Source organism: Burkholderia sp. USMB20, assembly GCF_000949135.2.
Lineage (GTDB): Bacteria > Pseudomonadota > Gammaproteobacteria > Burkholderiales > Burkholderiaceae > Burkholderia.
On record NZ_JTAN02000003.1, the window covers coordinates 113,038 to 227,395 of the forward strand.

The 114,358-nt window shown below is 67.1% G+C and carries 102 protein-coding genes, 2 pseudogenes and 1 riboswitch (2 of these 105 running past the window's edge); of the genes and pseudogenes, 63 read left to right on the plus strand and 41 right to left on the minus strand.

Annotated elements, in window-relative coordinates; all coding sequences use genetic code 11:
- The 5 genes from PL79_RS04555 to PL79_RS04580 form a co-directional block, all read left to right on the plus strand.
- On the plus strand, positions 1–388 hold the end of the coding sequence (locus PL79_RS04555; protein ID WP_044848106.1) for a pyridoxamine 5'-phosphate oxidase family protein. Its footprint begins 1,661 nt before the window's first position; 388 of the gene's 2,049 nt are visible here — the last part of the coding sequence; its start codon lies beyond the left edge, outside the window; the stop codon is at positions 386–388.
- Between the two features lie 123 nt (positions 389–511).
- The gene (locus tag PL79_RS04560) at positions 512–715 is read left to right on the plus strand and encodes a DUF2970 domain-containing protein (protein ID WP_021164122.1); all 204 of its coding nucleotides are present in this window, start codon (positions 512–514) and stop codon (positions 713–715) included.
- Positions 716–1,332: 617 nt separating this feature from the next.
- Complete coding sequence (locus PL79_RS04570; protein WP_044848105.1) at positions 1,333–3,564, plus strand: TonB-dependent siderophore receptor; 2,232 nt, start codon at positions 1,333–1,335, stop codon at positions 3,562–3,564.
- 59 nt (positions 3,565–3,623) lie between these two features.
- Entirely contained in the window at positions 3,624–4,235 is a 612-nt protein-coding gene (pnuC, locus tag PL79_RS04575) for a nicotinamide riboside transporter PnuC (RefSeq protein WP_044848104.1), read from the plus strand.
- A gap of 36 nt (positions 4,236–4,271) precedes the next feature.
- Positions 4,272–5,480 carry a phosphotransferase enzyme family protein gene (locus PL79_RS04580; protein ID WP_044848103.1) on the plus strand — a complete coding sequence of 403 codons (1,209 nt, stop codon included), beginning with the start codon at positions 4,272–4,274 and terminating at the stop codon, positions 5,478–5,480.
- Positions 5,481–5,643: 163 nt separating this feature from the next.
- On the opposite strand, the gene PL79_RS04585 is transcribed toward PL79_RS04580, so the two are convergent.
- Entirely contained in the window at positions 5,644–5,934 is a 291-nt protein-coding gene (locus PL79_RS04585) for a DUF4148 domain-containing protein (RefSeq protein WP_044848102.1), read from the minus strand.
- 460 nt (positions 5,935–6,394) lie between these two features.
- On the opposite strand from PL79_RS04585, the gene PL79_RS04595 reads away from it, so the two are divergent.
- The gene (locus PL79_RS04595; RefSeq protein ID WP_044848101.1) at positions 6,395–6,823 is read left to right on the plus strand and encodes a VOC family protein; all 429 of its coding nucleotides are present in this window, start codon (positions 6,395–6,397) and stop codon (positions 6,821–6,823) included.
- Between the two features lie 461 nt (positions 6,824–7,284).
- Here PL79_RS04595 and PL79_RS04600 read toward each other — a convergent pair whose 3' ends face one another.
- Positions 7,285–8,580, minus strand: a complete 1,296-nt coding sequence (locus PL79_RS04600) for an O-acetylhomoserine aminocarboxypropyltransferase/cysteine synthase family protein (RefSeq protein WP_044848100.1) — start codon at positions 8,578–8,580, stop codon at positions 7,285–7,287.
- A gap of 133 nt (positions 8,581–8,713) precedes the next feature.
- Between PL79_RS04600 and PL79_RS04605 the strand changes: the two genes are divergently transcribed.
- Positions 8,714–9,382: an O-methyltransferase gene (locus PL79_RS04605; RefSeq protein WP_044848099.1), complete on the plus strand. Its 669-nt coding sequence runs from the start codon at positions 8,714–8,716 to the stop codon at positions 9,380–9,382.
- Positions 9,383–9,477: 95 nt separating this feature from the next.
- Here PL79_RS04605 and PL79_RS04610 read toward each other — a convergent pair whose 3' ends face one another.
- The 3 genes from PL79_RS04610 to PL79_RS04620 form a co-directional block, all read right to left on the minus strand.
- Positions 9,478–10,701 carry an RtcB family protein gene (locus PL79_RS04610; RefSeq protein WP_044848098.1) on the minus strand — a complete coding sequence of 408 codons (1,224 nt, stop codon included), beginning with the start codon at positions 10,699–10,701 and terminating at the stop codon, positions 9,478–9,480.
- Positions 10,702–10,898: 197 nt separating this feature from the next.
- Positions 10,899–11,660 carry a class I SAM-dependent methyltransferase gene (locus PL79_RS04615; RefSeq protein ID WP_044848097.1) on the minus strand — a complete coding sequence of 254 codons (762 nt, stop codon included), beginning with the start codon at positions 11,658–11,660 and terminating at the stop codon, positions 10,899–10,901.
- A gap of 12 nt (positions 11,661–11,672) precedes the next feature.
- The gene (locus PL79_RS04620) at positions 11,673–12,299 is read right to left on the minus strand and encodes a LysE family translocator (protein WP_044848096.1); all 627 of its coding nucleotides are present in this window, start codon (positions 12,297–12,299) and stop codon (positions 11,673–11,675) included.
- 171 nt (positions 12,300–12,470) lie between these two features.
- Between PL79_RS04620 and PL79_RS04625 the strand changes: the two genes are divergently transcribed.
- From PL79_RS04625 to PL79_RS04635, 3 genes are all read left to right on the plus strand, one after another.
- Positions 12,471–13,271, plus strand: coding sequence for an AraC family transcriptional regulator (locus PL79_RS04625; protein WP_044848095.1), 801 nt, complete (start codon positions 12,471–12,473; stop codon positions 13,269–13,271).
- 140 nt (positions 13,272–13,411) lie between these two features.
- Entirely contained in the window at positions 13,412–13,831 is a 420-nt protein-coding gene (locus PL79_RS04630) for an ATP--cob(I)alamin adenosyltransferase (RefSeq protein ID WP_044848094.1), read from the plus strand.
- A 99-nt stretch (positions 13,832–13,930) separates the two neighbouring features.
- Entirely contained in the window at positions 13,931–14,932 is a 1,002-nt protein-coding gene (locus PL79_RS04635; RefSeq protein ID WP_044848093.1) for a LysR family transcriptional regulator, read from the plus strand.
- Positions 14,933–14,962: 30 nt separating this feature from the next.
- Here the strand turns inward: PL79_RS04635 and PL79_RS04640 are convergent, their stop codons facing one another.
- The 3 genes from PL79_RS04640 to PL79_RS04650 form a co-directional block, all read right to left on the minus strand.
- Complete coding sequence (locus PL79_RS04640) at positions 14,963–16,234, minus strand: type II toxin-antitoxin system HipA family toxin (RefSeq protein ID WP_044848092.1); 1,272 nt, start codon at positions 16,232–16,234, stop codon at positions 14,963–14,965.
- Positions 16,231–16,743 (minus strand): helix-turn-helix domain-containing protein, encoded by a 513-nt coding sequence (locus PL79_RS04645; protein ID WP_044848091.1) that lies wholly within the window; start codon positions 16,741–16,743, stop codon positions 16,231–16,233. Before PL79_RS04645 ends, PL79_RS04640 begins: the two co-directional genes overlap by 4 nt.
- Positions 16,744–16,991: 248 nt before the next feature.
- Positions 16,992–17,900 (minus strand): LysR substrate-binding domain-containing protein, encoded by a 909-nt coding sequence (locus PL79_RS04650; protein WP_044848090.1) that lies wholly within the window; start codon positions 17,898–17,900, stop codon positions 16,992–16,994.
- 108 nt (positions 17,901–18,008) lie between these two features.
- Between PL79_RS04650 and PL79_RS04655 the strand changes: the two genes are divergently transcribed.
- Entirely contained in the window at positions 18,009–19,091 is a 1,083-nt protein-coding gene (locus PL79_RS04655) for a tartrate dehydrogenase (RefSeq protein ID WP_044848089.1), read from the plus strand.
- A 201-nt stretch (positions 19,092–19,292) separates the two neighbouring features.
- Complete coding sequence (locus PL79_RS04660; protein ID WP_044848088.1) at positions 19,293–20,603, plus strand: MFS transporter; 1,311 nt, start codon at positions 19,293–19,295, stop codon at positions 20,601–20,603.
- A 127-nt stretch (positions 20,604–20,730) separates the two neighbouring features.
- On the opposite strand, the gene PL79_RS04665 is transcribed toward PL79_RS04660, so the two are convergent.
- From PL79_RS04665 to PL79_RS04680, 4 genes are all read right to left on the minus strand, one after another.
- Positions 20,731–21,228, minus strand: a complete 498-nt coding sequence (locus PL79_RS04665) for a shikimate kinase (RefSeq protein ID WP_044848087.1) — start codon at positions 21,226–21,228, stop codon at positions 20,731–20,733.
- 195 nt (positions 21,229–21,423) lie between these two features.
- Positions 21,424–22,758, minus strand: a complete 1,335-nt coding sequence (gene argG / locus PL79_RS04670) for an argininosuccinate synthase (protein ID WP_044848086.1) — start codon at positions 22,756–22,758, stop codon at positions 21,424–21,426.
- Between the two features lie 350 nt (positions 22,759–23,108).
- Complete coding sequence (locus PL79_RS04675) at positions 23,109–24,179, minus strand: FUSC family protein (RefSeq protein WP_044848085.1); 1,071 nt, start codon at positions 24,177–24,179, stop codon at positions 23,109–23,111.
- A 144-nt stretch (positions 24,180–24,323) separates the two neighbouring features.
- On the minus strand, positions 24,324–25,856 hold the full coding sequence (locus PL79_RS04680; protein ID WP_442861526.1) for a diguanylate cyclase: 1,533 nt from the start codon (positions 25,854–25,856) through the stop codon (positions 24,324–24,326).
- A gap of 519 nt (positions 25,857–26,375) precedes the next feature.
- Here PL79_RS04680 and PL79_RS04685 point away from each other — a divergent pair.
- The 4 genes from PL79_RS04685 to PL79_RS04700 all read left to right on the plus strand — a co-directional run bounded on the left by PL79_RS04685 (position 26,376) and on the right by PL79_RS04700 (position 30,685).
- On the plus strand, positions 26,376–27,911 hold the full coding sequence (locus PL79_RS04685) for an amino acid permease (RefSeq protein WP_044848084.1): 1,536 nt from the start codon (positions 26,376–26,378) through the stop codon (positions 27,909–27,911).
- A 363-nt stretch (positions 27,912–28,274) separates the two neighbouring features.
- Positions 28,275–28,520, plus strand: coding sequence for a DUF3717 domain-containing protein (locus PL79_RS04690; protein WP_044848083.1), 246 nt, complete (start codon positions 28,275–28,277; stop codon positions 28,518–28,520).
- Positions 28,521–28,786: 266 nt separating this feature from the next.
- On the plus strand, positions 28,787–29,704 hold the full coding sequence (locus PL79_RS04695; protein WP_044848082.1) for a LysR family transcriptional regulator: 918 nt from the start codon (positions 28,787–28,789) through the stop codon (positions 29,702–29,704).
- A 123-nt stretch (positions 29,705–29,827) separates the two neighbouring features.
- Entirely contained in the window at positions 29,828–30,685 is an 858-nt protein-coding gene (locus tag PL79_RS04700) for an alpha/beta fold hydrolase (protein ID WP_044848116.1), read from the plus strand.
- Between the two features lie 51 nt (positions 30,686–30,736).
- Here PL79_RS04700 and PL79_RS04705 read toward each other — a convergent pair whose 3' ends face one another.
- Together PL79_RS04705 and PL79_RS04710 are read right to left on the minus strand one after the other, a co-directional pair.
- Positions 30,737–31,090: a hypothetical protein gene (locus PL79_RS04705; RefSeq protein ID WP_044848115.1), complete on the minus strand. Its 354-nt coding sequence runs from the start codon at positions 31,088–31,090 to the stop codon at positions 30,737–30,739.
- Between the two features lie 377 nt (positions 31,091–31,467).
- Positions 31,468–32,088: a TetR/AcrR family transcriptional regulator gene (locus tag PL79_RS04710; RefSeq protein WP_044848081.1), complete on the minus strand. Its 621-nt coding sequence runs from the start codon at positions 32,086–32,088 to the stop codon at positions 31,468–31,470.
- Positions 32,089–32,183: 95 nt separating this feature from the next.
- Here PL79_RS04710 and PL79_RS04715 point away from each other — a divergent pair, with 95 nt between their 5' ends.
- A complete protein-coding gene (locus PL79_RS04715) occupies positions 32,184–33,425 on the plus strand; it encodes a glycosyltransferase (RefSeq protein WP_044848080.1) in 1,242 nt (413 codons plus the stop codon).
- A 16-nt stretch (positions 33,426–33,441) separates the two neighbouring features.
- On the opposite strand, the gene hutC is transcribed toward PL79_RS04715, so the two are convergent.
- Entirely contained in the window at positions 33,442–34,137 is a 696-nt protein-coding gene (hutC, locus tag PL79_RS04720; RefSeq protein ID WP_044848079.1) for a histidine utilization repressor, read from the minus strand.
- Between the two features lie 493 nt (positions 34,138–34,630).
- On the opposite strand from hutC, the gene PL79_RS04725 reads away from it, so the two are divergent.
- From PL79_RS04725 to PL79_RS04750, 7 genes are all read left to right on the plus strand, one after another.
- Positions 34,631–35,404 carry an ABC transporter substrate-binding protein gene (locus tag PL79_RS04725; RefSeq protein ID WP_044848078.1) on the plus strand — a complete coding sequence of 258 codons (774 nt, stop codon included), beginning with the start codon at positions 34,631–34,633 and terminating at the stop codon, positions 35,402–35,404.
- A 155-nt stretch (positions 35,405–35,559) separates the two neighbouring features.
- The gene (locus tag PL79_RS04730) at positions 35,560–36,249 is read left to right on the plus strand and encodes an ABC transporter permease (RefSeq protein WP_044848077.1); all 690 of its coding nucleotides are present in this window, start codon (positions 35,560–35,562) and stop codon (positions 36,247–36,249) included.
- Positions 36,246–36,959, plus strand: coding sequence for an ABC transporter permease (locus PL79_RS04735; protein ID WP_044848076.1), 714 nt, complete (start codon positions 36,246–36,248; stop codon positions 36,957–36,959). Before PL79_RS04730 ends, PL79_RS04735 begins: the two co-directional genes overlap by 4 nt.
- A 24-nt stretch (positions 36,960–36,983) precedes the next feature.
- Complete coding sequence (locus PL79_RS04740) at positions 36,984–37,751, plus strand: ABC transporter ATP-binding protein (protein WP_044848075.1); 768 nt, start codon at positions 36,984–36,986, stop codon at positions 37,749–37,751.
- Between the two features lie 69 nt (positions 37,752–37,820).
- Positions 37,821–38,255: a cupin domain-containing protein gene (locus tag PL79_RS04745; protein WP_044848074.1), complete on the plus strand. Its 435-nt coding sequence runs from the start codon at positions 37,821–37,823 to the stop codon at positions 38,253–38,255.
- Between the two features lie 294 nt (positions 38,256–38,549).
- On the plus strand, positions 38,550–38,687 hold the full coding sequence (locus tag PL79_RS36035; RefSeq protein ID WP_193759812.1) for an HHHH-motif protein: 138 nt from the start codon (positions 38,550–38,552) through the stop codon (positions 38,685–38,687).
- A gap of 68 nt (positions 38,688–38,755) precedes the next feature.
- On the plus strand, positions 38,756–39,223 hold the full coding sequence (locus tag PL79_RS04750; RefSeq protein ID WP_044848073.1) for a DUF3761 domain-containing protein: 468 nt from the start codon (positions 38,756–38,758) through the stop codon (positions 39,221–39,223).
- 120 nt (positions 39,224–39,343) lie between these two features.
- On the opposite strand, the gene PL79_RS04755 is transcribed toward PL79_RS04750, so the two are convergent.
- Positions 39,344–40,702, minus strand: coding sequence for a polyhydroxyalkanoate depolymerase (locus tag PL79_RS04755; protein ID WP_044848072.1), 1,359 nt, complete (start codon positions 40,700–40,702; stop codon positions 39,344–39,346).
- Between the two features lie 333 nt (positions 40,703–41,035).
- On the opposite strand from PL79_RS04755, the gene PL79_RS04760 reads away from it, so the two are divergent.
- A complete protein-coding gene (locus PL79_RS04760) occupies positions 41,036–41,698 on the plus strand; it encodes a glutathione S-transferase family protein (RefSeq protein WP_044848071.1) in 663 nt (220 codons plus the stop codon).
- A 203-nt stretch (positions 41,699–41,901) separates the two neighbouring features.
- Here the strand turns inward: PL79_RS04760 and PL79_RS04765 are convergent, their stop codons facing one another.
- From PL79_RS04765 to PL79_RS04775, 3 genes are read right to left on the minus strand one after another with little or no spacing between them, the layout of a single operon-like run.
- Positions 41,902–42,870 (minus strand): hypothetical protein, encoded by a 969-nt coding sequence (locus tag PL79_RS04765; protein ID WP_044848070.1) that lies wholly within the window; start codon positions 42,868–42,870, stop codon positions 41,902–41,904.
- Between the two features lie 42 nt (positions 42,871–42,912).
- Positions 42,913–44,619, minus strand: a complete 1,707-nt coding sequence (locus PL79_RS04770; RefSeq protein ID WP_235879200.1) for a DUF2334 domain-containing protein — start codon at positions 44,617–44,619, stop codon at positions 42,913–42,915.
- A gap of 12 nt (positions 44,620–44,631) precedes the next feature.
- The gene (locus PL79_RS04775) at positions 44,632–44,937 is read right to left on the minus strand and encodes a hypothetical protein (RefSeq protein WP_235879201.1); all 306 of its coding nucleotides are present in this window, start codon (positions 44,935–44,937) and stop codon (positions 44,632–44,634) included.
- A gap of 957 nt (positions 44,938–45,894) precedes the next feature.
- Here PL79_RS04775 and PL79_RS04780 point away from each other — a divergent pair.
- A complete protein-coding gene (locus PL79_RS04780; RefSeq protein ID WP_044849234.1) occupies positions 45,895–47,853 on the plus strand; it encodes a glycosyl transferase family protein in 1,959 nt (652 codons plus the stop codon).
- A complete protein-coding gene (locus tag PL79_RS04785) occupies positions 47,850–49,544 on the plus strand; it encodes an NfrA family protein (protein ID WP_044849233.1) in 1,695 nt (564 codons plus the stop codon). Before PL79_RS04780 ends, PL79_RS04785 begins: the two co-directional genes overlap by 4 nt.
- Before the next feature lie 41 nt (positions 49,545–49,585).
- On the opposite strand, the gene PL79_RS04790 is transcribed toward PL79_RS04785, so the two are convergent.
- On the minus strand, positions 49,586–50,488 hold the full coding sequence (locus tag PL79_RS04790) for a hypothetical protein (RefSeq protein WP_052664865.1): 903 nt from the start codon (positions 50,486–50,488) through the stop codon (positions 49,586–49,588).
- 166 nt (positions 50,489–50,654) lie between these two features.
- Here PL79_RS04790 and PL79_RS04795 point away from each other — a divergent pair, with 166 nt between their 5' ends.
- The 6 genes from PL79_RS04795 to PL79_RS04820 all read left to right on the plus strand — a co-directional run bounded on the left by PL79_RS04795 (position 50,655) and on the right by PL79_RS04820 (position 57,014).
- Positions 50,655–51,266, plus strand: a complete 612-nt coding sequence (locus PL79_RS04795) for a hypothetical protein (RefSeq protein ID WP_135800970.1) — start codon at positions 50,655–50,657, stop codon at positions 51,264–51,266.
- Between the two features lie 126 nt (positions 51,267–51,392).
- Positions 51,393–52,628, plus strand: a complete 1,236-nt coding sequence (locus PL79_RS04800; RefSeq protein WP_044847580.1) for a Crp/Fnr family transcriptional regulator — start codon at positions 51,393–51,395, stop codon at positions 52,626–52,628.
- A gap of 22 nt (positions 52,629–52,650) precedes the next feature.
- Positions 52,651–53,415, plus strand: coding sequence for a flagellar motor protein (locus PL79_RS04805; RefSeq protein ID WP_044847579.1), 765 nt, complete (start codon positions 52,651–52,653; stop codon positions 53,413–53,415).
- 18 nt (positions 53,416–53,433) lie between these two features.
- Positions 53,434–54,111 (plus strand): OmpA/MotB family protein, encoded by a 678-nt coding sequence (locus tag PL79_RS04810; protein ID WP_044847578.1) that lies wholly within the window; start codon positions 53,434–53,436, stop codon positions 54,109–54,111.
- 149 nt (positions 54,112–54,260) lie between these two features.
- Positions 54,261–56,123: a methyl-accepting chemotaxis protein gene (locus PL79_RS04815; protein ID WP_044847577.1), complete on the plus strand. Its 1,863-nt coding sequence runs from the start codon at positions 54,261–54,263 to the stop codon at positions 56,121–56,123.
- A 102-nt stretch (positions 56,124–56,225) separates the two neighbouring features.
- A complete protein-coding gene (locus PL79_RS04820) occupies positions 56,226–57,014 on the plus strand; it encodes a hypothetical protein (protein ID WP_044847576.1) in 789 nt (262 codons plus the stop codon).
- A 144-nt stretch (positions 57,015–57,158) separates the two neighbouring features.
- On the opposite strand, the gene wecB is transcribed toward PL79_RS04820, so the two are convergent.
- Positions 57,159–58,376, minus strand: a complete 1,218-nt coding sequence (gene wecB, locus PL79_RS04825; RefSeq protein ID WP_044847575.1) for a non-hydrolyzing UDP-N-acetylglucosamine 2-epimerase — start codon at positions 58,374–58,376, stop codon at positions 57,159–57,161.
- Positions 58,377–59,650: 1,274 nt separating this feature from the next.
- On the opposite strand from wecB, the gene glmS reads away from it, so the two are divergent.
- The 4 genes from glmS to PL79_RS04845 all read left to right on the plus strand — a co-directional run bounded on the left by glmS (position 59,651) and on the right by PL79_RS04845 (position 63,461).
- Positions 59,651–61,468, plus strand: a complete 1,818-nt coding sequence (glmS, locus tag PL79_RS04830; protein ID WP_044847574.1) for a glutamine--fructose-6-phosphate transaminase (isomerizing) — start codon at positions 59,651–59,653, stop codon at positions 61,466–61,468.
- 545 nt (positions 61,469–62,013) lie between these two features.
- Entirely contained in the window at positions 62,014–62,217 is a 204-nt protein-coding gene (locus tag PL79_RS04835; protein WP_006485974.1) for a cold-shock protein, read from the plus strand.
- Between the two features lie 279 nt (positions 62,218–62,496).
- A complete protein-coding gene (locus tag PL79_RS04840; protein ID WP_044847573.1) occupies positions 62,497–62,721 on the plus strand; it encodes a hypothetical protein in 225 nt (74 codons plus the stop codon).
- Between the two features lie 329 nt (positions 62,722–63,050).
- A complete protein-coding gene (locus PL79_RS04845; protein ID WP_044847572.1) occupies positions 63,051–63,461 on the plus strand; it encodes a TIGR02594 family protein in 411 nt (136 codons plus the stop codon).
- 142 nt (positions 63,462–63,603) lie between these two features.
- Here PL79_RS04845 and PL79_RS04850 read toward each other — a convergent pair whose 3' ends face one another.
- The 5 genes from PL79_RS04850 to PL79_RS04870 form a co-directional block, all read right to left on the minus strand.
- Positions 63,604–65,040 carry an efflux transporter outer membrane subunit gene (locus PL79_RS04850; RefSeq protein ID WP_044847571.1) on the minus strand — a complete coding sequence of 479 codons (1,437 nt, stop codon included), beginning with the start codon at positions 65,038–65,040 and terminating at the stop codon, positions 63,604–63,606.
- Positions 65,041–65,056: 16 nt separating this feature from the next.
- A complete protein-coding gene (locus PL79_RS04855; protein ID WP_044847570.1) occupies positions 65,057–66,631 on the minus strand; it encodes a DHA2 family efflux MFS transporter permease subunit in 1,575 nt (524 codons plus the stop codon).
- Between the two features lie 13 nt (positions 66,632–66,644).
- A complete protein-coding gene (locus tag PL79_RS04860; protein WP_044847569.1) occupies positions 66,645–67,733 on the minus strand; it encodes an HlyD family secretion protein in 1,089 nt (362 codons plus the stop codon).
- Positions 67,734–67,794: 61 nt separating this feature from the next.
- Positions 67,795–68,226 (minus strand): MarR family winged helix-turn-helix transcriptional regulator, encoded by a 432-nt coding sequence (locus PL79_RS04865; protein WP_044847568.1) that lies wholly within the window; start codon positions 68,224–68,226, stop codon positions 67,795–67,797.
- Between the two features lie 107 nt (positions 68,227–68,333).
- Positions 68,334–69,254, minus strand: coding sequence for a LysR family transcriptional regulator (locus tag PL79_RS04870; protein ID WP_044847567.1), 921 nt, complete (start codon positions 69,252–69,254; stop codon positions 68,334–68,336).
- 112 nt (positions 69,255–69,366) lie between these two features.
- Between PL79_RS04870 and PL79_RS04875 the strand changes: the two genes are divergently transcribed.
- From PL79_RS04875 to PL79_RS04885, 3 genes are all read left to right on the plus strand, one after another.
- Complete coding sequence (locus tag PL79_RS04875; RefSeq protein WP_044847566.1) at positions 69,367–69,795, plus strand: MarR family winged helix-turn-helix transcriptional regulator; 429 nt, start codon at positions 69,367–69,369, stop codon at positions 69,793–69,795.
- Between the two features lie 65 nt (positions 69,796–69,860).
- On the plus strand, positions 69,861–71,108 hold the full coding sequence (locus tag PL79_RS04880; RefSeq protein ID WP_044847565.1) for an aconitase X: 1,248 nt from the start codon (positions 69,861–69,863) through the stop codon (positions 71,106–71,108).
- Positions 71,101–71,550 (plus strand): aconitase X swivel domain-containing protein, encoded by a 450-nt coding sequence (locus tag PL79_RS04885; RefSeq protein ID WP_044847564.1) that lies wholly within the window; start codon positions 71,101–71,103, stop codon positions 71,548–71,550. The genes PL79_RS04880 and PL79_RS04885 overlap by 8 nt, the downstream gene beginning before the upstream one ends.
- A 20-nt stretch (positions 71,551–71,570) precedes the next feature.
- Here PL79_RS04885 and PL79_RS36040 read toward each other — a convergent pair whose 3' ends face one another.
- From PL79_RS36040 to PL79_RS04900, 3 genes are all read right to left on the minus strand, one after another.
- Positions 71,571–72,173, minus strand: coding sequence for a hypothetical protein (locus PL79_RS36040; RefSeq protein ID WP_063927861.1), 603 nt, complete (start codon positions 72,171–72,173; stop codon positions 71,571–71,573).
- Positions 72,170–72,610 (minus strand): hypothetical protein, encoded by a 441-nt coding sequence (locus PL79_RS04895; protein ID WP_235879219.1) that lies wholly within the window; start codon positions 72,608–72,610, stop codon positions 72,170–72,172. Before PL79_RS04895 ends, PL79_RS36040 begins: the two co-directional genes overlap by 4 nt.
- A 215-nt stretch (positions 72,611–72,825) precedes the next feature.
- Positions 72,826–73,908: an AraC family transcriptional regulator gene (locus tag PL79_RS04900; RefSeq protein WP_044847562.1), complete on the minus strand. Its 1,083-nt coding sequence runs from the start codon at positions 73,906–73,908 to the stop codon at positions 72,826–72,828.
- Between the two features lie 76 nt (positions 73,909–73,984).
- On the opposite strand from PL79_RS04900, the gene PL79_RS04905 reads away from it, so the two are divergent.
- A complete protein-coding gene (locus tag PL79_RS04905; protein WP_044847561.1) occupies positions 73,985–76,018 on the plus strand; it encodes an NADPH-dependent 2,4-dienoyl-CoA reductase in 2,034 nt (677 codons plus the stop codon).
- Positions 76,019–76,042: 24 nt separating this feature from the next.
- On the opposite strand, the gene PL79_RS04910 is transcribed toward PL79_RS04905, so the two are convergent.
- A complete protein-coding gene (locus PL79_RS04910) occupies positions 76,043–76,453 on the minus strand; it encodes a DUF2471 family protein (RefSeq protein WP_044847560.1) in 411 nt (136 codons plus the stop codon).
- A 305-nt stretch (positions 76,454–76,758) separates the two neighbouring features.
- Positions 76,759–77,652, minus strand: a complete 894-nt coding sequence (locus PL79_RS04915) for a LysR family transcriptional regulator (RefSeq protein ID WP_044847559.1) — start codon at positions 77,650–77,652, stop codon at positions 76,759–76,761.
- 86 nt (positions 77,653–77,738) lie between these two features.
- Between PL79_RS04915 and PL79_RS04920 the strand changes: the two genes are divergently transcribed.
- Positions 77,739–78,524, plus strand: a complete 786-nt coding sequence (locus PL79_RS04920; RefSeq protein ID WP_044847558.1) for an NAD(P)H-dependent oxidoreductase — start codon at positions 77,739–77,741, stop codon at positions 78,522–78,524.
- 143 nt (positions 78,525–78,667) lie between these two features.
- Here the strand turns inward: PL79_RS04920 and catC are convergent, their stop codons facing one another.
- From catC to PL79_RS04935, 3 genes are read right to left on the minus strand one after another with little or no spacing between them, the layout of a single operon-like run.
- Positions 78,668–78,958 (minus strand): muconolactone Delta-isomerase, encoded by a 291-nt coding sequence (gene catC / locus PL79_RS04925; RefSeq protein WP_044847557.1) that lies wholly within the window; start codon positions 78,956–78,958, stop codon positions 78,668–78,670.
- Between the two features lie 43 nt (positions 78,959–79,001).
- Positions 79,002–79,904: a catechol 1,2-dioxygenase gene (gene catA, locus PL79_RS04930; protein ID WP_044847556.1), complete on the minus strand. Its 903-nt coding sequence runs from the start codon at positions 79,902–79,904 to the stop codon at positions 79,002–79,004.
- Between the two features lie 36 nt (positions 79,905–79,940).
- Entirely contained in the window at positions 79,941–81,074 is a 1,134-nt protein-coding gene (locus PL79_RS04935; RefSeq protein WP_044847555.1) for a muconate/chloromuconate family cycloisomerase, read from the minus strand.
- A 91-nt stretch (positions 81,075–81,165) separates the two neighbouring features.
- Between PL79_RS04935 and PL79_RS04940 the strand changes: the two genes are divergently transcribed.
- Entirely contained in the window at positions 81,166–82,056 is an 891-nt protein-coding gene (locus tag PL79_RS04940) for a LysR family transcriptional regulator (protein ID WP_044847554.1), read from the plus strand.
- Positions 82,057–82,375: 319 nt separating this feature from the next.
- On the opposite strand, the gene andR is transcribed toward PL79_RS04940, so the two are convergent.
- The gene (gene andR, locus PL79_RS04945; RefSeq protein ID WP_044847553.1) at positions 82,376–83,332 is read right to left on the minus strand and encodes an anthranilate 1,2-dioxygenase regulatory protein AndR; all 957 of its coding nucleotides are present in this window, start codon (positions 83,330–83,332) and stop codon (positions 82,376–82,378) included.
- Positions 83,333–83,542: 210 nt separating this feature from the next.
- On the opposite strand from andR, the gene andAc reads away from it, so the two are divergent.
- The 5 genes from andAc to PL79_RS04970 all read left to right on the plus strand — a co-directional run bounded on the left by andAc (position 83,543) and on the right by PL79_RS04970 (position 88,330).
- Positions 83,543–84,814 (plus strand): anthranilate 1,2-dioxygenase large subunit AndAc, encoded by a 1,272-nt coding sequence (gene andAc / locus PL79_RS04950; protein WP_044847583.1) that lies wholly within the window; start codon positions 83,543–83,545, stop codon positions 84,812–84,814.
- Between the two features lie 17 nt (positions 84,815–84,831).
- A complete protein-coding gene (gene andAd, locus PL79_RS04955) occupies positions 84,832–85,317 on the plus strand; it encodes an anthranilate 1,2-dioxygenase small subunit AndAd (RefSeq protein ID WP_044847552.1) in 486 nt (161 codons plus the stop codon).
- 25 nt (positions 85,318–85,342) lie between these two features.
- Positions 85,343–85,669, plus strand: coding sequence for an anthranilate 1,2-dioxygenase ferredoxin subunit AndAb (andAb, locus tag PL79_RS04960; RefSeq protein WP_044847551.1), 327 nt, complete (start codon positions 85,343–85,345; stop codon positions 85,667–85,669).
- Complete coding sequence (andAa, locus tag PL79_RS04965; protein ID WP_044847550.1) at positions 85,659–86,879, plus strand: anthranilate 1,2-dioxygenase system ferredoxin--NAD(+) reductase; 1,221 nt, start codon at positions 85,659–85,661, stop codon at positions 86,877–86,879. The genes andAb and andAa overlap by 11 nt, the downstream gene beginning before the upstream one ends.
- Before the next feature lie 164 nt (positions 86,880–87,043).
- On the plus strand, positions 87,044–88,330 hold the full coding sequence (locus PL79_RS04970) for a DUF445 domain-containing protein (RefSeq protein WP_044847549.1): 1,287 nt from the start codon (positions 87,044–87,046) through the stop codon (positions 88,328–88,330).
- 48 nt (positions 88,331–88,378) lie between these two features.
- Here the strand turns inward: PL79_RS04970 and PL79_RS04975 are convergent, their stop codons facing one another.
- Positions 88,379–88,678, minus strand: coding sequence for an addiction module antidote protein (locus PL79_RS04975; protein WP_006750245.1), 300 nt, complete (start codon positions 88,676–88,678; stop codon positions 88,379–88,381).
- A gap of 3 nt (positions 88,679–88,681) precedes the next feature.
- Complete coding sequence (locus PL79_RS04980) at positions 88,682–88,999, minus strand: type II toxin-antitoxin system RelE/ParE family toxin (RefSeq protein ID WP_121858857.1); 318 nt, start codon at positions 88,997–88,999, stop codon at positions 88,682–88,684.
- Positions 89,000–89,394: 395 nt separating this feature from the next.
- Here PL79_RS04980 and PL79_RS04990 point away from each other — a divergent pair, with 395 nt between their 5' ends.
- The 11 genes and pseudogenes from PL79_RS04990 to PL79_RS05045 all read left to right on the plus strand — a co-directional run bounded on the left by PL79_RS04990 (position 89,395) and on the right by PL79_RS05045 (position 105,256).
- Positions 89,395–91,035 (plus strand): acetolactate synthase large subunit, encoded by a 1,641-nt coding sequence (locus PL79_RS04990; protein WP_044847547.1) that lies wholly within the window; start codon positions 89,395–89,397, stop codon positions 91,033–91,035.
- Positions 91,036–91,063: 28 nt separating this feature from the next.
- Entirely contained in the window at positions 91,064–92,497 is a 1,434-nt protein-coding gene (locus PL79_RS04995; protein WP_044847546.1) for an aldehyde dehydrogenase family protein, read from the plus strand.
- 245 nt (positions 92,498–92,742) lie between these two features.
- Complete coding sequence (locus tag PL79_RS05000; RefSeq protein WP_044847545.1) at positions 92,743–94,326, plus strand: Na+/H+ antiporter; 1,584 nt, start codon at positions 92,743–92,745, stop codon at positions 94,324–94,326.
- A 505-nt stretch (positions 94,327–94,831) separates the two neighbouring features.
- The gene (locus PL79_RS05005; RefSeq protein WP_044847544.1) at positions 94,832–95,965 is read left to right on the plus strand and encodes a hybrid sensor histidine kinase/response regulator; all 1,134 of its coding nucleotides are present in this window, start codon (positions 94,832–94,834) and stop codon (positions 95,963–95,965) included.
- Between the two features lie 123 nt (positions 95,966–96,088).
- Positions 96,089–97,765, plus strand: coding sequence for a methyl-accepting chemotaxis protein (locus PL79_RS05015; RefSeq protein WP_135800971.1), 1,677 nt, complete (start codon positions 96,089–96,091; stop codon positions 97,763–97,765).
- Entirely contained in the window at positions 97,762–98,274 is a 513-nt protein-coding gene (locus PL79_RS05020) for a chemotaxis protein CheW (protein ID WP_044847542.1), read from the plus strand. Before PL79_RS05015 ends, PL79_RS05020 begins: the two co-directional genes overlap by 4 nt.
- Positions 98,271–99,696: pseudogene (locus tag PL79_RS05025) on the plus strand (CheR family methyltransferase). Before PL79_RS05020 ends, PL79_RS05025 begins: the two are co-directional and overlap by 4 nt.
- Positions 99,697–99,741: 45 nt before the next feature.
- Entirely contained in the window at positions 99,742–100,446 is a 705-nt protein-coding gene (locus tag PL79_RS05030) for a chemotaxis protein CheW (protein WP_044849304.1), read from the plus strand.
- Positions 100,443–102,755 (plus strand): annotated as a pseudogene (locus PL79_RS05035) (hybrid sensor histidine kinase/response regulator). Before PL79_RS05030 ends, PL79_RS05035 begins: the two are co-directional and overlap by 4 nt.
- Positions 102,752–103,771: a chemotaxis response regulator protein-glutamate methylesterase gene (locus PL79_RS05040; RefSeq protein WP_044846626.1), complete on the plus strand. Its 1,020-nt coding sequence runs from the start codon at positions 102,752–102,754 to the stop codon at positions 103,769–103,771. The pseudogene PL79_RS05035 and the gene PL79_RS05040 overlap by 4 nt, the downstream one beginning before the upstream one ends.
- A gap of 60 nt (positions 103,772–103,831) precedes the next feature.
- Positions 103,832–103,935, plus strand: a riboswitch (Fluoride riboswitch).
- Between the two features lie 79 nt (positions 103,936–104,014).
- A complete protein-coding gene (locus PL79_RS05045; RefSeq protein WP_044846625.1) occupies positions 104,015–105,256 on the plus strand; it encodes a voltage-gated chloride channel family protein in 1,242 nt (413 codons plus the stop codon).
- Between the two features lie 93 nt (positions 105,257–105,349).
- Here PL79_RS05045 and PL79_RS05050 read toward each other — a convergent pair whose 3' ends face one another.
- Positions 105,350–106,063 carry a riboflavin synthase gene (locus PL79_RS05050; protein ID WP_044846624.1) on the minus strand — a complete coding sequence of 238 codons (714 nt, stop codon included), beginning with the start codon at positions 106,061–106,063 and terminating at the stop codon, positions 105,350–105,352.
- 254 nt (positions 106,064–106,317) lie between these two features.
- Between PL79_RS05050 and PL79_RS05055 the strand changes: the two genes are divergently transcribed.
- A complete protein-coding gene (locus PL79_RS05055; RefSeq protein WP_044846623.1) occupies positions 106,318–107,289 on the plus strand; it encodes a phosphatase PAP2 family protein in 972 nt (323 codons plus the stop codon).
- 79 nt (positions 107,290–107,368) lie between these two features.
- On the opposite strand, the gene PL79_RS05060 is transcribed toward PL79_RS05055, so the two are convergent.
- Positions 107,369–109,231 (minus strand): ABC transporter ATP-binding protein, encoded by a 1,863-nt coding sequence (locus tag PL79_RS05060; RefSeq protein ID WP_044846622.1) that lies wholly within the window; start codon positions 109,229–109,231, stop codon positions 107,369–107,371.
- 486 nt (positions 109,232–109,717) lie between these two features.
- On the opposite strand from PL79_RS05060, the gene PL79_RS05070 reads away from it, so the two are divergent.
- A complete protein-coding gene (locus tag PL79_RS05070; RefSeq protein WP_044846621.1) occupies positions 109,718–110,599 on the plus strand; it encodes a Dyp-type peroxidase in 882 nt (293 codons plus the stop codon).
- 100 nt (positions 110,600–110,699) lie between these two features.
- On the opposite strand, the gene PL79_RS05075 is transcribed toward PL79_RS05070, so the two are convergent.
- Both PL79_RS05075 and PL79_RS05080 read right to left on the minus strand, forming a co-directional pair.
- Positions 110,700–111,101 (minus strand): OsmC family protein, encoded by a 402-nt coding sequence (locus tag PL79_RS05075; RefSeq protein WP_044846620.1) that lies wholly within the window; start codon positions 111,099–111,101, stop codon positions 110,700–110,702.
- 118 nt (positions 111,102–111,219) lie between these two features.
- The gene (locus PL79_RS05080) at positions 111,220–112,140 is read right to left on the minus strand and encodes a LysR family transcriptional regulator (RefSeq protein ID WP_044846619.1); all 921 of its coding nucleotides are present in this window, start codon (positions 112,138–112,140) and stop codon (positions 111,220–111,222) included.
- Between the two features lie 479 nt (positions 112,141–112,619).
- Here PL79_RS05080 and PL79_RS05085 point away from each other — a divergent pair, with 479 nt between their 5' ends.
- Together PL79_RS05085 and PL79_RS05090 are read left to right on the plus strand one after the other, a co-directional pair.
- Positions 112,620–113,693 carry a helix-turn-helix domain-containing protein gene (locus PL79_RS05085; protein ID WP_044846618.1) on the plus strand — a complete coding sequence of 358 codons (1,074 nt, stop codon included), beginning with the start codon at positions 112,620–112,622 and terminating at the stop codon, positions 113,691–113,693.
- On the plus strand, positions 113,642–114,358 hold the 5' portion of the coding sequence (locus PL79_RS05090) for an Nramp family divalent metal transporter (protein ID WP_044846617.1). It continues 600 nt past the right edge of the window; 717 of the gene's 1,317 nt are visible here — the first part of the coding sequence; it begins with the start codon at positions 113,642–113,644; the stop codon falls past the right edge of the window. The genes PL79_RS05085 and PL79_RS05090 overlap by 52 nt, the downstream gene beginning before the upstream one ends.

Below are 114,358 nucleotides of genomic sequence, written 5' to 3' on the forward strand. Positions count from 1 at the left end.
CGATATGTACGACGGATTGCGCGCGCTGAACGTGCCGGACGAGCGTATCCGCTTCGAGGCGTTCGGGCCGTCGAGCGTCGTGCGCAGCGCGACCCGCGCGGCCGGGGCGCCGCCGGCGGCAAGCGTGCCGGTCGTGTTCCGCCGCTCGGCACGCGACGCCGCATGGACGCCCGCCGACGGCACGCTGCTCGAATTCGCCGAAGGCCGGAGCGTCGCGGTGCCGTCCGAATGCCGGTCGGGGTCGTGCGGCACATGCGCGACGCGCGTGCTGTCCGGTGCGGTCGATTACGTGCAAGCGCCCGACGCGCCGGTCGAACCGGGCTGTGCGCTGCTGTGCGTCGCGCGGCCCGCGACGGGCACCACGGAGGCGCTCGTGCTCGACCGCTGACGGACCCTGCGACATGCCGCCGCAGACGGCCTGCTGCGCGAAAAGCACGCGCAACTGCTTCTTTTTTCGAATGCCGGTCGGATCAACGATAGCGTCAACCGATTCGATGAAAGGAGCACAACCATGAAACTGCTCGGCATGATCAAGCTGGTCCTGTGGAGTTTCTTCGGCGTACGCAACAGCAAGGCGCACGCGGCCGATCTCGCGAACGTCAACTATACGTTGCTGCCGTTCGTGGCGATTGTGCTCGCGCTGCTGGTCGGCGCGGTCATCTACGGCGTCGTGCATCTGGTTGTCGATCCGACCGCGACGATGCAGGGGTTCTGAACGTTGGGTGAACCGGCAGCGGGCCGTCATTCCCGCTCCGGTTTTCGCTCGTTTGACCGGCGCGTGACTGCACCGGTTGTCGAGGTCGCCGCGCACGATGCGCATCGCGATCGCATCGCCGCCGCTGTCGCACCATTCGAAGCGTATTTCCCCCATCCCGCCGTTCCCGTCTCCCGTTCGACCCGATTCACCGGCCTTCAGCCCCGCCCGGGGTAAAATGCGCGCCACGCCGCGATGTCGCGCGCGACGGGCATGCCGCCGTTCCGACGAACGGCGTACGCAACTGCCCGGCGCCCGCAACCGGGGCGTTCGAAGCGTCCCCCGCATGACAAGACCGCGCGATGCGGCCGGCCGCCCGACATGCTCGAGATCCAGGATCGACGGCTGCGTCGGTGCCCGGCGCGTCACCGTCATCCGATGTCCCATCCTGCGCTTTCCCGATCGATCGGCACGCATGCTGCCCGATCGTCAGATTCGTCTGATGAATGTCGTGTCGACGTTCGTGCCCGGCGTCCGCCGGACCGTCGCGGATTCTTGCATGAGGTCGCGCTTCGCAGCGGCGCAAAGCGTTTCGAAGGTTTCGACAGGGTCGAGTGGCGAGTTTTCCATCCAGAACAATGACGGTGAATAGAACAACAGCGTCGTCCGCACGGCGGCGGCGCGCGAAGGCCGGGCTTGGCGTCGGTCTCGGCATCACGCTTTTCGCGGCGCAGGCCGCCGTGGCGCAGGGCGACGCGCCGGCGCCCGACGCCGGTGCGGCCGGCAGCACGACGCTGCCGGCGATCACGGTGAGCGGCGAGCGCGGCAACACGCTGCGCGCACGCACGGCGTCGGTCACGGGGCTCGACGACGCGCCGCTGCGCGACACGCCGGCCTCGGTCAACGTCGTCACGCGGGCGCTGATCGACGACCAGCAGGCGAAGCGGCTGAGCGACGTCGTGCGCAACGATGCGTCGGTCGTCAACGACTACGCGCCGGTCGGCTACTTCGAAGGCTTCGCGATCCGCGGCTTTCCGGTCGATCTCGCGAGCGCGATCCGGATCGACGGGCTGACGGTGTCCGGCGAGCAGAACGTGCCGCTCGAGAACAAGGAGCGCGTCGAGATCCTGAAGGGGCTGGCGGGCATCGACAGCGGCGTGGTCGCGCCGGGCGGCGTGATCAACTTCGTGACGAAGCGCTCCGCGAACGTCGCGAGCGTGACGGGCGGCGTCGACAGCCGCGGCTCGACGTCGGCGGCCGTCGATCTCGGCCGCCGCTTCGGCCCCGACAATCAGTTCGGTTTCCGGATCAACGCCGCGAAGGAGAACATGCACTCCTATATCGATGGCACCAACGGACGGCGTACGTTCGGCTCGATCGCCGCCGACTGGGACATCAGCCCGCGCGCGAGCCTGCAGTTCAACGCGGAATTCCAGCAGTGGATCCAGCGTTCCGCGCCCGGCTACCAGCTGCTCGGCGGCACCGTCGTGCCGTCGGTCAAGACGACGTCGAAGGCGCTCGGCACGCAGCCGTGGGCGAAGCCGGTGACGACCGATGCGCTGAACCTGAACGCGCGCTTCGACTACCAGTTCAACGACGACTGGAAGGCCTACGTCGCCGCCGGCCGCAGCCGCACGATGATCGACGACAACAGCGCGTTCGCGTACGGCTGCTATTACGCGGCGAGCTGCGCGGCCGGCACGACGTCGCCGTTCTTCTTCGGCGCGAACGGCGACTACGACGTGTACGACTTCCGCAGCCCGGGCGAATACCGCCGCAACGACGACCTGCGCGCGGTCACGACCGGCAAGTTCGCGACAGGCCCGCTGCGGCACGAGCTGACGCTCGGCGTGAGCGTGCAGCGCCGCGTCGTGCACATGGCGAATGCCGTGTACGACTACGTGGGCAGCGAGAACATCTATGGGCCCGACGTCGCGTTCGCACCGTCGCCGAACACGGCCGGGCCGTCGTATCCGCAGCTCGACGCGTGGCAGTACGGCGTGTTCGGGCTCGACCGCATCAGCATCGGCGAGCACTGGCAGGTGCTCGCGGGCGGCAAGGAAGTGCTGCTGCGCCAGCGCAGCTGGAGCAGCCTCGACGGCGACGCGACGCACACCGACCGCTCGGTGTTCCTGCCGCAGGTCGCGCTCGTCTACAAGCCGGTGAACGTGCTGTCGCTGTACGCGTCGTACAGCAAGGCGCTGTCGCTCGGCGACCAGGCGCCGGTGCGCGCGACCAACGCGTATGCGTTCCTGCCGCCGGTCGAATCGCACCAGTTCGAGCTCGGCGCGAAATACGACTGGCTCGACCGGCTGAGCCTCACGGCCGCCGTGTTCTCGATCAGCAAGCCGTTCCAGTTCGCCGACCCCGATGCGTCGGGCACGAGCTATACGTTCGTGCAGCGCGGCACGCAGCGCCACCAGGGGATCGAGCTCGGCGCGGCCGGGCGCGTGACCGAGCGGCTCGGGCTGACGGCCAGCGTCGCGGCGATTCGCGCGCGCGCGTACGATTCGGGTTCGCCGGCGTACGAGGGGCACCAGATCATCAACGTGCCGGCGCTGCGCGCATCGCTGTATGCGGATTACGCGGTGCCGGGCGTCGCCGGCCTGAACATGCTCGGCGGCGTCGAGTACAGCGCGGCGCGCAACGCGAACGAGGAGGGCACCGCGCGCGTGCCGTCGTGGTTCGTGTTCAATCTCGGCGCGCGCTATACGACGAAGATCGCGGGCCATCGCACGGTGCTGCGCGTGTCGGTGGACAACCTGTTCAACAAGTTCTACTGGCGCGACGCGGGCGAGCAGCAGGGCGACGCGTACCTGTTCCCCGGCGCACCGCGCACCGCGCGCGTGTCGTTGACCTATGATTTCTGATCGTCCGGACCCGGCCGCGTGATGCGCGGCCCCGGCAGCCAACCAGGAGAGCACAGACGATGTCCCCACTCGAAATCGCCGGCGTGATCGTCAGCGCGCTCGCGATCTGGCTGACCGCGAAGCGGCGCATGCTGTGCTGGCCGGTCGGGCTCGCGTCGGTCGCGCTGTACGGCTGGATCTTCTTCGACGCGAAGCTGTATTCCGACATGCTGCTGCAGGGCGCGTTCGCGGTGCTGCAGGTGTACGGCTGGCGCCGCTGGATCGCGCAGCGTACGCTCGAGGCGGGCGGCGGCGCTGCGCCGCAAGGCGACGTCGCGCCCGTCACCGGCGTGCGGCCGCGGCAGATGCTGCCGGACCTGATCGCGGCCGTCGTCGGCAGCGCGCTGCTCGGCGGGATGATGGCGCGCTGGACCGATGCGGCGCTGCCGTTCGTCGATGCGTCGCTGACCGCGTTCAGCCTCGTCGCGCAATACTGGACCGCGCGGCGCTACATCGCGTCGTGGGGGCTGTGGATCGTCGTGAACGTCGTGTACGTCGGGATGTTCGTGTTCAAGGCACTGTATCTGACGGCCGGACTCTACGCGCTGTTCATCGCGCTCGCCGTCGTCGGCTGGCGCGACTGGAGCCGGACGGCGAATGCGCTGCGCGCGACGGCGAGCCCGGCGGGCTGATTCAAGGGCTGATTCAACTACGGAGCGACGTCGTTCATGTCATTTCCACTCGAGCCGGACGCGCCTGCATCGCGTGACGTCGCCGACATGCGGGACGTCGCGCCGCCGCAATTCGGCGTCGACGGCGAGCAGGCCGAACGCGACTGGCCGCTGATGACGCACGACGAAGTCGCGGGCGTGCTTGCGCGGATCGATGGCGTCGGCGCGCCGGCGCGGCTTACGTGGCACAGCCCGCGGCCGTTCTCCGCGGCGGTGCTGGTGCACACGACCGACGCGCGCGCGCTGTTCGTCAAGCGTCATCACGCGAGCCTGCGCGACGTCGCCGGGCTCGAGGAGGAGCATCGCTTCATCGCGCATCTGCGCGATCGCGGTGTGCCGGTCGCGGACGTGCTCGCCGGTCGCGACGGCGCGACCGCGTTCGCATCCGGCGACTGGACCTATGAAGTGCACGTGGTGGCGCCGGGGGTGGACGCGTATCGCGGCGTGATGTCGTGGCAGCCGTTCACGCATCCTTCGCATGCGTACGCGGCAGGCCGCGCGCTGGCCGAACTGCATCGCGCGTCGGCCGGCTACGATGCGCCGGCGCGGCCCGTGCGCACGCTGCTGTCGAGTTTCCGGGTGCTGTCGTCCGCCGATCTTCCCGGTGCGCTCGAACGCTGGGTCGATGCACAGCCGCTGCTGGTGCGCGCGCTTGGCACGCGCGACTGGCGCGGCGACGTCGCGGATGCGATCGGCCCGTACCACGCGCGCCTCGTGCCGCTGCTGCCCGCGCTGGCGCCGCTGTGGACGCACGGCGACTGGCATGCGTCGAATCTCCTGTGGACCGACGCCGCGCCCGGCGCGCAGGTGCGGACCGTGCTCGATTTCGGCCTGTCGGATCGCACGTGTGCCGTCATGGATCTCGCGCTCGCGATCGAACGCAACGCGATCGACTGGTTGGCGCCGGCCGATGCACGTCGCGTCGAGCATGAACAGATCGGCGCGCTGCTCGACGGCTACGAATCGCTCGAACCGCTGAGCGACGACGCGTATGCGGCGCTGGTCGCGATGCTGCCCATCGTGCATACCGAATTCGCGCTGTCGGAAGTCGCGTATTTCGGCTGCATCGTCAATGCACCGGAAATCGTCGATGTTGCGTATGACGGTTATCTGATCGGGCATGCGCGATGGTTCGGCGAACGCGACGGACGGCAGTTGCTCGACTGGCTGGTGCAACGCCGGCGTGCGAAGCGGGGCAGCTTGTAAAACTGCGTTGCGGACACTGTCGAGCCGGCAGTGTCGTCTGCCCGATCTTCACGCTCTGCGGTGCCGCGATCGTACCGCACGGCACGGCCGCACGTTCGCCGCGATCCGGCGGCGCGCGGCACGCTGCCGGCGATCGCCGGGCAGCACCCACGCCTGACTCGCATCAGCGGGTCGCGAGCCTGTCGTGATTGTCGGCCCGGGGCGACTTCTCGCCAGCATGCACCGACATCCCGTGAAGTTCCTTGTTGCGCGCGATGATCTCGCTGGTCGGCGGGTACTGCGTCTTGCTCGTCGGCACGACGCCGTCGTGCTGCGCCTGCTTGAGTTCGTCGATGACTTCCGCGCGGGTCTTGCCCTGCGTTTGAGTGTGCGCTTGCGCGAAGGCGGCTTGCGAGGCGACGCCGAGCGACAGCGTGGCGGTGACGAACAGGGCTGCGAGTCTTGCCGTTTTCATGGAGCTCTCCTTGATGAGGCCGCCGGGTGGCGATCCATGAGCCCAGTATGCGAAAGCCGCCGAGCGTGACCGTGATCGGCAGATGACAAATGCGTCAGATTGCGGGGCCGAGGGGCGTGACGTGCGGGCCCGGCCGACGTGATGCAATCGTCATGTTCGGGTCATGCATGCGATGAGCGGGAAGCGGAGCATGTCGCCTGCCGACGGCCGAAGCCGGAACCGTCGGATCGTCCGCGCCGAAGGCCGTGCGCGATGCGGTGCCCACCGGCCTGATGCCCGGCGAACAGATCGACCATGCGGGGCATCGATGCGGCAATCCGAACTTCTACGTGAACACGCATCCGTGCCTGTTCCCGAAGCGCAACGTCACGCCTCGATGCAGTCATATCCCCGCGCCACATGCGCGGCTGTCGACTATAGTTATGCACGAACAGCACCCATCCACGTCGAAGGCGGGCAAATGATCGATCACGTTTACATCTCAGTCACCGACATCGAGAAGTCGCTGCTCTTCTACTCCGAAGCCTTGAAGCCACTCGGCTGGAGCGTATTCGGCAACTACGACTCCGCGAATGGCCCGGCGAGCGTCCCCGATCTCTACGGCATCGGCGACGATGTGTACGGCAAGGGAGAGGGGGTTGGATCAAGCATCTGGCTACGCAAACGTCAGCCAGGCGAGACCGGGCTTTACCTGGGGATCGTCTGCGATACGAACGAACTCGTCGACGCTGCCTACGCAGCCGCAATCAACGCCGGCGGCATCGATGAGGGAAGACCGGCGGATCGTACCTACTTCGCCCCCGGCTACTACGCCGCCAACGTCGCCGACCTCGACGGCAACCGTCTCGAGTTCGTACACAAGGCGTGGAACCCCAAGCGACGCTCATAGCAATCCAATGGATGCACGGGGGTCGTCGCGGTTCGTATCGCTTTGAACGATCCCGCACCGGATAGATGGCTGCTTCGCGGACGTGCGGTTGGCCGAACCGGATCGGCAAGCCGCGTCCACGGAATTCCGCAAACAAGCAAAAAAAGACCCGGCACTCGCAGTGTCCGGGCCAACGCGTGATCGTGCCGTGCGACAGCGATACGCCTGCGTGGTTCGCAACGGGCATCACCCGTCACGCATTCGATGGTATGCGACGCGATCCATCGCGAACCTGATCGGAAGATGAAATTTTCGTCACGCGCGTATCGGTGCGCGATCGATATTCCGATCAGAAGCAATGGCGCAGCCCGAGATTGACGATCCCTCGCGTAGCCGTAGGCGCCGATGCGGGTGCTGCGCCCCCCGGCATCGACCGGGGATTGAACACCTTGAAGCGGGCGTGTCGGCACGCCCGCTTCGGCTCACAGCTGCGCGAGCGCCTGGTCGAGGTCGGCGAGCAGGTCGTCGATGTGCTCGATGCCGATCGACAGCCGTACCGTTTCCTCCTTCACGCCGGCCTTCGCGAGCTCGGCCGGCGACAGCTGGCGGTGCGTCGTCGAGGCCGGATGCGTCGCGAGCGACTTCGTGTCGCCGATGTTGACGAGCCGCGTGAACAGCTTCAGCGCATCCTGGAACTTGGCGCCGCCGTCGCGTCCGCCCTTCACGCCGAACGTCAGGATGCCGGGCGCGCGGCCCGACAGGTAGCGCGCGACGAGCGCATGATCCGGGTGATCGGGCAGCCCCGCGTAGTTCACCCATTCGACGTGTTCATGGCGCGCGAGATGCTGCGCGATCTTCAGCGCGTTGTCGCTGATGCGCTCGATGCGCAGCGCGAGCGTCTCGATGCCTTGCAGGATCTGGAACGCGTTGAACGGCGAGATCGCCGCGCCCATGTTGCGCAGCGGCACGACGCGCGCGCGGCCGATATATGCGGCCGGCCCGAACGCTTCGGTGTAGACGACACCGTGATAGCTGACGTCGGGCTCGTTGAGCCGCTTGAAGCGGTCCGCGTGCTGCGCCCACGGGAACTTGCCCGAATCGACGATCGCGCCGCCGAGGCTCGTGCCGTGGCCGCCGAGATACTTCGTCAGCGAGTGCACGACGATGTCCGCGCCGTGTTCGAACGGACGCAGCAGGTACGGCGACGGCACCGTGTTGTCGACGATCAGCGGGATACCGTGGCGATGCGCGACTTCCGCGAGCGCGGCGATGTCGGTCACGTTGCCGAGCGGATTGCCGACCGATTCCGCGAAGATCGCCTTCGTGCGCGCGTCGATCAGCGGCTCGAACGACGCGGGGTCGCGCGGATCGGCGAAGCGCGTCGTGATGCCGTATTGCGGCAGCGTATGCGCGAACAGGTTGTAGGTACCGCCGTACAGCGAACTGGCGGACACGATGTTGTCGCCGGCTTCCGCGATCGTCTGGATCGCGTACGTGACGGCCGCCTGGCCCGACGCCAGCGCCAGCGCGCCGATGCCGCCCTCGAGCGCGGCGATCCGCTGTTCGAGCACGTCGGTCGTCGGGTTCATGATCCGCGTGTAGATGTTGCCCTGGACCTTCAGGTCGAACAGGTCTGCGCCGTGCTGCGTGTCGTCGAATGCGTACGCAACGGTCTGGTAGATCGGCACCGCGACCGCGCGCGTGGTCGGGTCGGGTCGATAGCCGCCGTGCACGGCGATGGTTTCGAGGCGCCAGTTCGAAGAGGCCTGATCGGTCATGAGTGCTCCATCTGTTGTTGTCGTGGTCGAGCGATTATAGGAGCAGGTGTGCTGCCGTCCTTAGAACGAATGGTTTGTTGCTTATGGGGCCGCCGCGCATAGAATGCGTTTTTCCTCGGATGAAGGGTGCGCGATGGACCAGGATCAGTGGAACAAGGTGGATGCGTATTTCTCCGCGACGCTCGTGCCGACCGACGACGCGCTCGACGCCGCGCTCGCGGCGAGCGACGCGGCCGGGCTGCCCGCGATCAACGTCGCGCCGAACCAGGGCAAGCTGCTGCAGCTGCTCGCGACGATTCGCGGCGCACGGCGCATCCTCGAAGTCGGCACGCTCGGCGGCTACAGCACGATCTGGCTCGCGCGCGCGTTGCCGCCGGACGGCCGGCTCGTGACGCTCGAACTGAACCCCGATCACGCGAAGGTCGCGACGCGGAACATCGCGCGCGCCGGGTTCGCGGATGTCGTGTCGGTGGTGGTCGGCAGCGCGAAGGACAGTCTCGCGCGGCTCGTCGATGCGGGCGAGGCGCCGTTCGACTTCATCTTCATCGACGCGGACAAGGACAACAACGCCGCTTATCTGGACGCCGCGCTGAAACTGTCGCGGCCCGGCACGGTGATCGTCGTCGACAACGTCGTGCGGGGCGGGCGCGTGGCCGATCCGGACAACCGTGAGCCGGACGTCGTCGGCGTGCGCGACGGGTTCGCGCGGATCGTCGCCGAGCCGAACCTCACGACGACCGCCTTGCAGACGGTCGGGCTGAAGGGCTGGGACGGGTTTTCGATCTCGATCGTCGGCGCGTGACTTGAAGGTGGCGCATCACCGCGGTCGTCGGCCGCACCGGACGTGCGACACGGTCGCGGCCACGGATCTTTCATCGAGCGTGGCCGCGCGCCGCGCTATCCTTTCACGCACACCACCTGACGCAGCGTGTGCACCACTTCGACGAGGCTGCGCTGCGCCGCCATCACCGCATCGATGTCCTTGTAGGCCATCGGGATCTCGTCGACGACACCCGCGTCCTTCCGGCATTCGACGCCGCGCGTCGCCTTGACCTGGTCGTCGACCGTGAAGCGGCGCTTCGCTTCGGTCCGGCTCATCGCGCGGCCGGCGCCGTGGCTGCACGAACAGAAGCTCTCCGGATTGCCGAGCCCGCGCACGATGAAGCTCTTCGCGCCCATCGAACCCGGAATGATGCCGAGCTGTCCCTTCTGCGCGGATACGGCTCCCTTGCGCGTGACGAGCACGTCCTCGCCGAAGTGGCGTTCGCGCTGCACGTAGTTGTGGTGGCAGTTCACCGCGTGCTCGTCGACCGCGAACGGTTTCGCGATCACGCCGCGCGCCGCGCCGATCACTGCGTCCATCATCGCCTGCCGGTTGCGGCGCGCGTAGTCCTGCGCCCAGCCCACTGCTTCGACGTAATCGTCGAAGTGCCGGCTGCCCTCGGTGAAATACGCGAGGTTGCGATCCGGCAGGTTCGCGATGTGCTGCCGCATGTCGGCCTGCGCGAGTTCGATGAACAGGCTGCCGATCGCGTTGCCGACGCCACGCGAGCCGCTGTGCAGCATGAACCACACGCGATCCGCTTCGTCGATGCACACCTCGATGAAGTGGTTGCCCGTGCCGAGCGTGCCCAGATGCACGTAATGGTTCGTCTTCTCCAGCTTCGGATACTTGCCGACGATCCGCTGAAAGCCCGGCAGCAGCGATTTCCACGACTCGGTCACGGCGGCCGGCGTGCGATCGCCCCATGCGCCGGGATCGCGGCGCCCCGGCGCGCGGCCGTGCGGCACCGCGCGTTCGATCGCGCTGCGCAGCCCGCCGAGTGCGTCCGGCAGGTCCGCCGCCGTGAGCGTCGTGCGCGCGGCCATCATCCCGCAGCCGATGTCGACGCCGACCGCGGCCGGGATGATCGCGCCCTTCGTCGGGATCACGCTGCCGATCGTCGAGCCCTTGCCGAGGTGGACGTCCGGCATCACCGCGACGTGCTTGAAGATGAACGGCATCTGCGCGGTGTTGCGCAATTGCGCGCGCGCGTCGTCCTCGAGCGCGACGCCTTGCGTCCACATCTTCACCGGCTTGCCGTTCGCCAGTTCCATCACCTGAAAATCATCGTTACTCATTTGCTTCACCTTCGATCGCCCCTTCAGTCGTGCGGCGCAAGCTCTTCAAAGCATGATGCTTCCATCTATTCTTGTCGTTTTCTTCACTGGCTGCCGGCCGACGTGCGTTGGCCGAATCGGGGTACGACGCGACCGGGTCAGGCTCGATTCGCGGATGCTCGCTGCGCGGTAGCCGCGCGTGAACGATGTTTCACCATTCATGCGCGGCAGATCGCGATGATCTCCGCGCTGGCCGCGTCGTCGAACGGCGCACCGTTCCAGTCTCCGCACCAGTCGGCGGACGAGAAGCCGGCGGCCGCGACACGCGCCTGCAGGTCGGGTTGCGCGATGAAGCGCAGCCGGCTCGTGTTCCTCACCTGCGTATCGTCGCGATGAAACCGGTAGACCGTGTCGAACGACACGATCGGACCGTCGACCGCGGTCACCGCATGATGGAGTTCGACGCTGCCGAATTCGGGCGAATCGATGCGGGTGGCCGACGCCGCCGGAGTCCAGCCGAGCCACGGCTCGACACGCGGATTGCGGGTCTCGAACAGGAAGCGCCCGCCGTCGGCCAGCACGCGCCGCGCGCCGCACAGCGTCGCATCGATCTCCGCGTCGGTCAGCAGGCACTGGAACGCGTGCCCGGTCATCACGACGGCATCGAACGGCGCGCCGGGCGGCAGGCTGCCGAGATCGCACGCGAGCCAGCGCACCGCGCCGGCGCCCGGCTGGCGTCGCGCATGGTCGATCATCGCGGGTGCGGGGTCGATCGCGACGACGTCGTGTCCGGCCGCCGCAAGCCGGCGCGCGAACGTGCCGGTGCCGCAGCCGAGATCGAGAATCCGTTGCCGCGCGGTGCCGAGGCGCGATGAGTAGAACGCGAAGTCGCAATCCCCCGCGTTGAACCGGTCGTAGACCGCGACGAGACGCGGATCGGTATAGAGGATTTCGCCGGCAGCCGCCGCGTCGGACGTCACGCGAAACCCGCGTCAGCGCTGCTGCACCGCGACGCGCAGCCCGAGCGCGATGAAGATCGAGCCGATGATTTTTCCCTGCCAGCGCGTGAGCCACGCAAGACGCTTCACTACGCGGCCGAGCGGGCGGATCGAGCATGCGATCAGCGTCGTATAGAGCGAGCTGAGCACGACGAAGATCAGCCCGAGCACCGCGAACTGCACGAACGTCGAGCCGCGTTCCGGATGCACGAACTGCGGCATGAACGCGAGGAAGAACAGCGCGGTCTTCGGGTTCAGCACTTCGGCGGGAATCGCCTGCAGGTACGCCGTCAGCGGCGTGACGGGCGGCACCTTCGGCAGCGACGGATCGGACGGCCCGTCGAGCAGCGCGCGCACGCCGAGGTAGATGAGGTAGGCCGCGCCGACCAGCTTCACGACGTTGAACGCGAGCGCCGACGTCATCAGCAGCGCCGACAGCCCGACGGCGGCAAACAGCGTATGCACGAAGTCGCCGCTCGCGACGCCGAGGCCGGTCAGGATGCCGGTCTTGCGGCCGCCCTGCACGGTGCGGCTCAGCACGAGCAGCACGGCGGGGCCCGGGATCAGGAACAGGCCCAGGACGACGGCGGTGAAGGTGGCCAGCGTGGTCAGGTCGAACATGGCGGCTCCGGCAAGGTTGGCGAGGCGGCGGGGGATCGACGCATTGTATTCGGATCGGCGCGCGTCTGCCGACGCCGGCCGGGAACCGCGCGGCCGCGCCGGCGCCTTTCTGGTATAAGCACGAAAGGCCGCGCGGGCACGCCGTCCGGCCGCTTTCGACACCATCGCTCCATGCGCGACCTGCCACCCGTTACCGACCCCGCTGCCGACGCCGACGTCTATCACGTGCCGCGCCCGCTCGTCGTGTTCGGCGGCTCGGTCGTCGAGCCCGAATGGCGGCTCGAACGGCACAGCCATCCGCAGGCGCAACTGCTGTACACGCTGAGCGGCGTCATCTATTGCGAGATCGACGGCGGCGTGTGGAGCGCGCCGCCGCAATGCACGGTGTGGATTCCGGGCGGTGTCACGCATTCGGCGCGCGGTTCGGCCGGCGCGACGTTCTACGCGGTGCTGGTCGAGCCCGATGCGGCGCCCGGCCTGCCGGCGCGCTGCTGCACGCTGGGCATGTCGCCGCTGTTGCGCGAACTGCTGCTGAAGGCCGCGAGCTTCCCGAGCCTGTACGACGTCGATGGTCCGCAGGGGCGGCTGATGGCGACGCTGCTCGACGAACTCGTCGCGGCGCCGGTCGAGGACCTGTATCTGCCGATGCCGGCCGACCGCCGGCTGCGCAGGCTGATCGATCATCTACTCGACGCCCCGGCCGACAAGTCGCCGCTGCCCGAACTCGCGCGCCGCGCCGGCGTCAGCGAGCGCAGCCTCACGCGGCTCGCCGCGAAGGAACTCGGCATGAGCCTCGGCGACTGGCGCCGGCGGCTGCACGTCGCGCTGTCGCTGCGGATGCTGACGGCGGGCCGCCGCGTGCACCAGATCGCGATCGACCTCGGCTACGAGAGCGCGAGCAGCTTCGTGACGATGTTCCGCAAGGCGACCGGCAAGTCGCCGACCCAATACCTGACCGACCGGCAGCGCTGACCGTGCCGTGCTGAGCCGTGCCGTGCCAGGTCGTCACACGCGCGTGCTTGGCCGGATCGAACAAGCGGTTGGCCGGCACGAGAAATGACGGGACGGGCGTCGATCTCTAACATGAGAATCATTCTCATCTGGAGGCCGACATGCAGATCGTCACGACTGAATTTCCGTTGGTGTGGTTGCGTTACGCGCGTTCGCCGTCGAGCGATCCCGCGTACCTGCTGGCCGAGCTCGACGCATTGCTCGCGCGCCGCGAACGTTTCGTGTTCCTGACCGACGATGCCCCGTCCGGCAACGATCGCGATGCGCAGGATCAGGAGATGCGCAAGCAGCTCGCGAAATGGAGCAAGGCGAATCGCGCGCAATCGCGCGAATGGATTCCCGCGATGATCGCGGTCGAGCCCGACGCGCAGCGGCGCGCGGCGCTCGATGCGTTCTCGGCCGCGTTCGAGAAGGTCTGGGGTTATCCGTTGAACGCGGCGGCGAATCGTGACGAGGCGCTCGCGCTGGCACGGCAGCTGCTCGCCGCGCCGGCCCGCGCGGCCGCGGCCACGCGCGACTGAACCGGTCGCCGCGCCGGCGGCGCGGCTCGCTCACTGACAGGCATGCGCCGCGTCGCGTTCGCGCACGATGCGTGATGCCGTATTCCGCGGGAGTTTCCGGTGGACAATCCGATTCGCGCGATGCGCATCTTCACGCGCATCGTCGAGATGAACAGCTTTACGCGCGCGGCGCACTCGCTCGGCATTTCGCGCGCGACCGCGACGCGCACCGTGCAGGAACTCGAGGCGGCGCTCGGCATGCCGTTGCTGGTGCGCACGACGCGCGCGCTGCGGGCGACGCCGGAAGGCGACGCGTATTACCGGCGGTGCCAGCGCATCACCGCGGACGTCGACGAACTCGAAGCGAGCCTGCGCAACGCGGCGCGGCATCCGAGCGGGCCGCTGCGCGTCGAGTTGCCGGGAGCGGTGGCGGACGCGATCGTGCTGCCGGCGCTTGGCGCGTTCCATGCGCGCCATCCGGAACTCGTGCTGATGCTGGGCGTGTCCGGACGCGCGGCCGACCTGATCGGCGATGCGGTCGACTGCAGCATCCGGCTTGGCGCGCTGCCCGATTCGTCGCTGGTTGCGCGCCCGCTCGGCGCACTCGAGCGCGTGACCTGCGCGAGCCCCGCGTATCTCGAGCGCTGCGGCGTGCCGCGTTCGCTCGATGCGCTTGCCGGGCATCGCGCGGTCAGCGGCGCGTTCGCGTCGGCCCAGCGCACGGCCGAACTCGAATTCGCGATCGATGGCGCGGTGCGCAAGATCCGGCTCGACGGCATCGTCAGCGTCGACGACGAGCAGGCGTACCTGGCTTGCGGCGTGCATGGCCTCGGGTTGATCCAGCCGCCGCGTGTCGTCGCGCAGCCGCTGATCGACGCGGGACATTTGCAGGAAGTGCTGCCGCGGTGGCGGCCGGGCGCGGTTTCGGTGTCGGCCGTCTATGCGAAGCGCCGGCACGTGTCGCCGGGCGTGCGCGCGTTCGTCGACTGGGTCGCGGAGCGTTTCGAGGATGCCGCGCAGGAGAGGGCCGGTGTGAGCGTGCCTGGGGCAGCGCTGCGGCAGATGGCAGCGACGGCGATCGCCGCGTGCGAGCCCGACGGGAGGCTGGCGGCAGCGGCGTGACAGCGGGGCGTCGAATGAATGAACGGGGGCTCAGGTGCTTGCGAGGCGAAACGCGTCGGCCATGCGCTCCTGTTCCCGGGCAGAAAGCGCGAGTCGTGTCGCGAGCGTGCGCCATTGGCCGACGACGCCGCGGAAATCATCGATGATCTCGTCGGCATCCTTCAGGCTCAGCCGGAAGTATTCACATACCTCGCGAGCGAGTTCGAGGTTCAGCGCGTTGTCCGCTTCCGTGATGTTGAGCTTGAGACCATCGGCTACGGCGACGGGATTCATATCGTAGGCCGCGGAGAGTCGCCAGCCCGCAGCCGGTTCGAGCATGAACCCGTGATTGCGAAGATGGTCGTCGGTATTCGAGACGAGAAGGTTGAAGACGATCCGGGTCCATAGTTCGCGCAGGTCGGCATTCGGTTGCGCGCCATGTCGCATGAGAACCTCCGCCAGTTCCAGGTAGCTGACACCGGTCGATGCGTCGTCGCCGTCGACATGGCCGGTCATCGTCATGGCCGAGGCAAAATGCAGCCGGCGTCCATCAGCAGTCCGATCAAAGCGTCGCACCAGGAAGCAATGGTAATCGCTGGCGAATTTTCGCGCTTCGGCGTGGGCGACGTTCAGGCCGCAGCCGACCGCCAGTGCATTGACGACCATTTCCCAGCCGCCTACGTCATAGTCGTCCCGTGCGCTCGGGAACTTGGCGATATACAGGTGCCCGCGGTCGTCGGCCACGCTGGCTTTCGGTCTGGCGCCACCGAGCGAGCCGCCGGGTGCGATGAGCATCGATAGCCAGTCGCGACCGTCCGGGTCGACATTGTCGACGTCTTCCTCCAGTGCCCGACTGGCTTGCTCCAGTTCGCGAATCTCCGCAAACGGCGGCGCGGCGAGATCGATGCGGTCATCGAGAAATTCTCCGGTGTCGTCGAGCTTGTAGCGCAATGCGCCGACTCGATAGAGGTCGTGGACGCCGAGCAGGTAGTCCGACTCATGGAGTCGCGTGCCCTTCGGCCGAAGACCTGCGCGAACGTCACGCTCCAGCCGGCGATCCATCAGCATGCGGCCCCATCGATCGGGGCTCGAATCGGCGAACGCGCCGAACGCGTGCCGCGGCGGCACCGGATATTGCGGTCCTTCGAAGAGGCCGATCCCGGGGTCGAGTTGCACGCCGGCGAACTCGGGTGCATCCAGCGCAACCGCGTCGTACTGGAATTCGAACCGTTCGCTGGCACGTGTCTGTCGACTGTGCAGAAGACCGAGTTTTCGGGGAGCGGGCAGGCCGTCCCAGTCTGCATAGACGGAGATGGTCGTCATTTCCTGGTCGCCCCTCCGTGTCGCTTGCCCACGGGTTTCAGCAATGCGGTCAGATCCGCGGCGGTCGTGCCGCGATTCTCGTCAGGCACTGCGTGACCGAATGCCGTCGTCGCCGTTCCGTCGGCTTGGGCGGTGGGGGAAACGCTCGCGCGAGCGCGCTTGCCGGACGTGTGCGGCGCTGCCGCGGCCGGTGTCGAAGCCACTTGCTTCGAGCGCCGCGGCGTGGCGAGTCGGGCGTCCTGAAGCTGGCGGCCGAGCGGGTCCGCGGCGGCCAGCTTTTCCAGATCACCCTGGAGCCCGAGCGTCTGCATGACGGAAAGATAGGCCCCCATCGTTACCCCCGAACTGCCCGCCTCGAGTGAGCGAAGCGTCATCGGCGACATGCCCGCGCGTTCCGCGACCTGCTTGGCCGTCAGCTTTCGGCGCAGGCGCGCCAACTTCAGCCGCTCGCCGAAGTCGACAAGCAGCCGACTGGATGCCGGCAAGAGCGGGGCAGTCTTCTTGGCCATGGTCGGAGCTAATATTTCAGCGCTTTTTGTGGAATAACGCCAAAATAATAGCACTTTGGCTTGAGGCAAGCGGCATCCCGATAGTGTCTCATGGGTCAAAGTGTAAATATTTTGGCGTTTTTTATGAAAAATAGCCGAAATATTGGCATCGTGCCGACCTGCCGGTTCAACGCCGCATGCGGTTTGCGCGGGACGTCCGGTGCCTCCTCGCCCGGCAGCGTGCGGCAGCGCCTTCCGCCCGCCTCCCGTCACCCATCCAGCTCCCCCGCCAGAAAATCCACGAACGCCCGTATCCGCGCGGACATCTGATGCCGCTGCGCATACACCGCGTAGATATCCGCGCTCGGCGTTTCGTAGTCGGGCAGCACGACGACGAGGCGCCCGTCGGCCAGATAGTCGCGGATATCCCACTCGGCGCGCATCAGGATGCCGTGCCCGTCGAGCGCCCATTTCACCGCGATCTCGCCGTCGTTCGTCGTCAGGTTGCCGTTGATCCGCACGGCTTCCGTGTTGCGCGCCGCGCCGCGTCCGCTCGCCAGCCGCCAGATCCCGTAGCCTTCGTCGCCTTGCCGGATGCCGATGCAGTTGTGCCGCGTCAGTTCGTGCGGCGTGCCCGGCGTGCCGTGCCGCGCGAGATACGCGGGCGCCGCGCACAGCAGCCGGCGGTTCGGCGCGAGCCGTCGCGCGACGACACGCGTATCGGGCGGCTCGCCGAAGCGGATGCACACGTCGAACGCGTCGTCGGTGAGCGGCGGCGGCATCACCGACAGTTGCAACTGCACCGATACCTCCGGAAAACGCGCGACGAAGCGCGAGATCGCCGGGCCGACGTGGCTGCGCCCGAAGCCGAGCGTCGCGTTCACGCGCAGCAGCCCCTTCGGCCGCTGCCGCGCGCTGCCGAGCAGTTCGCCCAGTTCGTCCATCTGATCGAGGATCCGGCGCGCGTAGTCGAGATACACGTCGCCCTCGGGCGTCAGCATCATGCGCCGCGTCGTGCGGTTGACGAGCGTCACGCCCGCGCGCCGCTCCATCTGCGTGAGCCGCTTGCTGACGGCCGCCGCGGTCAGCCCGAGCTCGCGCGCGGCCGCGCTCAGGCTGCCCGCCGCGGCCAGCGTCGAGAAGAAGCCGAGATCGGCCGGCTGGACGGTATCCGCCATGACGTGATTCGTGAATTGAAGTTAAAGATGCATTGAGTATAGCCCCGGTTTCTGCACTTCCGGTTCGGTAAAGTGCGTTCACGCTCACGATCAATCGAGGATGTCAGCATGAAGACCTACCGTATCGCGACCATTCCCGGCGACGGCATCGGCAAGGAAGTGGTGCCGGCGGCCAAGCAGGTGCTGGAAGCGCTGGCCCGCGGCAGCGACCGCTTTGCGTTCGAGTTCGAGGATTTCGACTGGGGCGCCGATTACTACCGCCTGCACGGCGCGATGATGCCGGCCGACGGTCTCGACGCGCTGCGCGGCAAGGACGCGATCCTGTTCGGCTCGGCGGGCGACCCCGACGTGCCCGACCACGTGACGCTGTGGGGCCTGCGCCTGAAGATCTGCCAGGGCTTCGACCAGTACGCGAACGTGCGGCCGACGCGCATCCTGCCCGGCATCGACGCGCCGCTGAAGCGCTGCGGGCCGGCCGACCTGAACTGGGTGATCGTGCGCGAGAACTCGGAGGGCGAATACGCGGGTGTCGGCGGCCGCGTGCACCAGGGGCATCCGATCGAGGCGGCGACCGACGTGTCGATCCTCACGCGTGCCGGCGTCGAACGCATCATGCGCTTCGCATTCCGGCTCGCGCAGTCGCGTCCGCGCAAGCTGCTGACCGTCATCACGAAGAGCAACGCGCAGCGTCATGCGATGGTGATGTGGGACGAGATCGCGAAGCAGGTCGCGCAGGAATTCCCCGACGTCACGTGGGACAAGGAACTCGTCGACGCCGCGACCGCGCGCATGGTGAACCGCCCGGCGTCGCTCGACACGATCGTCGCGACCAACCTGCACGCGGACATCCTCAGCGATCTCGCGGCCGCGCTCGCGGGCAGCCTCGGCATCGCGCCGACCGGCAACATCGATCCCGAGCGCCGCTATCCGTCGATGTTCGAGCCGATCCACGGCTCCGCGTTCGACATCATGGGCCGGGGCCTCGCGAATCCGGTCGGCACGTTCTGGTCGGTCGTGATGCTGCTCGAGCATCTCGGCGAGACGGCAGCGGCCGCGCGCGTGATGCAGGCGATCGAGGCCGTGACGGCCGATCCGTCGCTGCATACGCGCGACCTCGGCGGCAGCGCGACGACCGCGCAGGTGACGGCCGCCGTCTGCGAGCGCGTCGCACACGCGGCGGCCGCCGCCTGACAGTAACGAGAACGGCGACGAGAACGGCGACGGCCGCAAGCGCAGCCGGTCGCCTTCCATTCGCCGCCCCCCGGATTTTTTGCCCGCGACTCGCGCATTCGACGCGAGCCGGGTGCCGGCGCGCACGCTTCGTCGTAATGCCGGCGGTACCCACCGAGCCCGCGCGGACAGCGCGCGGCTCGACCTCGAAGGAGGAGACACATGCAAGCGGATCTGGAAACCCGCGTCGCGCGGAAACTGATGTGGCGCATCATTCCGTTCGTGATGCTGCTTTACTTCGTCAGCTTTCTCGATCGCGTCAACGTCGGCTTCGCGGCGATGACGATGAACAAGGCGATCGGCCTGTCGCCGACCGCGTTCGGACTCGGCGGCGGCCTGTTCTTCATCGGCTACTTTCTGTTCGAAGTGCCGAGCAACCTGATTCTCCATCGCGTCGGCGCACGCATCTGGATCGCGCGCGTGATGATCACGTGGGGCATCGTGTCGGCGGTGTCCGCGTTCGCAGCCGGGCCGACGAGCTTCTACGTGCTGCGCTTCCTGCTCGGCATCGCGGAAGCCGGCTTCTTCCCCGGCATCATCCTGTACCTGAGCCTGTGGTTTCCCGCGAAGCAGCGCGCGGTGGCGGCCGCGTGGTTCATGGCGGCCGCGCCGATCTCGACCGCGATCGGCTCGCCGCTGTCGGGCGCGATCATGCAGATGCCGCCGCTGTTCGGGCTCGCCGACTGGCAGATGCTGTACATCGTCGAGGCGCTGCCCGCGGTCCTGCTCGGCTTCGTCGTGCTGAAGTGCCTGACCGATGCGCCGTCGAAGGCCGCGTGGCTGCGGCCGGACGAGCGCGACTGGCTGGTCGCGAAGCTGAAGTCCGAGGCCGACGCGCGGCACGCGCATGCCGGGCACACGGCCGGCGCGTGGCAGGCGCTGCGCGACCCGCGCGTGCTGGCGCTCGCGCTGATCTACTTCGGCACGTCGGCGGGGCTCTATACGCTCGGCCTGTGGGCGCCGCTGATGGTCAGGCAGTTCGGCTTCACCGCGTGGCAGACGGGCCTGCTGACCGGCATCCCGAGCATCGCCGCGGTCGTCGCGATGATCGGCTGGGCACGGCATTCGGATCGCACCGGCGAACGCACGTGGCATGTCGTGATTCCGTGCGTGCTCGCGTGCATCGGCTTCGTGTTCGCGGGGCAGGCGAGCACCGCGCTCCTGACCGTGCTCGCGCTGGTCGTCGTCAACATCGGGATCAGCGCCGCGAAGGCGCCGCTGTGGGCGATGCCGAGCGCGTTCCTGTCAGGCGCCGGCGCGGCCGCGGGGATCGCGATGATCAACTCGATCGGCAACCTCGGCGGCTTCGTCGGGCCGTTCGCGATCGGCTGGCTGAAGAACGTGACGGGCGGCTACGCGGCCGGGCTGTACGTGGTGGCGGGCACGCTCGCGGTGTCGGCGGTCGTCACGCTCATGCTGAGCCGCAAGGGCGCGCGCGAGCAGGTCGTGGCGGGGGTGCGGCATCATCATTGAACGGCAGGCAGCGCGTGTTGCCGGACGTGGCGACTGTGTGGAGGGTGCCGGCGCTCGCGTGCGCGAGGCCTTTGCCCACTACGCGGTGTGACGCGACTTCCGCCCGTCGCGCGCGCCGGTTTCCCCGCTACACGTTCGGCGACTGCACGCTTCGTGCGATCTCCTGCGCACACGCATCGGCCGACGCTTTCGACGTGTCGACGAAGCAATCGCTGAACGCGCGCGCCGCATACCCTTCTCGATACATCTCGGCGATACGTTGCCGCTCCCAGTCCGTCAGCGCGCGCGTACCGCGATCCGACGCCGCGATCGCTTCCGGCGGCGCGAGCGTCACGACGAAAAGGCGCGCGTCGCGTGCGTCGCAGGCCGCGCGCAGCCGGTCGAATTCCGCGTCGCCGATCGGATAGGCGATCACCAGATGACGTTCGCGTGCCTGCGCGATCTCTTTGACGAGGCGCGCCAGCGCGATCGCCCACTGCACGTCGAACGGGGCGTCGTCGGGCGCGTCGTGATCGTCGCCGTCGATGAAGCGTGCATCGGGCAGTCGCTGCGCGAGTGCGCGACCGATCGTCGTCTTGCCGCTGTTGATCGGGCCGTTCAGGTGGATGACGGTGAGGGAAGTCATGAGCCGGGCCGGAAATCGGACGACTGGCAGCTTGCCACGATTGCCGTAGCCTTGCAGCGCCGTTCGCGCGTGACGCGGTGGCGCGAGTAGAGCAGGGAGAGAAAGAAGCAGCAGGCCGCGCATGCACCGATGCACATGCGGCCTGCCCGGCCGAAGCGCGTATCGGCTACGCGCCCCGGCGTCGAACGAAGCGACTTACTTGTCGTCGCCCTTGATCTGCGGCAGCGCCGACGCTTCACCCGGCGTCAGCAGGCCGACTTGCGAATACACGCGCAGCTTGTCGCGCGTATCGGTGATGTCGAGGTTGCGCATCGTCAGCTGGCCGATCCGGTCGCGCGGCGAGAACGTCGACGCCACCTTCTCCATCGACAGGCGTTCCGGCTGATACGTGAGGTTCGGCGACTTCGTGCTCAGGATCGAGTAGTCGTTGCCGCGGCGCAGTTCGATCTTCACTTCGCCGGTGATCGCGCGCGCGACCCAGCGCTGCGCCGTTTCGCGCAGCATGATCGCTTGCGGGTCGAACCAGCGGCCCTGGTACAGCAGGCGGCCGAGACGGCGGCCGTTCTCGCGGTACTGCTCGATCGTGTCTTCGTTGTGGATGCCGGTGACGAGACGCTCGTATGCGATGTACAGCAGCGCGAGGCCCGGGGCTTCGTAGATGCCGCGGCTCTTCGCCTCGATGATGCGGTTCTCGATCTGGTCGCTCATGCCGAGGCCGTGGCGGCCGCCGATGCGGTTCGCTTCGAGCAGCAGCTCGACCTGGTCCTTGAACTCGACGCCGTTCAGCGCGACCGGCTGGCCGGCTTCGAAGCGCACCGTCACTTCCTCGGCGGCGATCTTCACGTCGTCACGCCAGAACGCGACGCCCATGATCGGGTTCACGATCTTGATGCCGCTTTCGAGGCTTTCGAGGTCCTTCGCTTCGTGCGTCGCGCCGAGCAGGTTCGAGTCGGTCGAATACGCCTTCTCGGCCGACATCTTGTATGCGAAGCCGGCCTGGTTCATGAATTCGGACATTTCGGCACGGCCGCCGAGTTCGTCGATGAACGTCTGGTCGAGCCACGGCTTGTAGATCTTCAGATCCGGGTTCACGAGCAGGCCGTAGCGGTAGAAACGCTCGATGTCGTTGCCCTTGTACGTGCTGCCGTCGCCCCAGATGTTGACGCCGTCTTCCTTCATCGCGGCGACGAGCATCGTGCCCGTCACGGCGCGGCCGATCGGCGTCGTGTTGAAGTACGTGACGCCGGCGGTCGTGATGTGGAACGCGCCGCTTTGCAGCGCGGCGATGCCTTCGGCGACGAGCTGCGCGCGGCAGTCGATCAGGCGGGCGCCGGCTGCGCCGTATTCGATCGCGCGTTTCGGGATCGCGTCGTAATCGTCTTCGTCGGGCTGGCCGAGGTTCGCCGTGTATGCGTACGGGACGGCGCCCTTCAGTTTCATCCAGTGCAGCGCGGCGCTGGTGTCCAGGCCGCCGGAGAAGGCGATACCGACCTTCTGGCCGGTCGGGAGGCTTTCGAGAATCGTGCTCATAGGAATTACCGTGGATTGAAGCCGGTGGGATCGTATTTCGCGGAATATGCGAGTATCGGCTGTCCGGGAAGTTGGGGCAAGACCTGATTTTCGCGCCAATACGTCTTCGGGCCTGTCGCGACGGGCCTGACGGGCGGTTAACCGGCCGGAGAATCCGGCGCGAAACGGCCTCGGACGGCGGTCGAAACTGGCGAAGGCGCGCCGGCGTGCGCGCCCGATTGGCGGGGCCAGATCGGTCGACCGGTGCGGCATCCGCGCTCAGGATGCCGGGCCACCTTTATGAAAGGCTAATGAAAGATGTCCTGAGGCGCCCGGCGTCCGTCGGCCTTCGAATCGTCAAAGCTCCAGGTTCAGATATTCCACGCCTGCGCGGTATCGAGCAGTTTCTCGCGCAACTGATCCACTTCGCCGGCCAGCTTGGCCGTGATCGACACGTAGCCCGACAACTGCGCCGGCGGGGCGTCGTGCGGCGGCTCGGCCGGCCGGCGGCGCGGTGCGAGCCGGCTCGGCGTGCCGAACTTGAGCGCGCGGCTCGCGCCGACGAGCGTGTCGCGGATGCGCCGGTTCATCGCCTTCATCTCGATGCGCATGTATTCGCGCGCGGCGAGGTCGTCGCGGGCCGGCACCGTGCTCGACAGGATCTCCAGGTAGCCGATGCACAGGCGCAGGCCGCGCTGGATCGCCTCGAGCTGCGTGACCGGGATGTCGCATTCCTTCGACACCGACGGCATCAGCGAGCGCAGCTGCACCAGCAGCGCGCTCAGCGCGGCCATTTCCTTCAGGTGCGCGTCGTCGCTCACGTGGCGGTCGCCCGCGAGTCGCGCATGCACGGCCGCGCACGCGCGCAGCGCATCGGCGAGCTTGTAGCGCCACGAGTAGGTCGCATAGAGCGGCAGCGCGAACGAGAACGCCAGCGCGATCGCGATGCCGGTCAGCACGTTCACCGCGCGCCACAGGCCGTCGACGATCTCGTTGTCGCCGTGGCCGGCGACGATCACCATCGTGATCGCCGACAGCAGCGCGATGTAGCCGGCCTTGCCGATCGCGTGATACGCGCACAGCCCGCACGCGATCGCCATCAGCAGGTAGATCGCGAGCGGCGCGTGCAGGACGGAGTAGAGCAGGATCAGCCCGAGCCCCGCGAGCGCGCCGATCGACGTGCCGAGCGCGCGCTCGGCCGCCTTCTTGCGGATGTTGCCGTGGTGCTGCAGCCCGCCGACGACGATCAGCACGGTGATCGTCGACCATTCGCCGTGCGGCACGCGCAGCCCGGTGGACAAGGCGATCGACACGAGGATCGCGAGCGCGACGCGTGCCGCATGGATCAGCTTCGCGTGCCGGTAGCGGCGGTACGGGTCCAGCAGCGGACGGAGCGCGTGGCGCAGGAGCGGCGGGAATCGGGCAGGGAGCTGGGCGGTCATGACGGAGCGGGGGTGGCCGGCGGGATGGCCGGAATGCGCGTGCGGCGCGGGCGGGCCGGCGCCGCACGTGCGGCTGACGTAACGCTAGCCGAACGCGCGCGGGCTGTCCACGGCAGCGCGGCGCGGGTGCCGCCGGCCGCCGCGTCACGCGTCGGCCGTATTCGCCTCGGCGTTCGACACGCGATTGCGGCCGCCTGACTTCGCGTGGTACAGCGCCGCGTCGGCCTGCCGCAGCAGCGTCGCGGCGTTGACGCGCCCGCCGGCGGTGGTCGCCGCGCCGATGCTCGCCGTCACGTGCCCGTACGGGCTGCGGACGTGCGCGATGTCGAGCCCGGCGATCGCGCGGCGGATCGCTTCGGCGACGGTCGCCGCGCCCTGCGCGTCGGTGTCGGGCAGCGTGACGACGAATTCCTCGCCGCCGTAGCGCGCGACGTGGTCGCTGTCGCGGCGCAGGCAGCGCGACGCGGATTGCGCGACGCGGCGCAGCACGTCGTCGCCGGCGAGGTGGCCGTAGTAGTCGTTGAACGCCTTGAAATGGTCGACGTCGACGAACAGCACCGACAGCGGCCGGCCGCTGCGCGACGCGCGCTGCGCCTCCTTCGCGAGCACGGCATCGAACGTGCCGCGGTTGTCGAGCCCGGTCAGCGAATCGGTATGCGCGAGCCGGTACAGATTCAACTTGGTGACCTGCCGGCGCTCGAGTTCGCGCGACAGCGCGAGCGAGCCCCCCAGGATGAACACGGTAAACAGGCCCATCAGCACGGCGGTCCAGATCGCGCGATGGCGCCACGGCGCGTAGATGTCGATCTCGGCGGGCGCGACGTCGACGATCAGCGGCAGATGCGCGAGATGCTTGTAGACGTAGATGCGCCGCACGTCGTCGATCGCGCCCACGCCCGTCAACACGCCTTCGCTGCTGCGCTGCGCCTTGATGAAGAGCGGGGAGTGGTGGAGGTCGAGGCCGACCACGCGCGGATCGTACGGCAGGCGCGAGACGAGCGCGCCGTTGTCCTCGACGATCGCCGCGCTGCCGTGCTGGCCGACCGCGAGCCCGTCGAGCAGCGCGCGGAAGTAGCCGATGTTGAGCGTGCCGACGACGATTCCGCCGAAGCGGCCGTCGGCCAGCGTGATCCGGCGGCTGAGCGCGATCGTCAGCGCGCCGCCGCGCAGCCGGGACGCATAGGGCCGGCTGATATAGAGGCCCTGCACGAGCCGGTCGCGATGCACGGTGAAATACTCGCGGTCGGCGAAATTGCCTTGTCGCGGCGGCGATGCGGCCGAATCGATCACGATATTGCCGTGCGGATCCATTACGAAAATGGCGCCGAGATACGCGCCGGTCGCGGCGCGGTCGAACAGCAGCCGGTGACGCTGGCGCGGCGGCAATGCCGTCAGTTCCGGATCGGCGAGCCCGTCGACGACGTTTTGCAGCGAAAGATCATACAGTTCGATATTGCGGGAAATATCGCGCTCGATCAGCAGCATCAGGTTGCGCGCATTTTCGACCGCATGGTCATACGCGTCGTGGCGTGCCTCGATTAAAAGCGACGTCGAGAGTCCCCAGCTGAACAGCAGCAGCACGACGCCGGCGACGAGCACGCCGCGGGGCGACAGTATGCGTGCCACGGCCGTCGCGGTATGACGGCGCAGCGTAGCGAGCGGCGTGGGTGGCATCATCCTCGGGGCAGGCGGCGGATATGTGCGTCGTCGACGATTCCGCGCTCTGATTAATTCGCATTAGTCGGCATTATCTCGCGAATTCCCGAAATTCGCCGCTGGATGCAAAACATGCATGCGCCAATCCGATTCGGAACGATTACGCATCATTACCGTGATCCGGGCGTTCGTTTCGATTTGAATCGCGATTATGGGTGGTCGGTATTTTGTCTGATTATTAGGGCATATCGATCGATTTTGTCGTTTTAATACAGGATCGGGCTATTGCGCCGGCGCGATTGCGTATTGGGCGGGGAGGTGCACCGTCGCGGCTCACCCCGCTTCGGCATGCGGCGCCGGGGCGTCCGGATCCGAGCGGTCCCGACGGCGAATCAGGTAGAATCCGCGCTTCGCCGCTGGCGCCCGGCGCGCAATGCGTATCGGGGCCGCATCGAAGTGCATCGCAGCAGGCGGCGCGACGCGCCCCGACCCCGCATGCGCCGGCCCCGGATGCCGGCCCGCTCAACGTTCGTCTCGTTTATGTCCGCAATCCCGAATTCCGACCAACCCGGTTCGTCCGCGAACCCACCCAAGCTTCATCGCGCGCTGAAGGCGCGCCATCTGACGATGATCGCCATCGGCGGCTCGATCGGCACGGGCCTGTTCGTCGCGTCCGGCGCGTCGATCTCGCAGGCCGGCCCCGGCGGCGCGATGGTCGCGTACATGCTGATCGGACTGATGGTCTACTTCCTGATGACGAGCCTCGGCGAAATGGCCGCGTTCATGCCGGTGTCGGGCTCGTTCGCGACCTACGGCGCGAAATACGTCGACGAAGGCTTCGGCTTCGCGCTCGGCTGGAACTACTGGTACAACTGGGCCGTGACGATCGCGGTCGAGCTGGTCGCCGCGCAGCTCGTGATGCACTACTGGTTCCCGGACGTGCCGGGCGTCTGGTGGAGCGCCGCGTTCCTCGGCGTGATGTTCCTGCTCAACGCGCTGACCGTGCGCGGCTTCGGGGAAGCCGAATACTGGTTCGCGCTGATCAAGGTCGTCACCGTGGTCGCGTTCATCGGCGTCGGCCTGCTGATGATCTTCGGCATTCTGAAGGGTGCGCCGGGCAACGGCTGGGGCAACCTGACGATCGGCGATGCGCCGTTCGCGGGCGGCCTGCCGGCGCTGATGGGCGTCGCGATGATCGCGGGCTTCTCGTTCCAGGGCACCGAGCTGATCGGCGTCGCGGCCGGCGAATCGGAGAACCCGCGCACGACGATCCCGCGCGCGGTGCGTCAGGTGTTCTGGCGGATCCTGCTGTTCTACGTGCTGGCGATCTTCGTGATCGGCGTGCTGATTCCCTACACCGACCCGAACCTGCTGAAGAGCGACGTGACCGACATCGGCGTGAGCCCGTTTACGCTCGTGTTCCGCCACGCGGGCCTCGCGTTCGCGGCCGGCGTGATGAACGCGGTGATCCTGACGGCCGTGCTGTCGGCCGGCAACTCGGGCATGTACGCGTCGACCCGGATGCTCTACAACCTCGCGACGGAAGGCCGTGCGCCGAAGCTGTTCGCGAAGCTGTCGCCGGGCGGCGTGCCGCGCAACGCGCTGTACGCGACGACCGCCGTCGGTGCGCTGTGCTTCTTCACGTCGCTGTACGGCGACAAGACGGTGTACCTGTGGCTGCTGAACACGTCGGGGATGACGGGTTTCATCGCGTGGCTCGGCATCGCGATCAGCCACTACCGGTTCCGCAAGGGCTACGTGAAGCAGGGCTACGCGGTCGACCAGCTGCCGTACCAGTCGAAGTGGTTTCCGTTCGGCCCGCTGTTCGCGTTCGTGCTGTGTCTCGTGATCGCGCTCGGCCAGGACTACCAGGCGTTTCTCGCGAACCGGATCGACTGGGCGGGCGTGGCCGCGACCTACGTCGGCATTCCGCTGTTCCTCGTCGTGTGGCTCGGCTACCGGCTCCTGAACAAGAGCCGCTTCGTGCGCTACGAGGACATGGAGATCGCGCCGTGGGCGGCCGCGAACCGCAGCGCGCAGCTGCAGCGCGTGGAGAACCGCGAAACCGTCGGCTGATGCCGGTGCGGCCACCGGCCGCGTGGTGCGCGATGAAAACGGGAAGCCCGCGGGCTTCCCGTTTTTCGTTGGGCCGTCCGGGGCGACGCGGTGTGCCGCCGACGTCGGTAGCCGACGCGTGCGTCGTTCCCCGATACCGTTCCAGCCGCCGCCGAACCCGCTTTTTTTGTCGGCTTTGCGCTGCACGGGGTCAAAGCCGGTTATATTTCCCGACCCTACCGGGCCACGGCCCGGCCGGCGCGACGAGCGCGGCGCGGATCGGGCATCCGGCGCGCGCCTGTTGCGGCGGCCGGCGGCGCCCGGCGTTTCCATCGTTCCGCCGCGGCCGGCCCGGCCCGCGGAGCGCGCAATCCAGAGGAATCCATGAGCGCATCACCCGCCGAGCGGAAGGCCGGACCCGTTTCCATCGTGCGAATCGAAGCCGCGATCAATGCGTGGCGCGAAGTGTATCCGCCGGCGCCGGACGGCGAGGACGGCTACGCGCTCGACGCCGGCAGCAACTGCCTGGCCGAGCTGTACGGCACGATGATCTGCTATCGGCTGCCGGACGTGCCGCTCGACTCGCTGAGCGACGCGCAGCGCGATGCGCTGTACGCGACCGAGGCATGACGCGCGGTCGGGACGCTGCGGCGACGCGGCGTCGATGAAGCAACGGGAAGCCTGGCGGCTTCCCGTTTTGCTTTGCGGCTTTGCGGCTTTGCGGCTTTGCGCGGTGCGCCGCCCGCGAGGGCGGGCGCGGCGCGGCTCGCGCCGGTATCGGCGCGGGCTGAGGTATCGTCATGGCATCGGGAGCAGGCGCTCACGGGACGACCGGCGCGGCACGTGTGTGCGCGGGGCCGAATGAACGTCCGTGGCCTGTCCGGGAGGGTTCGAACATGGAGTTGAGACACCTCCGCTACTTCGTCGCGGTTGCCGAGGAGCGGAATTTCACGCGCGCGGCCGAGCGCCTGCACATCGCGCAGCCGCCGCTCAGCCGGCAGATCCAGCAGCTCGAGGACGCGCTCGGCGTGCCGCTGTTCGAGCGCAACGCTCGGCCGCTGAAGCTGACCGACGCGGGGCGGTTCTTCTATTCGCACGCGGTGCAGCTGCTCGCGCAGACGACCGAGCTCGAATCGATGACGAAGCGGGTCGGCAAGATCGAGCGCAGCATGTCGGTCGGGTTCGTCGGCTCGACGCTGTACGGGATGCTGCCGAAGATCATCCGGCGCTTTCGCAGCGAGTATCCGGCCGTCGAGCTGAGCCTGCACGAGATGTCGACGATGGACCAGATCAAGGCGCTGAAGGAAGGGCGCATCGACGTCGGGTTCGGGCGCATCCGTCACGAGGATCCGAGCGTGCGGCGCGTCGTGCTGCGCGAGGAGCGGATGATCGTCGCGCTGCCGGTCGGTCACGTGCTCGACGGCGCGAAACCCGTGCTGTCGCTGCACGATCTCGTGAACGACACGCTGATCATCTTCCCGAAGGCGCCGCGGCCGAGCTATGCGGACCAGGTGCTCGCGGCATTCCACGATCGCGCGCTGCAGCCGCGCAAGATCTACGAGACGCGCGAACTGCAGATCGCGCTCGGGCTCGTCGCGATGGGCGAGGGCGTGTCGGTCGTGCCGCACAGCGTGTACGGGCTGAAGCGCGACGACATCAGCTACAAGCCGCTCGACGATCCGAAACTCGTGTCGCCGATCATCATGAGCATGCGGATGCTCGACGAATCGGAGGACATCCGCGCGATGCAGGCGCTGATCTACCGGCTGTACGACGAGTCGCAGATGGAGTATCTGCCGCCGCAGCCCGAATGAGCGCGCGGGCGGTGGGGGCTTGCTTGACGCCGCGCGCGTCGGCGGGCCACCATCGTCGGCATTCTGCGGTCCGCCCGCGTGCGGCCGCCTTCATGCAGCCTTCATGCAGACGATGACATGCACATGACTGAAATCGTGACCGAGGAGACCTGGGTCGAGACGCCGCAAGGGCGTCTCTTCGCGAAGCGCTGGCGCGGTGTGCCTGCGCAGGCGACGGCCGCGACCGGGCCGGCCGCGCCTGTGCAGGCCGCACCTATGCCGGCCGCACCTATGCAGGCCGCGCCGATCGTGCTGCTGCACGATTCGCTCGGCTGTGTCGAACTTTGGCGCGACTTCCCCGCGCAACTCGCGCGCGCCACGCAACGCGACGTGATCGCATACGACCGGCTGGGCTTCGGCCGGTCCGACCGCCATCCGGGACAGCTCGGTACGACGTTCGTGCGCGACGAGGCCGATCAGGGCTTCCGCGCGCTGCTCGAACGGTTCGGCATCGATGCGTTCGTGGCGTTCGGGCACAGCGTCGGCGGCGGCATGGCGGTCGGCTGCGCGGCCGCGTATCCCGCGCGTTGCCGCGCGCTGGTGACGGTCGCCGCGCAGGCGTTCGTCGAGGATCGCACGCTCGACGGCATTCGCGAGGCGGGGCAGCAGTTCGACGCGCCCGGCCAGCTCGAGCGGCTCGTGCGCTATCACGGCGACAAGGCCGAATGGGTGTTGCGTGCGTGGGTCGGCACGTGGCTGTCGCCGGCGTTTCGCGACTGGAGTCTCGACGACGCGCTGCCGCGCGTGCGCTGCGCGACGCTCGCGATTCACGGCGAGCAGGACGAATACGGGTCGGACGTGCATCCGAAGCGGATCGCCGCGCGCGTCGCGGGGCCGTCGTCGTTCCTGCTGCTCGACGGATGCGGACACATGCCGCATCGCGAGCGGACCGGCGACGTACTCGCGGCCGTGGCGACGTTCCTGCGCGGTGCGCTCGCCTGAACGGCCGGGCGCAGGCGCGCAATGCGACCGGCGGGCCGAGCCCGCCGGCGCTCAGAACGACAGCTGGATCGCGAGATCGAGCGCGAGAATCGCGATCGAGCAGCCGATGCCGAGGACCACGTTCGGCAACCGGTGTTCGAAGTCGCGATTGTCGCGGCGCATCGCGGCGCCGAGCAGGAAGATCGCCTCGACGACGATCTGCAGCCCGACGAACAGCAGCATCAGCAGGTACTCGTAACCCATCTGCTTGAACGCGGCGAATTGCATCCCGTGATCGCGGATCCATTGGCCGACGCGCAGCAGTTCGTAGACGAACAGCAAGGCGGGAAACAGGTAGCTGATGAAATACGTCGGCGCCGTGGCGTGCCGTAGTTCGAGGTGGAAGTGCTGATGCATGGTAGCCATCACGAAGCCCTCCTTGCAAACGCATGATTGCGGTCGCGACGGCGGCGCGACGACGTGCGGACTAAGGGATTGCCCGAGGCATCGTGCGGGGCCGTACGACATCAGCATACTGCTGCGCGGAAGATTTGGCATCCCGTGCGTGCATGCGTTGTAAAAATCCCGGCGCATCGCGCGACGCGTGCAGCGGTCTTCGCTCGCGGAGCGCGACGCGTCGGCCGGTTGCGTGTCGCCCGCGTTGCCGGGCAGCAGCGATTCCGGATGGTGTTCCAGATCGCAGGCCAGCGCGCAGCGCGCCCGGCGTGCGCGTGAATTGCGTGAGCGCCGTGCACGTTCGATGCGCACGCACCTTCCTGCCCGAGCGTCGCTTGGGCGGCCGCTCAGCCTTTCGCTTGCGCGCCTTCGACGAACAGCTTCGCGACCGACCGGAATTCCCGCTTCAGCGACAACCCCGGCACGGTCAGCCAGCGCAGCATCGCCGCGAGATACAGATGATGGAACCACGTGGCGAGCTGGTCGGCCGCCAGTGCCGGGTTCAGTTCGCCCGCCTGCTGTCCGGCCGCGATCAGCTGCTGCCATACGAGCGCGATGTCGCTGCCGCCGTCCTTTCCGCTTTCCGCTTCCGTCACGCCGATGCTCAGGAACCGATGCCGCAGGTACGCGAGCAGGTACACCGGGTGCTGCTCGCACCACGCGGCCGACGCGTCGAGCACGCAGGCGATCCGCGACGCGAAGGTCTTCCGCCGTGCGACGTCGCGCTGCAGGTGCGCGAGGTCGCGCGCGAGTTCGTCTTCGAGCCAGTGCGCGAGCACGGCTTCCTTCGTCGGAAAGTGGTTGTACAGCGTTCGTTTCGCGACATCGGCCTGCGCGGCGATCTGCTCCATCGTCACGGCATCGTAGCCATGCACATCGAACAGGCGGGCGCCGGTGTCGGCGAGATGCGCGAGCATCTGGATGCGCTTGCGTGCGCGGCGGCCCGGATCGTCGGTCGTCGTCGGCATGGTTCGGTATCGAATGAAAGTGCACGAATTGCATTAGTATACGACGTGCATTTTTATGAATCCACTCGCCTGCATCGTGCAGGGGGAGTCCACGCATGAAGCTCGTCATCGTCACTTACGGCACCGAAGGCGACACGCGTCCGCTCGCGGCGCTCGGCCGTGCGCTGCTGGATGCGGGCCACGAGGTCCGGTTGCTGGCCGACGCCGCGACGCTCGGTTCGGCCGCCGCGCTCGGGGTGCCGTGCGCGCCGTTGTCCGGCGATATCCGCGCGGCGATCGCGCCGGATGGCGCGTTGTCGGACGCGGTGCGCGGGCGCGGCGGCTTCAACGACACGTCGAAGGCGCTCGCGGCGATCGCGAATGCGAACACGGCGGCATGGATGCGCGAAGTCGCGGCCGCGTCGGCCGGTTGCGATGCGATCCTGGTGTCGGGGCTGGCGTCGTTCGTCGGGCTGTCGGTCGCCGAGTATCGCGGCGTGCCGGCGATCGGCACGGGGATGATTCCGATCACGCCGACCGCGGCATTCGCGTCGCCGTTCCTGCCGCCCGGCAAGGTGCCGCGCTGGCTGAATCGGGCGAGCCATCGGCTCGTGAACGCGCTGCTGTGGCACGCGTTCAGGAAGGCGACCAATGCAGCGCGCGCCAGCGTGTGCGGCCTGCCGGCGCGCCGGCACGTCTGGACCGATCATCCGATGCTGTACGGCGTGTCGCCCGTGCTGCTGTCCGATCCGGCCGACTGGCCGTCGCACGTGCAGGCCTGCGGTCAGTGGCACGCCGACGCGCCGGCGTGGACGCCGCCGCCCGCGCTGGCGACCTTTCTCGGCGCGGGCGATCCGCCCGTGTACATCGGCTTCGGCAGCATGGCCGGGTTCGATCGCGCCGCGATGGTCGGCGCGCTGCTGCAGGCGCTCGACGGCAGGCGCGCGCTGTTCCACCCGGGCTGGAGCGGCATCGATGCGTCGATGCTGCCGGCGCACGTGTGCGTGATCGGCGAGACGCCGCACGACCGGTTGTTTCCGCATGTATCGATGGCGATCCACCACGGCGGATCGGGTACCACGCATTCGGCCGCGCGGGCGGGCATTCCGTCGGTCGTCGTGCCGTTCGCGGGCGATCAGTTCTTCTGGGCGAACCGGCTGCGACGGCTCGGTGTGGCCGATGCGCCGGTAGCGGGCCGGCGCGTGGACGCCGCCGCGCTCGCACGCGCGATCGCGTTCGCCGCGCATGCCGACACGCAGGCGCGCGCCGCCGGACTCGGTGTGCGGATCGCGCGGGAGGACGGGGTGCGGCGGGCGGTCGGCGCGATCGAGCGCTGGGCGCGGCCCGGCATGCGGTGAACGCGCCGGCGCCGCTTCAGAAATGCCCGGTGAACCGGTAGCGGCTGCCCGGGTGCCACAGGTTGGCTACCGACGCGACCATCCCCTGCGACCACGTGCGCCGATGCAGCAGCAGGCAGGGTTCGCGCTCGTCCATCGTCAGGTGGCGGCGCGTTTGCGCATCGGGCATCGCGGCCTCGATCCGGTATTCGACCCGCTGCAGCGGCGCGACGCGCGTGAGGTACTGGTTCGGCGTCGTCGTCGTGAAGTCCTGCAGTGCGTATTCGGGCGCGCAGGCCGGATTGACCCAGCGTTCCTCGAGCTGCACCGGCGTGTCGTTTTCGAAGTGCAGCACGCGTGAGTGGAAGATCGGGCTGCCGGCGTCGAGCCGCAGCTCGTCGGCGAGCTTCGCGTCGGCGATGGCCGCGCCGACCTCCAGCACCTGCGCGCGATACCCATGGCCGCGCGCGGCGACTTCGTCCGAGATGCTGCGGATCGCCACCAGCGTCGATTCGTATTTCGGCGACGCGACATACGTGCCCGAGCCGCGCGTGCGCGTGAGCACCTGCTCGGCCGTCAGTTCGCGCAGCGCGCGGTTGACCGTCATCCGCGCGACATTGAATTCGCGCGCGAGCTCGTTTTCCGACGGCACCTGGTCGCCTTCCGCCCACTCGCCCGCATGAATGCGCGCGAGGATGAAGTCCTTGATTTCCTGATAGATCGGTGTGGTCATTGCATTGCTGTTCGAGAGACGGCGGCCGCGTGCCGTCGCGCGCGGGCCTTCGTGCGGTGTCCGGGCGGAGTGTACCGGGTTCGACGCCGCGCGGGCCCGACTGTGGGCCCGGGATTCGGGTTATTCCGGCCCGCGTCCGGCGCGCCGGCCAAGGGCCCGCGAGGCCGTACGGGCTGCGGCCGCCGCGCCGGCGAGCCCGGCAAACGAAAAGTATAGACAAATGCATGGGCGGCGACGATGGGCCGAATCCGCACCGAAACCAGGGGTTCAGCTTCATGTAAGGTGTAGCGAATTGAAATATAAGGAAAATTCGCTCATGTAAACAATCCGCCGACAATTAGAGATAAACACGGATTGCTGGCAGTGACCTGAAAAAGGCAAAGTTGTATGTACAACTTGGAGAGTCGTCTGACGGATGACCTCCCGGTTGGAAGGGTTCGCGGCGGCGACGCCCGACGGGACCCGTGCCCAGTTCGCCTATGACAGGAACGCCATGAAGAAACTCGCGCTCAGTATTGCCCTTGCCTGCCTCGCGGTCGGTGCCCACGCCAAGGATTGGTCGACGATCCGGTTCGGCGTCGACGCCAGCTATCCGCCGTTCGAATCGAAGGATGCAAGCGGCAAGGTCGTCGGCTTCGACGTCGATCTCGGCAACGAGATCTGCGCGCGCCTGAAGGCGAAGTGCGTGTGGATCGAGAACGACTTCGACGGGATGATCCCGGCGCTGAAGGCGAAGAAGTTCGACGGCGTGCTGTCGTCGATGTCGATGACGCCGGCGCGTGCCGAGCAGATCGCGTTCTCCGACAAGCTGTTCAACACGCCGACGCGCCTCGTCGCGAAGAAGGGCGCGAACCTGCAGCCGACGGCCGAATCGCTGAAGGGCAAGTCGGTCGGCGTCGAGCAGGGCACGATCCAGGAAACCTACGCGAAGGCCTACTGGGCGCCGAAGGGCGTGCAGGTCGTGCCTTACCAGAACCAGGACGGCGTGTACCAGGACCTGATGTCCGGCCGCCTCGACGCCGCGCTGCAGGACGCGGTGCAGGCCGATATCGGCTTCCTGAAGACACCGCGCGGCGCGAGCTTCGAATTCGCCGGCAAGGACATCGACGATCCGAAGACGCTCGGCAACGGCGCCGGCATCGGCCTGCGCAAGGACGACGCCGACCTGAAGGCGAAGATCGACCATGCGATCGCCGACATGATCAAGGACGGCACCTACAAGAAGCTCGAGAAGAAGTACTTCGCATTCGACGTGTACGGCGGCTGACGCCTTCGCGGCGCGCACCGGCCGTGGCGCGCGCCGCCCGCTTCGCGTGATGCCGCTGGCTTGATGAGCAGACGGCATCAGGTAGTGCGCAGAACTCGTTTGATGCGCGGTTAATGGCTATTGACAATCCAGCCACATCGTTCTGGATCCCTTATATGATCTTCCAAGGATTTGGCCCGCTGTTGTGGGCCGGCACGGTCGAGACCGTGAAGCTCGCGGTGCTGTCGCTTGCCGCGTCGCTGATACTGGGCCTCGCGGGCGCGGCAGCGAAACTCTCGACCAACCGCGTGCTCAAGTCGGTCGGCACGTTCTACACGACGCTGATCCGCGCGGTACCCGATCTCGTGCTGATGCTGCTGCTGTTCTACGGGATCCAGATCCTGCTGAACGACGCGACCGACCTGCTCGGCTGGGACCAGATCGACATCGACCCGTTCGTGGCCGGCGTCGTGACGCTCGGCTTCATCTACGGCGCGTACTTCACCGAGACGTTCCGCGGTGCATTCCTCGCGGTGCCGCGCGGCCAGCTCGAAGCGGGCTTCGCATACGGGATGAGCGGCTGGCGCGTGTTCCACCGCATCCTGTTCCCGCAGATGATGCGCTTCGCGCTGCCGGGCATCGGCAACAACTGGCAGGTGCTCGTGAAGGCCACCGCGCTGGTGTCGATCATCGGCCTCGCCGATGTCGTGAAGGCGTCGCAGGACGCCGGCAAGAGCACGCTCGATTTCTTCTTCTTCACGCTCGCGGCCGGCGCGATCTACCTCGCGATCACGACGGTGTCGAACGTCGTGCTGCACCACCTGGAGAAGCGTTATTCCGTCGGCGTCCGGAGGCTTGCACTGTGATCGAACTCGTCAGCCAGTACTGGCAAAGCTATCTCTATACCGACGGTTACCGCTTCAGCGGCCTCGCGATCACGCTGTGGCTGCTGGTCGTGTCGATCGCGTTCGGCTTCGCGCTGGCCGTGCCGCTCGCGATCGCGCGCGCGTCGTCGAACCGCTGGATCTCGGGCCCCGTGTGGCTCTATACGTACGTGTTCCGCGGCACGCCGCTCTACGTACAGCTGCTGATGTGCTACACCGGCATCTACAGCCTGCAGGTCGTGCACAACCACGTGCTGCTCGACACGTTCTTCCGCAACGCGATGAACTGCACGCTGCTCGCGTTCGTGCTGAACGAATGCGCGTATGCGACCGAGATCTTCGCGGGTGCGATCAAGGCCACGTCGGCCGGCGAGATCGAGGCCGGGATGGCCTACGGGATGTCGCGCTTCAAGCTCTATACGCGCATCATCCTGCCGTCCGCGCTGCGCCGCTCGCTGCCGAGCTACAGCAACGAAGTGATCCTGATGCTGCACGCGACGACCCTCGCGTTCACCGCGACGGTGCCAGACATCCTGAAGGTCACGCGCGACGTCAACTCCGCGACGTACATGTCGTTCCAGGCATACGGCATCGCCGCCGTGCTGTACGCCATCGTCGTGTTCACGCTCATCTGGGCGTTCCGCAAGCTCGAGACGCGCTGGCTCGCGTACCTCTCGCCGCGCAGCCACTAATGCATTCGCAAGGAAGGACCAAGCATGTACAAGCTCACCGTTGACAACCTGCACAAGAAGTTCGGCGACAACGAGGTGTTGAAGGGCGTATCGATGAAGGCGAAGGCCGGCGACGTGATCAGCATCATCGGCTCGAGCGGCTCCGGCAAGAGCACGTTCCTGCGCTGCATCAACTTCCTCGAGCAGCCGTGCTCGGGGCAGATCACGATCGGCAGCGAGCCGATCCAGACCGCGCGCGACCGTAACGGCGCGCTGCGCGTGGCCGACCAGAAGCAGCTGCAGCGGATGCGCACGAAGCTGTCGATGGTGTTCCAGCACTTCAATCTGTGGTCGCACATGACGGTGCTCGAGAACGTGATCGAGGCACCGATGGCCGTGCTGGGGATCGGCAAGGAAGAGGCCGTTGCGCGGGCACGCAAGTATCTGGAGAAGGTCGGGCTCGCGCCGCGCGTCGAAGGCATGTATCCGTCGCACCTGTCGGGCGGCCAGCAGCAGCGTGTCGCGATCGCGCGTGCGCTCGCGATGGAGCCCGAAGTGATGCTGTTCGACGAGCCGACGTCGGCGCTCGATCCGGAACTCGTCGGCGAAGTGCTGAAGGTGATGCAGAAGCTCGCCGAGGAAGGCCGCACGATGGTCGTCGTCACGCACGAGATGGGTTTCGCGCGCAACGTGTCGAACCACGTGATCTTCCTGCACCAGGGGAAGATCGAGGAAGAGGGCGATCCGCGGGAGATTCTCGTGAATCCGAAGAGCGAGCGGCTCGGGCAGTTCCTGTCGGGGCGGCTCAAGTAAGCGGGGCCGCCGCAGCCTGGAACGCTAAATGCTTGTTTCGGACGACTCTTTCGATCGAGGAGCGCCGCGATGAGCACGCCGACCCCTACCGCGTTTTCCCACGTGAAGCCGCAGGACACCGCATATCAAGGCGAAGGCCTGCGCGACTTCTTCCTGTATCGCGATCTCGGCATCGCCGCCGCGACGAACGGCAAGGTCGTCGCGCAACTCGTCAGGGCGAATCATGCACCGGCGGCGGGCACCGGCTGGCACCGTCACGAGGCCGAGTTCCACATCGTGATGATGCTGAAGGGCTGGGCGCGCTTCATGTACGGCGAGCGCGAGACGCTGGTGAGCGCCGGCGACTGCGTGCACCAGGCGCCGGGAATCGTGCACTACCTGTTCGACTACTCGCCCGACATGGAGTACCTGGAGATCGTCGGGCCGGCCGATTTCAAGTCGATCGACGTCGAAGGGCCATGCGACGTGCCTGCGCCGACGCCGTGGGGCGACGCGGGCGCGTAGCCCTCCGTCGCATCGGATGCGAGGCATCCGCGTGCCCGAGAAAGACCGCCTTCGGGCGGTTTTTTTATGGATCCTGTCCGGGTTTCGGGTTCTGACCAGGTCATTCGACATCCGAAGCATTTGCCGCGTAAGGAAATCGAAAAGACAGGCGGCAATTTGTCAGCTTCGCGTGATGTTTCGTTACACCGTGTCAAAGATCGTCAATTCGATGCAGGTGCGGTGCACGGCGCGTCGGCGATCGGCGTTAAGGACGTAACAGCCGGACCACCGGCTGGCCTACCCAGGAGAATGTCCATGACCCGCATCGCGAAGATCCTGACCGCGACGGCCGTCGCCTGTGCCACCCTCGTGCCGGCGCTGGCCGAAGCCCATTCGCACCGCGTGTGCCATTTCGATCACCACCATCACCGCGTGTGCCGCTGGGTCCGTTGACCCGCGACGCGGTATTCCCGGCAAAGCGTCGGGACGCTTTTCCCGTTCAGGCAAATCAGGAGAGGATTATGAAAAAGACGATGTTGATCGCCGCGCTCGTCGCGGGCATGGGTGTGTCGATCGGTGCGTTCGCACAGGTTCCGGCCAGCGCGCCGGCCGGTACGACCGGGCTGTGCAAGGACGGCTCGTTCTACTCGGGCGCGTCGAAGAAGGGCGCGTGCGCCGGCCACAAGGGCGTGAAGACGTGGTATGGCGCAGCGTCGGCAGCCGCGGCGAGCGCACCGGCCGCGGCCCCCGCGAGCGCGGCTGTCGCTTCCGCCGCATCCGGCGCCGCCCCGGCGAAAAGCGCGCCCGCGACGACCGCCGCGGCGGCGCCCGGCGGCGGCGCGGGCAAGGTGTGGGCCAACGACAGCACGAAGGTCTACCATTGCTCGACCGACAAGTACTACGGCAAGACGAAGCACGGCAGCTACATGTCGGAAGCCGATGCGAAGGCGAAGGGCTACCACGCGTCGCACGGCAAGGCCTGTTCGTAACACCGGCGGAACGCGCGAGCGTGCGCTCGCGCACTGCCCGGCACCGCGCCCCGCCGTGAGGGCGGGGCGATTCGAGCGCAACGCCGGGTGCCGCACCGAGCGTTGCCATCCCGCGCGGGCTCAGTGCACGTGATCGGATGGCGCCGCGGCCGTCGTCGCGTCGCGACCGGCCGCGCGCGCGTCGAGCAACGCCCGCAGCGTCACGTAGTGCGCGCCGCTCGCGCTGCCGTCCGTAATGGCGGTGCGATCGTACGGCTCGTTGTCGTGGATCGTCGCGCGCACGATCGGATAGATCTGCGTTTCCCAGCGGCCGCCGTTGAACACGCCATAATGGCCCGCGCCCGTCTGCACGTGGTGCGTTTTCAGGTACGGCGGCAAACCCGAACACAGCTCCTGCGCGGCTACCGTCTGGCCCACGGCGCAGATGTCGTCCTTCTCCCCCTCGATCGTCAACAGCGCGGTGCGGTGGATCGCGGCCGGTTCCACCAGCCGGTCGCCGACCGTCAGCTCGCCGCGCGCGAGCGCGTATTGCTGGAACACTTTCTCGACCGTCTCCAGGTAGAACTCCGCGGTGAGGTCGGCCGTCGCGAAGTATTCGTCGTAGAAGTGGCGCAGCGTGTCGGCCTTCGCGGGGTCGCCTTTCGCGCGCTCGTAGTACAGGTCGGCAAACGACGCCGCATGGCGGTCGGGATTCATCGACATGAACGCGCCGACCTGCACGAAGCCCGGATACACGCAGCGCTGTGCCCCGACGAAGCCGGCCGGCACCACGCTGATCAGGTTGCGCGCGAACCATTCGATCGGCCGGCTCGTGGCGAGCGCGTTGACCTTCGTCGGATTCACGCGGCAGTCGATCGGCCCCGCCATCAACGTCAGGCTCGCGGGTTGGGCGGGATCGCCGGCGGCGGCCATCAGCGCGACCGCCGAAAGCGCGGCGACGGTCGGCTGGCAGATCGCGAGCACGTGCGCATCCGGGCCGATCTGGCGAATGAAATCGATCACGTGCCCGACGTATTCGTCGAAGCCGAAGCGGCCGGCCGCGAGCGGGATGTCGCGCGGGTTGTGCCAGTCGGTGATGTACACGTCGTGATCGGCCAGCATCGTGCTGACCGTGCCGCGCAGCAGCGTCGCGAAATGCCCGGACATCGGCGCGACGATCAGCACGCGAGGCTGGCGCGCCACCGGCCGCGCCTTGCGGAAATGCAGCAGCGTGCCGAACGGCGTGGCCGCCGCGGCTTCCTCGACGATCGGCACCACTTCGCCGTCGACGACGGTCGACGCGATGCCGAACGCCGGACGCCGGTGCGAGAACGCGCAGCATTCGAGCAGTTCGCACAGCGCGTCGACCATGCGGCCCGTCGGGGTCGACGTGACGGGCGGCCACAGCGACATCGTCGCGCGCGTGGCGGCCGCCCATGCGCGCGCCGGACGCAGGCATTCGGCAGACCATTGGTAGAAAGGATAGGCAAGCAGGTTCATGGCCGTCGTTCGTTGCGTCGCGTTACGTCGAGCGAGGCAAGCCGTATGCCAGCGTGCGGCTGGCACGCGCGTTGCACGGGGTTTGCGAATGCGGCGATACGCGTGGCGACGCGCGCGGCGCCTCATGCGGCGATGCATGCGGCGCGTGGGGCCCGACGACCGAATGCGATGCGCCGCCGTTGCCAACGAGGCTCGGCGTACTCGATGTGTCGCTGCCCCGGGCAGCGCGCTGCGCCACTTCGGCGAATGCTTCGCACAGGCGTGGTGCGCTTCGCACGGCGCGGTGCGTGCTTTCGGTGCAGGGGTACGAACGGCAATCAGCAGGGGAGCGACATGGACGTTACCGGACAGACGACGTTGACCATCAGCAGCCGCAATTACTCGTCGTGGTCGATGCGCGGCTGGCTGCTCGCGAAGCTGAGCGGCCTCGCGTTCGAGACGATCAGCGTGCCGATCGATGCGGCATCGCGCGCGGAACTGCTGCTACTGTCGCCGTCGATTCTCGTGCCGTGCCTGACGCACGACGGCAGCACGGTATGGGATACGCTCGCGATCGCCGAATACCTGAACGAAATCCGGCCGCAGGCGCGGCTGCTGCCCGACGACCGGCATGCGCGCGCGCATTGCCGGTCGATCTGCGGCGAGATGCATTCCGGTTTCAGTGCGCTGCGCTCCGCGCTGCCGATGAACCTGCGTGCGCATTTTCCCGGCTTCCGGATCTGGTCGCGTGCGCAGCACGACATCGAGCGCATCGTGACGATCTGGCGCGCGTGTCTGGCCGCGTATGGCGGCCCCTGGCTGTTCGGCGAGCAGATCGGCATCGCCGATGCGATGTACGCGCCGGTCGTCACGCGATTCCTGACGTACGACGTGAAACTCGAACCCGATATCGCCGAGTACTGCATGCGCATGCTCGCGCATCCGTTCGTGGCGGAGTGGATCGATGCCGCGAAGGCGGAGCACGAAGACATCGACGAACTCGACATGGAGTTCTGACCTGCAACGCACCTTCGCGCGTTCAATCGGATGCCGGCACGTGCATCGAAACGAATCGTCGATGCGGCCGCGCGTGTCCTGCTCGTGCATTGCCCGCGCAGCATCTGTCGGGCATCGCGCCCCGCCGTTTCGGCGGGGCGTTGCTTACCTGTTGCCGGGCACTCTGAGGCTCGCTCCCCGCATTGCAGCACGGCGCAGCAGGATCAGGGACTCGTTTTGGCCGGCTCGGCCGCGGGTGGCTTGGCCGGACGCGTGAGGAGTTCGCGTGTGAGGTTGTCCGACACATAGTGCGGGCCATCGAACAGATAGACTTGATAGCCACGGTAGGTTGTCAGCTGCCTGCTCAATTCGTCGGCGCTGGCCGACCGGAATCCCCCGTGCTCGGCGGGCCGGAAGGCCTCCGCGATTACCCGCACACGTTGCTTTCCGAGGCGCGAGGTCAGCTCGTCGACATAGGCGCGCGCGACGTAGGGTTCGCGCGCATAGACGCCGCAGCCGTCCTGGAAGAACACCCCGACGTCCGACGGCAGCCACGACACGAGCCAGTCCGCCAGCGCCTTCCCGCCGATATTGGTCTGGTCGTAGACGCTCACCCACAGCGGGCGCGGCAGTCGCTTCAGGATATCGGCCAGCTTCGGCGCGTCCTGCCAGGTCGGGTCGATTTCGACCGGGAAGTAGTAGCCGGTGACATTCAGCGGAACGTGCGTGCGCGCTACCGCCAGGGACTGGTCCGCGAGTGTCGACAGATGGGTGCGTGCTCGCTTTTCATCCTGGTAACCGGCGAGGCCCAGGATGACGTTTCTGGCCCAGGGTTCGCGGCCGATGCGCCCCCAGTCGGGAAGGTGTGCCGCGGGACGGATGCCGGCGTCGGGCACGTACGCGGTATCGTCGACGACGCTCCACTGGATCAACAGATCATGTACGCCGAGCATCTGCCAGTTTCCGACGGGATTCGTCGTCGCGTTGTCCACCTGCCAGACGATTCCGTCGGCATGCACGTCATGCGCCGTCCAGCTGCACGCGGCCACGGCGAGCGATGCACCGACGGCCGCGAGCATCGCCGCGCGGGGCGAACCCGGCGCGTGCGCGTGCCGGCGTCGCCGGCCTGCGTGTCGGAACCGGCCCAGACGCAGTCGAATCCCGCGCAAGGCCGGGATGGCGTACGTGAGCATCGCGGCCTCCCCGGAAGCATTCCTGCGCGACATCGTAGCCGATCACATGCAAACGTGCGACCCGCCTTGCTGCTGCGGGTCCGCACGAGGCTTCCACTGGCTCGCGTCACTTGGCGTCGTGCCGTCCGCCCATGTGTAGCCGAGATTCGTGATGCCCGTCACGATACTCTGGAAGTCCTGGAAGGCGGGCAGTCCGAGATCGGGCTCGAGCCAGTACGGATGGAAGAAGAACGACGCGAAGCCGTCCCGCACCGCCAGACCGTATTGCGCGTTGGTGACGATTTGCTGCCACGTGTACGTGATGCACGAGAACGGGTCTTTACTGCAGATGTTGTATTGAAGGCTGCCCAGGTTCTCCGGAATGATTCGTTGCCCGTAGTAATCGGAGTTGATGATGTACGGGAAGAATTGCCCGGCCGAAAAGTCCTGGTTGGGCGCGCCCGTCCCGATCTGCGGATTGGTAGACGTGTAGTAGACGGCCCGCTGGAACGTGGTCGGGAACGTCTGCGCCGTGGCCGTTGATGCCATCGGCGACATCTGGTACTGCGGCGCAGCCCAGCCGACGATCTTGTAGCCGTTGAGCGTGAACTCGAGCAGGCCGTCGGCCATTCTGCCTTTCGCCCATTGCACCGAGTCCTCGTCGACCGGACGATTCTGGACTGCGTACCAGAACTCGAAGTCGCTGCCGCTCACCGCATTCTGAAGATTCGGCGTCGAGTCATACTGGTGCGTATAGCCGTGCATCACGATCGAGCCGCCGCGCAGGAGCGCGTAGTTCAACCCGCTCTTGAGGCCCGTTGCCTGCGCGAGGTGAATCGTCTCCGGCACGCCGCCGTTGTAATACCCGTTCGGGTCGGTATACAACGGAATGGTCGCCATCGTGAACTTGATCTTCTTCGAGTACAGATAGTCCGACAGCTGCCTCATCGAGCTCGTCGTCGTGAATGCGTCCAGATCCTCGAGGCGGACCAGCGCACGATGATTCACCGGTGCATTGGTCTGCAGGATGTCGTGCAGGATGTCGCATATCACCAGATAGCGATCCGTCGGGCCGATGTAGGAGAACGGCATGTCCGCGAAGTACCAGAACTTGCCGGAGCGCATGACGTAGGGCGTCGTTGCGCCGCTCTTGCTGTTCTTGATGGTGACGAGCACTTGCGCCTTGGTGGCATCGAGAACCTGGGTCAGGCCGACATCCGGGTCCGCGTTGATGGCGCCGGTCGACGCGTCGAACGCGTAGTACTTGACCATCGCCAGGTTCTTGTACGTGACTGTGTCGTAGAAGCCGGGATTCGGATTGCTGGACGATGGCGTCGCGTTCATCCCGGCAAGGCCCAGGAAGCTGAACCCGAAAGTCTGGTTGAACGTATAGGCCGTGTTCCACGCGAGCTGCCACAGGTTGTACTTGAACCAGACCACGGTTTTCGTGGCGGTCATCACGTCGCTCATGAACGCCGTCGGAATCGGGTTGTTGTAGTAGTCGCCGATATAGAACGTGGCGTCGTGGCTCCCGATCATGCCGGACGTGTAGTTCTGTATCGGTACCAGGTCGACGGTCGTATTGAAGTGGCCGAGCAGGTTCCTCAACATGATGCTGTACATCAGGCCGAGCTTCGAAAACGGGTCGTTGGCCGGGTTGTCGTATAACACGAGCGTATGTGCGGTCGTGGTCTGCGCGTGCGCCGTGCCCGGCAATGTCATTTGCGCGAGTCCGGCAAGCAGGGCTATGACGATCAAGATCTTTTTCATGGCCGTATCTCCCTAGTCGCGTTCGACGTTGCCGCCGTGCTTCTTGACGGAATTTCTGCTGAACTTGGGACGCCCCGTCTCCTTGTATGCCTTGTCCCAATCCTCATCGGACATGCCGGGTTTCACGTTGACTTGGGCAGAGCCGTTTGGCAATGGCGGGGGCTTGATCTTGCCGCCGGACGACTGGTTCGTCTGCTGCGCACTCGCATGCTGAACCGCGCTGGTGATGACGAGCGCGGGACTCAATGCAAGGAGTAGCCCAACGGTGCTCAACCCGATTCGAAAAAATCGATTGCGATGCGAGGGCATGATTTTCATCCTTTGATATGCAAATTGGATTCTCGTTAACGAAACGAGCACGCCCCATTGCCGATTTAGAATCGGGTGTTATGTCGTTATTTTTTTCGTTTAATACCCCCGGTTAATGAAACGAAACCGGACAGTTGGCTTTCAAGCTAGTTCTGTACCATCCGCCGCAAATGGACACCGGGCCGGGACGCCAAAATCGGCGCGTCGAGACGGTCCGAAATTGTCTCGATAAACGTTTCACGCATGCAACGCGACTGGTTTCGGAAATTGGGTCCGACGAACGCGTAACGTCTGTTTGAGCGATTCAGGTGAAACCGGTTGCGTGCTTCGTTCCGCCCACGGCAACGCGGCAACCGAGCCGGCGGCGCATCCATCCAACGGCGACCGGAGCACCGGATTTTCGGTTTCATCGTCGATCCGTCCGTCCAGGATCGACGGAATCGCGTGACGCGCTCCGGTCGCGATGATCGGGGACGCGGGTAGAGAACCTGCCAAACGTCTCATATTCGGAACGCCGGTCCGCATGTTTCAGCACTGAAACATTTGGCTTGGTTTCGATTCGCCGATCGTGCGCGGCACACGTCCGGTACCCGGAAGGCGCAAGAGTGGTGGACGATGGCGCACGACTTGCTTGAAGCGCTGTGTATTGAAAAGAGACGGTGTATGGGGCGCACTGCGTAGCGCTGGATCGGGGGCCGCTGCAAGCGCCGGCGCACGCAGGGACGAACGCAAGCAAGCGGAGAAACCGGCTGTCAAAAGTCACCCACTGAACACGTTGCATTTTTGGTGATGTTGCGTGGTCGTATCAATAGCGCTCCGGGCAGCCTCGAGTCTTTTGAGAACGACGAGAACGGATGTGGCGTTAGCCGCAGGAGTGGACGTGACGGGGTCGACGGGGACGGGGCGGTTTCGTCTTCCGTTCGTACGAAGGAAGAAATACAGACGGACGAAAATCGCGGAAAGGTAATGGATAATATGATATGGAGTGCGTATTTATATGCACTCAACCTTGTCGCCATTGTGACCGCCCTCGTCATCCTGGTCAGCACGCTGGATGACCTGACGCTGGATGGCTGTTACTGGTCATTCGAAATCGGGCGCATCCTGCGTCGTGAGAAATCGCAGACCGTCGACATCGGCATGCTGCGCGCGCAGGAAGAGCGCCATCTGGCACTCATGGTGCCGGCATGGAAAGAGTACGACGTGATCGCCAAGATGATCGAAAACACGCTGGCGACCATCGAGTACGAGCGGTATGTCATCTTCGTCGGCACCTATCACAACGACGCCGAAACCACGGCGGAAGTCGAACGGATGGTTCGCCGGTATCCGGGCAGGGTGACGCGTGCCACGGTCATGAACGACGGGCCGACCTGCAAGGCGGACTGCCTCAACTGGATTCTCGAAGCGATCCTTCGTTACGAAGCAGTCCATCATATTCAGTTCGCGGGCGTCGTCATGCACGACTGCGAAGATGTCATTCATCCGGTCGAACTCAAGTACCTCAACCATGCGGTGGCGGAGAGCGATCTGGTCCAGCTTCCGGTGCTGTCGTTGCCCCGGAAATGGAACGAGTTCGTCGCCGGCTGCTATCTCGACGATTTCAGCGAAACGCACCAGAAGGACGTGCCGGTGCGCGCACGCTTGACCGGAGTCGTGCCGGGCGCGGGTGTTGCGTCGTGCTACAGCCGGCGTGCGATCGAAGCCGCGATGAAGGCGCGTGACGGCGGCCCGTTCAACACGCGTTCGCTGACCGAGGACTATGATTTCAGCTTCCGGCTGAGAGACCTCGGCATGAAGGAAACCTTTGCCCGCACGCCGCTTTCGGACATCGTGCGCGATGCCGGCGGCAAGCGCGCGAAGGACGGTGCCGCCGGTCGAAACCTGCTGGCCACGCGCGAGTACTTTCCCAAGACATTCCGCACCGCCTACCGGCAGCGCGCGCGCTGGATTCTAGGCATCGCGTTTCAAGGCTGGGAGCAACTCGGCTGGAAGGGCGACTTCCTCACCCGCTACATGTTCTTCCACGATCGCAAGGGCATCGTGACGTCGCTGTTTTCGGTGATTGCCTATGGTGTGCTGCTCAACTTCGTGTTGCTTTCCGCGCTTCAGAAAGCCGGTCACGTCATTCCCGCCAGCGCTCAACTCGTGACGGCCGGTGCCTGGGTCACGCCGCTGCTGTGGGTCAACACCCTCATGCTGTTCGCCCGTGCCGGACAGCGTTTCTACTTCGTCAGCAAGCTGAACGGCCTGCTCCAGGGGCTGCTCTCGATCCCGAGGATGTTCGTCAACAACCTGATCAATTTCTGCGCGGTGAGTCGCGCGTGGCGCATCTATGTCGGCCACCTGGTGAGCGGCAGGCCGATCGCGTGGGACAAGACCAGTCACACATACCTGTCCAACGAGGAACTCGGGAAGGCGCGCCGCAAGATCGGCGAGATCCTGGTCGGCTGGGGCGTGGTTTCCCTGGCGCAACTGGAGGACGGCCTCGAGCGGCAACTGACATGCGGCAAGCGGCTGGGTGAACTGTTGCTCGAAGGCAGTGCGTTGTCCACCGAATCGCTGGCGGATGCGATCGCCGAGCAGGCGGATCTGCCGCGGGTGAGCCTGGGCAACGTCGCGGTGGGCCACTTCGCGGACTCGCTGGCATTCGAGCTGCAGTACGCGTATCGTGCCGTTCCGTTTTCGACCGCCGCCGACGGGACGCTGAACGTCGCGGTCGGGCGGCCGCTCACGCAGGACGAACAGGACGTCGTGCGGCGCGGCGCCCGAACGAACGTCGCCTATTTCATTGCCTGCGATGCGGAGATCGCCGCCGAACTCGGCCGGCACTCGCGCTTCGTCGAGATCGCGCGGCTGCGCGTTGGCGACGACGCGACGCAGCAGGCAGTGCCGGTGAAAAAGCCGTCGGGAGAACAGGCATGAAGCGCTCGACACGTCGGATCGCGGCCGGCCTCAAGCGCTGCGCACGGTCGAGCGCGCTGGCCGTTGCCATGTCGCTCGCCTGGCAGGCGCCGGCATCCGCCGCCCCGCAGCTCAACCCCAAAGCCTATCGGCTCGCCGATGGCGCCTACAAGGCGATCAACGCAGGCGACCTGCCTCGCGCGGAAGCGTATGCGTTGCGCGCCCTCCGGATTCAGCCGGGAAGCGAACAACTCGGGCTGTTGCTCGTGGATGTGTACCGGCGCGAAGGGAAAGTCGACGAAGCGGACGCGCTGCTGGAATCGCTGAGCGTTCGTTTTCCGAAAAGCGCGGCGGTACTGGCGCAGCATGGCTATCTGGCGCAGCGGCAGATGCGCTACGACGTCGCGTGCAGCAATTTCGCGGCGGCCGTCGCGACTGGAAACTGGAGCAAGGAGCAGCAGCGCAACTTGCGCCTCGCGTGGTCGGACAGTGCGCTCGCGGCAAAGCGTCCGCACGAGGCCGGCGTCGCGCTGGCGCCGCTGGCCGATGAAAAATCGGCCGTGATTCAGTTGCGTATCGCGCAGATGAGCTTGCAGGCGGGCGACCACGACAGCGCGCTGCGCGTGGCCGAGCTGGCGGCCGGCAACGCGTCGACCGATGCCGAGCGGAACATGGCCGCGTCGATCGCGGCACAGGCGCGGCAAGCCGACCAGCCGCCCGAGGTGCCGGTGGACGATACCGCGCAACGGACCTTGCAGCACGCCTATGATCTCCTGCGCGAACACAAGGATCGCGAGGCGCTCGACGCATTTCAGGAAGGTTTCGCCGGTGGCGCCGGCAACGCGATGAACTATGCGGACGCCGGCTATGCGGCCAAGCGGATCGGCTTGAACGAGCAGTCCGTCCAGATGTTCGAGCAGAGTCTCGACGCCGACGAAAACGAACATGCGTTCGACGCGCAGCGCAAGTTCGGCTATCGGCGCGAGGTAGAACAACTCGAGCGCACCTGGGGTTTCGTGCTGAGCGCGCCATACCAGTCGGCCGCATTCGGCCCGCAAGGCACGATCAGCGTGCTCCAGCCGGGTATCGAGGCGTATTGGCAGCCGCCGAAGATCGGCTATCGGAACGGCCGCATTCTCCAGTTCTTCGTGCGTGGATACGGCACGGCCTACGACGGCACGGGCAACGTGACCGGCATGCCGACCGTGCAGGGGTCGGTGGGCGTGCGCTACAAGCCGATACCCGATCAGAACGTGGTGGTGACCGCCGAGCGGTTGTTCCATATCGGCAGCCTGTCGATGACGGACTGGCTGATGCGCCTGGGTTACTCGTCGGAGGCGGGCACCGACCTGCGGGTCACCGAACCGAGCTGGCGCAGCTGGCAGGCCTATGTAGAAGGTGCGTACTTCATCAATGCCGGGCGTTACATCATCTATTCGGAGTTGCGTTACGGGCACACGTGGCGCTTGCCGATGATCAGCGACCGGCTGACCGTCTACCCGCACGCTGCGGTGGCGGGCGATCACGACAACCGTCAGCCTGACAAGACGGCAATCGGTGCGGGGCCAGGGGTCCAGTTCAGGTACTGGTTTCGCGAAGGCAGGTATACCGCGCCGGCGAGCTATCTCGACGTGACGGTGCAATACCGGTTCGGGTTGACGTCAGCGGCACGCGCACGTGGTCTCGTGGTACGCGCGACATTGTGGTTCTGAGCAACTGCGCTGACGATCAGGCGACTCGATGGTGAGGCCGATCAGCTGGGCGACTTGAGCGTGATGATCGTTTGACGCAGCAGCTGGAAGTAGGAGCTCGTCGAATACGGGACCATCTGCTCGGCGTAGTTCCACCAGAAGAATCCGCCGATGAAACGCGGATCGGTCATGCTGTTGACCATCGGGTAGTAGGTCTTGATCAGGTTCTGCTGCACCGACGCCGGCGCCGCGATATCCGACGTGCCGATTTCGCCGAAGCCGACCTTCGCGTTCGGGAAGATGCTTTCCAGCGCCGCGAAGTCGTTTTTCCACGACGGATTCAGCCCCGGGCAATCCTGGTACGGGTAGTAGCTGAACAGCGCGTAGTCGGCCTGCTGGCGAACCGTCGCCGGCAGGAACGCGGTCGGCCACGTCTTCCAGTAATCCTGCGGCTTCGCCCAGCAGTTGGTGCCCTTGCTGTCGTCGTTGTAGTACAGCGTGATCGCGGTCTTGCCGCCGTTCGATTTGACGATCGTGTTGGCCGCGGCGACCATCTGGCCGATCTGCTGCTCTTCCGAATTGACCACGGTGTTCGTGCCGCTCGGATCGTTGCGCAGCCATTCGCCGTTGATTTCGTTGGCGATTTCCCACACGTCGACCGTGTTCTTCAGCTGCGACACCAGTTCCTGCGTGCGCGCCTTGTACGTCGTGATATCCGTCGGGAAATAGTACGAATCGTAGACTTCGCCCATCACGTATGCGACCGAGTGCAGGCGCAGCAGCGGTGCGTAGTAGTCGGCGGCCGACGTGCCCGGATCGAACACGACGCGCACCGTCGGTCGGTACGGCAGGTTCTGCAGCGACGCGATGATCGCATCCAGTTTCGTCAGGTCATCGAGCGTGACGCCGTAGACCGGATTCTTCAGCGGTTCGACCTGGGCGTTGGCGGTTTGGGACAAGGGCATCAGCCCGGCATAAGCAACGCATGCGGCAATGGCCGTGCGTGAGATGGTTTTCGTCAGTTTAATCAAAACTTCGGTTCCGTCCTAAGGTAAGAAGAAGCGCGATTTTAGACGAAAATAAAAGGTAATTATCGGATGATATGCGCAATAAAGGGGCGGATGTCGCGGAATGGAAATTGCTGCGCGGCTGGCTGGTGATCAAAAACGCAGCATCCCGAAACGTTTGCAAGCGGGCATCGGGACGGCCGGCGGAACGGGGAATCTCCTGACGACCGGGCGTGGTGGCGCATTCGGGTATACGCGCTGCGATTCCGCTTCGGCTTCGCGGTCGGCTTCGACATCGGCTTCGGCTTCGGCATCGACTTCGACTTCGACTTCGGCTCGGCGCGGCTTCGGCTTCGACATCGGCATCGGCATCGGCATCGGCATCGGCATCGGCATCGGCATCGACATCGACATCGACATCGACATCGACATCGACATCGACATCGACATCGACATCGACATCGACATCGACATCGACATCGACATCGACATCGACATCGACTTCGACCTCGACTTCGACCTCGACCTCGACCTCGACCTCGACCTCGACCTCGACATCGGCATCGGCATCGGCATCGGCATCGTCAACACTGCCGTGCTCACGATCGCCCGCATCGTTTGCGATGGCCATGCGGTGATCCGCTCGCGCCCGGTGGCGCACGAACGCGCACGCATCGAAGAATCTGCTGACGATGCCGGCAATCCGCAAACGTTTCACGTTGATTTTCGTCGGTAACGCGCAGGATTTCGCTAAAGGATGCCGGCGCCGATGACGTTAAACGGGCACGGGGATGACTGCCGATCGCATGCATGTGACATGCGACGCCCAGTCCGCAACAACCAGCGCTGCAGGGGAACCAACATGAATCGTCAGCAATCGTGGACGCGTACGGCCGCGCCCGGCGAGATCATCTACTCGGAGGGCTTCGCCGGCGAGCCCGTCATCTTTCTGATCGCCGACGGCAAGGTCGAGCTGTCGACGCGCTGCGACGACAAGCGCGTCGTCGTCGCGACGCTCGGGCGCGGCGAGTTCTTCGGCGAATCGGCGCTGCTCGCCGCCGAGCCGCGCGCACATACCGCGAAGGCGCTGTCGTTCTGCCAGCTCACGGTCGTGCCGGCCGCGACGATCGACGAGGAAATCGAGCACGTGTCGGCGCTGCTTCGCCACATCGTGCGCACCATGATCCGGCGCGTGAAGCGCAAGGACGACCAGCTCGCGACCTATACGCATGCCGACTTCATGCCGGGCGTGCTGTCGTATGCGCACGTGCTGTCGCTGATGGCGGGCGCCGACGCGCGCGGCTCCGACGACGCGTGGTCGCGGCGGCCGATGCAGGCACATGCGGAGGTGTCGGTGCCGCTCGCGGAGGTGATCCGCCGGTGCCGCGCGATTGCCGGCCATTCGCGCCCGCACGTGCTTGCGATGCTGCGCCGCATGGAGAAGCTCAATCTCGTCACGATCGAAGCCGCGCAGGGCGACCATGCCGGCGGCGCGGCCGATTACCCCGCGTCGTCGGATGCGCGCCAGACCGTCACGTTCGATGCGGCGCGCGTGGTCGATCGCGCGCAGCAGGTTGCCGATCACGATCTCGACGTGTCGATCAACAGCGAGCTGGAGCTGATCGAGCTCGCCGATCTCGAAGCGCTGATCGGCGTCGACCGGAAGCTGCTGCTCAACAAGCTGTCGCACGGCGAGATCGCCGACGAGGTGTTCGCGTTCCGCAAGTCGAAGGTGCTCGGTTACGTCGGGCAGAAAGGCGTCGCGTATTTCTCGCGGCGCAGCCCGCGCGCCGGCGGCGACGTGCGCGCGCTCGAGGATCTCGTGGGGGTCGACCAGCGCACGCTGTTCGACGTGATCAGCGCATTCGATACGTACGATCTCGCGAAGCTGATCGCGAGCCTCGACGATCGCGCGGTGGCCGACAAGCTGTTCTCGGTGATGACGGAAGCGCGGCGCAACGAGGTGTCGTGGGTGATGCGCCGCGAGCTCAAGCTCGACCCGATCGAGATCGAGGAGATCGAGCGACGCGTGCTCGATGCCGTGCGCGCGGCCAAGGCGCCGGCGGCGTCCGTGCCGCCGGCTTCATCCGCCGCGTGACGCCCACCCGACGGAGACATCCATGGACCTGTTGACCCTGGCCGGCGTGCTGCTCGGCGGCGTGGCGATCGTGTTCGGCTTCGCGCTGGAAGGCGGACATTTTTCGATGTTGTTCCAGTTCGAAGCGCTCGTGATCGTGCTCGGCGGCACGCTCGGCGCGGTGATGATCCAGAATACGTGGGCGCGCTTCTTCGATGCGGTGAAGCAGCTGCGGCTCGCGTTCGTGCGCGCGCAGGAAGTCGATCGCAAGCACCTGACCGACCTGCTGGAGTGGGGCGATCGCGCGAAGCTCGACGGGCTGCTCGCCTTCGAATCGATGGACGTGAGCGGCATCCATCCGTTCGCGCGGCGCGGGCTCGAACTGCTCGCGAACGGCGTGTCGACCGCGGTGCTCGAGGACGCGCTGCAGCGCGAGCTCGACGCCTACGAGCGCAGCCGCCTCGCGGCCGCGCGCGTCTGGCACCAGGCCGGCGGCTATGCGCCGACGTTCGGCATTCTCGGCTCGGTGCTCGGGCTGGTGCAGGTGACGAGCCATATTCTCGAACCGGCGCAGCTCGGGCCGGGCATCGCAGTCGCGTTCATCGCGACGCTCTACGGCCTCGCATTCGCGAACCTCGTGTTCCTGCCGCTCTACGGCAAGCTGCGCGCGCAGATCGACAGCGAGCTGCGGTTCCGCAAGCTGTATCTCGACGGATTGCTCGCGATCTCGCGCAAGGAGTCGCCTCACACGATCGAGACGCGGCTGACCGGCGACGTGCGCGGCCGCGCGGCGGAGTCGCTCGCATGACGCACCGGGAGCTTCGACATGACGGCTCGAACTGACGGCGCGCGTGTGGGTTCGGCCGCGGCCGGGCGCGACGACGATGAGGCCGAAGGCACGCAGTCCGGGCGCTGGCTGATTTCCTACGCGGATCTCGTCACGACGCTGATGGTGCTGTTTCTCGCGCTGTACGTGCTGCAGCTCGCGAAATACAACGCGCTCGATGCGCGTTATCAGACGCTAGCTCGGCATGACGGCGGGACGGCAAGCGCGCCCGACGCAGCGACCGGGCGCATGCCCGCGTGGCTCGCATCGCTCGACGCGCTGAAGACGGCCGGCCGCATCTCGCTCGTGCGCGCGCCGCACGGCATCGAGATCGGCATCGACGCGAAGATCCTGTTCAACGTCGGCGATGCGCGCTTGCTGCCGGACGCGACACCGGTGCTGAGCCAGATCGCGCAGGCGCTGAGCGCGCATGCGAGCGGCGACATCCTCGTCGAAGGGCATACCGACAGCGTGCCGATCGCGAACGCGAAATACGAGTCGAACTGGGAGCTGTCGTCCGCGCGGGCGGGCAGCGTCGTGCGCTATCTGGCCGATCGCGGCGTCGCGCCGCACCGGCTCGCCGCGATCGGGCGGGCCGATACGCAGCCGCTCGTCGCGGGCGACGATGCGGCCGCGCGGGCGCGCAACAGGCGGGTGACGATCTTCGTCGCGTATTGAGCGCGCGAACCTCGACGGGCACGCGACGGCCGCCCGTCGACGACATATCGGATCTCGGATGACGAACATGTGAACCCGGCGATGCGATTCCGCGCGTGCCTGCCGATAACCCAGGCTGGCTCAGACCGAGCGGTTATCGAGGGTTCCCCATGCATTTCTGGCGCAAGCTGTCCATTCAGAACAAGCTGATTCTCAGCATGACGAGTTGCCTGCTCGTGTTCGTCGCGATTTCGAGCGGGTTGAGCGTCCGTCTGATCGGCAACGCCGTGCGCGATCGCGTCGTCCGCGAGGAGCTGCCGACGGCCGTGAGCGGCATCCGCGCCGACGTGCAGCGGCAGATGGCCGGGCCGATTGCCGCGTCGCGCCTCCTTGCGCGCGATGCGTTCCTGCTGCAATTGGAGGCCGACGGCGAGCCCGATGCCGGCACGCGCAGCTGGATTCAGCTCGCGAAGAACGTGAAGGACGAGCAGAAGGCGGCGTCCGTGCAGTGGGTGTCGGTGAAGAGCGGCAACTACTACAACGAAGCCGGCCTGCAGCGGAAGGTCACCGACCAGGATCGATGGCTGACGGATTTCCTCGCGTCGGGCAAGGCCTACGAGGTGAACATGGACCGCGAGGTCACGGCCGGCGGCTACATGATGTTCATCAACAGCCGGGTGGAGCTGGACGGCACGCCGATCGGTGCGACCGGCATGAGCCTGTCCGTCGACGCGCTCGCGAGGGGGATCGCCGCATACCGGATCGGCAATACCGGGTTTGCGTACCTCGTACGGCCGGACGGCGCGATCATGATGCATCGCGATGCGTCGCTGATCGACGGCAAGCACTTCCTGAAGGACGAACCGGGCCTGCCTGGCGACGCATCGTCGACGCTGCTGGCCGGCAAGCCGTATGCGACGCTGAGCTACGACGGCGACGGCGGTGCGCGCTTCATCGCGACATCGTTCGTTCCGGAGCTGAATGCGTACGTGGTCGTCGAAGTGCCGCAGGCCGAACTGCTCGGGCCGGTTACGCGTGCGATTCGCAGCGCGGCGCTCGTCGCCGCGATCGCGGGCCTCGGTGTCGCGCTGGTCGTGATCTGGCTGGTCGGGCGCGCGATCGCCGCGCCGATCCGCCGCGCGGCGACGCTGCTGTCGGACATCGCGAGCGGCCAGGGCGACCTGACGCGCCGGATGACGGTCGAAAGCCAGGACGAGATCGGCCAGCTGTCGGACGCGTTCAACCGTTTCGTATCGTCGTTGTCGACGCTCGTCCACCGGATCCGCGCGGCGTCCGCGTCGATTGCGACCGGGTCCGCGCAGATCGCGTCGGGCAATGCCGACCTCAGCGAACGCACCGAAGGGCAGTCGGGCAACCTCGAGCGGACGGCTTCGTCGATGGAGGAGATCACGGCGGTCGTGCGCAACAACACCGAAACCGCGACGACGGCCGCGCAGCTGATCACCGGCGCCGCCGACACGGCGACGCGCGGCGGGCAGGTCGTCGGCGAAGTCGTGACGACGATGGAGCAGATCAGCGATGCGTCGCGGCGGATCGCCGAGATCATCGTGATGATCGACGGCATCTCGTTCCAGACCAACATCCTCGCGCTGAATGCGGCGGTCGAGGCCGCCCGCGCCGGCGAGCAGGGGCGCGGGTTCGCGGTCGTCGCGGCGGAAGTGCGGAACCTCGCGCAGCGCAGCGCGCAGGCGGCGAAGGAGATCAAGGCGCTGATCGAGCACAGTGCGGGGACGGTGAGCACCGGGTCGCGGCTCGTCGGCGAGGCCGGCAAGGTGATGCGCGATGTCGTGTCGCAGGTGCAGGGCGTCAGCGCGATGATGAGCGAGATCGCCGAGGCGAGCCTGGAGCAGAGCGCGGGCATCGACCAGATCGGCGACGCGGTGCAGTCGCTCGATCAGATGACACAGCAGAACGCGGCGCTGGTCGAGGAGAGCGCGGCGGCCGCGGAGAGCCTGAAGCAGCAGGCGGCGGATCTGACGCGCCTGGTATCGGCGTTCAAGGTAGATGAATAGCGTCCGCGCGACGTTAGAATGAACGCGTTTCTGGGGGACGGCTGCCGTGGGGATACGGTAGCCGTTTTCGCTGTCGGCGCGGGAATCGGTGACGTCATAAAAATGAAGCGCATTTCAAGACTGAAGGTCGGGGTGGGGGCGGTGGTGGTCGCGGCGGTGTTCGCCGCGGTCGGGGCGAAGGTGATCGCATCGCCGGCGGATGCGTATCTTGCCTATCGGAAGCAGGCCGCGGCGGCGGTGGCGGCGGCCCGGATGGAGGATCGGGCGGGCCTCGACCGGCAGTACACGGCCGACGTGAACGCGCGGCTCGCCAAACTAATTGGCACGGTCAGGGCGCGCGGGTTCGTCGCGCAGGCCGAGGGCACGGTGCAGAGCGTCGGCCCCGTCGACGGGATGCCGCCGGGGCCGGACGGGTTGTCCTTCAAGTCGGACGACGGCAAGACGCATCTCGTCGTGACGACCGTTCCGCTGCTGAAAGCCTGGGCGAGCACGGCGGACGCCGGCATCAAGCCGACCGACGACGTCGCCGCGATGTTCGGCAACGAAACGCTTTACACGCACGTATTCAGCGACGACGCGGCGGCGTTTCGCTTCGCCGAGTTGCCCGTCAAGCGGCAGCCGGCCGACGGCGTGGTGAAGGCGTGGCTGCTGGGCGAAAGCCAGGACGGCGTGCCGGACGGGCCGAACACGCTGGCCGTGTCGGTCCGGCAGGGCCAACGCGTTTATATCCTGTGGCGGGGCGTGACGCTGCGCCCGATCGCGGCGTGCGGCGCGGCGCGCGTACCCGAGAACGCGCGGCAGGCGTGTTTCGCCAGGCAGGTGGGGACCCAGCGGATTTATCCGCGGCTGGTCGCGCAGGCGCAATCGATGGCCGATGCCGTGGTCCGATAGCGGGATAGCGGGCGGCAGACTCGGGTCGCAGCCGTCGCTCGCACGGCGCGATTCGACGGCGCTGGACGGAGGTTCGCGTCCGACGAATGACGGTCGGCGACGTCGCGCGTCGCCGACCGTCGGCATGCCGTCCGGCGAGCGACTTCAACGCGAGCGCAACGCCTGCAACCCCAGGGTGAGCGGGTTGAACGGCATCTCCGCGGCGCCCATCGAAAAGCTCGTCGCCTTTGCGGTCGCCCCGGGCGCGTGCATCAGCGCATGAACGATCCGCTCGCTCGCATGGCCGTCACCGTACGGATTGCTCGCGCGCGCCATTTCCTCATACGCGCTGTCGCTGTCGAATAGCCGCGACGCCTCCCAGACGATCCGCTCCTGGTCCGTGCCGACGAGCCGCGCGGTGCCGGCGTGGATCGCTTCGGGACGCTCGGTCGTCTCGCGCGTGACGAGCACCGGCTTGCCGAGTGCCGGCCCTTCCTCCTGGATGCCGCCCGAATCGGTGATGATGAAGTGCGAGCGTGACATCAGGAATACGAACGAAAGATATTCCTGGGGTTCGATCAGGTAGATGTTCGGTACGCTGCCGAGCAGCGCGCGCGCCGGCTCGCGCACGTTCGGATTCAAGTGCAGCGGATAGACGAACTGTGCATCGGGATAGCGCTTCGCGAGCGTGCAGAGCGCCTCGCAGAAATGCCGGAACGGTTCGCCGAAGCTCTCGCGGCGATGGCCGGTGATCAGCACAACGCGGCGCGACGCTTCGAGAAACGGAAAGTGTGCGGCGACCTTGTCGTTAAGCGCGCTATCGTGGTCGAGCATGCGCTTGACGTCGTGCAGCGCATCGATCACGGTGTTGCCCGTCATCACGACCGCACCCACCGGCACGCCTTCGCTGAACAGGTTGTCGCGCGCCTGGCCCGTCGGCGCGAAGTGCCATGACGACACCGCATCGGTCACGCGGCGATTCAATTCCTCCGGCCACGGCGACCAGATGTCGCCGCTGCGCAGGCCCGCTTCCACGTGCCCGACCGGCAGATAGCGGTAGAACGCCGCGATACTGACGGCCAGCGTCGTCGTCGTGTCGCCGTGTACCAGCACGACGTCCGGACGCAAGTCGTCGAAGACGGTCCCGATCGCCTGAAGAATGCCGGTCGTCACGTCGGTCAGCGTCTGGCTCTGACGCATCAGATTGAGATCGTAGTCGGGCTTGATGTCGAACAACGTGAGGACCTGATCCAGCATTTCCCGATGCTGGGCGGTCACGCATACGCGGGCATCGACATCCTTGCGCGCCTTCAGCGCGCGCACGAGCGGCGCCATCTTGATGGCTTCCGGTCGAGTCCCGAACACAAGCAAGATCTTTTTCATCGTTGTCCTCGTTGAGCATCTTCGCGCCGGAAGATCCGGCGCCTGGCGCCAGGCATGGTTGCAGGCCACCCGTCCCGTCTCCGCATGTATCGACGCCAGTCGCGCGACATGCAGCGGTATTGCGGGGCGAGCGCGCCGTTTTTGTCCGCGTGGTCTGCGCCACGCAATCGTCGAACTACGACCGTCCCGTTGCACCTCGTCAATCACGTCATGAGCATTTCTCGCTGTGTCGATCGCCATGTCTGTCGGTCAGGCCGCGTACGTTTCCACGTCGCTGCGCGCCCGCACCCGTTCCTCCTTCCGATAGAGCAATATTCAAACCAGTGGCCCTGTGGCCGGCCCCGCTTCGCGCCGCACCGGTGGAATGCCAGGGAACGTTTCACAATTGCTACGAGCGCGATTGCGGCGCCCTGCCGCGATGGGGGTAAAAATCCGACCGTTCGCGCGATCGAGCCGGTCACGTCATGCGACGGATGGCGACTTGCGTCACGCGCTGGCTGCCGATCGAACCGCATGCGCCGTGTCACGCGCCTCGGAGCGTTTCGACATGCGAGTTTTGTCCGGGCAACGTGGGGAACGTCGTCGGCTGCCACGCATTGCCTCCGTGCGAAGGATGGCCCTCACGCATCGCGGCGCGTGCATCGTCCGCACCGGGCGATGCGAAACGTTGCGTATCTGTAACGACCGTCCGGAGCCGGCCGGCCATATCCGCAAGGCGGTTGGTCGATGTGTGCCGCGCCGCGCACGGGGCGTGGCCGGACAAGAGCCCTGCAACGACAGCCTGCAGCGGTCGACCAGCAGAAAGGGTGGCGCGCGACGTTTCGGTTCACTGAAGGCGGAAGATCCCGCTAGGGGGGAGGTGAACCCTGATTCACCGGTGAATCAAAAACACGCGATCCGTGCCGCGAGCCCGTCGATCGGGTACCCGCAGGCCATTGCATCACGGGGCAGGGCGATCCATGGCTCACCGCTTGCTTGTTTCAGGAGGACAGGCGTGCCCGTCCGAGTTCGAGCGACGACGGAAGGGCGGGGATACCGATACGACGAACCCGCCAGGCGCGACGACACGTGCCGGGCGGGCGGCGTGCAGGCCGCGCTTGACCGCGCATCACGGCCGGTTGCCGACGCGACGGAGTGTGTGCCGGCCATTAGGCCGATGCCGACCCGCTCGCTCCCGCCCATGCCGGTTCACGATGGCGAAGACAACGGTGACCGGATCGCGTTGATACAGCAGCGCACGGTCGATCAACGGAAACAGGGGAAGGAGACGTGTCATGTGTGGCATCGTCGGCGCGGTCGCGCAACGGAACATCGTTCCGGTTCTGATCGAAGGTTTGCGCCGCCTCGAGTATCGTGGCTACGATTCATGCGGCGTGGCGACCGTCGTCGACGGCCAGGCGCGCCGCGAACGCAGTGTGTCGCGCGTCGCCGATCTCGACGCGCACGTGCGCAGCGCCGGGCTGTCCGGCAGCACGGGCATCGCGCACACCCGGTGGGCAACGCACGGCGCGCCCGCCACCTGCAACGCGCATCCGATCTTCTCGCGCGACGAAATCGCGCTCGTGCACAACGGCATCATCGAGAATCACGAGACGTTGCGCAGGCAACTGTCCGACGAGCATTACCAGTTCGACGGCCAGACCGACACCGAGGTCGTCGCGCACCTGATCCACAGCAAGTATCACGGCGACCTGCTCGCCGCCGTGCGCGATGCGACGTCGCAGCTGCACGGCGCATACGCGATCGCGGTGTTCAGCAAGCACGAGCCGCAGCGGCTGATCGGCGCGCGGGTCGGCTCGCCGCTCGTCGTCGGCCTGAAGGACGACGAATGTTTCCTCGCGTCCGACGCGCTCGCGCTCGCCGGCATCACCGACCGCTTCATCTTTCTCGAGGAAGGCGACATCGTCGAGTTGACGCCGGGCGGCGTGCGCATTCTCGAACGCGGCGGCACGCCGGTCGATCGTCCGATCCAGACCGTCTCGTCGACGCAAGGCGCGGTCGAGCTCGGGCCGTACCGGCATTTCATGCAGAAGGAGATCTTCGAGCAGCCACGGGCCGTGGCCGCGACCATCCCCGATGCGGGGTTGTTCGATCCGGCGGCGTTCGGCCCGGATGCCGCGCGCGCGTTCGAGCAGATCGACAACGTGCTGATCCTCGCGTGCGGCACGAGTCACTATTCCGGCCTGACCGCGCGCCGCTGGCTCGAGACGATCGCGCGCCTGCCGGCGCAGGTCGAGATCGCGAGCGAATACCGTTACAGCGACGCGCTCGCGTTGCCGAATACGCTCGTGGTCAGCGTGTCGCAATCCGGCGAGACCGCCGACACGCTCGCCGCGCTCAAGTATGCGCAGGCGCTCGGGCATATCGATACGCTCGCGATCTGCAACGTGCCCACCAGCGCGATGATGCGGCAGACGAGCCTGCGGTTCCTGACGCGCGCCGGCCCGGAAATCGGCGTCGCGTCGACCAAGGCGTTTACCACCCAGCTCGTCGCGCTGTTCATTCTCGCGGTGACGCTCGGCCGGTTGCGCGGCTACGTCGACGATGCGCAGCTCGCGCGCTATGCGACGCAGCTGCGGCGGCTGCCGGGCGCGCTCGACGACGTGCTCGCGCTGGAGCCGCAGATCGAGCGCTGGGCCGCGGAATTCTCGCGGCACGAGAATGCGCTGTTTCTCGGGCGCGGGCTGCATTACCCGATCGCGCTCGAAGGGGCGCTGAAGCTGAAGGAGATTTCGTATATCCACGCGGAAGCGTATCCGGCCGGCGAGCTGAAGCACGGCCCGCTCGCGCTGGTGACGCACGCGATGCCGGTCGCGACGATCGCGCCGAACGACGCGCTGCTCGAGAAGCTCAAGTCGAACATGCAGGAAGTGCGGGCGCGGGGCGGTCAGTTGTACGTGTTCGCCGATGCCGATACGCGGATCGACGACAGCGAAGGCGTGTCGGTGATGAGGATGCCGGATTACTACGGGCTGCTGTCGCCGATCCTGCACGTCGTGCCGCTGCAACTGCTCGCGTATCACGCCGCGTGCCTGCGCGGCGCGGATATCGACAAGCCGAGGAACCTGGCGAAATCGGTGACGGTCGAGTGACGGGCGGGGCCGGCCGACGATTGCCGGCCGGCCCGCGCGGACGGTCAGCGCAAGGCCGCCGCCCCGGGCCTTCACGATCTTGCCCCGCTGCAGCACGTACGCGACACGTTCGCCTTCTCCCGCGACGAGGCCGATATCGTCGAGCGGATTTCCGGCGAGCACGACGACGTCGTGGGCGCAGGAAATCGAAGGAGGCTGTCGACACGATACGGGCGGATCGAACGGAAACCGGAAGGCGGGAAAATCGTTGCCGATCGGCCCGTTCGTGCGGAGATCATGTGCAACGCGCGCCCGGCCAGGCCACGCGCGCCGTCAGTCAGGGCCGCATCGCTTCGCCCGAACAGCGAGTCGCGAGGTAAAACAGTTACAAGTTAGCCGTTGACGCGCATCTGCCCGGCGGTTAGTGTGTGCGTCGAAGTCCAAGAAGTCCGATTGCTGTTCATCAATTGCTCGCTCTCCTCAGCGGTATTCGTTGTCCTCTCCCTCCTTGATGCTTCACGCGCTCTCCAGCAGGGCAGATCTTCATTTTTTCTCAAGGAATCTTCATGGATACCGGTATCGTCAAGTGGTTCAACGACAGCAAAGGCTTTGGCTTCATCACGCCGGACAACGGCGGCGACGACCTGTTCGCTCATTTCTCGGAAATTCGTGCCGACGGCTTCAAGACGCTGGCTGAAAACCAGAAAGTGAGCTTCGAGACGAAGCAAGGCCCGAAGGGTCTGCAAGCGGCCAACATCAAGCCGCTGTAAAGTCTGAAGGGCCCGGCCTCCAACAATGGGCGCCGGGCCGCAGCGACATCAGCACGGAGCTTGGTCTCGTAAAGTTGGCGCGCTCGTTCCCGGCTGCGTCTGCTCATTGAGCCGCCGACCAGGCGCCATACACCTCGCTGCACTTCGTTCCCCCTCCGGCCGCAGCGCCGTATTTTCGCTTTCCGACTGCTTCGGGTTCAGCTCGCAATGGCGTTGGATCGGCGTATCCGTGCACATTTCGCACGGCACGCGCGCAGTCGAACATTATTAAAATTAAAAATGCAAAACACACAAAATCATCAATACAACGGCTATGCCGTCCGGCCCTCGGCGCATCGTTTGCCCGATGGCAGTTTTTCAGCCAACCTGCTGCTCGAGCGCATCGATAGCGCGTCTGTCGAAGGCCGCTACCGGTTCTATTCGCTCGATTACTTCGCGAGTGAAGCGCAGGCATTGCGGCACTCGGAACGCTGGGCACGCAACTGGGTCGATACGCGCGGTTAAAGGCAGCGCTGTAGGACCGGATACCCGACGCATATGAGTCGCCCGGGCGCGCAACAATGCGCGCCCGAACCTCGCGTGCGATCAATTCTGTACCTCCCGACTGGAGCCGCGCGCTCGATTCGGGTTACCGGATTTTCCTTTCGACGCCGGTGGCGCATGACGCTATCCCGGCGTCGAAATGGGTGGCGTACTTGAGAGGCCTGGCCTGACCGAACGGTGGTGCCGACCTCCGCATCCGTGCGAAGATTGCACGCACATCACACTCGCCCGAGAACGACGTGACCCGAGCAAATCCTGAGCGCAACCCGGACGCCGCCGATCCGCCGTGGATGGCCGTCGCCCTGGCCGAACTCGGCATCCGCCGCCATCCGCCCGGCAGCGTGAACCCACGCATCGTCGAGTACAACAACCGGACGAATCTGGTCGGCTACGACGACAAGATTTCCTGGTGCTCTTCGTTCGTCAACTGGTGCATGACGCACGCGGGCATTCGCGGCACCGGGTCGGCGCTCGCGCGTTCGTGGCTCGAATGGGGCCGCCCGCTGGACAGCCCGGTCTACGGCTGCATCGCGATCCTGACGCGCGACGATCCCGCGAGCTGGAAAGGGCATGTCGGGTTCTACTTGAGCCATGACGACGAGCACGTGCATCTGTTCGGCGGCAATCAGCTTGAAGAGGTACGCGAGCTTGCGTACCCGCTGAACGAAGTGATCGGTTACCGTTGGCCCGACGCAGGATGACCTCGTCCTCCGGCATACGCGAATTCGCAATCGCGTGGTTGGCGGCTTGCTTGATCGCGTTGTCGGTCGAATGCCCGGGATCGTGCGGCTGAAGAGCGGGGCCCCGGCACGTGTCGAGGCCGGCGCCGTATCGTGATCGCGCCTAGTTCTTCGCCACGGCTTCCACCTCGGGCCCACCGGCCGCATCATTCCTGCTCCACCCGCCCCCGAGCGAGCGATACAACGCAACCGCCGCCAGCGCATGCTCGCGCCTGAGCTGGTTGAGCGCGTCCGAATCCCGCAGATACACCTCCTGCGCCGACAGCACGTCCAGAAAATCCGTCGCGCCGCCCTTGTAGAGCTGGTTCGCCAGCCCGAGCGCCTTGTCCGAAGCCGCGAGCGCGCTGCCGAGCCGCTGCGTCGCTTCATCGCTGCTGACGAGGTTCGCGCGCGCATCCTCGACCTCGCGCAACGCCTGCAGCATCGTCTGCCGCAACCCGAGTTCAGACTCGCGCATCCGGCTTTCGCTCTGCGAGATATCGGCGGTAATCCGTCCCGCGTTGAAGATCGGGCTCGTCGCGCTCAGCGCCGCGCTGAACAGGTTGTCGGTCAGCGTCGGCAAGCCGAGATACGACGCGGCCAGAATCCCGTCCGTCAGGTTCAGCGCGAACTTCGGATACCGTTCGGCCTTCGCGACACCGACCTGTGCCGCGCGCCGCTCGACCTGCGCGTAGGCGGTCAGCACGTCGGGCCGGCGCAGCAGCGCCTGCGACGGCAGCGTGGCGGGCGAGCCGGCCGGCGGCGCCGGAATCGCGCCGGCCTGCGCGAGCACGAGCCGGTCGACCGATTCGGGCGTGCGGCCCGAATACACGGCGATCAGGTTGAGCTGATGCGCGATCTGCGCCTGCGTCGGCGGAATCCGCGCCTCCAGCGCATCGAGCTGGTTCTGCGCGCGCGTGACGTCGAGTTCCGTCGACAGCCCGAACGCCTGCCGCTTGCGCGTGAGTTCGAGCGCATGCCGGCGGATCGCCGCGTTGTCCTGCAGGATCTTCAGTTCCTGCTGCGCCCAGCGCAGGTCGACATAGGCGGATGCCGCATCGGCGGCGAGCGCGAGCCGCATCGCGTCTTCCGCATGCTTTTGCCCGACCAGCTCGGCCTGCGCGGCCAGCAGGTCGAGCCGTTCGCCGCCGAACACGTCCGGCGACCAGCTCAGCGCGAGCCCCGCACCGGCCTGCCGCACGTAGCCGAGCGGCGGCGGCGTGTTCTTGCGCTCGTCGGCCGCATGCGCGGTCGCGTCGAGTTCCGGCAGCAGCACCGCGCGCTTCTGCACGGTCAGCGCCTGCGCCTGCTTCACGCGTTCGGCGGCGGCCTGCAGATCGAGGTTGCCGTCGAGCACGGTCGCGATCAGGCGGTCGAGCACGGGGTCGTTGAACTGCGCCCACCACGCGGCGGCGTCGATGTCGGCGCGCGGCACGTCGGTGTCCCACGCGGCCGGCGCGAGCGACTGGACGGAATCGTGCAGCGCGGGATGCTGCGCGGGCTGCACCGCACACCCTGCGGCGAAGGCGCTGACGGCCAGCGCGACGAGTAGCTTTTTCATGATGACGACCTTGGCTTCAGTGCGCGTCCGGCGGCGGCGCGTTGAGGGTGATGGGACGGGAAAACGCGACGGCGACCAGCGCGACCACGAAGCACAGCGACAGCGCGTAGTACGCATCCGCGTAGGTGAGCGTCAGCGCTTCCCGATAGATCAGGCGGTGCAGGTTCGCGAGGCCGGCCTGCGCGGTATCCAGCGTGTTGCCGGCCACCGAGGTCCAGTACGCGGCCTGGCGGTCGAGCAGCGACGCGACTTGCGGCTCGCCGGCGCTCACATGCTCGTTCAGGCGCAGGTAGTGGAAGTTCAGCCGGTCGTTGAGCATCGTCGCGCTCACCGCGATGCCGATCGCGCCGCCGAGGTTGCGCATCAGGTTGAACAGGCCGCTCGCCGATTTCAGCCGCGACTGCGGCAGCGAACCCAACGCCATCGTCACGATCGGCGGCACGCTGAACTGCTGGCCGATGCCGCGGAGCGCCTGCGGCAGCAGCAGTTCCCGCCAGCCCCAGTCGTGCGTGATCGGCGTGTACAGGTAGCAGCCGAGGCCGAAGCAGATCAGCCCGAACACGAGCAGCGCGCGCATGCTGAAGTAGCGCGCGGCGAATGCATACGCGCAGAGCGCGAGCAGCTGGAACGCGCCGACCGACAGCAGCGCGATGCCGATCTGCAGCGAACTGAATGCCCGCACCTGCGCGAGAAACAGCGGCGTCAGGAACACGGTGACGAAGATCCCGATACCGGTCACGAACGACAGCAGGCTGCCGATCCCGAAGTTGCGCACGGCGAGCGCGCGCAGGTCGACGATCGGGTCTTCCGCGGTCAGGGCGTGCACGATGAACAGGAAGCCGCAGATGGCGGAGATCCACGCGCAGAACACGATCACATGATCGCCGAACCAGTTCTTGCGCGGGCCTTCCTCGAGCACGTATTCGAGGCAGCCGAGGAAGCCCGACATCAGCACGATGCCGAGATAGTCGCCGCGCTTGACGAGGCTCAGGTCCGGTGCGTCGATGTGCACGTAGCGCGGCACGAGCGCGGCCACCGCGATGCCCGGCACGAGGTTCAGGTAGAACAGCCAGTGCCACGACCATTGATCGGTGATCCAGCCGCCGATCACCGGCCCGATCGCCGGCGCGAGCGATGCGAGCGCGCCGATCGTCGTCGACGCGATCAGCCGCTGCTTGCCCGGGAACAGCACGAACGCGGTCGTGAACACGGTCGGGATCATCGCGGCGCCGAGCGCGCCCTGCATTCCGCGGAACAGGATCATCGAGTTGATGTCCCACGCGAGCCCGCACAGCATGCTCGTGATCGTGAAGCCGACCGCCGACGCGGTGAACAGCCAGCGCGTCGACATCACCTTCGACAGCCAGCCCGACATCGGGATCACGATGATCTCGGCGATCAGGTAGGCCGTCTGCACCCACGACAGCTCGTCCTGGCTCGCGGAGAGCCCGCCGCCGATGTCGCGCAGCGACGACGCGACGATCTGGATGTCGAGCGTCGCCATGAAGAAGCCGACGCACATCAGCGCGAACGCGAAGACGCGCTGCCTGGTCGGTTGCGACGCGGGGTCGCCGGAAATCGCGGTGGTCATCGCAGGCTCCCGTTCAGTTCGCGTGGTCGGTATGCACGGTCACGACCGCGGAGAGACCGGGGCGCAGCACGTGCTCGATGCCCGGCTCCGGATCGAGATGCACGCGCACCGGCACGCGCTGGACGATCTTCGTGAAGTTGCCGGTCGCGTTCTCGGGCGGCAGCACGCTGAAGGTCGCGCCGGTCGCGGGCGCCAGGCTGTCGACGCGGCCGTGGAGGCGCGTGCTCGACGCATCGAGCGTGACATCGACGCGATCGCCTGAGCGCATCTTGCGCAGCTGGTCTTCCTTGAAGTTCGCGTCGATCCACAGCCCGGCCGCGGGCACGACCGTCAGCAGCGGCACGCCGACGTTCGCGAGCATCCCGACGCGGCCCGTGCGGTTGCCGACGTAACCGTCGACCGGCGAGCGGATCGTCGTGTACTCGACGTTCAGCGCCGCGACGCGTTGCGCGGCGAGTGCCGTGTTCACGCGGGCCCGCGCATCGGCGAGCTGCGCGCCGAGCACGTCGAGCTGCCGCTTCGACGCGAGCAGCGCGGCGTCGCTGCGTGCGACGGCCGCATCCGCCTTCGAGTAATCGGCGTCCGCGCGCTCGACGATCTGGTTCGATACCGCATCGGATTTCACGAGCTCGCGGTAGCGCACGCGATCGGACGACGCGCGCGTGAGCTCGGCCGACGACGCATTCCGGTCCGCCGCATGCTGACCGATCACCGCGTATTGAAGTTGCTGCTTCGCTTCGAGTTCGGCCACCGCGGAGCGCGCGCTGTCGACTTCCGCGCTCGCCTGCGCGAGCTTCGCATCGTAGTCGCGCGCATCGAGCTGCACGAGCACGTCGCCGGCCTTCACGCGCTGGTTGTCGGTCACGAGGATTTTGTCGACGAAACCGTTCACCTTCGGTGCGAGCACCGTCACGTCGCCGCCGACATACGCATCGTCGGTGCTCTCCTGGAAACGCAGCACGAACAGCCAGTCGAGCGCCGCGGCCGCGACCGCGACGACGACGGCGGCCACCGCGATCCGCATCCACGGCACGCGGCGCTGCTTTGCCGGCCGGTCGGTTGTGGCTGCCTCGCGGGAGGCAGCGGCTTGGGTCGTTTCCATCGATTCACCTATGTATATGCACTTATTGAAACGACCGACGACGCGTCGCCGATCGGGGAAGTTAGCGTTCCGGCAGGTTGTGCGTGATCCGGAACAATTCGTCTCTGAGGCGGGCCGCTTGCGCCGGTCCGAACCGCTGCTCGAACGCTTCCTGCGCGGCGAGCCAGTGCACATGCGCGTCGGCGATCTTCGTTTCGCCGTGCGCGGTCAGCGCGAACGTCTGGCGCCGGCAACGCGGCTCGAGCCGGCCCGTGACCAGCGCCGCGCCGACCAGCGGCTTCAGCGCGCGCAACAGCGCGGTGCGCTCGATCACCAGCACGGCCGACAGCGTCGCCATCGTCAGGCCCGGACGCTCCCGCAGCAGCGCGAGAATGCTGTACTGCGACGGCGTGACGCCCGCCCGCGACAGGTAGCGCTCGTAGAACTGCGAGATTCGCCGGGCGGCTTGCCGGACCGCGAAGCAATCGTCATCGATAAGCGTGGACTTGTGCATGTGCACATATTAGGTGCCCACGCGATGCGAAGCGAGCGGCGAGACAGGATCAGATTGGTGCCGTGGCTGTACCAATCGGCGGTGGAAAGGTGCGTTTGCGCGCCGGATCAGGCCGCGGCCGGAACAATCGAGCCTTCGCGGTCGTAGTACGCGGCCGTGTAGTCGATGAACGCCTTGACCTTCGCGGGCAGCAGCGCGCGGTTCGCGTAGGCGAGCTTGATTTCCACGAACGCGTCGACGAGATCGGCGCCTTCGAGCAACTGCACGAGCGCGCCCGACGCGAGTTCGGCTTCGACGAGCGCTCTCGGCACCACGCCGATGCCGAAGTCGTGCATCACCATTTCGCGGTTGAAGACGGGGCTGTTCGACGAGACGTCGAAGCTCAACGGCACGGTCAGCGTGTCGCCGTCGACGCGGAACGACAGCGCGGGCCGGCGCAGCGACGGCGACATCGGCACGAACATGTGGCCGGCGAGCTCGGCCGGCGTTTCGGGACGCGGATGCGCGCGCAGGTAGGCGGGCGTCGCGACGATCACCACCGGAATGCGTTCGATCAGCCGCACGACGGTCGTCTCGCTCGTCAGCATGTACGGCACGACGATGCCGATGTCATAGCCTTCGCCGACGAGGTCGACCGGGCGCTCGGTCAGCGTGACGTCGAGCCGCACCTTCGGATGCGCGGCCTTGAAACCGGCGATTAGCGGCACGAGCCGGTTCAGCGCGGCCGTCGTGTGCGCGACGAGCCGCAGCAGTCCCTCGGGCTCGCGCGTGTACGACTGCGCCTGCGCTTCCAGCGAGTCGAGTTCGTCGAGCACCGCCGCGCATCGCTCGTAGATGCGCTCGGCGGTTTCGGTCAGCGAGACCTGGCGCGTGGTCCGGTGCAGCAGGCGGCTGCCGAAGCGCGCTTCCAGATCCGCGACCGCCCGCGATACGACCGGCCGCGCGAGGCCGTGCATGTCGGCCGCGCGCGTGAAGCTGCGCATTTCCACCACCGACCGGAAGATGCGCAGCTTGTCGATGTAGTCCATGTCCGTCTCCTCGAAGCGATGGCGCGGCGCCGGATGCGCGCGGCCGGCGCCGGCCCTTGTTACGGCCGAGTGTACATTGACTTTATGCATATGCACATTTAAATTGCCGGTCATGAACGACATCCAGATGGCCCAGGCCTGCAATTGCCTCGCGCTGCGTCAGGCGGCGCGCTTCGTCACGCAACTCTACGAGCGGCATCTGGCCCCGGTCGGCGTCACGGCCGCGCAGTTCTCGATCATGGCGAACCTGTCGCGCCGGCCCGGCCTGTTGATGAGCGAACTCGCCGACCGGCTGGTGATGGACCGCACGACGCTGTTGCGCGCGCTGAAGCCGCTGCAGCGCGACGGCTTCGTCGCCGCGGCCGCGTCCGAGCATGACGCCCGCGCGCATGCGCTCAGCCTGACGAAGCTCGGCGAGCGCACCTACGCGCAGGCGAAGGTCGCGTGGCAAGCCGCGCAGGACGAGTTCGAGACGCAATTCGGCCAGGGTCGCGCCCAGGCGTTGCGCGACGAGTTGTTCAGCCTGACGGCGCAGCGCTAGGCGCGACGCGCGGTAGTATGACAAAAGCGATCCGGATCCACCGGACGAGACACGAGGAGCCCCCCATGCTGCAGTTGAGCGAACGCGACGACGCGATGTTGCGCGGCGCATTCGGCGACGGCGTTGCGCGCGCGATGCGGATCGTCGCGCGCACGGCCGAGGTCATGTCGGCGCCGCACCTGATCGACATCACGTCCGCGCATATCGACGGCTGTCTTTACCACGGCCGGACCAGCCTCGACTTCGTCGAGTATTTCGTCGACACCGGCGCGCGGGTCGCGGTGCCGACCACGCTGAACGTCGGGTCGCTCGACCTGATCCATCCCGAGCTGTATCACGGCGACCGCGCGATCCAGCGCGACGCGCAGCGCCTGATGGATGCGCATCTGCAGCTCGGCTGCGAATCGAGCTTCACGTGCGCGCCGTATCAGCTGAAGAATCGTCCGCGCCTGGGCGAGCAGATCGCGTGGGCGGAATCCAATGCGATCGTGTTCGCCAATTCGGTGCTCGGTGCGCGTACCAGCCGCTACGGCGACTTTCTCGACCTGGCCGCCGCGATCACCGGGCGCGCGCCGTATGCGGGGCTGCACGTCGAAGCGAATCGCGCGGCGCGGATCGTGTTCAACGCGCCGGACTTCGGCAAGCGGCCCTCGCGCGACATCTATTTCGCGGCGCTTGGGCTTCTGATCGGCCGGATCGCCGGCGCGACCGTGCCGGCGATCGTCGGGCTGCCCGCGGACACCACCGAAGACGAACTCAAGGCGCTCGGCGCGGCTGCCGCATCGAGCGGGGCGGTTGCGCTGTTCCATGCGGTGGGCGTCACGCCCGAGGCGCCGACGCTCGACGCCGCGTTGCACGGGCGGGCGGCGCAGCGCACGGTCGATGTCGCGATGGCCGATCTCGACGAGATCCGCCGCACGCTGAACCACGGCGCGGCCGGCGATGCGCTCGTCGCGGTCGCGCTCGGCACGCCGCACTTCTCGCTGGCCGAGTTCCGCACGCTCGACGCGCTGCTCGATCAGTTCGACGGCCGGCCGAAGTGCGATTTCTACGTGAACACGAGCCGCTTCATCCTGTGGGAGCTGGGCGAGCTCGGGCTCGCCGGCAAGTTCGACGCGCGCGGCATCCAGATCGTCGTCGATACCTGCACGTACATCACGCCGGTCATGAAGCAGCTGTCGGGCCTGGTGATGACCAACTCGGGGAAGTGGGCGTCGTATGCGCCCGCGAACATCGGCGTCACGGTGGCGTACGGCAGCATGCGCGAATGCGTGCGTTCCGCGTTCGAAGGAAAGGTGCGATTCGATGACTGATGCAACGATCGGGAAATTGACGGGCGACACGCTCGTGCCGGGCAGCGCATGCGCGAAGACGATCGTGCTCGACAAGCCGCTCAGCTTCTGGGGCGGCTACGACTCGGGGGCGGGGCGGATCGTCGATCGCGGGCATCCGCAGGCGGGCGCGAGCCTCGCGGGCCGGATCATGGTGATGCCGCACGCGAAGGGCTCGAGTTCGAGCAGCAGCGTGCTCGCGGAAGCGGTGCGCAACGGCACGGGGCCGGTCGGGATCGTGCTGAAGGAGCGCGACCTGATCATCTCGATCGGAGCGATCGTCGCCGCCGAGCTGTATGCGATCGCGGTGCCGGTGGTGTGCGTGACGGACGCGGTGTACGACGCGATCGTCGCCGCGAACGGCGACGTGCGGATCGAGGCGGGTGAGGGCGACGGCGGCGCGTGGATCTTCGTCGACGGTTGACGCATCGCGCGCTCGTCGGCTCAGAGGAAGCGGATGTGCGGCGCATCTGCCGCCTTGAGCGACAGCGCGTTTTTTGCCGCATTCATCTCGCGTCTGCCGCCGGGCTGATTGAGCCGTCGGATTTCGGGCCAGGCAATCACGCCGAACACCGAACGCAGGATGGTGCTTAGCGCGAGGAAGCCGAGCGCGGTTCCGCCAAACCACGCAAAGATGTCGAGCATGCCGTCCGTGCTGCCTTGTAGCGCGGACATGATACCGATGGCGAACGCGACGGTGATCAGAACGCCGATCGTCACGATGACATCGGTTCGGGCGCTGGCGACGCGTGCGAGACGAACGAGATAGATCGAACCGTCAGTCACGTTGCGGATGCCGCAGATTGCGAGATTATCGCGCCACGCGGCATACGCGACATCCAGCCGGTCGCCCGCAACGACGAACAGGTCGCGTGTCGCGCCGGTCCGGAGCGTCAGCGGCGCATCGAAAGCGTCGAGTCGAAGCTCGATCTCCTCGATGCTTTGCGTGGTCCAGCCGAGGTTGTTGCTCCAGACCTTCGTACTGATCGTCTTCTGACTGACGGACGTCACGCAGCCGGACGCGATTCGCATCGAACGATCGGTCATACGTTGCTCCGTTCGAATGTGATCCGGTGCGGCTGGCATTGCCACTTTTCCTGGGCTTCGCGCCGTTGCGGCCGGAACACCAGTTCGGACAAGCCGGCGATCGAGAGCAGCGTGCCCAGCATGCTGATGATGCTGACGAACATGGTCAGCGCGAGGACGAGCGCCCAGCCGGATTTGAACGCGGCGCTACCGATCAGCAGGCTCAGCGCGAACACGCACGACGCCCATGTGAGCAGCGACAGATTACGTTCCTTTTGCGCGAGCGCGTCGTAGGGCTGAATCGTCAGATCGTTGCTGGTGATCCACGCGATTCGGCGACGACCATGGTCGTCGAAAACGCACGCGCGCACCGCCATCCCGGGTTTCAACAGATCGACCTGCTTGAACGCGTCGGCGTCGATATCGTCGGCGCAAAGGAAGTAGCAGGCGTCCTGCATCGTCACGCGATAAATCGGCACCTTCTTGTTGTCGACCGCGATACGGACCAGGTTCGTATCGATACGGTCGATCGTCGACTCGATCACGGTGGTGTGACTGGACATGGGTGGAAGCGGGCGTCGGCCCGTATCGCGTTGGCGTGGCATTCATCATACCGATGAAAATGAAATGGGGGCCACGCGTATGGCGGTATGGTGCCACCCGCGTTTTCCCGTTATTCGTGCGCGGTTCCCGCCGCAGCTTCCCGATACGCACTCGGCGTCTGCCCGGCCCAGCGCCGGAATGCGCGCGTGAAATTCGCCGGGTCGGTGAACTGCAGCCGCTCGGCGATCGTCTTCAGGTCGAGGTCCGACGCGCAGAGCAATTGCTTCGCATCGCGAAACCGCGCTTCGTCGAGCAGTTGCCGATAGCTCGACCCGGCGTCCTCGAGCCGACGCCGCAACGTGCGCGTCGATACCAGCAGCGCGTCGGCGAGCGCCTCCGGGCTCGAATAGTCGCCGGCCGTTCGCGCCAGTTCCGCGCGCACGCGCTCGACGAGATCGCCTTCCTCCTGGCGTACCTGCGCATACTCGCGCTCGACCTGCACCAGCGCCTGCCGGTGCGCGACTTCGTCGGCGAGCGGCAGCGGCCAGTCGAGCACGTCGTGCGCGATCCACAGCGCGTTCGCCGCGCAGCCGAATTCGACCGGCGGCAACTGGTCGCGATAACGCGCGAAATAACCGGGCTCGGGCCACGTGAAGCGCAGCACGATCGGCGGCGACGCGCGTCCGGACCACTGCGAGATGTTCTGCGCGAGCCCCGTCAGCACGAACTCGAACATCACGTGATGCTGCAGCACGGGGCTCGCCTGCACGCCGTGCAGCTCGAGCGTCGCGCCGTGCGCGTCCTCCGCGTAGGTCAGCCGATATTGGCGGTTGCGCATCCGGAAGTAGCGCTGCGTGACGACCAGCGCTTCCCGGATGTCCCGCGCGGTCAGCGTCGCATAGCCGAGGAAGCCGTGCACGGTCGGCTTCAGCAGCAGCCCGAACGCGAGCCCGATGCCCGGATCGCCGCCGATCTCGATTGCGTTGAGCACGAGCCGGCCCCATTGCGACGGCGCGACGCGCGCGTCCGGTTCGGCCAACACTGCATCGCGCAGCCCGGTGCCCGCGCGCACCGCGGCCAGGTCGACGCCGCGTGCGGCCAGCGCCTGCAGCAGCAGGCGCGTATAGGCGACCGGAATCGTCGGCCGGCGTAGCCCGAGGTGATCCTTGCGAGACGGGGAGGTCATGTCGATTTGGCCGGAAATGACAAGCATTATGGCTGTTTGCCCCCTCACGTTCAAGGCGGCGCGCGGCCTACGATGACACGCATCGCTTACCGGCAGGATCATCATGACGACCTCCTTTCCCCATCTGCTCGCGCCGCTCGACCTCGGCTTCACCACGCTGAAGAATCGCGTGCTGATGGGGTCCATGCACACGGGCCTCGAGGACAGCCGCAAGACGCTGCCGCGGCTCGCCGACTATTTCGCCGAACGCGCGCGCGGCGGCGTCGGCCTGATCGTGACCGGCGGCTTCGCGCCGAACGTGGCCGGCTGGACCAAGCCGTTCGGCGGCACGCTGATGACGTCGGCCGGCGCGCGGCGCCATCGCGTGATCACCGACGCCGTGCATGCGGACGACGGCAAGATCGCGCTGCAGATCCTGCATACCGGCCGCTACGGCTACCACCCGTTCGCGGTCGCGCCGTCGAAGATCAAGTCGCCGATTTCGCCGTTCGCGCCGCGCGAACTCAGCGCAAGCGGCGTGGAGCGGCAGATTCGTGCATTCGTCCGCTGCGCGCAGCTCGCGCGCGAGGCCGGTTACGACGGCGTCGAGATCATGGGCTCCGAGGGCTACCTGATCAACCAGTTCATCTCGATGCATACGAACAAGCGCACCGACCAGTGGGGCGGTTCGTACGAGAACCGGATCCGCCTGCCGATCGAGATCATCGAGCGCACGCGCGAAGCGGTCGGGCGCGACTTCATCCTGATCTACCGGCTGTCGATGCTCGACCTGATTCCCGACGGCAGCGACTGGAGCGAGACCGTGCAGCTCGCGAAGGCCGTCGAGCGCGCCGGCGCGACCATCATCAACACCGGGATCGGCTGGCACGAGGCACGCGTGCCGACGATCGCGACGTCGGTGCCGCGCGGCGCGTTCGCGTGGGTGACGAAGAAGATGAAGGGCGAGGTCGGCATTCCGCTCGTGACGACCAACCGGATCAACCGGCCCGAAGTGGCCGAGCAGATTCTCGCGGACGGCTGCGCGGACATGGTGTCGATGGCGCGCCCGCTGCTCGCGGATGCCGAGTTCGTCGTCAAGGCCGCGCAGGGCCGCGCCGACGAGATCAACACCTGCATCGGCTGCAACCAGGCGTGTCTCGACCACGCGTTCAGGAACAAGATCGCGTCGTGCCTGCTGAACCCGCGCGCCTGCCACGAGACCGAGCTGATCTATACGCGCGTGCAGCAGCCGAAGCGCATCGCGGTGGTCGGCGCCGGGCCGGCCGGGCTTGCATGCTCGACCGTGCTCGCGCAGCGCGGCCACCACGTCGACCTGTTCGACGCGGCAGCGGAGATCGGCGGCCAGTTCAACATGGCGAAGCGGATTCCGGGCAAGGAGGAGTTCGACGAAGCGCTGCGTTATTTCGGCCGGCAGGTCGAGCTGACCGGCGTGAACCTGCACCTGAACCGCCGCGTCGATGCGAGCGAACTGATCGCGGGCGGCTACGACGAGATCGTGCTCGCGACCGGCGTGGCGCCGCGCGACCCGAAGATTCCCGGCCAGGACGGGCCGAACGTGCTCAGCTATATCGACGTGCTCGCCGGCAGGCAGCCGGTCGGCCGGCGTGTCGCGGTGGTCGGCGCGGGCGGCATCGGCTTCGATGTCGCCGAGTATCTGGTGCAGGACGGCGAGTCGCCGGCGCTCGATCTGGATGAGTGGAAAGCGGAGTGGGGCGTGACCGATCCGGCCGCGACGCGCGGCGGCGTGACGCGCGCGCAGGTCGCGGCGCCCGCTCGCGAAGTGACGCTGCTGCAGCGCAAGGCCGCGCCGCTCGGCAAGGGGCTCGGCAAGACGACCGGCTGGATTCACCGCGCGACGCTGAAGATGAAGCAGGTGAAGATGATCGGCGGCGTGAACTACGAACTGATCGATGCGCGCGGGCTGCACGTGTCGTACGGCGAGCAGCGCACCGATCACGAACTGATCGAAGCCGACACGATCGTGTTGTGCACGGGGCAGGAGCCGCAGCGCGCGCTGTTCGCGCCGCTGCAGGCGGCCGGACGCTCCGTGCATCTGATCGGCGGCGCGGAACTGGCGGCCGAGCTCGATGCGAAGCGTGCGATCGATCAGGGTTCGCGGCTCGCGGCGCGGCTGTAACGGTACGGCCGCGAGGCGCCGCCGTCACTCCATCTCGACGCGTTGTGTCTCGCGCTCTTCCGCTTCCAGCATCGCCTTGACGATCAGATAGACGGCGGGCAGATCGTCGTCGTCGCGCTTCCAGTCGACGGCTTCCTCGACGTCCGCGGCGACCATCCGGCTGTCGCGCAGCCGGATGAAGGCGTCGACGACCATCGGATCGTTACGGTTCAGGAAGCCGGTGTTCGAGAACGCCAGCTCCTCGACATTCAGCAGCGCCTGCCAGCTCATCGTGCGGACTGCGGCCGGATGGCTGCGGCGCCGCAAGCCGAGCGCCCGCTGCGCGGGGCCGCCGACGACACGCTGAAGATCGACGACTGCTTGCCGCGCGGCACGCTCGAAGTGGACGGGGTTGAAGCCGGGTTGCTCGGGATCGAATGCGGATGACTGGAACATGGTCGCCTCACAAAAGTCCGTCCGTCATGGGTGACGGAATTCGGGTCAAATGGTACAAAAGCACTGTAAATATATACAGTGTTCGAGGCGGTTTCAAGTGCTGAATGAATGTGTTCGTGCGGCGACCGGCTTCGGGCGGGCGGATTCGGGCGAGCGGCGAGGGCGGTCGGCGAAGGGGGCCGACGCATGAAGCCGCATTAGTCAGAAGCCCGTTTCTGCTCCGTGCTCTTCGCTTCATCGCGCTGCGCACGTCGTGTCTCGGAACCTCGCGGTGGCCTCGCTGCGCCGACCGCCCGTCTGGCGATCTACACCGACGCGGCAATCGTCTCCCGCAGCCATCGATGCGCCGGATCGCGATGCACGCGCTCGTGCCACAGCATCGACATCTCGTAGCCGGGCACCTCGACCGGCGCCTCCACGACGCGCAATGCGGGCGTGTTGCGCACCAGCCGCTCGGGCAGCATCGCCACGAGGTCGGTTGTGGCGACGGCCGTCATCACGAACAGAAAATGCGGCACCGACAGCACCACGCGCCGCGTGGCGCCGGCTTTGGCGAGCGCTTCGTCCGTCACGCCGAAGAAGCCGCCGCCGTCGGGCGACACGATCACGTGTTCCAGCGCGCCGAACTGCGCGAGCGTCGGGCGGCGCTTCAGTTTCGGATGACCGGCGCGGCCGACCAGCACGTAACGCTCGACGAACAGCGGCAGGCGACGCATCCCTTCCGGCGAACCTTCGGTCGTATGGAAGGCCAGGTCGATACCGTTTCGCTCGGCGTCCTGCTCGATGCGCGGCGGCACGAGTTCGACGACGGCGACGCGCGTCGCGGGCGCGGCCGAGCGCAGCGTGTTCAGCGCGGGCAGCACGATCGTCGATTCGCCGTAGTCGGTTGCGGCCACGCGCCACGTGTTCGTCGCGGTTGCCGGATCGAACGGCGTGGCCGTCAGCACCGCGCGTTCGACCGCTTCGAGTGCGTCCCGCAGCGGCTCGCGCAGCGTTTCCGCGCGCGCGGTCGGCCGCATTCCGCGCGGCCCCGGCAGCAACAGCGGATCGCCGAACAGGTCGCGCAGTTTCTGCAGCTGCACGCTGACCGACGGCTGCGACATGTTCAGTTTCTCGGCCGCCCGCGTGACGTTGTGCTCGGCGAGCAGCACGTCGAGCGTGACCAGCAGGTTCAGATCCAGTCGTCTGAGATTGTTCACGGCTATACCTGGAATATCGGGAATTCATTTCCAATATAGCTTCGGCGACGGCATCCTGCAGTCATTCAATCAACGGAGCCTTGAACATGAACGTGCTGATCGTCTATGCCCATCCCGAACCGCGCTCGCTGAACGGTGCGTTGCGGGATTTCGCGGTCGAGCATCTCGAAGCGGCAGGCCACGCCGTGCAGGTGACCGATCTGTATGCGATGAACTGGAAGGCCGCGTTCGACGCGGATGACGTGACCGATCGTGCGCCCGATGCGCGCTTCGATCCCGCACGCGATTCGAAGCGCGCGTTCGAGACGGGCACGCAGCGCGACGACATCGCGCGCGAGCAGGACAAGCTGAAGTGGGCCGACGCGGTGATCCTGCAGTTTCCGCTGTGGTGGTTCTCGATGCCGGCGATCATGAAGGGCTGGGTCGAGCGCGTGTATGCGTACGGCTTCGCGTACGGCGTCGGCGAGCATTCCGACCTGCACTGGGGCGACCGTTACGGCGAAGGTTCGCTGGCCGGCAAACGGGCGATGGTGATCGTCACGACGGGCGGCTGGGAGTCGCATTACAGCGCGCGCGGCATCAACGGGCCGATCGACGACGTGCTGTTCCCGATCCAGCACGGGATTCTGTATTACCCGGGGTTCGACGTGCTGCCGCCGTTCGTGATTTACCAGACGCACCGGATGGACGACGGGCGCTTCGACGAAACGCGTGCGGCGCTCGGCAAGCGTCTCGACGAACTGTGGACCGCGCAGCCGATTCCGTTCCGGCGACAGAACGCGGGCGACTACGACATTCCGGCGCTGACGCTGAAGGCGGAAATCGCGCCGGGGACGGTCGGGTTCGCGGCGCATCTGGCGAGCGAGCGGTGATCGTCACTGTATCGTCGTGACGCGGGGCGCCACCTGAACCGGCGGCTGTGCAAAACGTCACGGGCGGCCGGCGAGAAAATCGCCGGCCGCCCGGGGCGTGCTTCGCGCGGCCGTTCGATAACGCCGCGCTTCACATTCACTGCTTACCGATCATCTTCCCGCACCGAAGAAGGATGCCGGCACAGCGCCCGCACTTCCATCTCCATATACGGAAACAACGGCAGCTGACTCAACAGGTCGTGCAGCTGCTGCACGCTCTCGACGTCGAAAATACTGACGTTCGCATACTTCCCCGCGATCCGCCACAGATGCCGCCAGACGCCTTCGTTCATCAGCCGCTGGCACATCGCCTTCTCTTCGGCCTTCAGCGTGGCCGCCTTGACCGGATCCATGTCCGCCGGCAGGCGGACGGTCATTTCCACATGAAACAGCATCCTGCGCTCCTTGCGTTGTCGATTCGCCGAACGGGACGGCCGCTCAGGCCTGCGCCCGCACCCGTTCGACTTCGCTCGCCGGCACGTCCTGCTTGTCCTTGAGCAGCGAGAAATCGAAGTCGATCAGTGCGAACTGCCCGTCGACGCCATACGGCTTGCCTTCCGCGCCCTCGGCCTGCCTGATCTTCGGGATCAGCCCTTCGCGGGTCGCGAATGCGAAGTCGTCCCAGATATGCGGATCGCCTTCGATGTTGATCTGCGTCGTCAGCTTACGATATCCGTCCGCGGAAACGAAGAAGTGGATGTGCGCCGGACGATGGCCGTGGCGGCCGAGCTGGTCGAGCAGTTGCTCGGTCTTGCTGCCCGGCGGCACGCTGTAGCCGACCGGCAGCACGCTGCGGAAGCTGTAGCGGCCCTCGGCATCGGTGCGGATCGAGCGGCGCAGGTTGAACGCCGGCTGCGACTGATCGAAGTACGAGTAGTTGCCCAGATGGTTCGCGTGCCATACCTCGACGAGCGCATTCGCGAGCGGCGTGCCGTCCTGGCCGAGCACCTGGCCGCGCATGATCAGCGTCTGGCCCGGATCGGTGCCGTCGTCGAGACGCGCATGGCCGACCGATTCCGGTGCGCCCGCGACATACAGCGGCCCTTCGATCGTGCGCGGCGTGCCGCCGTGGAAGCCGGCCTTCTCCTCGGCCTCGTCCATCCGCACGTCGAGGAAGCGCTCGAGGCCGAGGCCCGCGGCGATCAGCCCGAATTCACGGCCGGCTTCGTTCAGGTAGTTGAGCGCGGTCCAGAACTCGCTCGGCTGCACGTCGAAATCCTCGATCGTGTAGCAGAGGTCCTTCACGATCCGGTTGACGATCGCGCGCACGCGCGGATTGCCGGGCTTTTCCGCGGCGTCGTCGAAGGTCTTCAGCAGGGCGTCGATGGCTTGCTTGTTCATCTGTGTCTCCGGTTTCGGTTGTCGTGTCGTGCGGGATCAGCGGGCGTCGCGTCGCATCCGTTCGATGCGGGCCCAGTCGAAGGTGATGCCGAGGCCGGGCGCGGCCGGCAGGTGCAGCTTGAAATCCTGGTAGCGCAGCGGCTCGACGAGGATTTCCTCGGTGAGCAGCAGCGGGCCGAACAGCTCGGTGCCCCATTTCAGCGAGCCGAACGTGCTGAACAGTTGCGCGGACGCCATCGTGCCGGCCGCGCCTTCGAGCATCGTGCCGCCGTACAGGTCGATGCCGGCCGCCGACGCGATCGATGCGACGCTCGCCGCGCCGAGCAGGCCGCCCGACTGCGCGATCTTCACCGCGAACACGTCGGCCGCGCGGTCCTGCGCGAGCGCGAACGCATCGACGGGGCCGTGCAGCGCTTCGTCGGCCATGATCGGAATGTGCGCGAGCTGCGTGAGGCGTTTCAGCCCCGCGCGATTGGTTGCGGCGATCGGCTGCTCGACGAGGCTCACGCCGGCGTCCGCGAGTCGTGCGCCGGCGCGGATCGCGTCGGTTTCGGTCCAGGCCTGGTTCACATCGACGCGCACGTCGCCGCGCTCGCCGAGCGCGCGCTTGATCGCGATCACGTGCGCGACGTCGTCGTCGACCGCGTTCGAGCCGATCTTCAGCTTGAATGCGCGATGGCGGCGTGCGTCGAGCATCGCCTCGGCTTCCGCGATGTCGCGCTGCGTGTCGCCGCTCGCGAGCGTCCACGCGACGTCGACCGCGTCGGTCGTGCGGCCGCCGAACAACTCGGACAGCGGCACGCCGAGGCGGCGCGCCTGCGCATCGAACAGCGCGGTTTCGAGCGCGCACTTCGCGAACCGGTTGCCCTGGAACAGCTTGCGCGCACGCGCCATCGCAGCGCCCGGACGCGTCGCGTCCATGCCTTGCAGCAGCGGCGCGAAGTAGGTGTCGATGTTGACCTTGATGCTCTCGGGGCTCTCCTCGCCATACGCGAGCCCGCCGATCGTGGTCGCCTCGCCGACGCCTTCGATACCGTCCGTGCATCGAACGCGAACCAGCACGAGGGTCTGGCAATTCATCGTCGCGACCGACAGTTTGTGGGGCCGAATCGTCGGCACGTCGACGAGCAGCGTGTCGATGCGTTCGATGGTGGCGGCAGTTGCTATCATGCGATTCCTCCTGTTGGTGCACATGGTAGGAATTCCCGCCCGGCGTCGTCCAACACTCTTTCCGACTACTTCCATACCTTTGAGGCATGAAATGGAATTGCGCCAGCTCCGCTACTTCATCGCCGTCGCGGAGGAAATGAACATCACGCGGGCCGCGGAGCGGCTGCACATGACGCAACCGCCGCTGAGCCGCCAGCTCCAGGCGATCGAGGACGAGGTCGGGCTGCCGCTGTTCGAGCGCGGCGCGCGGCCGCTGAAACTGACCGACGCGGGCCGCGTGTTCTATGCGCAGGCGACGCGGGTCGTCGAACAGGCCGACGAGCTCGGCCCGCTGACGCGGCGGCTCGCGCAATTGTCGGAGCGGATCGTGATCGGCTTCGTGCCGTCGACGCTCTATGGCGCGCTGCCGGACGTGATCCGCGCGTTTCGCGAGGCGCAGCCGGACGTCGAGCTGTCGTTGATCGAAATGTTCACGCTCGAGCAACTCGGCGCGCTGAAAGGCGGGCGGATCGACGTCGGGTTCGGCCGCCTGCGCTTCGACGACGACCAGCTCGTGCGCGAGGCGCTGATTGAGGAAAAGCTGATCGCGGCGCTGCCGGTCGGGCATCCGCTCGCCGATCCGGACCGGCCGCTGACGCTCGCGGACATCGCGAACGAGACGCTGATCGTCTATCCGAGCACGCCGCGGCCGAGCTTCGCGGACCAGCAGTTGTCCGCGCTGCGCGACGGCGCGCTCGTGCCCGCGGCCGTGCACGAGGTGCGCGAACTGCAGACGGCGCTCGGGCTCGTCGCCGCGCAGGTGGGCGTGTCGCTGGTGCCGGAAAGCGTGGAAGGCGTGCGCGTGAAGGGCGTCGTCTACCGGCGGCTGCCGGAACCCACGGCGACGTCGCCGATCATCATGAGCCGCCGGCTGCACGGCGAAAGCGCCGCGACGACCGCGTTCTGCGCGATCGCGCGGGCGATGATCGCGCCGGCGGCGTAGGGCCGGTCGTTTCCGTATCGATTGCAACTAACGGTCGATTTCGCCACGCTACGCCGAATGCGGAGAGGGCATCGCGATGCGATGTCATTTGCCGTAGATGCAGGCGCGCAGCGAGGCGATCAGGTCGGCAGGCGGGAAGGCGGGAAGGCGGCAAGGCGGCAAGGCGGCAAGGCGGCAAGGCGGCAAGGCGGCAAGGCGGCAAGGCGGCAAGGCGGCAAGGCGGGAAGGCGGCAAGGCGGCAAGGCGGCAAGGCGGCAAGGCGGCAAGGCGGTAAGGCGCAAGCAGCAAGGCAACCGACCCCGACAAGCCCCGCACCCGCCTACCGCTTCCCGTCGAGCGTCTCCGACGGCGATTCGCCGAACTTCTCCCGGTACGCGATCGCGAACCGCCCGAGGTGCGTGAATCCACAATCGAGTGCGATATCGGCGATCCGTCGCTCGGACGCCGACCCGCGCAGCAATTCCCGCGCATGTTCGAGCCGCGTCGCGCGCAGGTATTGCATCGGGCTCATTCCGCGGAACTGCAGGAAGGCGTCGCGCAGCGTCCGCTCCGGCACGTTGGCGGCCTGGACGATATCGGCGAGCTGCAGCGGCTGCGCGTAGTGCGCGTTCACGAACTCCTGCGCGCGCCGCACGAAACCCGGCGCGGGATCGAGGCGCGCGCTCGGTACCGACGGCGGGTGGCCTTCGATCAGCAGATCGATCAGCAGGTGCTCGAGCTGCGACGCGACGCGCGGGTTGGCATTCGCGCGTTCGAGCAGTTCGGGCGAGCGGGCGACGAGCATCAGCTGCTGGCGCCACGCGGCGAGCGCGGCATCGCTGATGTGCAGCACGGGGTCGAGCATCGCGCGCGGATCGCCGGTCAGCGAGCCGACGGTCGCGGCATCGATGCGCAGCACGAACTGCTCGCAGTCGGCGGAGAGCACCGCGTCGAAGCGCTCGCCGGGCGCGCACAGCACGCCCGTCTGCCCGTCGACGCCGAGCCGGCGGCCCATCGCGTGGACTTCCGCCTGCCCGGACAGGCAGAACATCAGCAGGTAATAGCCGTCGACGGCGTCGACCTGCACGCGCATCGCATCGCCGAACGCGATGGTGCCGATCCCGAGCCCGCCGAGCCGGACGAAATCCATATGCGATGCGCCTTGCACGCGACCGCTCGGCAGCAGCGCGTGCGGCTGCATCACGCGCGAGATCCGCTCGCGGGTCTCGTCGAGATCGCGGGATTCGAACAGCCGGTGCGCGCGCAGCGCAAGCGGCTCGAACGACGTTGGGGACATGGGCATCGGCCTTGGTGTGGACGCGCGCTTCGATCCGACGAATGGGTCGCGATCGTGCGCCGGGTCGCGTGTGTCGCCATGCTAGCGCAGAAATCCGCCGAAAGTGGATATTGCGCCGCCGCAATCGCACTTTCCGGATAGACGCCGAATATTAGCTTTTCAAAAATCGGCTCCATGGAATCAACGAACCGGAACCACAAGGAGTCCGACATGGAGCAGACAGAATCGCCCGTCGTATTCGCCACGCGTGACGACGCGTCCGATGTGCGCTTTCCGCACGAAGACGGCTCACGCGTGCCGTACAAGGTGTTCAGCTCGCGCGCGGTCTACGATCGCGAGCAGGAACGCATCTTCCGCGGGCCGACCTGGAATTTCGTCGCGCTGGAAGCGGAAATCCCGAACGCCGGCGACTTCAAGAGCACGTTCGTCGGCGATACGCCGGTCGTCGTCACGCGCACCGAGGACGGCACGCTGTCCGCGTGGGTGAACCGCTGCGCGCACCGCGGCGCGCAGGTCTGCCGCAAGTCGCGCGGCAACGCGAGCTCGCACACGTGCGTCTACCACCAGTGGAGCTTCGACAACCAGGGCAACCTGCTCGGCGTGCCGTTCCGGCGCGGCCAGAAGGGGATGACCGGGATGCCGGCCGACTTCGACCCGAAGCAGCACGGGCTGCGCAAGCTGCGCGTCGACAGCTATCGCGGGCTCGTGTTCGCGACCTTCAGCGACGACGTGGCGCCGCTGCCCGAATACCTGGGCGAGCAGATGCGTCCGTGGATCGATCGGATCTTCCACAAGCCGATCGAGTATCTCGGCTGCACGCGCCAGTATTCGAAGTCGAACTGGAAGCTGTACATGGAGAACGTGAAGGATCCGTATCACGCGAGCATGCTGCATCTGTTCCATACGACCTTCAACATCTTCCGCGTCGGGATGAAGGCGCGCTCGATTCCGGATGCGAACCACGGGCTGCACAGCATCATCACGGTGACGAAGACGGGCGACGACACGTCGGCAGCATACAAGCAGCAGAACATCCGCTCGTTCGACGAGGGTTTCCATCTCGAAGACGAGTCGATCCTCGATCTCGTGTCGGAATACGACGAGGACTGCACGAACCACATCCAGCCGATCTTCCCGCAGCTCGTGATCCAGCAGATCCACAACACGCTGGTCGCGCGCCAGATCCTGCCGAAGGGGCCGGACAACTTCGAGCTGATCTTCCACTTCTTCGGCTACGCGGACGACACGCCCGAGCTGCGCGCGCTGCGCATCAAGCAGGCGAACCTCGTCGGGCCGGCCGGCTACATCTCGATGGAGGACACGGAGGCGACCGAACTCGTGCAGCGCGGCACGGTGCGCGACGCCGATGCGACGTCGGTGATCGAGATGTCGCGCGGCAATCCGGACCAGCAGGACACGGTGATCACCGAAAGCCTGATCCGCAAGTTCTGGGTCGGTTATCAGAAGCTGATGGGCTATTGAAGCGGGAGCGCGGAACGATGGAAAACCTGACGGAAGACATGAAGACGTGGTTCGAGATTTACATGCTCCAGAACCGCTACATCGGCCACCTCGACAACGACCGGCTCGAACGCTGGCCGGAAATGTTCACCGAGGACTGCACGTACGAGATCGTGCCGAAGGAGAACGCCGATCTCGGGCTGCCGGTCGGGATCGTCCACTGCACGAACCAGCGGATGCTGCGCGACCGCGTGGTGTCGCTGCGGCACGCGAACATCTTCGAAGAGCACACGTACCGGCACATGACGTCGGGCCTCACGATCGTCGCCGAACGCGACGGCGAGATCGACACCGAGAGCAACTACGTGGTCGTGCAGACGCGCAGCAACGGCGAATCGAACGTGTACCAGGCCGGCAAGTATTACGACACGGTCGTGCGCACGCCCGACGGGCTGCGCTACAAGACCAAGCGCGTGATCTACGACACGTCGCGCGTGCAGACGCTGCTCGCCACCCCGATCTGACCGATCCGACAGCCAAGGAAACGACATGACCGAAGCAACGCTCGCCGAATGGCACCCGCTGGGCACATTCGACGAATTCTCCGAAGACGAACCGGCGGCGCGCGTCGCCGGCCAGAAGCCGATCGCGGTGTTCCGGATCGGCGACGAACTGTTCGCGATGCATGACCTCTGTTCGCATGGTCACGCGCGCTTGTCCGAAGGCTATGTGGAAGACGGCTGCGTCGAATGCCCGCTGCACCAGGGGCTGATCGACATTCGCACGGGTGCGCCGAAATGCGCGCCGATCACCGAGCCGGTGCGGACCTATCCGATCCGGATCGTCGACGGGCAGGTGGAAGTCAATGTCGGCTGACCCGTTCGTGATCGTCGGCGCCGGCCACGCGGCGCGGCGCACGGCCGAGGCGCTGCGCGCGCGCGACGCCGACGCACGCATCGTGATGATCGGCGCGGAGCGCGAGTTGCCGTACGACCGGCCCGCGCTGTCGAAGGACGCGCTGCTGTCGGACGGCGGCGAGCAGCGCGCGTTCATCCGCGACGCCGCGTGGTACGACGCGCAGCGCATCGAGTTGCGGCTCGGCTCGCGCGTCGACGCGATCGACCGCGCCGCGCAGCGTGTACGGCTCGACGACGACGCGACGGTGCCGTACACGCGGCTCGTGCTCGCGACCGGTTCGCGCGTGCGTGCGTTCGGCGGGCCGGTCGACGAAGGCGTCGTCCTGCATTACGTGCGCACCGTGGCCGACGCGCGTGCGTTGCGCGCGCAGCTCGCGCCGGGGCGTCGCGTGGCGGTGCTCGGCGGCGGCTTCATCGGCCTCGAAGTGGCGGCCGCGGCGCGCCAGCTCGGTTGCGACGTGACGGTGATCGACCCGGCTGCGCGCCTGCTGCAGCGTGCGTTGCCGGAAGTCGTCGGCGCGTATGCGCGGCAACTGCATGACGCGCGCGGCGTGCTTTTCCAGATGGCGACGCTGCCACGTGCGATTCGCCGCGCACCGGGCGGCGGCGCGATCGTCGAGACCGATCGCGGCGACGTGCCGGCCGATATCGTGGTCGTCGGGATCGGCGTCGTGCCCAATGTCGAGCTCGCGCAGGCGGCCGGCCTCGAGGTCGACAACGGGATCCGTGTCGATGCGGGATGCCGGACGGCCGATCGCGCGATCTTCGCCGCCGGCGAGGTGACGATGCACTTCAATCCGCTGCTCGGGCGTCACGTACGGATCGAGTCGTGGCAGGTCGCGGAAAACCAGCCGGCCGTCGCGGCCGCGAACCTGCTCGGCGCGGACGAAACCTATGCCGAGCTGCCGTGGCTGTGGTCCGATCAGTACGACTGCAACCTGCAGATGCTCGGGCTGTTCGGCAGCGAACGGACGACCGTCGTGCGCGGCGATCCCGCGAGCGGGCCGTTCACGGTGTTCGGGCTGGGCGACGACGGGAAGATTGTCGCGGTGGCCGCGGCGAACCTGGGGCGCGACATCGGCGCGTCGCGTCGGTTGATTGCGGCGGGCGCGGTGCCCGATCCGGCGAAGCTAGCCGATCCGGCGGTGAACCTGAAGACGTTTCTCTGAGGCAACGCGCGAACGTGGCCGGGGCGGCCGTGTTCGCGTCGGATCGCTTGAACGCAGCAGGAAACCCGTTCGGGACAACATTCCCGGCGCGCGCGATGCGCACGGGTTTGTCGCGGGCCGGCGATCGGTGCATATTAGCGGCATTGCCGCTTCACCGGTCGCCCATGACGACAGACAAAGCCCTCGAACTGAAACGCAGCAAGCGCCGCGCGCTCTGGCTGCTGCTGGCCGCCGTCGCGGTATTCGTCACGACGATCCTGCTGCCGCGCGGCCCGTGGGTCGACGGCTTCAAGGCGGTGGCCGAGGCTGCGATGGTCGGCGCGCTCGCCGACTGGTTCGCGGTCGTCGCGCTGTTCCGCCGCGTGCCGATCCCGTTCGTGTCGCGCCACACCGAAATCATCCCGAAGAACAAGGACAAGATCGCCGACAACCTCGCGGTGTTCGTGCGCGAGAAATTCCTCGGCCCCGACGCGCTCGCCGCGCAGATCCGCCAGCACGATCCCGCGCAGAAGCTCGGCGCATGGCTCGGCGAGCCCGCGAACACCGACGCGCTCGGCGGCTACGTGACGAAGCTGATGAGCTTCGCGCTCGACATGACCGACGACGCGCGGATCCAGTCGTTCGTCCACGACGCGTTCCGCGCGGTGATCGACCGGATCGACCTGTCGCAGTCGGCCGGCGCGATCCTCGACACGCTGACGAAGGACGGCCGCCACCAGGCGCTGCTCGACGATGCGATCGAACAGGTGGTCGACGTGCTCGACAAGGAGGAGAACCGCGAGGTGATCGCGGGCTTCATCGTCGAATGGCTGAAGACGCAATACCCGAAGATCGAGAAGATCATGCCGACGCAGTGGTTCGGCGAGAACGGCGCGCGCATGCTGGCGAGTGCGGTGAGCCGCGTGCTCGAGGGCGTGGCGGCCGATCCCGAACACGAGCTGCGGCAGCGCTTCGACCGCACGGTCGTGCGGCTGACCGAGCGGCTGAAGCACGACCCGGCATTCATCGCGAAGGGCGACGAGATCAAGCGCTACATCCGCGATGGTGACGCGTTCAACGACTACGTGCGCGATCTGTGGGATCAGTTGCGCGCATGGCTGAAGGCCGATCTCGCACGGCCCGATTCGACGCTGCACCGGCAGGCCGCGACGCTCGGCGGCTGGCTCGGCGCGCGGCTCGCGGAGAGCCCGGCGCTGCGCGCGTCGCTGAACGAGCACATCGAGAAGGCCGTGCACGAGATGGCGCCGGATTTCGCGGATTTCCTGATGCGTCACATCCGCGACACGGTGCGCAACTGGGATGCGCGCGAGATGTCGCGGCAGATCGAGCTGAACATCGGCAAGGACCTGCAGTACATCCGCATCAACGGTACGCTGGTCGGCGGGCTGATCGGGCTCGGGCTGTATCTGGTGTCGCTGGTGCCGCGCTGGGCGGCGGGGTGGCTGCATTGATGCGGCCCCGAGCGTCGAGCATGTGGCGCGGCATCGTGTGCCGCCGCATCACGCGTGCGCCTTCGCACCGTGCAGTTGCAGGCCGAGCGCCTTGATCACCTTCAGGATCGTGCCGAAGCTCGGATTGCCGTCGTGCGACAGCGCCTTGTACAGCCCTTCGCGCGACAGGCCCGCGTCGCGCGCGACCTGCGACATGCCGCGCGCGCGGGCGATCACGCCGAGCGCATGCGCGATGAAGGCCGGGTCGTCGCCGGCTTCCTGCAGACAGGCCTCGAAGTAGTCGGCCATGTCGTCGTCGGTCTTCAGGTGTTCGGCCGAATCCCACGGCCGGGTCTTGATCTTGTCCATCGGTTACTCCAGGTCGAGCCGCTCGAGCATCGCGTGGGCGGCGCGGATGTCCGCCTGTTGCGTCGACTTGTCGCCGCCGCAGAGCAGGATCACCCATATCGTTCCGCGCCTGACGTAGTAGACGCGATAACCGGGGCCGTGGTCGATACGCATTTCGACGACGGGCGAGCCGGCGGATTTCCAGTCGCCCGGATTGCCCATCGACAGGCGGTCGATGCGGGCCTGGATGCGCCGCCTGGCGACGCGATCCTGCAGGCCGGCAAACCACGCGTCGAAGACATCGGTGGTCCGGATACTGAACGTAGGGGCACTGTAGGGCATGGATCTCGGTGTGTCAACCATGGTTCACAGGTTCGATGAATGAAATTGGCTTGCCCCCAACGATAGGGCCGCGCGCGCCGCTTGAGGTCGAATTGGCCGTCAGGCCGACCCTTTCGCGCGGCCGGACCCGGCCATTCGGCCGAAGTCGGAATTCCGCGAATCCGTCTACAATCAAAAACGTCCTTGCCGCCCGCGCGTGCTTGCCGCGCGCGGGTGAATCCGTTTGTCCTCCCGCCCAGGGAGGCGCCGTCGTGCGTTGCACACGTTGCTCCGCACGGCGGGCAGTGCCGTGGTTTGTGTCCAGTAGGTAAAGCGTCCGCGTGCCGTAGGCCGGCGCGCGTTCTGAACGTCGCGCGCCCGTAAGCCGGGCAGGCGGCATCAACCGAGAGTCCCCCATGAAAGCATCGGATCTGTTCGTGAAGGCGCTGGAAGCCGAAGGCGTCGAGTACGTGTTCGGCATTCCCGGCGAGGAAAACCTCGATCTGCTCGAATCGCTGCGGCGATCGAAGATCAAGCTCGTGCTGACCCGGCACGAGCAGGCGGCCGGGTTCATGGCCGCCACCTACGGCCGCCTGACGGGCCGCACCGGCGTGTGTCTCGCGACGCTCGGGCCGGGCGCGACCAACTTCGTGACGGCCGCCGCGTATGCGCAGCTCGGCGGCATGCCGATGCTGATGATCACCGGGCAGAAGCCGATCAAGTCCAGCAAGCAGGGCCACTTCCAGATCGTCGACGTCGTCGACATGATGCAGCCGCTCACGAAGTTCACGCGGCAGATCGTGTCGATCGGCAACATTCCGTCGGCGGTGCGCGAGGCGTTCCGGCGCGCGGAGGAGGAGCGTCCGGGCGCCGCGCACCTCGAACTGCCGGAAGACATCGCGCACGAGGAGGGCGACGGCAAGCCGATTCCGCGCAGCTACAGCCGGCGGCCGGTGGCGGAGGAGAAGGCGGTCGCGCACGCGGTCGACGCGATCCAGGCCGCGCGTCACCCGCTGCTGATGATCGGCGCGGGCGGCAATCGCAAGACGACCTGCAAGATGCTGCTCGAATTCGTCGACAAGACGGGCATCCCGTTCTTCACGACGCAGATGGGCAAGGGCGTGATCGACGAAACGCATCCGCTGTGGCTCGGCAACGCGACGCTGTCCGACGGCGACTTCGTGCATCGCGCGATCGAGCATGCGGACTGCATCATCAACGTCGGCCACGACGTGATCGAGAAGCCGCCGTTCTTCATGCGCACGGACGACAAGACCGTGATCCACGTGAACTTCCTCGGCGCGCAGGTCGATCCCGTCTACTTCCCGCAGATCGAAGTGGTCGGCGACATCGCGAACGCGGTATGGCAGATGAAGGAAGCGGTGACGCCGCAATCGCACTGGGATTTCGAGCGCTTCAAGATGATCAAGGCGCATTTCGACGCGCACCTCGAGAAGGGCCAGCACGATCCGCGCTTCCCGATGTACCCGGTGCGGATCGTGAACGACCTGTACAACGCGCTGCCGGTCGACGGGATCGTCTGTCTCGACAACGGGATGTACAAGATCTGGTTCGCGCGCTACTGGCGCGCACACGAACCGAACTCGCTGCTGCTCGACAACGCGCTCGCGTCGATGGGCGCCGGCCTGCCGTCGGCGATCGCGACGAAGATCGTGCATCCGCAGCGCAAGGTGATCGCCGTCTGCGGCGACGGCGGCTTCATGATGAATTCGCAGGAACTCGAAACGGCCGTGCGGCTGAAGCTCGACATCGTCGTGATGATCCTGCGCGACGATGCGTTCGGGATGATCCGCTGGAAGCAGGAAAACATGAACTTCCCCGATTTCGCGATGACGCTGAAGAACCCCGATTTCGTGTCGTATGCGCAGAGCTACGGCGCGCACGGGCATCGCGTCGAAGCGGCCGACGATCTCGGGCCGCTGCTGCGCGACTGCTTCGCGACGCCGGGCGTGCACGTGATCGACGTGCCGATCGACTATTCGGACAACGAGCGCGTGCTCAACCGCGAAATCAAGCGCCTGTCGGCGCAACTCTGAATCCGCCGTTCACCGGAAGGAGCGCTCCATGCTGAAGGATACCTATCCGTACTATCTGGCCAACGAGGCCGTCTACGCGAACACCGATCTGGAAGTCACCGACAAGTTCAGCGGCAAGGTCGCGACACGCGTCGCGCTGGCCGACGCGAAGGCGATCGATGCGGCCATCGGCGCGGCGGTCGACGCCGCGAAGCCGATGCGCGAGTTGCCGGCCTACAGGCGGCAGGCGGTGCTCGACCACTGTGTCGCGCGCTTTCGCGAGCGCTTCGACGAGCTGGCCGAGGCGCTGTGCATCGAGGCCGGCAAGCCGATCAACGATTCGAAGGGCGAAGTGACGCGGCTGATCGATACGTTCCGCGTCGCGTCCGAGGAGTCGGTGCGCATCGACGGCGAAGTGATCAACCTCGAGATCTCGGCCCGCGCGCAAGGCTACACCGGCTATACGCGGCGTGTGCCGATCGGCCCGTGCTCCTTCATCTCGCCGTTCAACTTCCCGTTGAACCTCGCCGCGCACAAGGTCGCACCGGCGCTGGCCGCAGGCTGTCCGTTCGTGCTGAAACCGGCGAGCCGCACGCCGATCGGCGCGCTGATCATCGGCGAGGTGCTCGCCGAAACCGACCTGCCGAAGGGCGCATTCTCGGTGTTGCCCGCGCATCGCGACGGCGCGGACCTGTTCACGACCGACGAGCGCTTCAGGCTGCTGTCGTTTACGGGCTCGCCCGCCGTGGGCTGGGCGCTGAAGGAGAAGGCCGGCAAGAAGAAAGTCGTGCTGGAGCTCGGCGGCAACGCGGCGGCGATCGTCGACGCGGACCAGCGCGACCAGCTCGACTACGTGGTCGAGCGTCTCGCGTTCGGCGCGTATTACCAGTCGGGCCAGAGCTGTATCGGCGTGCAGCGGATCCTCGTGCATGCGGACCTGTACGACGCGCTGCGCGACAAGCTGGTCGCGAAGACGCGTTCGCTGAAGATGGGCGATCCTAAGGATCCGTCGACGTTCGTCGGCCCGATGATCTCGGAATCCGAATCGCGCCGCCTGTCGGGCTGGATGGATGCGGCCGTCGCGGCGGGCGCGAAGATCGTCGCGGGCGGCAAGGTCGACGGCGCGATGTTCGAGGCGACGCTGCTGGAAAACGTCGGCCGCGAACAGGACCTCTACCGGAAGGAGGCATTCGGTCCGGTCGCGATCCTCGAGAAGTTCGAGCGCTTCGACGATGCGCTCGCGCGCGTCAACGACAGCGACTTCGGGCTGCAGGCCGGCGTGTTCACCGATTCGCTCGCGCATGCGCAGCGCGCATGGGACGAGCTGGAGGTGGGCGGCGTCGTGATCAACGACGTGCCGTCGTTCCGCGTCGACAACATGCCGTATGGCGGCGTGAAGGATTCGGGGCTCGGCCGCGAAGGAATCCGCTACGCGATCGAGGACATGACCGAGCCGCGCCTGATGGTCGTGCGGCGCCGCTAGCCGCGACGGGCGCCGCATGACGGCACGCGGGCGGGCGCATCGCGCCGGCCCGCGTGCCGTTTTCGTTTCGGCGCACACCGACGGATCGCGGCGATGTCCGCCGTGCGCCATCGTCGCGGCAGCGCGTGCCGCGCCGGCCGAACGCGCTCGACTGCACGCATCGCATCGTGATGTAATCGCGCGAAATGGCCAACCGGGGTACGACACCGGCTGGCGTGCGCATTCATTCCTCACGAGGTCGATTCATGTCCCCCGTCTCGGCATTCAAGCTGGTTCTGTTGTCATTCCTCGCGATCGTCGCGCTCGAATACATCGCCAAGCGGTTGCGGTTGCCGCCAGCGGCCGCGCTGCTGATCGGCGGCATCGGCATCGCGTTCATTCCCGGCCTGCCGCCGATCAACCTCGATCCGGAGCTCGTGCTGCTCGTGTTCTTGCCGCCGCTGCTGATGGACGGCGCGTATTTCACCGTGTGGGAAGAGTTCAAGCGCAATGTGGGCGGCATCCTGCTGCTCGCGATCGGCGCGGTGGTGTTCACGACGTTCGCGGTCGGCTTCGCCGTGCACTGGGTCGTGCCGTCGCTGCCGTGGGCCGCGTGCTTCGCGCTCGGCGCGATCGTGTCGCCGCCCGATGCGGTGGCCGCGAAGGCGGTGCTCGAACGCGTCGCGCTGCCGCGCCGTCTGATGGTGCTGCTCGAAGGGGAGAGCCTGCTGAACGACGCGGCGGGCCTGGTGCTGTTCCGCTTCGCGGTCGCCGCCGCGCTGACGGGCGCGTTCAGCCTCGAGCACGCGGTCGTGCGTTTCGCGGAACTCGGGCTCGGCGGCGTCGTGGTCGGCTTCCTGGTCGGCAAGCTCGTCGTGTGGTTCCTGAAGCTGCTCGACGACGACTACCTGGTGGTCACCGTCGCGGTGATCGCCGGCTGGATCGCATACATCGCGGGCGAGATGGCCGAGGTGTCGGGCGTGATCGCGACGGTCACGACCGGCATGATCGTCGGCTGGCATCAGCACGAGGTGTTCTCGGCGGCCGTGCGCACGCGCGGCACCGCGTTCTGGCAGGTCATCGTGTTCCTGCTCGAAGCGCTGGTGTTCGTGCTGATCGGGCTGTCGCTGCGCGGCGCGATCCACCGGCTCGGCGGCTTCGAGCAGGTGCTCGCCACGATGATGCCGGCCGTGCTCGCGGTGCTGGCGGCCGTGATCGTATCGCGCTTCGTGTGGATTTATGCCGTCGAGGTGCTGAAGTGGCCGGTGCGCGGGATCGTGCGGCGCGGCGGCGCGCCCGACTGGAAGGCCGCGACGGTCATGAGCTGGGCCGGCATGCGCGGGGTCGTGACGCTGGCGATCGCGCTGTCGTTGCCGGAGGCGCTGCCGGGCCGCGACGTGATCCTGGTCGCGTCGTTCGCGGTGATCCTCGTCACCGTGCTGCTGCAGGGCACGACCATCGGCCCGCTGATCCGGCTGCTGCGCCTGCCGCAACGCGAAGAGCGCGCCGCGCATCACCTGACCGAGCCGCAGACGTGGGCGCATATCGAGGCAGCGCAGCTCGCGGCGATCCAGCCGCTGGTGCGCGACGACAGCGGCAACGTGATTCATCCGCGCCTGCTGGAGCAATACACGTATCGTGCGGAGCTGACCGAGCGGGCGAAGAACGAGCCCGAATATCCGGCGGAGGTCCGCGTCGCGCACTACGACGTCGTGCTGGCCGCGATCAAGGCCGGGCGCGCGGAGCTGCTGCGCCTGCATCGTACGGGCCGCATTCACGACGAGATGCTGCACATGGTCGAGCGCGATCTCGACCTGCAGGAAGTATCGGCGCAGCACGCGCGCGGGTAACCGGCCGCGCGGCCGGGCGTGAGCGCACGGCCGCCTTGCTGCGCCACCGGCGCCGGCCGGCGGCGTTCGATGCGTGCCGCGTCGCGGCCGATCCGGTTGCGGCGCGCGCTTTTCTCCTCTCCACCTTCCCCATTCCGTCGCATCGAAATCCGGTCCCGATACGTTCGACGGGCGGCCTTGCAGCGCATGCAAACCTCATGGCGGCGGCTTCGCAAACGTTGTCGTCTTTCGCGCCAGGAAATGATCTGATTTATCTGAATTCCGCTCTCTCATCATATTTGGCAAAACTAAACCGGAAGGAGATAGATGCTGTGTTCTAATTTCATTTAGAATCAGCCGGTTATCTTTATTGAGAGAAAGCGCGCGGAGGTAATGCGACCGTCGTCGGGGTGAATTCGGCGTTCGGATCCCCGCGAGGCAATGCCGACAGGCCAGATCGGCAACACAGGCGGATTTCTCTGCCGCCATGTTTTAAGATGGCGTCCAAGTCGGATAAACAACTCCTATGAAAGAATCAATTGGAGATTTGGCGTTTGAAACGGTATTTATGAAAGAATCCAGCGGTGAAAATGCGCCGGATTGTCTCGAATCGGGGCTATCGGTTCTGCTCGTCGACGATCAGCCGTTCGTCGGCGAGGTGATCCGTCGCGCGCTGCGCAGCGAGCACGATATCGACCTGCATGTGTGCACTGACGCACACCGGGCGATGGCGGTCGCGCGCGACGTGAAGCCGACGGTCATCCTGCAGGATCTCGTGATGCCGGACATCGACGGCCTCGACCTCGTTCGCGCGTGGCGCGCGAACGCCGACACCGCACGCGTGCCGATCATCGTGCTGTCGGCGAAGGAAGAGCCGATCGTCAAGCGCGAGGCGTTCATCGCCGGCGCGAACGACTATCTCGTGAAGCTCCCGGACGCGATGGAGCTGACCGCGCGCATCCGCTATCACTCGAATTCGTACCTGATGTCGCGGCAGCGCGACGAAGCGCTGGATTTCCTGTCGCACGACATGCGCTCGCCGCAGACCTCGATTCTCGCGCTGCTCGAGGTCTACCGGACCGAGCACGGCGACATGCCGGCGATCATGGAGCGCATTGCCGGCCACGCCCGGCGCGCGCTCGCGCTCGCCGACGGCTTCATCCACCTGACCCGCGCGCAGTCGGAACGCCGCGCGCACGAGGTCCTGAGCCTCAACGAGATCGTGCTCGACGCGGTCGACCAGCTGTGGGAGAAGGCGGCCGGATTCGGCAGCCGGGTCGTTGCCCACGTGCCCGGCACCGAGTGCGTGACGATGGGCGACCGCATGATGCTCACGCGCGCGGTCGCGAACCTGATCGACAACGCGCTGAAGTACGGCCCGGCCGGTACGGACGTGCATTGCACGCTGAGCGACGACGACGGTGCCTGGCTGATCGGCGTCGAGGACGCCGGCTCCGGCATCGCGCCCGAGCAGCGCACGGCTGCGACCGAGTCGTTCGTGCGGCTCGAATCCGCGCATGGCGCGGCGCGCGGCGGCTTCGGCCTCGGGCTTGCGTTCGTCCGCGCGACGGCCGCGCGGCATCGCGGCCAGATCCTGATGCGCAATACGGCGCGCGGCTTCATGGTCGCGCTTCGGCTGCCGGCACAAGCGGAGCGATGATTTCGCGGCGCGGCCCGCCGGTGCCGCGTTGCCCGCAGACCCCGATGCGCTCGCGGCGCGCCGTCCGGCGCGCAGGCGGGCGCGGATTTTTTCAACGCTGATTTTAGAAAGCCCATAACGAACATGGCCACCGTGACGCCCCGCGCGACCAATGAAAGCCTGCACACGACGAGCGGCGCCGCCCGGCTGACGCTCGGCAACCGTATCCTGATCAGCTTCGGCGTGCTGTTCGTGCTGATGCTGGTGATGGCCGGCGTGTCCTACGAGCGCCTGCGCGCGATCAACAGCGAAGCCGTCAGCATCGAACGCGATTCGCTGCCCGGCGTCTATCTCGCGGCGTCGCTGCGCGGCGCGGTCAACGAATCGTTCACGGCGCTGCAGCAGGCGACGTTCGTCGACACCGATCCCGAACTCGTGCAGCGCGATTTCGCGAAGATCGGCGAGGCGCTCAAGGAGGTCGAGTCGTTGTCGGTCGACTACCAGAACACGACGTTCCGCGATGACGACCGCCAGCGCTTCGCGACGTTTCGAGGCGCCTTCGACCGCTACCTGCCGCTGCTGAACGACGCGGTGCAGAAGAGCCGCGTGTCGCGCGAAGAGGCCGTCGCCGCCTATGCGAAGGTGCAGCCTTCATGGGCCGAGGTCGTGCGCAACGCGAATATCCTGGTGCAGGAGAACCGCAAGTTCGCCGACCAGTCCGCGAAGCTGATCCGCGAATCCGTGCAGGACACCGAGGTCGTGCTCGCGACCGCGCTGGCGATCGTGCTGCTGTCCGCGCTGGGGCTGGGCTACGGGCTGTACCGTTCCGTCACCGTGCCGATGACGCGGCTCGTCGAGGTGCACGACGTGATGCGTACCGGCAACCTGACGCGCCGCCTCGACCTGCGCCGCCGCGATGAATTCGGCACGCTCGAGACGGGCTTCAACAGGATGGCCGACGAGCTCACCGAACTGGTCGCGCGCGCGCAGCAGTCGTCGCTGCAGGTGACGACGTCGGTCGCCGAAATCGCGGCGACGTCGCGCGAGCAGCAGGCGACCGCGAACGAAACCGCGGCGACGACGACCGAGATCGGTGCGACGTCGCGCGAAATTTTCGCGACGTCACGCGATCTGCTGCGCACGATGAACGAGGTGAACGGCGTGGCCGAGCAGTCGGCGACGCTCGCGGGCGTGAGCCAGAGCGGCCTCACGCGGATGGGCGAGACCATGCGCAGCGTGATGGACGCGGCCGGTTCGGTGAACGCGAAGCTCGCGATCCTCAACGAAAAGGCGCTGAACATCAACCAGGTCGTCGCGACCATCACCAAGGTGGCCGACCAGACCAACCTGCTGTCGCTGAACGCGGCGATCGAGGCCGAGAAGGCCGGCGAGTACGGCCGCGGCTTCGCGGTCGTCGCGACCGAGATCCGCCGCCTGGCCGACCAGACGGCGGTGGCGACCTACGACATCGAGCAGACGGTGAAGGAGATCCAGTCGGCCGTGTCGGCGGGCGTGATGGGAATGGACAAGTTCTCCGAGGAAGTCCGCCGCGGCATGCTCGACGTGCAGCAGGTCGGCGGGCAGCTGTCGCAGATCATCGCCGAGGTGCAGACGCTCGCGCCGCGCTTCCAGATGGTCAACGAAGGGATGCAGACGCAGGCGAACGGTGCCGAGCAGATCACGCAGGCGCTGTCGCAGCTGTCGGAAGCCGCGCAGCAGACGGCCGAATCGCTGCGCCAGTCGTCGCAGGCGATCGACGACCTCACGCTCGTCGCGAACCAGTTGCGCACCAGCGTGTCGCGCTTCAAGGTCGACGCGTGACGCGCGTCGAGTCGCACGGCGCCGCGCACGCGCTGTTCCTGATGTTCGAGCTCGACGGCGAGCGCTACGCGCTCGACGCGGCCGACATCGACGAGGTGTTGCCGCTCGCGACCACCAAGGCCGTGCCCGGCGCGCCCGAATGGATCGCCGGGCTGCTGATGCGTGGCGGCCAGCCGGTGCCCGTGATCGACGTGCCGATGCTCGCGCTCGGACGGCGCGCGCATGCGTTGCGTTCGACGCGACTGGTGATGGTTCGCTACCGCGCCGGGCAGCTCGACCGCGAGCGCGTGATCGGCCTGATCATCGAGCGCGCGACGCAGACGCTGCGGATCGATCGCACGGCGTTCCGCGCCAGCGGCGTATCGACCGCGCGCACGCGCTGGCTCGGGCGCGTCGCGAACACGCCCGACGGGATCGTGCAGCAGGTCTCGGTGTCCGATCTGATCGACGACGTTGCGCGCCTGTATCTGTTCGACGGCCTGCCGGGCCACGAAGGGGAGTCCGCATGAAAGAGTCCGATTCGCGATTTCGCGGCTGGCTGCTGCGCGAGACCGGCATCGACCCCGATTCGCTCGGCAACGATTTTCTGAGCCGCGCGCTGACGGAGCGCGTGCAGGCGCTGCACGGCGACGGCGAGCGGCTGCCGTCGGCGGCGCGGCCGCCCGTCACGCCGGAAGCGCTCGACGCGTACTGGCAGCACCTCAACGCGTCGGCCGACGAACGGCGCGCGCTGATCGAGCTGTTCATCGTGCCGGAGACGTGGTTCTTCCGCGATCGCGAGGCGTTCGCGACGCTCGCGCGGCAAGCGGCCGAGCGGCTCGCCGCGACGCCCGGGCGCGTGATCCGCGTGCTGAGCGCGCCGTGCTCGACCGGCGAGGAGCCGTATTCGGCGGCGATGGCGCTGCTCGACGCCGGGCTCGAGCCGGCCAGCTTCACGATCGACGCGCTCGACCTGAGCCCGCGCGCGATCGAACAGGCGCGGCTCGGCTGCTACGGGCGCAATGCGTTTCGCGGCACGGCGACCGAGTTCCGCGGCCGCTACTTCACGCCGGTCGCCGACGGCTGGCTGCTCGACGAGCGCGTGCGCGCGTGCGTGCAGTTTCGCCAGGCGAACCTGGTCGAACCCGGCACCGATACGGGCATCCGCTACGATTTCGTGTTCTGCCGCAACGTGCTGATCTATTTCGACCGCGACGCGCAGGACCGTGTGATCGGTTCGCTCGAAAGCGCGCTCGCCGACGACGGCATGTTGTTCGTCGGGCCGGCCGAAACGGGCGTCGCGATGCGGCACGGGATGCGTTCGGCCCGCGTGCCGCTCGCGTTCGCGTTTCATCGCGGGCGCGATGGCGCCGCGGCGGACGGGTACGCGGCCCGCCATGCGCACCGGCTGCCCGCGATGCGCGTACCGGCGCGCCGAGCGTTTCGCCGTGGCGCCGCCGGCTGCGACGCGCCCGCTGCTGGCCGTCGTCCCGCCGGCGTGGGCGATGCCGCGCCGTCGCGCGCTGCCTTTGAACGGCCGGGCGACCGACGGCGTTCGGGCCGCGGGCCGACGCGCGCGTCGATCCGCTGGGCGATGCGGCGAACGTGGCCGACACGCCTGCGCCCGCGCCCCGGCGGCCGCCGACGGCGCCGCGCCGACGCTCGAGGAAGCGCAGGCGCTGGCCAACGCGGGCGCATTCGACGAGGCCGAGCGCGTGCTCGCGCAGTTCTCCGCGCACGCCGGGCCGCACGCCGACGCGTTCTACCTGAACGGGCTGATCGCGGATGCGCGCGGGCGCGTCGCGGAAGCGGGCGATTTCTACCGGAAGGCGCTGTATCTGCGGCCGACGCACCACGAAGCGCTGACGCATCTCGCGACCTTGCTGGACGTCGGCGGCGACGGCGCCGGCGCGCAATGGCTGCTCGAGCGTGCGCGGCGCTCGGCCGGATAATGAGAATACGGGTTGGGAGCCGACATCGGGATGACCGAGGAACGAATGAACCGCGACGCCGTTGCCACTGACGACACGACGATCGGCGTCGACGATTGCTGGAACCGGATCGGCACGCACGGCGACCGCTCGTGCGAGCGGCTGGCCGATTGCCTGCGCTGCCTGAACTGCCCGGTCTACGCGTATCACGCGGCGAAACTGCTCGAACGCCCGCTCGGCGCCGCCGAGCTGGCCGACGCGACGCAGCGGATCAGCGCGTTCGACGCGACCCGCGCGCACGGCGACGACGATACGCATCAGGCGGCACTGGCGTTTCGCGTCGCCGACGAATGGCTCGCGCTGCCGATCGGCGTACTGCGCGAGATCGCCGGCACGCGTCCGATCCATTCGCTGCCGCATCGTCGCCATTCGGCCGTGCGCGGCGTGGTCAACATTCGCGGCACGCTGCGCATCGCGATCTCGATCGGCGCGCTGCTCGGCCTCGACGCGGGCAAGGGCCGCGAGGGTGGCGCGGACGGCCGTTTCACGCGGCTGCTGGTCGCCGCGCACCAGGGCGAGCCGGTGGTGTTTCCGGTCGACGAAGTCGAGGGCGTGCTGCGTTTCGGCGCATCCGAATGGGTGCCCGTGCCGGCGACGGTCGGGCGCGCGAGCGCCGGCCTGTCGCGCGGCGTGCTGTCGTGGCGCGGCAAGTCGATCGGCTTGCTCGACGACGATCGGCTGTTCGACGCCGTGACACGGAGCATGCGATGAGCGGTGATGACGATCTGAGCCAACTGTCGCTGCTCGAGCTGTATCGCGAGGAGACGCGCACGCAGACCCAGGCGCTGTCCGAGCGCCTGCTCGCGCTCGAATCGGGCGAGCCCGACTCCGTCGCGCTCGAGGCGTGCATGCGCGCCGCACATTCGCTGAAGGGCGCCGCGCGCATCGTCGGCGTGCCGCTCGGCGTCGACATCGCGGGGCGCATGGAAGAATGCTTCGTCGCGGCGCAGGCCGGCACGATCGCGCTGACGGCCACGCATGTCGACGTGCTCCTGGCCGGCGTCGACCTGCTGGTGCGCGTCGCCGATCCGCAGGCGCAGCCCGTGTCGCCGGCGGAGATCGAGGCGTTCGCGCTGGCGCTGACGGGCGCCGACGGCGCGCACGCGATGCCAGCACCGGCTTTCGCGCCGCCGCCGGCGGCCGCGGTGCCGTCCGTCGTGCCGTCTCGCGAGCACGACGGCGCCGCGAACGAGCCCGTGGGGGCCGGCGCGCGGTGCCGCCGCTCGCGCTGCCGGCGGCCATGCCCGATCCGGTCCAGGCGGCCGCGCGGCCGGCGCGGGCGCGATGCGCCGCGTGCGGGCCGATACGCTGAACGGCTGCTGAGCCTGTCCGGCGAGTCGCTCGTCGAATCGCGCTGGCTCAAGCCGTTCGCGGAATCGATGCTGCGCGTGAAGCGTGCGCAGCGCGACGCGGCCCGTTCGCTCGATCTGTTGTACGAACAGTTTGCCGACGATCTCGACGCGGGCGTGCTCGCGTCGGTGAACGAAGTGCGGCACATGCTCAACGACCTGCAGCGTTCGCTCGCCGAGCGCATGGACGAATTCGACCGCTTCGAGCGGCGCAGCACGCATATCGCCGAACAGCTGTACGACGAGGCGCTACAGTGCCGGATGCGGCCGTTCGGCGACGCGACGCGCGCGTATCCGCGCATCGTCCGCGATCTCGCGCGCTCGCTCGGCAAGCAGGTGCGCTTCTCGATCGTCGGCGAAGGCACGCAGGTCGACCGCGACATCCTCGACCTGCTCGACGCGCCGCTCGGCCACCTGCTGCGCAACGCGATCGACCACGGCGTCGAAGCGCCCGACGCGCGCCTCGCGCGCGGCAAGCCGGCCGAGGCGAGCGTGACGCTCGAAGCGCGGCATAGCGCCGGCTCGCTGCTCGTCAGCGTGATCGACGACGGGCCGGGCGTCGACATGGATGCGTTGCGCGCGGCGGTCGTGCGCCAGCGCCTGACCGACGACGAGACGGCCGCGCGGCTGTCCGATCCCGAACTGCTCGAATTCCTGCTGCTGCCGGGCTTCTCGATGCGCGATGCGGTGACCGACGTGTCGGGGCGCGGCGTCGGCCTCGACGCGGTGCAGGAGATGGTGCGCGGCGTGCGCGGCGCGGTGCGCATCTTCAACGAGCCCGGCGCGGGCATGCGCTTCGTGCTGCAGTTGCCGCTCACACTGTCGGTGATCCGCAGCCTGCTGGTCGAGGTCGGCGGCGAGCCGTACGCGTTCCCGCTCGCGCACGTGCGCCGCACGCTCGAACTGTCGCACGACGACATCGACGTGCTCGAAGGCCAGCCGCATTTTCCGTTCGACGGCCGGCGCGCGGGCCTCGTCGCCGCGCACCAGCTGCTCGATGCCGGCGAGCCCGGCGTCGCGCGCGCGAGCACGGCGGTCGTGGTCGTCGGCGGCGAGCCCGAGCTCTACGGTGTCGCCGTCGACCGCTTCCTCGGCGAACGGATGCTCGTCGTGCAGCCGCTCGACAGCCGCCTGCACAAGATCCAGAACATCGCCGCCGGCGCGTTGCTCGAGAACGGCGACCCGGTGCTGATCGTCGATGTCGAGGACCTGATCCGCTCCGTCGACAAGCTCGTGCGCGGCGGACAGCTCGCGAAACTCACGCGCGACCGGCAGCTCGCGCTCGCCGACCGGCGCCGCCGCGTGCTCGTCGTCGACGATTCGCTGACGGTGCGCGAGCTCGAGCGCAAGCTGCTGGAAAAGCGCGGCTACGACGTGACCATCGCGGTCGACGGGATGGACGGCTGGAATGCGGTGCGCAGCGACGCGTTCGACCTGGTCGTCACCGACGTCGACATGCCGCGCATGGACGGGATCGAACTCGTCACGCTGATCAAGGGCGATCCGACACTCAAGCGCGTGCCGGTGATGATCGTGTCGTACAAGGATCGCGACGAGGATCGCCGGCGCGGGCTCGACGCGGGTGCCGACTACTACCTCGCGAAGAGCAGTTTCCACGACGAGGCGCTGCTCGACGCGGTGCACGACCTGATCGGGGACGCACGCGGATGAACATCGGCATCGTCAACGATCTGCCGCTTGCCGTCGAGGCGCTGCGCCGCGTGATCGCGCTGCGCACGGATCACCGCGTGCTGTGGGTGGCGACCGATGGCGACGAGGCAGTGGATTTCTGCGTCGCGCATCCGCCCGATCTCGTGCTGATGGATCTCGTGATGCCGAAGCTCGACGGCGTGGCCGCGACCCGGCAGATCATGGCGCGCGCGCCGTGCGCGATCCTGATCGTGACCGCGAGCGTCAGCGCGAACACGTCGTCGGTCTACGAGGCGATGGGGGCCGGCGCGCTCGACGCGGTCGACACGCCGACGCTCGCGCTCGGCCTGCCGTCGGATGCGGCGCCGCAGCCGCTGCTCGCGAAGATCGACCAGATCGGCCGGCTGCTCGAAAGCCGGACCACGACGCTCGTGCCGCCCGGGCCCGCACCCGCGCGCGGCCAGCCGACGCTGATCGCGATCGGCGCGTCGGCGGGCGGGCCGACCGCGCTCACCGCGCTGTTGCGCGCGCTGCCGGCCGATTTTCCGGCTGCGCTCGTGATCGTCCAGCACGTCGACCAGGCGTTCGCGGTCGGCATGGCGGAGTGGCTCGACGGCTATACGCGGCTGCCCGTGCGCGTCGCGCGGCAGGGCAGCGTGCCGCAGGCGGGCGAGGTGCTGCTCGCGGCGACCAACGATCACCTGTACATCTCGCCGCGCGGCGTGCTCGGCTATACGCGGCATCCGGCCGAGACGCCGTACCGGCCGTCGATCGACGTGTTCTTCAACAGCGTCGCCGACGGCTGGGAGGGCGACGCGCTCGGCGTGCTGCTGACCGGGATGGGGCGCGATGGCGCGCTCGGGTTGAAGGCGATGCGCGCGAAGGGGTGCTACACGATCGCGCAGGACGCGGCGACGAGCGCCGTCTACGGGATGCCGAAGGCGGCCGCGGCGATCGGCGCGGCGTCGGCGATCCTGCCGCTCGACCGGATCGCGCCGCAACTGATTTCACGCGTGACGCGCATGCCGCTCGACTGACGGCGCGCCGCGGCCCCGGCGGGGCCGCATTGCGTGCGCCGTGCGGCGTCGCGTACAATTGCCGCCTGCGGAGATGGCATGCCTCCCTGCGGTCGATCCCGGCGCGTCGCGCGCGGTTCGGCCCTCAACCGCCGGTTTGCCCGGCTGATGATGCCTGCGTGTTCCTGGGTCGTCAGGAGGTCGCAGGCCGTCCATGCGGTATTCTGCCGCCCAGGTTTTGATGTCCCGTCGAATCTGGAAATCATGTTTTTCTCGACTTCTGCCGATTTTTTCGCGACCGTGCGCTACGTGTGCCGCTGGCTCGCGCTCTCTGCGTTGCTCGGCGCGCTGGCCGGCACGGCTTCCGCGTTATTCCTGATCGCGCTCGACTGGGCGACCGGCACGCGCGTCGCGCATCCCTGGCTGCTGTGGGGGCTGCCGGCCGCCGGTTTGGCGACCGGCTGGGTCTACCACCGGTTCGGCCAGTCGGTCGCGCGCGGCAACAACCTGCTGATCGACGAGATTCACGACCCGAAGGCGCTGGTGCCGAAGCGGATGGCGCCGCTCGTGCTCGTCGCGACCGTCGTCACGCACCTGTTCGGCGGGTCGGCTGGCCGCGAGGGCACGGCCGTGCAGATGGGCGGCGCGCTCGCCGATCGCGTCACGCACCTGTTCCGGCTCGATCGCGAGCATCGGCGCGTGCTGCTGATGGGCGGCATCGCGGCCGGGTTCGCGTCGGTGTTCGGTACGCCGCTCGCGGGCGCCGTGTTCGGGCTCGAGGTGCTCGCGATCGGGCGCGTACGGTACGACGCGCTGCTGACCTGCGTCGCGTCGGCGATCGTCGCGGATGTCGTGTGCCGCGCGTGGGGCGTGCATCACACCGCTTATGCGATTCCGTTCGTGCCGGCCGTGTCGGCGACGGGGCTGGCCGCAACGGTCGTCGCGGGTGTCGCGTTCGGCGTCGTCGGCCGGCTGTTCGCGTTCGCGACGCATGCGTTGACCGCGTGGTTTCGCCGCGTGATCCGCCATGCGCCGCTTCAGCCGGTGCTCGGCGGCCTGCTGGTCGCGGTGGCCGCCACCGTGCTGAACGTGCCGCAGTATCTCGGGCTCGGCATTCCGACGATCGAAGCCGCGTTTCACGGGCCGCTGCCGGCTTACGATTTCGCGGGCAAGTTCGCGTTCACCGTCGTCACGCTCGCGTCGGGATTCAAGGGCGGCGAAGTGACGCCGCTGTTCTACATCGGCGCGACGCTGGGCAACGCGCTCGGGCAGGTGCTGGCGCTGCCGGTGCCCGTGCTGGCGGGGCTCGGCTTCGTCGCGGTGTTCGCGGGCGCGGCCAACACGCCGATCGCGTCGACGATCATGGCAATCGAACTGTTCGGCGCGGATGTCGGCGTGTATGCGATCGTCGCCTGCGTGGTCGCCTATCTGTTTTCCGGACACGCGGGGATTTATCGCGCGCAGCGGGTGGCGGTGGGGAAGGGGGCGCAGGCGGAGGCGGAGTAAGGCGGCGTGCGGGGCGGCCGGCCGGGCGCATCGCGACGGAAACCGACGCCCGGTGATCCCGAGCGTCACCGGGAACGGCGGCGTTCTTTGCCGTTACGCCTTCGGCAGCTTCGCGACGTTCCGCGCGAGCAGTTCCTCGATATCGATGCCCTTCTCCGCGAGCAACGTCGTGACGACGCCGGTCAATTCCCCGAGGGTTTCCTTGACCGACTCGCGGATCGTATCCACGACGACCTGCGTGCTGCGCTCGATCTCGATATTGACCTTGTCGTCGACGCCCTTCGCATCGAAGGTGGTCGCGCGTCGCGTTTCGGGAATCAGCCAGACGTCGAACCAGCCTTCGTCGCGATTGACGTCCGACACGGTGAGGCTGCAGCCGTTGATCGCGATATAGCCTTTCGCAAACACGTAGCGCCTGAAATCGGCCGGCACGCCGATGCGGATCATCCGGTTGTGTTCGGACGACGCGATGTTCGCGATCGTTCCCATGAAGTCGACATGTCCGGACAGCGGATGTCCGCCGATTTCAGCGCCGTCCTTCGCCGCCCGCTCGACGTTGATCCGGGCGCCGGTCGTGAGGTCGGCGAGCGTGGTGATGCGCAGGCTCGGCAACATCACGTCGAAGTCGATCAGCTCGGGCGAGTGGATGGTCGTCACGGTCAGGCAGACGCCGTCGACCGAGACGCTCGCGCCGATCTCGATGTCGGTGGTGAACCGCTCGGGGAATTCGATGCTGAACGTTCTCAGTTCGCCGTGATCCTCGATGGCCTTGATGACGCCAACACCCTGAACAATGCCTGTAAACATGATCCGCCTTTCGTCGCAAATTGCCTGGCCGGTATGATAAGTGATCCCGGCGGGCGGCGTCGGGGCCGGATGCGTCGGCGTCGCCTGACGGACGGCGGCGTATTATTCTCAAGCACCGGCTGGAATGCGGTACGAGGCTATGGAGCGCAGTTGCACGATGCGCCTGCATCTGCGGGTGTACGGGGAACGCGGTACGTGCGGACAACGTCCGGCTCGAGCCTCGGGGATCGACAGAAAAGAACGAGAAAAGGGGTATGTCGAAGAATATGCGGAAAATCTACGTGACCGCGTGGTGGGTGACCATCATGCTGATAATCGTCGACGTGATCTGGGCATACCGCGTCGATTTCCGGATTGCGAAGGGCAGTCTGGTCGAAAGCGCGCAAATGCTGTCCGTCGTTCTTGCCGTCACCGCAGCTTCCTGGCTCGCCTCGCGCCCATCGTACAAAGTGCCGGCCAGGAAGGCGTTCTACGAGAATGTCGCGCAATCGTTCCAGTGGATCGCGTTGTTGTCGGTGTTCACGCATGCAGGCGCGCTCCTTCAGTACCTGGCTGTGGCGACCGATCTGCCGCTCGTGAGCGATGCGTTGGTATCGATCGATGCCGCGCTCGGGTTTCACTGGCTGCAAGCGTATAGATGGGTGACCGCAAATCCCGGTTGGCATGCCGTGCTCGGATTCGCGTATGCGTCCGGCAGCGTCCAGCTCCTTGCGATCCCGATCATTCTCACGCTGACGTCGAATTCGAAAGACTACGCCGAGTTTGCGGTGCAATTTATCGTCGCAGTCTTCGTGTCGATTCTGATCGCGGCATGGCTGCCGGCCGAGAGCGCGTTTCTTCACTTCGACATTCGCGATCCAGGTACGATTTCCACCGTATCGGACTTTGCGCCGTTGCGAAGCGGAGTCGTCCGGGAGCTGGCTTTCGCTTCGTCCCAAGGGCTCATTTCCTTTCCGTCGCTGCACACCATCCTTGCACTGTGCTTCGCGTACTCGCTGCGGCATGTGCGTATCGTCTTCCCGGTCGGAATCGTGCTGAACGGCATGATGATCGTATCGACGCCTACGCAGGGAGGGCATTACCTGTGCGACGTATTGTCGGGGCTGGTCATCGGCGTATTGCTGATTTACCTCGTTCGCAAGGGGTTTGCCGGGCAGCGCACGGCGGCTCGCGTGGCGCCGTCGAATGGAATCGACGACGCACGCAACGGCCTCGTGAATTCCTGACGATCGCATCGACGTCCCCGCGTGACGCAACCGGCCGCGGCGGCGGTGCGCCGCGCATCCGGTTGCGATCGGGGCGCCTTCAGGCTTGCGCCGGCTCTCCAAGCGGCCCGGCATGACCGTCCGCCGTGCGCCGCGGCGGATCGATCAGGCCCTTCGCGAGTTCCAGCGCCTGCCGCTCGAACAGCCGGCGATACGTCCCGCCGTCGATGCGGATCAGCGCGTCGTGGCTGCCTTCCTCGATCACCTTGCCGCGCTCGAGCACGATCAGACGGTCGAGCGCGCGCACCGTCGACAGCCGGTGCGCGACGACGAGCGTCGTGCGCCCGACCATCAGCCGCTCCATCGCCTGCTGGATCAGCACCTCGCTTTCGCTGTCGAGGCTCGACGTCGCTTCGTCGAGGATCAGGATCGGCGCATCCGCGAGGAACGCACGCGCGATCGCGACGCGCTGGCGTTCGCCGCCCGACAGCTTGATCCCGCGCTCGCCGACGAGCGTGTCATAGCCGTCCGGCAGCGCGACGATGAAGTCGTGCGCGCTGGCAAGACGCGCGGCACGCTCGATCTCCGCACGGCTCGCGTCGGGGCGCGCATACGCGATGTTCTCCGCGAGCGTGCGGTGGAACAGCACGGGTTCCTGCTGGACGATCGCGATCTGGCTGCGCAGCGAATCCTGCCGCACCTGCGCGATGTCCTGGCCGTCGATCGTGATGCGGCCGCCCGACACGTCGTACAGGCGCTGGATCAGCTTGATGAACGTCGTCTTGCCCGACCCGGAATGGCCGACGAGGCCCACGCGTTCGCCGGGCGCGATGCGCATCGAGAAGTCGTCGTACAGCGGCACCGGATGGTTGCCGTAGCGGAACGTCACGTGCTCGAAGCGGATCTCGCCTTGCCCGATCCGGATCGCGGGCGCGCCGGGCCGATCGTCGATGCCGAGCGGCTGGCGCTCGAGCGCGACGAGCTCTTCCATGTCGTTGACCGAGCGCTGCAGGTTGCGGATGTGCATGCCGACGTCGCGCAGGTAGCCCTGCAGCATGAAGAACATCGTCAGCGAGAACGCGATGTCGCCGACGCTCGCTTCGTCGTTCGCCCACAGCCGCAGCGCGACGCCGATCATCGCCGCCTGCATCGCGACGAGCATCGCGCCCTGCAGCCCGCCGTTGAACGTGCCGCGCACCCACGTGCGGCGCGTGCGCTGGCGCCACTTGCCGATCACGCGATCGAGCCGCGCTTCCTCGCGCGATTCCGCGCCGAACGCCTTGACGACCGCGTTGCAGCTCACGGCGTCGGCGAGCGCGCCGCCCATGCGCGTGTCCCACAGGTTGCCGAGCCGCGCGGCCGGCGCGACGATGCCGAGCGACACCGCGACCGTCACCGAGATGTACAGCAGCGAACCCGCACCGACGACGAGCCCCATCACCGGCCAGTGCGTGCCGAGCAGCACGGTCGCGCCGACGAGCATCGTGACCGACGGCAGCAGCGCGATCAGCACCGTGTCGTTCAGCAGGTCGAGTGCCCAGATCCCGCGCGTGATCTTGCGCACGGTCGATCCCGCGAAGCTGTTCGCGTGCCAGTCGGTCGAGAAACGCTGCACGCGATGGAACGACGCCGCGGCGATCTCGCTCATCATCTTCAGCGTGAGCGTGATGATGTTCAGGTAGACGCCCTGCCGCAGCAGCGTCGCGCCGATGCCGAGCGCGGCCAGCGTGCCGAACGCGGTGACGGCCGCATGCCACGCGGCGGCGCGGTCGGTCGGGCCGCTCGACAGCGCATCGACGAGGCGCCCGGCGAACAGCGGCGTGAGCACGTCGGCAAGCGCGCCGAGCAGCGCCAGCGTCGTGATCGTCGCGATGCGCACCGGCTGCTTGCGCCAGTAGCGGAACGTGAAGCCGAAGACGGCCTGGAATGCCTGGCCGCCCAGATGGGTGGTTTTTCTGGTCATGTATCGTTGCCCGGCGCATCGCGCGACGGGACTTTCCGGTTCGGAGAACGTCGAAAACGCGACAGCCGGACCGCGCGCACGACGCGGGCGAAACGAAACGGGCTGTCGGGAAATTGCGCGGGCGGGCGGGTTAGCGGAGCACCCGGAAGCCGGCGCGGACGACGGGCTGGATCAGCCGCGTCGTGGGACCACGTTCGGGAAGGTTGCTGGCATTCGGAACATCTGCACCTCCCTGAAGTGAACGGTTGAAAGGACGCCGAAAAAGACGTGAAGGAATTTTATCAGCAGAGCCGGACGCGCTGCAACGTCTGACGAATGCGGCGTTGCAGCAGCGATGCGGTTAGTATTCGGGGTTTTGGCCCTCTTTCGTGCGTGTTCCGCGGTGCGGTGCCGCACGGGGCGGCGGGCGGCATCGATTACACTCTGCCGTTGCGCGCCGGCCGCTGCGGCCCCGCGGATTCACCCCGATACACTCCTGAGGAAACGATGAGCGACGTTCAGCAAGGCATCCTGGCTCCGATCGACACGGCGGCCCGATACCTCACTTTCACGATTTCGAACAACGTCAATGTGGCCGCGGCGCTCGCGGCATTGCGCGAGCTCGTCGACGGGCGCGACACGGTCGCAGGCTTCGGGCACGCGCTGGCCGCGCATCTCGGCCGCCCGGTTCCGGGGCTCACCGAATACCCGGCGTTCGCGGTGAACGACCGTACGCTGCCGATCACGCCGGCCGACGTCTGGGTCTGGCTGCGCGGCGACGATCGCGGCGCACTCGTGCTGCGCGCACGGGCGATCGAGCGGGCGCTCGCGCCGGCGTTCGTGCTGCAGGACGCGGTCGACGGGTTCCGCTATTCGAACGATCGCGACCTGTCGGGTTACGAGGACGGCACCGAGAACCCGACCGGCGACGACGCGCTGGCCGCGGCGGTCGTCACGGGGCAGGGCGCGGGGCTCGACGGTTCGAGCTTTGTCGCGGTTCAGCAATGGCTGCACGACTTCGACCAGATGGAGCGCATTGCGTCGGGCGACATGGATCACATCATCGGCCGCCGCCGCTCGGACAACGAGGAGCTCGACGACGCGCCCGAGTTCGCGCACGTGAAGCGCACCGCGCAGGAGAGCTTCGAGCCGGAGGCATTCATGCTGCGCCGTTCGTCGCCGTGGTCCGATGCGCGCCGCGCGGGGCTCTACTTCGTCGCGTTCGGCTGTTCGTTCCGCGCGTTCGACGTGCAGATGCGCCGGATGAGCGGCGCGGACGACGGCATCGTCGACGGCCTGTTCCGCTTCACGCGACCGCTGACGGGCGCGTATTTCTGGTGCCCGCCGGTGAAGGACGGCAAGCTGGACCTGTCCGCGCTCGGACTCTGAGCGCCGGACGACATCCGCAAACGGGCGGGCCGCGCATCGCGCGCGGCCCGCCCGTTTTCTATGTGACGCGTCGATCGCGTGCGGCGCGGTACGCCGCCCGTCAGTTCAGCGTCGTTTCGATGCGTGTGCCGCGCTTGATGAACAGCGTCACCGGCGTCTTCTCGCAGATTTCCGCGAGCCGCTGGCGCTGCGCATCGTCGAGCGGGCCGTCGAGCGTCACGACGCGGCGCACGTATTGCTGCCCTTCACGATCGGCATGCAGTTCGGTGCGCACGTCGATGCGCGTGGCCGGCCACGTCTTGCGCTGCATGTACATGCGCAGCGTCGCGGCCGTGCATTGCGCGAGCCCGGCCAGCACGAACTCGAACGGCGCCGGCCCGAGGCCCTGTCCGCCTTCGCGCGGCGCTTCGTCGCCGGTCAGCGCGTGCGTGCCGGCCTGCAGCTGGACGACGTAGTCGGGCGCGTCGGCGGCGAGGGTGGCGGCAGCGTGGATGAGCGGCATGGCAAGTCTCCGGTAAGCGGGAAAGAGGCGGCCGCGACGATGCGCGGCGTGCGAGCCGTCAGCATACCGTCTCGACGAAAAACGCGGGCGCTACGCGCGTCGCCGGGGCTCGCCGGGATCAGACGGCGACGCCGGCACTCCGGCGCACGAGCGTGGCGACGCGTTCGCGCACCCACTGGTGCGCGCGGTCGGTCTCGCGCGACTCGTGCCAGTACGCGAGCAGCGGAAACGGCTTGAGCCGCAGCGGCAGCGGCTGCACGGCGATCGGCAGCATCGCCGCCATGCGCAGCGCATACGTGCGCGGCAGCGTCAGCAGCAGGTCGCCCGCCGCGGCGATCTGGCAGGCGGCGAAGTAATGCTGGCAGACGAGCTGGATGTGACGGAAGCGTCCGTCGTTGCCGAGCAGCACGTCGAGCGATTGCGGTTCGCCGAGCGACGACACCGCGACATGACGCGCGGCGAAATAGTCGCTGCGCCGCAGCGGACCGCCGGTCAACGGATGATCGTGCCGCATCGCGACGACGAGCGAATCGTCGAGCAGGTGCTCGGTCACGATGCGCGGGCCGGTCTGCACGCGTCGATCGACAGCCAGATCGAGATTGCCCGACGCGAGTTCGCGTTCGATGTCGTGCACCGCGACGCGGCGGCTCACGAATCGCAGGCCCGGCGCTGCGCCGGCGAACGCGGCGACGATCTGCGGCAGCGCGATCGATTCGAGCACGTCGCGAATGCCGACCGCGATGCTCAGGTCGAGCGTCGCCGGGTCGAATGCCGCCGGGTCGCGCGCGGCGCGCTGCAGGCCGGCGAGGTGAAGCTGCACGTCCGCGATGATCGCGCGCGTGCGCTCGGTCGGCACGACGCGGTTGCCCTGGCGCACGAACAGCGGGTCGTCGAAATGCGCGCGCAGCCGGTTGAGCGCATGCGTGACGGCGGGCTGCGTCAGGTGCAGCGCACGGGCGGCCGCGCCGATGCCGCCGTGCACGTAGACCGCATCGAGCACGCGGAACAGGTTCAGGTCGAGACGATGATCGGCGGGCACGGACGAAGGCGGCGTGGTGGGCGGTGGGGCGATTCTAATGGATGCGCGAACAACGGAACGCGGGTGCGCGTTGTATAGGCGACCGATGCCGTCCGATGCATGCCGATGACGATCGTCCCGCTACGCGAGCGTGCGTGGAGCCGAAGCGCGATGCGAGGCAGGCGTCACGATGCGAGTCCGCCCGTCGACACGCGCATTTCCGCGCGGCCAGATCATCGGTCGGCGATAGCCTGTAAAAATCCGCCATCATACTGTCCCGGTCGGCCATTTCGTGACAAAGAGACGACCCGTTCGGCTAGTTCGGCTAAGATGCCGTCGCTTCATATTTCGAGATAGCCGTCCCTGTCGCACGTGTTCAAACCAAATATAAGCCTGACAGTTCGACGGCAATTAAAAGAAGTCGAAACAGTCCGGGGGCTTGGCCAGTGGAAGCAGCAGATCAGAGGTGGGTCGTAATCTATTTGAGTACGGGTTTTTCCTTGGCCGAGGCCGCGCGTCTGAGCGAGGCTTTCAACCTGGCGAATCGCCTGAACGCGTTCAATGCGGATTACCAGCTGAAGTACGTATCCGAAAACGGGGGCTTGCTGCAGTCGTCGTCCGGTGTGCAGATCGCCGCCGACTCGCTCGGTGACGAGCATGGCCATCGTGCACACGCGTTCTTTCATCTTCATGGTGAGCGTGCGTCGATCAACTGGAACGATGCGTTGCGGCGCCGCCTGAGCGACATCCGCCGCCATGCGCGCTGGATCGTCGATGCGATGGGCCTGTCGACGCTCGCCGCGTCGCAGCGGCAGACGGAAGTCGATCGCGCGCGAACCGATCGCACCCGCGGTGCGGCGGCCACGATCGAACTGCAGGCCGGCGAGGCCGACGTGTTTGCGACCGTGCTCGACATGTTCCGCGCCGATCTCGGCGACAGCGCCGCACAGGAGATCGCCAGCAACCTGATGCAGCCGGTCGAGCAGCGCTATGCGCAGTCGATGTGGGCGTTTCGCGAACTGAGCGCGAGCCCGTCGATCCGGATGTCGGTGCAGCGGCTGCGCGCGCAGAGCGCGAACCGCATTTCGGTTGCGGAAGTCGCGCAGACGGTCGCGATGAGCGAGCGCAATTTCCTGCGGCGCTTCAAGAAGGAAATCGGCGTGACGCCGACCGAGTTCGTGCAGCACGTGCGGCTCGAGCGCGCCTGCCACATGCTGGTCCACACGACGCTGCCGGCCGACAAGGTCGCGCGGCGCACGGGCTTCGGCAGCGGCGAGCGTCTGGCCAAGCTGTTTCGCCAGCGCCTGCTGGTGTCGCCGACCGAATTTCGCGTCGCCGAGCGCGAGCGGATCCTGACGAACGGTGCCGGGACGCCGCACCCGCAGGCCGATCGGCAGCCCGCGCCGCGGCTCGCGACTGCCGACGGCGAGCGGGCGAGCCGGGGTGTGCGCGGCGATGCGCGGGAGAAAGCGGGGCGGATGAACGTAAAATCACCGTGTCGCGATCACGATCCCCGGTTTCCATGCCCCTGCTTCCCACTACCGCCACAGCCCCCTTCTGCCCGTCGGAAGTAAAGGGCAGCATCACGATCGACGCCGGCGCGTCGCGCTGGATGAAGCTCAAGCGCTTCTTCGGCCCGGGCCTGCTGGTCGCGATCGGCTATATGGATCCCGGCAACTGGGCCACCGACATCCAGGCCGGCTCGCAATTCGGCTATTCGCTGCTGTGGGTCGTCGCGTTCTCGAGCCTCGCCGCGATCTTCCTGCAGATGCTCGCCGCGCGGCTCGGCCTCGTCGCGGGCAAGGATCTCGCGCAGGCCAGCTACGACCGCTATGGCACCTTCGGCCGCATCGTGCAGTGGGTGACCGCCGAGGTGTCGATCATCGCGTGCGACATCGCCGAAGTGCTCGGCTGCGCGCTCGCGTTCAAGCTGCTGCTCGGCGTGCCGCTCGCGTGGGGGATCGTGCTGACCGCGCTCGATACGGTGATCGTGCTCGGGTTGCAAGGCAAGGGCGTCCGGCAGATCGAGGCGATCGTGCTCGGATTGATCGCGACGATGGCGTTCTGCTTCGTCGCGCAGGTCGCGATCACGCCGCCCGACTGGCATGCGGTCGCGAAGGGGCTCGTGCCGGGCAATCCGGGCCATGACCGCAAGGACGCGATCGTGCTCGCGCTCGGCATCGTCGGCGCGACGATCATGCCGCACAACCTGTATCTGCATTCGTCGGTCGTGCAGACG

Coding starts and splice junctions, on each gene's coding strand:
- PL79_RS04560 (WP_021164122.1), top strand. CDS start 512: ATGAAACTGCTCGGCATGATCAAGCTGGTCCTGTGGAGTTTCTTCGGC.
- PL79_RS04570 (WP_044848105.1), top strand. CDS start 1,333: ATGACGGTGAATAGAACAACAGCGTCGTCCGCACGGCGGCGGCGCGCG.
- pnuC (WP_044848104.1), top strand. CDS start 3,624: ATGTCCCCACTCGAAATCGCCGGCGTGATCGTCAGCGCGCTCGCGATC.
- PL79_RS04580 (WP_044848103.1), top strand. CDS start 4,272: ATGTCATTTCCACTCGAGCCGGACGCGCCTGCATCGCGTGACGTCGCC.
- PL79_RS04585 (WP_044848102.1), bottom strand. CDS start 5,934: ATGAAAACGGCAAGACTCGCAGCCCTGTTCGTCACCGCCACGCTGTCG.
- PL79_RS04595 (WP_044848101.1), top strand. CDS start 6,395: ATGATCGATCACGTTTACATCTCAGTCACCGACATCGAGAAGTCGCTG.
- PL79_RS04600 (WP_044848100.1), bottom strand. CDS start 8,580: ATGACCGATCAGGCCTCTTCGAACTGGCGCCTCGAAACCATCGCCGTG.
- PL79_RS04605 (WP_044848099.1), top strand. CDS start 8,714: ATGGACCAGGATCAGTGGAACAAGGTGGATGCGTATTTCTCCGCGACG.
- PL79_RS04610 (WP_044848098.1), bottom strand. CDS start 10,701: ATGAGTAACGATGATTTTCAGGTGATGGAACTGGCGAACGGCAAGCCG.
- PL79_RS04620 (WP_044848096.1), bottom strand. CDS start 12,299: ATGTTCGACCTGACCACGCTGGCCACCTTCACCGCCGTCGTCCTGGGC.
- PL79_RS04625 (WP_044848095.1), top strand. CDS start 12,471: ATGCGCGACCTGCCACCCGTTACCGACCCCGCTGCCGACGCCGACGTC.
- PL79_RS04630 (WP_044848094.1), top strand. CDS start 13,412: ATGCAGATCGTCACGACTGAATTTCCGTTGGTGTGGTTGCGTTACGCG.
- PL79_RS04640 (WP_044848092.1), bottom strand. CDS start 16,234: ATGACGACCATCTCCGTCTATGCAGACTGGGACGGCCTGCCCGCTCCC.
- PL79_RS04645 (WP_044848091.1), bottom strand. CDS start 16,743: ATGGCCAAGAAGACTGCCCCGCTCTTGCCGGCATCCAGTCGGCTGCTT.
- PL79_RS04650 (WP_044848090.1), bottom strand. CDS start 17,900: ATGGCGGATACCGTCCAGCCGGCCGATCTCGGCTTCTTCTCGACGCTG.
- PL79_RS04655 (WP_044848089.1), top strand. CDS start 18,009: ATGAAGACCTACCGTATCGCGACCATTCCCGGCGACGGCATCGGCAAG.
- PL79_RS04660 (WP_044848088.1), top strand. CDS start 19,293: ATGCAAGCGGATCTGGAAACCCGCGTCGCGCGGAAACTGATGTGGCGC.
- PL79_RS04665 (WP_044848087.1), bottom strand. CDS start 21,228: ATGACTTCCCTCACCGTCATCCACCTGAACGGCCCGATCAACAGCGGC.
- argG (WP_044848086.1), bottom strand. CDS start 22,758: ATGAGCACGATTCTCGAAAGCCTCCCGACCGGCCAGAAGGTCGGTATC.
- PL79_RS04675 (WP_044848085.1), bottom strand. CDS start 24,179: ATGACCGCCCAGCTCCCTGCCCGATTCCCGCCGCTCCTGCGCCACGCG.
- PL79_RS04680 (WP_442861526.1), bottom strand. CDS start 25,856: ATGATGCCACCCACGCCGCTCGCTACGCTGCGCCGTCATACCGCGACG.
- PL79_RS04685 (WP_044848084.1), top strand. CDS start 26,376: ATGTCCGCAATCCCGAATTCCGACCAACCCGGTTCGTCCGCGAACCCA.
- PL79_RS04690 (WP_044848083.1), top strand. CDS start 28,275: ATGAGCGCATCACCCGCCGAGCGGAAGGCCGGACCCGTTTCCATCGTG.
- PL79_RS04695 (WP_044848082.1), top strand. CDS start 28,787: ATGGAGTTGAGACACCTCCGCTACTTCGTCGCGGTTGCCGAGGAGCGG.
- PL79_RS04700 (WP_044848116.1), top strand. CDS start 29,828: ATGACTGAAATCGTGACCGAGGAGACCTGGGTCGAGACGCCGCAAGGG.
- PL79_RS04705 (WP_044848115.1), bottom strand. CDS start 31,090: ATGGCTACCATGCATCAGCACTTCCACCTCGAACTACGGCACGCCACG.
- PL79_RS04710 (WP_044848081.1), bottom strand. CDS start 32,088: ATGCCGACGACGACCGACGATCCGGGCCGCCGCGCACGCAAGCGCATC.
- PL79_RS04715 (WP_044848080.1), top strand. CDS start 32,184: ATGAAGCTCGTCATCGTCACTTACGGCACCGAAGGCGACACGCGTCCG.
- hutC (WP_044848079.1), bottom strand. CDS start 34,137: ATGACCACACCGATCTATCAGGAAATCAAGGACTTCATCCTCGCGCGC.
- PL79_RS04725 (WP_044848078.1), top strand. CDS start 34,631: ATGAAGAAACTCGCGCTCAGTATTGCCCTTGCCTGCCTCGCGGTCGGT.
- PL79_RS04730 (WP_044848077.1), top strand. CDS start 35,560: ATGATCTTCCAAGGATTTGGCCCGCTGTTGTGGGCCGGCACGGTCGAG.
- PL79_RS04740 (WP_044848075.1), top strand. CDS start 36,984: ATGTACAAGCTCACCGTTGACAACCTGCACAAGAAGTTCGGCGACAAC.
- PL79_RS04745 (WP_044848074.1), top strand. CDS start 37,821: ATGAGCACGCCGACCCCTACCGCGTTTTCCCACGTGAAGCCGCAGGAC.
- PL79_RS36035 (WP_193759812.1), top strand. CDS start 38,550: ATGACCCGCATCGCGAAGATCCTGACCGCGACGGCCGTCGCCTGTGCC.
- PL79_RS04750 (WP_044848073.1), top strand. CDS start 38,756: ATGAAAAAGACGATGTTGATCGCCGCGCTCGTCGCGGGCATGGGTGTG.
- PL79_RS04755 (WP_044848072.1), bottom strand. CDS start 40,702: ATGAACCTGCTTGCCTATCCTTTCTACCAATGGTCTGCCGAATGCCTG.
- PL79_RS04760 (WP_044848071.1), top strand. CDS start 41,036: ATGGACGTTACCGGACAGACGACGTTGACCATCAGCAGCCGCAATTAC.
- PL79_RS04765 (WP_044848070.1), bottom strand. CDS start 42,870: ATGCTCACGTACGCCATCCCGGCCTTGCGCGGGATTCGACTGCGTCTG.
- PL79_RS04770 (WP_235879200.1), bottom strand. CDS start 44,619: ATGAAAAAGATCTTGATCGTCATAGCCCTGCTTGCCGGACTCGCGCAA.
- PL79_RS04775 (WP_235879201.1), bottom strand. CDS start 44,937: ATGAAAATCATGCCCTCGCATCGCAATCGATTTTTTCGAATCGGGTTG.
- PL79_RS04780 (WP_044849234.1), top strand. CDS start 45,895: ATGGATAATATGATATGGAGTGCGTATTTATATGCACTCAACCTTGTC.
- PL79_RS04785 (WP_044849233.1), top strand. CDS start 47,850: ATGAAGCGCTCGACACGTCGGATCGCGGCCGGCCTCAAGCGCTGCGCA.
- PL79_RS04790 (WP_052664865.1), bottom strand. CDS start 50,488: ATGCCCTTGTCCCAAACCGCCAACGCCCAGGTCGAACCGCTGAAGAAT.
- PL79_RS04795 (WP_135800970.1), top strand. CDS start 50,655: ATGGAAATTGCTGCGCGGCTGGCTGGTGATCAAAAACGCAGCATCCCG.
- PL79_RS04800 (WP_044847580.1), top strand. CDS start 51,393: ATGAATCGTCAGCAATCGTGGACGCGTACGGCCGCGCCCGGCGAGATC.
- PL79_RS04805 (WP_044847579.1), top strand. CDS start 52,651: ATGGACCTGTTGACCCTGGCCGGCGTGCTGCTCGGCGGCGTGGCGATC.
- PL79_RS04810 (WP_044847578.1), top strand. CDS start 53,434: ATGACGGCTCGAACTGACGGCGCGCGTGTGGGTTCGGCCGCGGCCGGG.
- PL79_RS04815 (WP_044847577.1), top strand. CDS start 54,261: ATGCATTTCTGGCGCAAGCTGTCCATTCAGAACAAGCTGATTCTCAGC.
- PL79_RS04820 (WP_044847576.1), top strand. CDS start 56,226: ATGAAGCGCATTTCAAGACTGAAGGTCGGGGTGGGGGCGGTGGTGGTC.
- wecB (WP_044847575.1), bottom strand. CDS start 58,376: ATGAAAAAGATCTTGCTTGTGTTCGGGACTCGACCGGAAGCCATCAAG.
- glmS (WP_044847574.1), top strand. CDS start 59,651: ATGTGTGGCATCGTCGGCGCGGTCGCGCAACGGAACATCGTTCCGGTT.
- PL79_RS04835 (WP_006485974.1), top strand. CDS start 62,014: ATGGATACCGGTATCGTCAAGTGGTTCAACGACAGCAAAGGCTTTGGC.
- PL79_RS04840 (WP_044847573.1), top strand. CDS start 62,497: ATGCAAAACACACAAAATCATCAATACAACGGCTATGCCGTCCGGCCC.
- PL79_RS04845 (WP_044847572.1), top strand. CDS start 63,051: ATGGCCGTCGCCCTGGCCGAACTCGGCATCCGCCGCCATCCGCCCGGC.
- PL79_RS04850 (WP_044847571.1), bottom strand. CDS start 65,040: ATGAAAAAGCTACTCGTCGCGCTGGCCGTCAGCGCCTTCGCCGCAGGG.
- PL79_RS04855 (WP_044847570.1), bottom strand. CDS start 66,631: ATGACCACCGCGATTTCCGGCGACCCCGCGTCGCAACCGACCAGGCAG.
- PL79_RS04860 (WP_044847569.1), bottom strand. CDS start 67,733: ATGGAAACGACCCAAGCCGCTGCCTCCCGCGAGGCAGCCACAACCGAC.
- PL79_RS04865 (WP_044847568.1), bottom strand. CDS start 68,226: ATGCACAAGTCCACGCTTATCGATGACGATTGCTTCGCGGTCCGGCAA.
- PL79_RS04870 (WP_044847567.1), bottom strand. CDS start 69,254: ATGGACTACATCGACAAGCTGCGCATCTTCCGGTCGGTGGTGGAAATG.
- PL79_RS04875 (WP_044847566.1), top strand. CDS start 69,367: ATGAACGACATCCAGATGGCCCAGGCCTGCAATTGCCTCGCGCTGCGT.
- PL79_RS04880 (WP_044847565.1), top strand. CDS start 69,861: ATGCTGCAGTTGAGCGAACGCGACGACGCGATGTTGCGCGGCGCATTC.
- PL79_RS04885 (WP_044847564.1), top strand. CDS start 71,101: ATGACTGATGCAACGATCGGGAAATTGACGGGCGACACGCTCGTGCCG.
- PL79_RS36040 (WP_063927861.1), bottom strand. CDS start 72,173: ATGACCGATCGTTCGATGCGAATCGCGTCCGGCTGCGTGACGTCCGTC.
- PL79_RS04895 (WP_235879219.1), bottom strand. CDS start 72,610: ATGCAGGACGCCTGCTACTTCCTTTGCGCCGACGATATCGACGCCGAC.
- PL79_RS04900 (WP_044847562.1), bottom strand. CDS start 73,908: ATGCTTGTCATTTCCGGCCAAATCGACATGACCTCCCCGTCTCGCAAG.
- PL79_RS04905 (WP_044847561.1), top strand. CDS start 73,985: ATGACGACCTCCTTTCCCCATCTGCTCGCGCCGCTCGACCTCGGCTTC.
- PL79_RS04910 (WP_044847560.1), bottom strand. CDS start 76,453: ATGTTCCAGTCATCCGCATTCGATCCCGAGCAACCCGGCTTCAACCCC.
- PL79_RS04920 (WP_044847558.1), top strand. CDS start 77,739: ATGAACGTGCTGATCGTCTATGCCCATCCCGAACCGCGCTCGCTGAAC.
- catC (WP_044847557.1), bottom strand. CDS start 78,958: ATGCTGTTTCATGTGGAAATGACCGTCCGCCTGCCGGCGGACATGGAT.
- catA (WP_044847556.1), bottom strand. CDS start 79,904: ATGAACAAGCAAGCCATCGACGCCCTGCTGAAGACCTTCGACGACGCC.
- PL79_RS04935 (WP_044847555.1), bottom strand. CDS start 81,074: ATGATAGCAACTGCCGCCACCATCGAACGCATCGACACGCTGCTCGTC.
- PL79_RS04940 (WP_044847554.1), top strand. CDS start 81,166: ATGGAATTGCGCCAGCTCCGCTACTTCATCGCCGTCGCGGAGGAAATG.
- andR (WP_044847553.1), bottom strand. CDS start 83,332: ATGTCCCCAACGTCGTTCGAGCCGCTTGCGCTGCGCGCGCACCGGCTG.
- andAc (WP_044847583.1), top strand. CDS start 83,543: ATGGAGCAGACAGAATCGCCCGTCGTATTCGCCACGCGTGACGACGCG.
- andAd (WP_044847552.1), top strand. CDS start 84,832: ATGGAAAACCTGACGGAAGACATGAAGACGTGGTTCGAGATTTACATG.
- andAb (WP_044847551.1), top strand. CDS start 85,343: ATGACCGAAGCAACGCTCGCCGAATGGCACCCGCTGGGCACATTCGAC.
- andAa (WP_044847550.1), top strand. CDS start 85,659: ATGTCGGCTGACCCGTTCGTGATCGTCGGCGCCGGCCACGCGGCGCGG.
- PL79_RS04970 (WP_044847549.1), top strand. CDS start 87,044: ATGACGACAGACAAAGCCCTCGAACTGAAACGCAGCAAGCGCCGCGCG.
- PL79_RS04975 (WP_006750245.1), bottom strand. CDS start 88,678: ATGGACAAGATCAAGACCCGGCCGTGGGATTCGGCCGAACACCTGAAG.
- PL79_RS04980 (WP_121858857.1), bottom strand. CDS start 88,999: ATGCCCTACAGTGCCCCTACGTTCAGTATCCGGACCACCGATGTCTTC.
- PL79_RS04990 (WP_044847547.1), top strand. CDS start 89,395: ATGAAAGCATCGGATCTGTTCGTGAAGGCGCTGGAAGCCGAAGGCGTC.
- PL79_RS04995 (WP_044847546.1), top strand. CDS start 91,064: ATGCTGAAGGATACCTATCCGTACTATCTGGCCAACGAGGCCGTCTAC.
- PL79_RS05000 (WP_044847545.1), top strand. CDS start 92,743: ATGTCCCCCGTCTCGGCATTCAAGCTGGTTCTGTTGTCATTCCTCGCG.
- PL79_RS05005 (WP_044847544.1), top strand. CDS start 94,832: ATGAAAGAATCAATTGGAGATTTGGCGTTTGAAACGGTATTTATGAAA.
- PL79_RS05015 (WP_135800971.1), top strand. CDS start 96,089: ATGGCCACCGTGACGCCCCGCGCGACCAATGAAAGCCTGCACACGACG.
- PL79_RS05030 (WP_044849304.1), top strand. CDS start 99,742: ATGAACCGCGACGCCGTTGCCACTGACGACACGACGATCGGCGTCGAC.
- PL79_RS05040 (WP_044846626.1), top strand. CDS start 102,752: ATGAACATCGGCATCGTCAACGATCTGCCGCTTGCCGTCGAGGCGCTG.
- PL79_RS05045 (WP_044846625.1), top strand. CDS start 104,015: ATGTTTTTCTCGACTTCTGCCGATTTTTTCGCGACCGTGCGCTACGTG.
- PL79_RS05050 (WP_044846624.1), bottom strand. CDS start 106,063: ATGTTTACAGGCATTGTTCAGGGTGTTGGCGTCATCAAGGCCATCGAG.
- PL79_RS05055 (WP_044846623.1), top strand. CDS start 106,318: ATGTCGAAGAATATGCGGAAAATCTACGTGACCGCGTGGTGGGTGACC.
- PL79_RS05060 (WP_044846622.1), bottom strand. CDS start 109,231: ATGACCAGAAAAACCACCCATCTGGGCGGCCAGGCATTCCAGGCCGTC.
- PL79_RS05070 (WP_044846621.1), top strand. CDS start 109,718: ATGAGCGACGTTCAGCAAGGCATCCTGGCTCCGATCGACACGGCGGCC.
- PL79_RS05075 (WP_044846620.1), bottom strand. CDS start 111,101: ATGCCGCTCATCCACGCTGCCGCCACCCTCGCCGCCGACGCGCCCGAC.